Origin of the sequence: Bradyrhizobium sp. 132, from assembly GCF_023074185.1 — a bacterium.
GTDB lineage: Bacteria > Pseudomonadota > Alphaproteobacteria > Rhizobiales > Xanthobacteraceae > Bradyrhizobium.
Genome location: NZ_JADPKY010000194.1, coordinates 1 through 91013 on the forward strand (window position 1 = coordinate 1; position 91013 = coordinate 91013).

At 59.8% G+C, this 91013-nt stretch carries 86 protein-coding genes, 5 pseudogenes and 1 other annotated feature; of the genes and pseudogenes, 34 read left to right on the forward strand and 57 right to left on the reverse strand.

Features of this window, described 5'->3' with window-relative positions; all coding sequences use genetic code 11:
• Positions 1 to 79 precede the first annotated feature (79 nt).
• Both IVA74_RS40230 and IVA74_RS40235 read left to right on the forward strand, forming a co-directional pair.
• Positions 80 to 778, forward strand: coding sequence for an ABC transporter ATP-binding protein (locus IVA74_RS40230; RefSeq protein WP_247353644.1), 699 nt, complete (start codon positions 80 to 82; stop codon positions 776 to 778).
• A 75-nt stretch (positions 779 to 853) separates the two neighbouring features.
• A complete protein-coding gene (locus IVA74_RS40235) occupies positions 854 to 2059 on the forward strand; it encodes an ABC transporter substrate-binding protein (protein ID WP_247353646.1) in 1206 nt (401 codons plus the stop codon).
• A gap of 406 nt (positions 2060 to 2465) precedes the next feature.
• On the opposite strand, the pseudogene IVA74_RS40240 reads toward IVA74_RS40235, so the two are convergent.
• Positions 2466 to 2664, reverse strand: a pseudogene (locus IVA74_RS40240) (hypothetical protein).
• A gap of 314 nt (positions 2665 to 2978) precedes the next feature.
• On the opposite strand from IVA74_RS40240, the gene nhaA reads away from it, so the two are divergent.
• The 4 genes from nhaA (at position 2979) to IVA74_RS40260 (ending at position 7103) form a co-directional block, all read left to right on the forward strand.
• On the forward strand, positions 2979 to 4352 hold the full coding sequence (gene nhaA, locus IVA74_RS40245; protein ID WP_247353648.1) for a Na+/H+ antiporter NhaA: 1374 nt from the start codon (positions 2979 to 2981) through the stop codon (positions 4350 to 4352).
• A 41-nt stretch (positions 4353 to 4393) separates the two neighbouring features.
• The gene (locus IVA74_RS40250; protein WP_247353649.1) at positions 4394 to 4597 is read left to right on the forward strand and encodes a hypothetical protein; all 204 of its coding nucleotides are present in this window, start codon (positions 4394 to 4396) and stop codon (positions 4595 to 4597) included.
• A gap of 370 nt (positions 4598 to 4967) precedes the next feature.
• Positions 4968 to 5141, forward strand: coding sequence for a hypothetical protein (locus IVA74_RS40255; RefSeq protein ID WP_247353652.1), 174 nt, complete (start codon positions 4968 to 4970; stop codon positions 5139 to 5141).
• A gap of 346 nt (positions 5142 to 5487) precedes the next feature.
• Positions 5488 to 5540: a sequence feature (sul1 is cis-regulatory element that is thought to sense ions involved in sulfur or methionine metabolism; They are found in Alphaproteobacteria), on the forward strand.
• Between the two features lie 81 nt (positions 5541 to 5621).
• Complete coding sequence (locus IVA74_RS40260) at positions 5622 to 7103, forward strand: SulP family inorganic anion transporter (protein WP_247353654.1); 1482 nt, start codon at positions 5622 to 5624, stop codon at positions 7101 to 7103.
• Positions 7104 to 7189: 86 nt separating this feature from the next.
• Here IVA74_RS40260 and IVA74_RS40265 read toward each other — a convergent pair whose 3' ends face one another.
• The 3 genes from IVA74_RS40265 to IVA74_RS40275 all read right to left on the reverse strand — a co-directional run bounded on the left by IVA74_RS40265 (position 7190) and on the right by IVA74_RS40275 (position 10733).
• Positions 7190 to 8410, reverse strand: coding sequence for a cytochrome P450 (locus IVA74_RS40265; RefSeq protein ID WP_247353656.1), 1221 nt, complete (start codon positions 8408 to 8410; stop codon positions 7190 to 7192).
• A 292-nt stretch (positions 8411 to 8702) separates the two neighbouring features.
• Positions 8703 to 9983, reverse strand: a complete 1281-nt coding sequence (gene nhaD / locus IVA74_RS40270) for a sodium:proton antiporter NhaD (RefSeq protein WP_247353657.1) — start codon at positions 9981 to 9983, stop codon at positions 8703 to 8705.
• A gap of 495 nt (positions 9984 to 10478) precedes the next feature.
• Positions 10479 to 10733, reverse strand: coding sequence for a hypothetical protein (locus IVA74_RS40275; RefSeq protein WP_247353659.1), 255 nt, complete (start codon positions 10731 to 10733; stop codon positions 10479 to 10481).
• Between the two features lie 1233 nt (positions 10734 to 11966).
• Between IVA74_RS40275 and IVA74_RS40280 the strand changes: the two genes are divergently transcribed.
• On the forward strand, positions 11967 to 12137 hold the full coding sequence (locus IVA74_RS40280) for a hypothetical protein (protein WP_247353661.1): 171 nt from the start codon (positions 11967 to 11969) through the stop codon (positions 12135 to 12137).
• A 981-nt stretch (positions 12138 to 13118) separates the two neighbouring features.
• Here the strand turns inward: IVA74_RS40280 and IVA74_RS40285 are convergent.
• Positions 13119 to 14399: a hypothetical protein gene (locus tag IVA74_RS40285; protein ID WP_247353662.1), complete on the reverse strand. Its 1281-nt coding sequence runs from the start codon at positions 14397 to 14399 to the stop codon at positions 13119 to 13121.
• Between the two features lie 163 nt (positions 14400 to 14562).
• Between IVA74_RS40285 and IVA74_RS40290 the strand changes: the two genes are divergently transcribed.
• From IVA74_RS40290 to IVA74_RS41040, 3 genes are all read left to right on the forward strand, one after another.
• Positions 14563 to 14775, forward strand: a complete 213-nt coding sequence (locus IVA74_RS40290) for a hypothetical protein (RefSeq protein ID WP_247353664.1) — start codon at positions 14563 to 14565, stop codon at positions 14773 to 14775.
• Positions 14776 to 15148: 373 nt separating this feature from the next.
• Positions 15149 to 16723, forward strand: a complete 1575-nt coding sequence (locus IVA74_RS40295) for a DUF6538 domain-containing protein (protein WP_247353666.1) — start codon at positions 15149 to 15151, stop codon at positions 16721 to 16723.
• 18 nt (positions 16724 to 16741) lie between these two features.
• Entirely contained in the window at positions 16742 to 17509 is a 768-nt protein-coding gene (locus IVA74_RS41040) for an abortive infection family protein (RefSeq protein ID WP_247353667.1), read from the forward strand.
• A 48-nt stretch (positions 17510 to 17557) separates the two neighbouring features.
• Here the strand turns inward: IVA74_RS41040 and IVA74_RS40305 are convergent, their stop codons facing one another.
• The 5 genes from IVA74_RS40305 to IVA74_RS40325 form a co-directional block, all read right to left on the reverse strand.
• Positions 17558 to 19381, reverse strand: coding sequence for a retron Ec67 family RNA-directed DNA polymerase/endonuclease (locus IVA74_RS40305; protein WP_247353669.1), 1824 nt, complete (start codon positions 19379 to 19381; stop codon positions 17558 to 17560).
• A 240-nt stretch (positions 19382 to 19621) separates the two neighbouring features.
• Positions 19622 to 20179: a hypothetical protein gene (locus IVA74_RS40310; RefSeq protein WP_247353671.1), complete on the reverse strand. Its 558-nt coding sequence runs from the start codon at positions 20177 to 20179 to the stop codon at positions 19622 to 19624.
• A 17-nt stretch (positions 20180 to 20196) separates the two neighbouring features.
• Positions 20197 to 21015 carry a uracil-DNA glycosylase family protein gene (locus IVA74_RS40315; RefSeq protein WP_247353673.1) on the reverse strand — a complete coding sequence of 273 codons (819 nt, stop codon included), beginning with the start codon at positions 21013 to 21015 and terminating at the stop codon, positions 20197 to 20199.
• 14 nt (positions 21016 to 21029) lie between these two features.
• On the reverse strand, positions 21030 to 21317 hold the full coding sequence (locus IVA74_RS40320) for a DUF4258 domain-containing protein (RefSeq protein ID WP_247353676.1): 288 nt from the start codon (positions 21315 to 21317) through the stop codon (positions 21030 to 21032).
• Positions 21318 to 21357: 40 nt separating this feature from the next.
• The gene (locus IVA74_RS40325; RefSeq protein ID WP_247353678.1) at positions 21358 to 22383 is read right to left on the reverse strand and encodes a hypothetical protein; all 1026 of its coding nucleotides are present in this window, start codon (positions 22381 to 22383) and stop codon (positions 21358 to 21360) included.
• 264 nt (positions 22384 to 22647) lie between these two features.
• Between IVA74_RS40325 and IVA74_RS40330 the strand changes: the two genes are divergently transcribed.
• Genes IVA74_RS40330 through IVA74_RS40340 form a run of 3 tightly spaced genes read left to right on the forward strand, consistent with a single transcriptional unit; the run spans position 22648 to position 28674 of the window.
• Positions 22648 to 25422, forward strand: coding sequence for a DNA methyltransferase (locus IVA74_RS40330; protein ID WP_247353680.1), 2775 nt, complete (start codon positions 22648 to 22650; stop codon positions 25420 to 25422).
• Positions 25419 to 27482: a DEAD/DEAH box helicase gene (locus IVA74_RS40335; RefSeq protein WP_247353682.1), complete on the forward strand. Its 2064-nt coding sequence runs from the start codon at positions 25419 to 25421 to the stop codon at positions 27480 to 27482. The genes IVA74_RS40330 and IVA74_RS40335 overlap by 4 nt, the downstream gene beginning before the upstream one ends.
• Positions 27475 to 28674, forward strand: a complete 1200-nt coding sequence (locus IVA74_RS40340) for a GIY-YIG nuclease family protein (protein WP_247353684.1) — start codon at positions 27475 to 27477, stop codon at positions 28672 to 28674. The genes IVA74_RS40335 and IVA74_RS40340 overlap by 8 nt, the downstream gene beginning before the upstream one ends.
• A 576-nt stretch (positions 28675 to 29250) precedes the next feature.
• Here IVA74_RS40340 and IVA74_RS40345 read toward each other — a convergent pair.
• Positions 29251 to 30177, reverse strand: coding sequence for a metallophosphoesterase (locus IVA74_RS40345; RefSeq protein ID WP_247353686.1), 927 nt, complete (start codon positions 30175 to 30177; stop codon positions 29251 to 29253).
• 1285 nt (positions 30178 to 31462) lie between these two features.
• Between IVA74_RS40345 and IVA74_RS40355 the strand changes: the two genes are divergently transcribed.
• The 4 genes from IVA74_RS40355 (at position 31463) to IVA74_RS40370 (ending at position 35783) form a co-directional block, all read left to right on the forward strand.
• Positions 31463 to 32533, forward strand: coding sequence for a hypothetical protein (locus tag IVA74_RS40355; protein WP_247353688.1), 1071 nt, complete (start codon positions 31463 to 31465; stop codon positions 32531 to 32533).
• 150 nt (positions 32534 to 32683) lie between these two features.
• Entirely contained in the window at positions 32684 to 33118 is a 435-nt protein-coding gene (locus IVA74_RS40360; protein WP_247353690.1) for a hypothetical protein, read from the forward strand.
• A 1037-nt stretch (positions 33119 to 34155) separates the two neighbouring features.
• Complete coding sequence (locus tag IVA74_RS40365; protein ID WP_247353692.1) at positions 34156 to 34656, forward strand: hypothetical protein; 501 nt, start codon at positions 34156 to 34158, stop codon at positions 34654 to 34656.
• Between the two features lie 56 nt (positions 34657 to 34712).
• A complete protein-coding gene (locus IVA74_RS40370) occupies positions 34713 to 35783 on the forward strand; it encodes a DNA-primase RepB domain-containing protein (RefSeq protein ID WP_247353694.1) in 1071 nt (356 codons plus the stop codon).
• An 85-nt stretch (positions 35784 to 35868) separates the two neighbouring features.
• Here the strand turns inward: IVA74_RS40370 and IVA74_RS40375 are convergent, their stop codons facing one another.
• Both IVA74_RS40375 and IVA74_RS40380 read right to left on the reverse strand, forming a co-directional pair.
• Positions 35869 to 36144, reverse strand: coding sequence for a hypothetical protein (locus tag IVA74_RS40375; protein WP_247353696.1), 276 nt, complete (start codon positions 36142 to 36144; stop codon positions 35869 to 35871).
• A gap of 46 nt (positions 36145 to 36190) precedes the next feature.
• Positions 36191 to 36613 carry a hypothetical protein gene (locus IVA74_RS40380; protein WP_247353698.1) on the reverse strand — a complete coding sequence of 141 codons (423 nt, stop codon included), beginning with the start codon at positions 36611 to 36613 and terminating at the stop codon, positions 36191 to 36193.
• Between the two features lie 543 nt (positions 36614 to 37156).
• Between IVA74_RS40380 and IVA74_RS40385 the strand changes: the two genes are divergently transcribed.
• Both IVA74_RS40385 and IVA74_RS40390 read left to right on the forward strand, forming a co-directional pair.
• Positions 37157 to 37996 carry a hypothetical protein gene (locus IVA74_RS40385; RefSeq protein WP_247353700.1) on the forward strand — a complete coding sequence of 280 codons (840 nt, stop codon included), beginning with the start codon at positions 37157 to 37159 and terminating at the stop codon, positions 37994 to 37996.
• Between the two features lie 327 nt (positions 37997 to 38323).
• Entirely contained in the window at positions 38324 to 39220 is an 897-nt protein-coding gene (locus IVA74_RS40390) for a 3'-5' exonuclease (RefSeq protein WP_247353702.1), read from the forward strand.
• A gap of 30 nt (positions 39221 to 39250) precedes the next feature.
• Here the strand turns inward: IVA74_RS40390 and IVA74_RS40395 are convergent.
• Positions 39251 to 39436 (reverse strand): annotated as a pseudogene (locus IVA74_RS40395) (DUF3606 domain-containing protein).
• Positions 39437 to 39549: 113 nt separating this feature from the next.
• Between IVA74_RS40395 and ligD (IVA74_RS40400) the strand changes: the two are divergent.
• Positions 39550 to 40470: a non-homologous end-joining DNA ligase gene (gene ligD / locus IVA74_RS40400; protein ID WP_247353704.1), complete on the forward strand. Its 921-nt coding sequence runs from the start codon at positions 39550 to 39552 to the stop codon at positions 40468 to 40470.
• A 32-nt stretch (positions 40471 to 40502) separates the two neighbouring features.
• On the opposite strand, the gene IVA74_RS40405 is transcribed toward ligD (IVA74_RS40400), so the two are convergent.
• From IVA74_RS40405 to IVA74_RS40430, 6 genes are all read right to left on the reverse strand, one after another.
• Complete coding sequence (locus IVA74_RS40405; protein WP_247353706.1) at positions 40503 to 41723, reverse strand: histidine kinase dimerization/phosphoacceptor domain -containing protein; 1221 nt, start codon at positions 41721 to 41723, stop codon at positions 40503 to 40505.
• Between the two features lie 232 nt (positions 41724 to 41955).
• Positions 41956 to 42408, reverse strand: a complete 453-nt coding sequence (locus IVA74_RS40410) for a hypothetical protein (RefSeq protein ID WP_247353708.1) — start codon at positions 42406 to 42408, stop codon at positions 41956 to 41958.
• A gap of 134 nt (positions 42409 to 42542) precedes the next feature.
• Complete coding sequence (locus IVA74_RS40415; RefSeq protein WP_247353709.1) at positions 42543 to 42929, reverse strand: response regulator; 387 nt, start codon at positions 42927 to 42929, stop codon at positions 42543 to 42545.
• Between the two features lie 85 nt (positions 42930 to 43014).
• A complete protein-coding gene (locus IVA74_RS40420) occupies positions 43015 to 44139 on the reverse strand; it encodes a HAMP domain-containing sensor histidine kinase (RefSeq protein WP_247353712.1) in 1125 nt (374 codons plus the stop codon).
• Positions 44132 to 44920 (reverse strand): alpha/beta hydrolase, encoded by a 789-nt coding sequence (locus tag IVA74_RS40425; RefSeq protein WP_247353714.1) that lies wholly within the window; start codon positions 44918 to 44920, stop codon positions 44132 to 44134. Before IVA74_RS40425 ends, IVA74_RS40420 begins: the two co-directional genes overlap by 8 nt.
• Before the next feature lie 170 nt (positions 44921 to 45090).
• A complete protein-coding gene (locus IVA74_RS40430) occupies positions 45091 to 45300 on the reverse strand; it encodes a hypothetical protein (protein WP_247353716.1) in 210 nt (69 codons plus the stop codon).
• Positions 45301 to 45534: 234 nt separating this feature from the next.
• On the opposite strand from IVA74_RS40430, the gene IVA74_RS40435 reads away from it, so the two are divergent.
• The 4 genes from IVA74_RS40435 to ligD (IVA74_RS40450) are packed head-to-tail and all read left to right on the forward strand — an operon-like array spanning position 45535 to position 49064.
• Positions 45535 to 45858 (forward strand): hypothetical protein, encoded by a 324-nt coding sequence (locus IVA74_RS40435; protein WP_247353717.1) that lies wholly within the window; start codon positions 45535 to 45537, stop codon positions 45856 to 45858.
• On the forward strand, positions 45859 to 47541 hold the full coding sequence (locus tag IVA74_RS40440; RefSeq protein ID WP_247353719.1) for a DNA polymerase/3'-5' exonuclease PolX: 1683 nt from the start codon (positions 45859 to 45861) through the stop codon (positions 47539 to 47541).
• Positions 47541 to 48104 carry an MOSC domain-containing protein gene (locus tag IVA74_RS40445; protein WP_247353722.1) on the forward strand — a complete coding sequence of 188 codons (564 nt, stop codon included), beginning with the start codon at positions 47541 to 47543 and terminating at the stop codon, positions 48102 to 48104. Before IVA74_RS40440 ends, IVA74_RS40445 begins: the two co-directional genes overlap by 1 nt.
• A gap of 12 nt (positions 48105 to 48116) precedes the next feature.
• Positions 48117 to 49064, forward strand: a complete 948-nt coding sequence (gene ligD / locus IVA74_RS40450; protein WP_247353724.1) for a non-homologous end-joining DNA ligase — start codon at positions 48117 to 48119, stop codon at positions 49062 to 49064.
• Between the two features lie 27 nt (positions 49065 to 49091).
• Here ligD (IVA74_RS40450) and IVA74_RS40455 read toward each other — a convergent pair whose 3' ends face one another.
• Positions 49092 to 49916 carry a ribonuclease HII gene (locus IVA74_RS40455; protein WP_247353726.1) on the reverse strand — a complete coding sequence of 275 codons (825 nt, stop codon included), beginning with the start codon at positions 49914 to 49916 and terminating at the stop codon, positions 49092 to 49094.
• A 233-nt stretch (positions 49917 to 50149) separates the two neighbouring features.
• On the opposite strand from IVA74_RS40455, the gene IVA74_RS40460 reads away from it, so the two are divergent.
• The 3 genes from IVA74_RS40460 (at position 50150) to IVA74_RS40470 (ending at position 54246) form a co-directional block, all read left to right on the forward strand.
• A complete protein-coding gene (locus IVA74_RS40460; protein ID WP_247353727.1) occupies positions 50150 to 51253 on the forward strand; it encodes a DNA topoisomerase IB in 1104 nt (367 codons plus the stop codon).
• A 279-nt stretch (positions 51254 to 51532) separates the two neighbouring features.
• Entirely contained in the window at positions 51533 to 53377 is a 1845-nt protein-coding gene (locus tag IVA74_RS40465) for a glycoside hydrolase family 15 protein (RefSeq protein ID WP_247353796.1), read from the forward strand.
• The gene (locus IVA74_RS40470; protein ID WP_247353729.1) at positions 53374 to 54246 is read left to right on the forward strand and encodes an SDR family oxidoreductase; all 873 of its coding nucleotides are present in this window, start codon (positions 53374 to 53376) and stop codon (positions 54244 to 54246) included. The genes IVA74_RS40465 and IVA74_RS40470 overlap by 4 nt, the downstream gene beginning before the upstream one ends.
• A gap of 394 nt (positions 54247 to 54640) precedes the next feature.
• On the opposite strand, the pseudogene IVA74_RS40475 reads toward IVA74_RS40470, so the two are convergent.
• Positions 54641 to 54805: pseudogene (locus IVA74_RS40475) on the reverse strand (ester cyclase); the annotation flags it as partial.
• Positions 54806 to 54807: 2 nt separating this feature from the next.
• Here IVA74_RS40475 and IVA74_RS40480 point away from each other — a divergent pair.
• Positions 54808 to 55020, forward strand: a pseudogene (locus tag IVA74_RS40480) (ABC transporter permease); the annotation flags it as partial.
• 92 nt (positions 55021 to 55112) lie between these two features.
• On the opposite strand, the gene IVA74_RS40485 reads toward IVA74_RS40480, so the two are convergent.
• From IVA74_RS40485 to IVA74_RS40540, 11 genes and pseudogenes are all read right to left on the reverse strand, one after another.
• A complete protein-coding gene (locus tag IVA74_RS40485) occupies positions 55113 to 55847 on the reverse strand; it encodes a sulfite exporter TauE/SafE family protein (protein WP_247353731.1) in 735 nt (244 codons plus the stop codon).
• Positions 55848 to 55897: 50 nt separating this feature from the next.
• Complete coding sequence (locus tag IVA74_RS40490) at positions 55898 to 56494, reverse strand: hypothetical protein (RefSeq protein ID WP_247353733.1); 597 nt, start codon at positions 56492 to 56494, stop codon at positions 55898 to 55900.
• Between the two features lie 94 nt (positions 56495 to 56588).
• Entirely contained in the window at positions 56589 to 57545 is a 957-nt protein-coding gene (locus IVA74_RS41345) for a Fe-Mn family superoxide dismutase (RefSeq protein WP_346731004.1), read from the reverse strand.
• Between the two features lie 31 nt (positions 57546 to 57576).
• A complete protein-coding gene (locus IVA74_RS40505) occupies positions 57577 to 57780 on the reverse strand; it encodes a hypothetical protein (RefSeq protein ID WP_247353735.1) in 204 nt (67 codons plus the stop codon).
• 8 nt (positions 57781 to 57788) lie between these two features.
• A complete protein-coding gene (locus IVA74_RS40510; RefSeq protein ID WP_247353737.1) occupies positions 57789 to 58217 on the reverse strand; it encodes a hypothetical protein in 429 nt (142 codons plus the stop codon).
• Positions 58214 to 58534 (reverse strand): hypothetical protein, encoded by a 321-nt coding sequence (locus IVA74_RS40515; protein ID WP_247353739.1) that lies wholly within the window; start codon positions 58532 to 58534, stop codon positions 58214 to 58216. Before IVA74_RS40515 ends, IVA74_RS40510 begins: the two co-directional genes overlap by 4 nt.
• Positions 58535 to 58708: 174 nt before the next feature.
• Positions 58709 to 58987, reverse strand: a pseudogene (locus IVA74_RS40520) (abortive infection family protein); the annotation flags it as partial.
• 131 nt (positions 58988 to 59118) lie between these two features.
• A complete protein-coding gene (locus IVA74_RS40525) occupies positions 59119 to 59613 on the reverse strand; it encodes a DUF262 domain-containing protein (RefSeq protein ID WP_247353741.1) in 495 nt (164 codons plus the stop codon).
• Positions 59614 to 60022: 409 nt separating this feature from the next.
• Entirely contained in the window at positions 60023 to 60784 is a 762-nt protein-coding gene (locus IVA74_RS40530) for a hypothetical protein (RefSeq protein WP_247353742.1), read from the reverse strand.
• Complete coding sequence (locus IVA74_RS40535) at positions 60781 to 60966, reverse strand: ATP-binding protein (protein ID WP_247353744.1); 186 nt, start codon at positions 60964 to 60966, stop codon at positions 60781 to 60783. The genes IVA74_RS40530 and IVA74_RS40535 overlap by 4 nt, the downstream gene beginning before the upstream one ends.
• Before the next feature lie 14 nt (positions 60967 to 60980).
• Complete coding sequence (locus IVA74_RS40540; RefSeq protein WP_247353746.1) at positions 60981 to 61613, reverse strand: hypothetical protein; 633 nt, start codon at positions 61611 to 61613, stop codon at positions 60981 to 60983.
• A 72-nt stretch (positions 61614 to 61685) separates the two neighbouring features.
• Here IVA74_RS40540 and IVA74_RS40545 point away from each other — a divergent pair, with 72 nt between their 5' ends.
• Together IVA74_RS40545 and IVA74_RS40550 are read left to right on the forward strand one after the other, a co-directional pair.
• Entirely contained in the window at positions 61686 to 62597 is a 912-nt protein-coding gene (locus IVA74_RS40545) for an abortive infection family protein (protein WP_247353748.1), read from the forward strand.
• A 355-nt stretch (positions 62598 to 62952) separates the two neighbouring features.
• A complete protein-coding gene (locus IVA74_RS40550) occupies positions 62953 to 63174 on the forward strand; it encodes a hypothetical protein (protein WP_247353750.1) in 222 nt (73 codons plus the stop codon).
• 142 nt (positions 63175 to 63316) lie between these two features.
• On the opposite strand, the gene IVA74_RS40555 is transcribed toward IVA74_RS40550, so the two are convergent.
• The 6 genes from IVA74_RS40555 to IVA74_RS40580 all read right to left on the reverse strand — a co-directional run bounded on the left by IVA74_RS40555 (position 63317) and on the right by IVA74_RS40580 (position 68727).
• Entirely contained in the window at positions 63317 to 64591 is a 1275-nt protein-coding gene (locus IVA74_RS40555) for a DUF2130 domain-containing protein (RefSeq protein ID WP_247353802.1), read from the reverse strand.
• Positions 64592 to 64752: 161 nt separating this feature from the next.
• Positions 64753 to 66009, reverse strand: coding sequence for an AAA family ATPase (locus IVA74_RS40560; protein ID WP_247353751.1), 1257 nt, complete (start codon positions 66007 to 66009; stop codon positions 64753 to 64755).
• A gap of 302 nt (positions 66010 to 66311) precedes the next feature.
• Complete coding sequence (locus tag IVA74_RS40565; protein ID WP_249804371.1) at positions 66312 to 67100, reverse strand: metallophosphoesterase; 789 nt, start codon at positions 67098 to 67100, stop codon at positions 66312 to 66314.
• Positions 67097 to 67672: a hypothetical protein gene (locus tag IVA74_RS40570; RefSeq protein WP_247353755.1), complete on the reverse strand. Its 576-nt coding sequence runs from the start codon at positions 67670 to 67672 to the stop codon at positions 67097 to 67099. Before IVA74_RS40570 ends, IVA74_RS40565 begins: the two co-directional genes overlap by 4 nt.
• A 156-nt stretch (positions 67673 to 67828) precedes the next feature.
• The gene (locus tag IVA74_RS40575; protein WP_247353756.1) at positions 67829 to 68401 is read right to left on the reverse strand and encodes a hypothetical protein; all 573 of its coding nucleotides are present in this window, start codon (positions 68399 to 68401) and stop codon (positions 67829 to 67831) included.
• Positions 68401 to 68727, reverse strand: a complete 327-nt coding sequence (locus IVA74_RS40580; RefSeq protein ID WP_247353758.1) for a hypothetical protein — start codon at positions 68725 to 68727, stop codon at positions 68401 to 68403. Before IVA74_RS40580 ends, IVA74_RS40575 begins: the two co-directional genes overlap by 1 nt.
• On the opposite strand from IVA74_RS40580, the gene IVA74_RS40585 reads away from it, so the two are divergent.
• Entirely contained in the window at positions 68726 to 69097 is a 372-nt protein-coding gene (locus IVA74_RS40585; RefSeq protein WP_247353759.1) for a hypothetical protein, read from the forward strand. The genes IVA74_RS40580 and IVA74_RS40585 overlap by 2 nt on opposite strands.
• A 595-nt stretch (positions 69098 to 69692) precedes the next feature.
• Here IVA74_RS40585 and IVA74_RS40590 read toward each other — a convergent pair.
• The 13 genes from IVA74_RS40590 to IVA74_RS40650 all read right to left on the reverse strand — a co-directional run bounded on the left by IVA74_RS40590 (position 69693) and on the right by IVA74_RS40650 (position 82615).
• Complete coding sequence (locus IVA74_RS40590; RefSeq protein ID WP_247353761.1) at positions 69693 to 70901, reverse strand: IS91 family transposase; 1209 nt, start codon at positions 70899 to 70901, stop codon at positions 69693 to 69695.
• 8 nt (positions 70902 to 70909) lie between these two features.
• Positions 70910 to 71788 carry a tyrosine-type recombinase/integrase gene (locus IVA74_RS40595; protein WP_247353763.1) on the reverse strand — a complete coding sequence of 293 codons (879 nt, stop codon included), beginning with the start codon at positions 71786 to 71788 and terminating at the stop codon, positions 70910 to 70912.
• A gap of 319 nt (positions 71789 to 72107) precedes the next feature.
• Positions 72108 to 72731 (reverse strand): DUF1275 family protein, encoded by a 624-nt coding sequence (locus IVA74_RS40600; protein ID WP_247353804.1) that lies wholly within the window; start codon positions 72729 to 72731, stop codon positions 72108 to 72110.
• Between the two features lie 160 nt (positions 72732 to 72891).
• Positions 72892 to 73674: a 3-hydroxybutyrate dehydrogenase gene (locus IVA74_RS40605; RefSeq protein ID WP_247353764.1), complete on the reverse strand. Its 783-nt coding sequence runs from the start codon at positions 73672 to 73674 to the stop codon at positions 72892 to 72894.
• A 66-nt stretch (positions 73675 to 73740) separates the two neighbouring features.
• Positions 73741 to 73905, reverse strand: a complete 165-nt coding sequence (locus tag IVA74_RS40610; protein WP_247353766.1) for a hypothetical protein — start codon at positions 73903 to 73905, stop codon at positions 73741 to 73743.
• Between the two features lie 34 nt (positions 73906 to 73939).
• Positions 73940 to 75559, reverse strand: coding sequence for an MDR family MFS transporter (locus IVA74_RS40615; RefSeq protein ID WP_247353767.1), 1620 nt, complete (start codon positions 75557 to 75559; stop codon positions 73940 to 73942).
• Between the two features lie 44 nt (positions 75560 to 75603).
• The gene (locus IVA74_RS40620; protein WP_247353769.1) at positions 75604 to 76752 is read right to left on the reverse strand and encodes an HlyD family secretion protein; all 1149 of its coding nucleotides are present in this window, start codon (positions 76750 to 76752) and stop codon (positions 75604 to 75606) included.
• 34 nt (positions 76753 to 76786) lie between these two features.
• Positions 76787 to 77962 (reverse strand): patatin-like phospholipase family protein, encoded by a 1176-nt coding sequence (locus IVA74_RS40625; RefSeq protein ID WP_247353771.1) that lies wholly within the window; start codon positions 77960 to 77962, stop codon positions 76787 to 76789.
• 31 nt (positions 77963 to 77993) lie between these two features.
• Entirely contained in the window at positions 77994 to 78794 is an 801-nt protein-coding gene (locus IVA74_RS40630) for an acetoacetate decarboxylase (protein WP_247353773.1), read from the reverse strand.
• A 116-nt stretch (positions 78795 to 78910) separates the two neighbouring features.
• Positions 78911 to 79840, reverse strand: a complete 930-nt coding sequence (locus tag IVA74_RS40635; protein ID WP_247353775.1) for an MBL fold metallo-hydrolase — start codon at positions 79838 to 79840, stop codon at positions 78911 to 78913.
• 77 nt (positions 79841 to 79917) lie between these two features.
• Complete coding sequence (locus IVA74_RS40640) at positions 79918 to 81123, reverse strand: NAD(P)/FAD-dependent oxidoreductase (RefSeq protein ID WP_247353776.1); 1206 nt, start codon at positions 81121 to 81123, stop codon at positions 79918 to 79920.
• Positions 81124 to 81237: 114 nt separating this feature from the next.
• Positions 81238 to 81561 carry a hypothetical protein gene (locus IVA74_RS40645; RefSeq protein WP_247353778.1) on the reverse strand — a complete coding sequence of 108 codons (324 nt, stop codon included), beginning with the start codon at positions 81559 to 81561 and terminating at the stop codon, positions 81238 to 81240.
• Between the two features lie 106 nt (positions 81562 to 81667).
• Complete coding sequence (locus tag IVA74_RS40650; RefSeq protein WP_247353780.1) at positions 81668 to 82615, reverse strand: AraC family transcriptional regulator; 948 nt, start codon at positions 82613 to 82615, stop codon at positions 81668 to 81670.
• A gap of 205 nt (positions 82616 to 82820) precedes the next feature.
• On the opposite strand from IVA74_RS40650, the gene IVA74_RS40655 reads away from it, so the two are divergent.
• Entirely contained in the window at positions 82821 to 83318 is a 498-nt protein-coding gene (locus tag IVA74_RS40655; RefSeq protein WP_247353782.1) for a hypothetical protein, read from the forward strand.
• Here the strand turns inward: IVA74_RS40655 and IVA74_RS40660 are convergent.
• From IVA74_RS40660 to IVA74_RS40675, 4 genes are all read right to left on the reverse strand, one after another.
• Positions 83299 to 85041, reverse strand: a complete 1743-nt coding sequence (locus IVA74_RS40660) for an ATP-binding protein (RefSeq protein WP_247353784.1) — start codon at positions 85039 to 85041, stop codon at positions 83299 to 83301. The two genes, IVA74_RS40655 and IVA74_RS40660, sit on opposite strands and share 20 nt — an antisense overlap.
• Before the next feature lie 13 nt (positions 85042 to 85054).
• Positions 85055 to 85447, reverse strand: a complete 393-nt coding sequence (locus tag IVA74_RS40665) for a response regulator (protein ID WP_249804373.1) — start codon at positions 85445 to 85447, stop codon at positions 85055 to 85057.
• A gap of 81 nt (positions 85448 to 85528) precedes the next feature.
• A complete protein-coding gene (locus IVA74_RS40670; protein ID WP_247353786.1) occupies positions 85529 to 86179 on the reverse strand; it encodes a response regulator transcription factor in 651 nt (216 codons plus the stop codon).
• 182 nt (positions 86180 to 86361) lie between these two features.
• Positions 86362 to 86781 (reverse strand): Ohr family peroxiredoxin, encoded by a 420-nt coding sequence (locus tag IVA74_RS40675; protein ID WP_247353788.1) that lies wholly within the window; start codon positions 86779 to 86781, stop codon positions 86362 to 86364.
• A gap of 252 nt (positions 86782 to 87033) precedes the next feature.
• Here IVA74_RS40675 and IVA74_RS40680 point away from each other — a divergent pair, with 252 nt between their 5' ends.
• On the forward strand, positions 87034 to 89886 hold the full coding sequence (locus tag IVA74_RS40680) for a winged helix-turn-helix domain-containing protein (protein ID WP_247353790.1): 2853 nt from the start codon (positions 87034 to 87036) through the stop codon (positions 89884 to 89886).
• Positions 89887 to 89935: 49 nt separating this feature from the next.
• Positions 89936 to 90154, forward strand: coding sequence for an AraC family transcriptional regulator (locus tag IVA74_RS40685; protein WP_346731005.1), 219 nt, complete (start codon positions 89936 to 89938; stop codon positions 90152 to 90154).
• A 381-nt stretch (positions 90155 to 90535) separates the two neighbouring features.
• Here the strand turns inward: IVA74_RS40685 and IVA74_RS40690 are convergent.
• The coding region (locus tag IVA74_RS40690) for a transposase (protein ID WP_247353792.1) at positions 90536 to 91013 on the reverse strand (478 nt) is incomplete at its 5' end.

The following is a 91013-nucleotide window of genomic DNA, read 5'->3' on the forward strand; positions in this document are numbered from 1 at the left end:
ACGGCACGCCCGAGGAAATCAAGTCCAACGCCGCCGTGCAGGAAGCCTATCTCGGCGGTGTTCACGGAGAGATCGCCGCATGAGCCTGATCGAGGTCAATGGCCTGAACAGCTATTACGGGGACTCCCACATCCTGTTCGACGTCGCCATGCGTGTGGAGCGTCATGAGGTGGTGGCGTTGCTCGGCCGCAACGGCGCCGGCAAGAGCACGACGCTGAAGAGCCTGATGGGCGTCGTGACGCCGCGTAGCGGCAGCGTGAAGTTCGACGGTATCGATATCGCCGGGCGCAAGAGCCACAGAATCGCGCAGGCGGGCATGCAGCTCGTGCACGAGGAGCGCCGGATTTTCGGCAGCCTGTCGGTGGAAGAGAATATCCTGCTCGCCGGGATCACGGCGCCCAAACGCTGGCCTCTCGACCGCATCTACGAGATGTTTCCGCGACTGAAGGAGCGGCGTAGTAACCGCGGCACCGAGCTGTCCGGCGGCGAACAGCAGATGCTCGCTATCGCGCGGGCGCTGGTGCGCGATCCCAAGATCGTGCTGCTGGACGAGCCGTTCGAGGGGCTCGCGCCCGTGATCGTCCACGATCTCGTCAAGGCCTGCCGCGATCTCGCCGCCGCCGGCCAGACTATCGTATTGGTCGAGCAGAATTTGGCGGCGACGCTGGCGCTGGCGAGCCGGATCTACATCATCAACAACGGCCACATCGTGCACGAGGGGCCGGCTCGCGAGCTCAAGGCACAACCGGAGCTGCTCCAACGCTTTCTCGGCGTCTAGTTCTTCACCAAGCGCGACGTCACGACGCGGAGTCTTTGACGACCTCTCGCCGAAATCGAAAAGGAGGACACTAAAATGAAATACGTTGCCGTAAGAGCGGTTCAATTTTTACTTGCAGCGTCATTGGCGGTGACCAGTGCACACGCGGCCGAAAACAAGGTCGTGATCGGTGATATCGACGACATGTCCGGCCTGTATGCCGACGTGATCGGCCCCGGCGGAGTCGAGGCGGCCAAGATGGCGATCGAGGATTTTGGCGGCAGCGTTCTAGGTAACAAGATCGAGTTCATGGTCTCCGATCACCAGAACAAGCCCGACGTTGGAGCGCAAAAATTCCGGGAATGGGCCGACCGGGACGGCATTACGATGATTCTCGGCGGATCGAACACGGGAGTTAGCCTGGCGATGAACAATGTCGCCAAGGAGAAGAAAATTCCGTTCATCGCTATCGGCGCAGCCGGCGCATCACTGACCGGCAAGGACTGCACGCCCTATACCGTGCACTATGTCTACGACACGACGGCACTCGGCAACGGTACCGCCAAGACGATGGTGAAGCAGGGCGGTAAAACCTGGTTCTTCCTCACGGCCGACTACGCCTTCGGCACCCAGTTGCAGGAGTCCGCCTCGAAGGTGGTCGAGGCCAATGGCGGCAAGGTCACTGGCGCCGTGCGCGTCCCGCTCTCCACGTCGGACTTCTCGAGCTATCTGCTCCAGGCGCAAAACGCGGGTGCGCAGGTGCTTGGGCTGGCCAATGCCGGCAACGACTTCACTAACTCAATCAAGGCTGCCGACGAGTTCGGCATCGCCAGGACAATGAAGCCGGCCGCATTGCTCGCCTTCATCAGCGACATTCACAGCCTCGGCCTCAAGACCGCACAGGGCCTCTACCTCACCACTGGCTGGTATTGGGATCTCAACGACAAGACCCGCGCCTTCGCCAAGCGCTATTATGAGAAGACGAAGCGCGAGCCCACCATGAATCAGGCGGGCTACTATTCGGCGACCATGACCTACCTCAACGCGGTCAAGGCTGCCGGCTCCACCAACTCAGAGAAGGTGATGGCCGAGCTCAAGAAGATGAAGATCGACGACATGTTCACCAGCAACGGCAAGATCCGTGCCGACGGCCTGATGGAGCATGAGATGTATATCATGCAGGTCAAGAAACCTGATGAGTCCAAACAACCTTGGGACTACTACAAGCTGGTTCAAACTATGTCGGGCGAAGAAGCATTCGGGAAGTTAACCGACTCGGCGTGTCCGCTGGTTACACACTGATTGCCGTGTTCCGACCGCGTCGGTCGCACAAGAGGAGCACACCCGCAAGCGCACTTATGTTTGTAGTGCGGAATGGGCGGCGTGCGCGGCGGCATCCGTGGCGCTTGCTCTCTCGCTGCCGCCAGCCCGACCAAAAACCAGACACTGGCGGCAACCTATGCTGTAGTGCTGTTCAGCGTGATGGTCCAGGGATCTACACTGGGGACGGTGGCGAGACGCACCGCTGGCAGAAGCCGAATGCTTGAAGGCCGGGATCCGATCATTTCGCCCAGGGGTAATCGGCCTTTGCCACCGCACCTCGAGCACCGGCCGGGTAGATTTTTGCGGCCCGGCTCGGGCTTCCGCACCGGCAGCGATACGGTCCCGCTGCAAGCCTCGTATCTGGTCTCGTCCACGCGGTCGCCCGTCATGCTTCGCCGACCCCGGAGAGGATTGCCGCGGGTGGAGGAGTGGCACGGCGCCGGCAGGCCTCCGGGTCTGGACCCCGGTTTGCTGCGGGTATCGTATCGCTTGGCCATGTCGAGAAGCCGCCGCCCTGTGAACGGATCGGCCATCTCCGCCAGTTCGCGCGCCCGCTGCGCAAATCCCCTGTAGAACTCTTCCATGACGCCACCTCCGCAACACCAAGCAGGGCGGGAATTTCATTACGCTGGCGAGGTGGCGTAAAGCGCTGGGTCGGAGCCTGCTGACCATTTGTGACCCGCCGGTACTCCTTCCTGAGGCTGAAAGCATTCTGAGCGCTTGGGAGCACACCCGGAATGAGTGCCACCCGAGGGGCCGGATGATGCAGCTGCTGCTGGCTGATCCTCTCCACGGCCGATTTCCCGCCCGCCTGTTCCGTCGTGGAAGGTTGAAATGACGCCCATGCGATGTATAACCGGACTCGGGTGTTCGCTGTATCCGCAGCGACAGGAAAGCGATGGTCGGGCCGCCACGCGGAGATCCTACGCCCGTGAACCACAATCCTCCGTTTGACGATCTGCCGAAAGCCCAGCGGCTGGCCGAACAGGCCTTCAATACCCTTCAAAGGTTCCTGCACGTCGAGGCCGTCAGCGGCGCCGTCCTGCTCATTGCGGCCGCCGCTGCACTGATCTGGGCGAACTCTCCGGTCGCTCATAGCTATCACGATTTCTGGCATCTTCCCGCGACCATCGGTTTGGGGGAACTCGTCTTTTCACGCTCGTTGCACTTCTGGGTCAACGACGTGCTGATGACGATCTTCTTTCTCGTCGTCGGAATGGAGATCCGGCGCGAAATCCACGAAGGCGCACTAAGCAGGTTGGATCAGGCCATTCTGCCGCTGATCGCGGCGGCCGGTGGCGTGATCCTCCCGGCACTGATCTATCTCAGCCTCAACGCCGGTCCGGATCGCGGGCAGGGCTGGGCGGTGCCAACGGCCACGGACATCGCGTTCGCGGTTGGAGTTCTCGCCCTGCTTGGACGAAGAATCCCGGTCAATTTGCGGGTCTTCCTCCTTGCTCTTGCGATCATCGATGACATCATTGCGGTCCTGATCATTGCTCTCTTCTACACCGCAGATATTCAGCTTGCTGGCTTCGCCATCGCGTCGGTCGGCATTCTCGCAGTTCTGGGCTTTCAGCGGATCGGTTTCGGGTCGGCGTTCTTGTACGTCCTGCCCGGTTTTTTGGTTTGGATCGGGTTCATGACGGCCGGAATCCATCCTACCCTTGCGGGTGTGGTGCTTGGGCTGATGACTCCGGCGCGCGCAATTCCTTTGCGGGAGCCACCGCTGGAAATGGTGTCTCGCGTTGTGAAGCAGTTGCGAAGCAGCGATGCGGTCATGGAAAAGGATCCGCACAGATTGGCGCAACCGCTGCGAGATCTTCGCGTGGCTCACCGAGAGATGTTGCCGCCGGTCTCGCGCGTGCAGATGGCACTGCATCCGTGGGTGGCTTACGGCATCATGCCGATCTTCGCGCTGGCAAATGCCGGGGTAGGCTTGACGAATGCCAACCTGCCGGCCGGCGGTCAGTGGGTGATGCTGGGCACTGCGCTGGCTTTGGTCGCCGGGAAACCGCTCGGCGTCGTCGGCGCGACCTGGGCGGCAGTGCGACTCGGGTGGTGCCGGCTCGCTCCCGGAGTCTCGTGGACCGGGGTCTGCCTGGTCGGGCTGCTGGCTGGCATCGGTTTTACGATGTCCATCTTCATCTCCATGCTCGCCTTCGCGGATGAAGGATTGTTGACCGCTGCCAAATTGGGGGTCCTCCTCGGCTCGCTTCTCGCGGCCATGCTCGGCCTCGGCTGGGGCCTCAGCAATGCCCGACGTTTGTGAAAGTCTAACCGATGCCCTTTAGAGCTCCGCATGTGTCGTTCGTGTCGTTCGCCGTCGAGATATTGTCCTCGGGGGTCACTCAGGTGATGATCGTCGAAACGGATCTGCACCTCAATCCAAGGCATCCCGCCTACGATAGGTCGGCCGTGACGCAACTGATCGCAGCCGCACAGGCTTACACGAATGCCAATGTGGAAGGCCCTTCTTCCATTCGGCTCGTCTCGACCCAAAGCGGGGAAATTTGATGCGTGTCATTCGGGGATCAGTCGCCTCACTGATGGCCGATGCCGGAGCGGCTGACCATGGCCGCATGGGAACGATAAGCAGGGTGATAAGTGGAGAGGCTCGTGCGGCGCCGTAAGGCCTGGACGAAGCAGGACGAGGCTACACTCCTCGAGATGCGAGCGGTCGGGGCTTCGTGGGAGGCGATCGCCGAATCGCTAGGCCGCACCAAAATGTCGGTCGAGGTCCGCGCGGCGGAGATCAAGCGTCGCAATCCCGGTGCTACTTGTGAACCGCCGGCGGGATGACCGACCCGGGCTATTCTCTTGTTTGTGACTTAACGTCAGTTGGACGTATGGAGAGGCAGCATTGCTCCGGCGTTCGGGAAGATTATTGACCAACATGAAGCATGTGCCGTCGTTGATAGGCGTCGTCGTCCTGTTTGGGATCGTCTTCTTCCTGACGAGAGCAACTCTTTCAACTTTTCAACTGACAATCGGCATTTGCATCGCTCTGCTCGTCTATGGCGCGACCATGGCGTGGCACATCCGTAACATCCTTCGCTGATCGGTTGAGGATGCGTGGCGTCTTCGCCGATATGGCAACGCTTCTGTTGCCTTGTTGCGATGGCACTTCACCCGACGTAGCCCGCTGATGAGGAGCGACACCTGCGCGGAACGCCTGGCCGGCGTTGCTCCGCCCCTACCCCAGAAGCCCTCAAGGCGAGGCTACGCTTACACCGCACTCCGGGACCCACCGTGTGGCAATAGCACGGGTGCGAGTCTCTCGGCCTTCCATCTGCCTCAAATGAGGTCGCGGCCGGTGCTTGGCGCCGCGGAACCGTCCCGAGCAGATAAGCTTGTCGAAGCTTCGGGGTTGATGTTGCGACGCAGCAACTGTATGAAAGAGCTTCGTCGGACCCGATCGATCGGGTGGCTCGGCCGGGCGCCCATCCCCCGGAAACCCTCAGCGTAGCGATATGAAGCTTACCTTTAGGCCGACCGGGCGCTGCCCGTCGCCTCGCTGGTCATATTGGTTTTAGCAAAAATGAGGTTCTACCAAGCGTTCCGCCGCGAGTGGATGACAAACGTTCCAACCGAAGTCCTGTCAGGTGTTCTGGTCGCCCTGGCTCTAATTCCGGAGGCAATCGGATTTTCGATCGTCGCCGGCGTCGACCCGAAAGTCGGCCTTTACGCCTCCTTCTCGATCGCCTGCGTGACCGCCGTCCTCGGCGGCAGGCCGGCGATGATCTCGGCAGCGACGGCATCGACCGCGGTGCTGATGATCGCCCTGGTCCGCGATCACGGCCTTCAGTACCTGTTCGCCGCGACGGTGCTGATGGGACTGATTCAGGTCGCCGCTGGGGCCGCGCGGCTTGGTCTACTCATGAAATTCGTGTCCCGCTCGGTCATGACCGGATTTGTAAACGCCTTGGCCATTCTCATTTTCCTGGCTCAGTTGCCGCAATTGACGCACGTCGGCTGGGAAACCTACGCCATGGTCGGCGCGGGCCTGGCCATCATCTACCTCTTCCCTTACGTCACCAAACGAGTGCCGTCCGCCTTGGTCAGCATCATCGTGCTGACCGCGTTTACGCTGTGGTCCGGCATCAAGCTGCGTACCGTCGGTGACATGGGCGAATTGCCGTCCAGCCTCCCGTTCTTCGCGATCCCCCAAGTCCCCTTCAATCTGGAGACCCTGAGGATCATCCTGCCATACTCGTTGGCGATGGCTGCGGTTGGGCTGCTGGAGTCGCTTCTGACGGCTTCGATCGTCGACGACATGACCGACACGGGCAGCAATAAGAACCGGGAATGCGTCGGCCAAGGAATCGCAAACTTCATCACCGGGTTCCTTGGTGCGATGGGCGGCTGCGCCATGATCGGGCAGTCGGTCATCAACGTCACCGCTGGCGCCCGCACGCGGCTGTCCACATTCTTCGCCGGCGGATTCCTGCTGTTCCTGATCGTTGTCCTTGGCGAGTGGGTGAAGCAGATACCGATGGCCGCGCTCGTGGCCGTGATGATCATGGTCTCGATCAGCACGTTCAACTGGTCCTCTATCGTTAACCTGCGGTCCCACCCCCTAAGTTCGAGCGTGGTGATGCTGGCGACCGTAGTCGTCGTGGTGGCCACCCGCGACCTGTCGATGGGCGTGCTCACCGGCGTCGTCCTGAGCGGGGTGTTTTTTGCGGCCAAGGTTGCGCGGTTGCTCGGAATCGCAACTGAGCTGTCGGACGACGGTCGCGAGATCACCTACTTTGTCACTGGGCAGGTGTTTTTTGCGTCGTCCAATAGCCTCGTCGATGCCTTTGACTATCAGGAGGTGCCCGAGCGCGTCCGCATTGACGTGAGCGACGCGCACTTCTGGGACATCACCGCAATCGGCGCTCTTGACGACATCGTTCTGAAGCTGCGTCGCCACGGTGCGCAGGTCGAACTGATTGGCTTGAACCAGGCGAGTGCAACCATGGTCGAGCGGTTTGGTACCCACCATAAGCCGAACGTGCGGCAGAAGCCTGCGCACTAACGTCTGAGTAGATGGAGCGTTGCCCGGGCTCCTTGCGACCCTCCGTTGGTGATCCCATACCAAGCGGAGCCGGCAGTCGTCTTGCGCTATGCCGCGAGTCGTACCGGCAACCGGGCCAACGCGCGGATGCCAAGCCGTTTGTGCCACCGGATCTCTTCGGGCTTATTTGCAAGCCGCAAATGGGGAAACCTCTCCAGGATGCGCTGAATCCCTATCGAGGCCTCTGCGCGCGCAAGCTGGAACCCAAGGCAAAAGTGCACGCCGGTGCCGAAAGAAAGGTGCGGATTGGGGTGGCGCGTGATGTCGAAGGTGTGGGGCTGCTCAAACCTTGCCGGGTCGCAGTTCGCCGCAGCAAGAAATGCCGCGAACATCTCGCCGCGCCGGAACTGACGTCCTTGCCAGACCAGATCTCGGGTCGCGAAACGGGGCTTGGTCATCTGCACGGGAGAGACGTAACGAAGACATTCCTCAATGCATGTCGGCATCAGGGCCGGGTCTTGGCGCAACCGGCTCGACTGGTCCCCATTGGTGAGCAGCGCGTAGAGACCGCCCGCTATGAGATGCGTGGTGGTTTCCTGCCCCGCACCGAAGAGCAGGAAGATCATGGAGACAATTTCGTCCTCGCTGAGCGTTTGGCCTTCGATTTCGACCTCGCGCAGCGCAGCGATCAGGCCCTCGGGCCGCGCCCCGCCGCCGGGTCTCGAAACGCGCCGAAGGTACCGGACGACGCTGATCACGCCGGGGATGGCGCGTATCACCGCAAAGACATTCGCCGCATCCTTCAGCCAGCCCAACCAGTTCTTGAATTGGTCGTGATCCTTCTCCGGCAACCCCAGCATCGCGCAGATTACCGAAAGGGGCAGATCTCGGCAGAACTCGGTCATGAGATCGGCCCCGGGCTTGCCGTCCAGCTTGTCGAGCAGCCGATCAGCCACCTCAACGATCGTCGGCTTGAGGACTGCAATCGTGCGCCTCTGGAAGGCGTCATCAACGAGGGCACGCAGGCGACGGTGCTCCGGATCGTCGTGGCCGAGCATGTTCGACGCAAGGAGGCCGAGCGTCCTCGGAAGAACTTTCAATATCCGCTCCTGCGTCCTGCTTCCGGCGTTTGCGGGATCGCGCGCGAAGTCCTGGCTGTTTTTCAACAGTTCTGCGCAGCTCTCATGACTTGTCGCGAGCCAGGTGCGGCCGACGATCGGCAACCTCAAGCGCACCACCGAGCCTTCGGTTCGCATGCGGTCGAGTGTCGCAAAAGGGTCCGCGTGGAACTCCGGAGATAAAATGTCGAACCGTCGCTCGTCGTGCATGTCTGCTTCCGCGCTTCTGGTTGTTGGGGTAGAAATTGAGCGGTGCTCCGTCCTTTACCCGCGCTGGTGCGGACCGTGCGGCGCCGCTCTGCCGAGGGGATGCATCCTCGGAAGGACACGCTGAAAAGGACAGGGAGCGTAGGTCCCCGCCTGGATCAAGGGCGATGTCTGGATTGTCGGGCAAGGATAGCCGCGCGCAACCGGTACGCCGCAACGCAGGGCCACAGGGGAGCGTTGGCTCTGAAGAGCAAGCGGGTCCATTCAAACTGCCTCGGCGCGCGCATCCCTGCGTTCAGTGAAAGTATCGGAACTGCAGAATGTAGACCGCCGCTCCGGCGAAGTATCCGAGGAGCGCAAGTACGCTGATGTTTCGCATGTACCAGATGAACTGGATCTTCTCGATTCCCATCGCGGCAACTCCCGCAGCGGAACCGATGATCAGTATCGATCCGCCCGTGCCGGCGCAGTACGCGATAAATTCCCAAAGGAAGTTGTCCGGTGGATACTGGCTCATTCCATACATCCCCATCGAGGCTGCGACCAAGGGAACGTTGTCGACGATGGCGCTGAGCAGCCCCAACGCAAGCACGATTGCGTCGGTGCGGCCGATGCTTTGATCCAGCCAGGCTGCCAGGGCGGCGAGAATATGGGTGTGCTCCAGTGTGGCAACGGCCAGCAGAATGCCCAAGAAGAAGACGATAGAGCTGAGGTCGATCTGGGTGAGGGCGTGCGCCACGGTCAATCGCCTCCTCTCCTGCGCTTGCTTCTGGCGATGAATGATCTCTCCGACGAGCCACAATGTTCCCAAGCCGAAGAGGATGCCCATGAAAGGCGGCAGGTGGGTAACGGTTTTGAACGCTGGCACCAGGATCAGGATCCCAACACCAAGAGTGAACATGACGTTTCGTTCAAAGGCCGGCGTGAAAGGGTCGACGCTGCCATCCAGCTTAGGACTCGCGAAAGTTCGCCCGCGCAGCCGGTAATTCACGATGAGCAGCGGGATCAGCATGTTTGTTACGGAGGCGGGGAATAGCGTCTTGACTATGGCGAGAGCGGTGATCTGGCCCCCGATCCACAGCATGGTCGTGGTGACGTCCCCAATGGGGGACCATGCGCCGCCTGCGTTCGCAGCGATCACGATCATAGCAACGAACAACAACCGATCACGCTTCTTGTCCAGCAGCTTTCTGATCAGCGAAACCATGACGATCGTGGTGGTGAGATTATCCAACACTGCGCTCAGAAAGAACGTTACGGCGCAGATGAGCCACAGCAGGGTCGTCAACTTCTTTGTGTTGATCTGCGAGGTGATGATCTCGAATCCGTCGTGGGCGTCTATGACCTCGACAATGGTCATAGCGCCCATCAGGAAAAATATGATCCCTGCCGTCGAACCGATGCTCTCGCGGAGCTGATCGGCGATAGCTTCGTGGTCGGCCGCCCCCATGGCATACATCGTCCAGAGCAGGCCGGCGCCAAAAAGGGCAGAAGCTGATTTCTCTATTTGGATCGGGTGTTCAAGCGCTATAGCGGCATAAACCACAATGAAAACGACGACGAGTGCGACCAGCAAAACGAGCCTCCCAATCCGGATTTCGTGGGGATCATGCCCGAACCGAACTGCGCTAAGAAGCCTCATGTGCTGAAAGGCCGCGGTCCAGTATTGTTGGCTTGGGAGAATAAAATGCCTCAACCAAACGGTAGCAGATCAAGCTTGTGGGGCTCCCGCGCGAACGGCCCCGTCGGCTGGATTGTCACCGTCGTATCCGTTCTGACGTTTGTCGTGGTCCTGTACGTGTATGCAACGAGTGGCCCACGGACTTCGCCTCCGAATGGGACGGGCAGATCAAGTGATCACTCGCCGGCTCGTCTCTCAGCACCGAGCAAGTAAGGCCCTAGCAACTACTTGGACTTCCGAAATCGTTCGTCGCAGGGGCATTGCTTCCAAGGCGGCCAAGCAAGAAGCTTGGCAAGGTGCCGCAGCGGCCGCGGCCGTTGCGGCAAGGGTCTACTCGCAAGTTCACGCAGCAAGATCAGCTTGCTCTTGTGAGCCGCGATATTGGCGTCGTTACCTGGTCAGCAGGCCCGAAATGAACGCCGCCGCGCCGAGTCCGATGAAACTTAAAATGATGGGCGGGTAGAGCACCAATGCGGCCTCGAAGCGCAAGAATTTTGGATGCTCGCCAGCCTTGTTGGGGCGACCGATGAAGATGAGCACTGCTGCGATTGCCAACATCGCAACTCCGGTCCAAATGTTCATGTCCGCTTCCTCCGGTGACGCGGGAAGCAGACCGACCCCATCGTGGGAGGGCAAGTTGGTCAATGGTCGCATCCACGGCCTGACATGCGCGGCTCATATAGCGTCAGAACGGTCCCGTCGCGTGCAGATGTGTCGAGCAGCGGGTCAGGATTCCTGACTCAGACGCATCGTACAAGTCCGACTTGCTGGACCAGTTATCCAGAAAAGTTTTTAGAATGTGGCGGGAGCCCCGCAAGGATGCGCATGGCTATGGAAGCTCACCATCAAAGTGCGTACGGTACGGACCATGGTCAACGCTCCTGCCGCGGAGGGCGTATGCCAAACGGGTGCGCATCTGCCGATAAGGGACGGACGGCCGCAGTCGCCGCCGTTGCACGGCTGCTATTGACTGAGCAATCTCCAGTAGATGGAGCGAGAAAAGTGGATTATCTCACAGGCCGCTTCGGCCTGGTCGTTTGAGGTTTGCCGCCAGGCGATCGACGCGCCGCGACCTCCAAGGCCACGAGGCCGAAGGCGGAGAGAGCGATAAGGACGACGAGTAGCAGCAGGCTGCCGTACATTCAGATGGTTCCTACCGAGCTGCTCCTGTGAGGAGCGCGTGGTTCAACAACGTGCGGCGTCGACGTCGCAGGTAGAGTGAAGTTGTCGATCAAGCAATTGCAGGCGGAGATAAGCAGGCAGTTGTGTGTACGCAGGCAGAGCAAGGCCCATGCCTGCAGCCCGAGCCTTGCCGGCATCTACACGCGAGTTTTCTCGGCTCTACGGCGGGGTAGTTTCTGATACTGCGCAAAAAGTTGCCGGTCGGGGCACCCTCAAAAAATACTCTTCTCACGGGAGTCTCCACGAACGACACTTTCGGGCCAAACGGAATGTAGTGATTGGCAGCTCGCCAGGCAGTCGGGAGATCGCTTGTCGCCCGTCAGGAAAATCCTGACTATGAAGACTTCCGTTCGGGCGACGAAGGTTCGGTCAAGTGGCTCAAAGTCAAAACCTCAATTGGAAAGGGGCATCTGCATTGCTCTACTTGTTTGTGCCGCGACCGCGGCTTGGCACATTCGTAGGCTCAGCCGGTGATCAGGCTGGGGAAGCGCGGCGTCTCGGCGGCCTAGCGCAATACTGCCGGTGGATGTGCGGCAGGAAGGGTTTGGTGCGCTGCACGATAGTAATCGCCCGAGGAGTCGGAGTATGCTTCGACGTCTGCCAAAGACGGCGCTCGAACGCCGCACACAATTACGTCCAAGGATGGAAAGGCCGCTCTTCGGGGCGGCTTTTCTGTGAGCGCGGAGGGTGAAGCAAATGCATCTGAAAGCCCCGATCGACCTTGACACGGAAAGGTCGCGCAAGAGGGCCGTGTGGTTGTGTCAACTAGCTGAAGGGGCGGCTCACCCGGAATTCGCTGAAAAGCTCAAGGATCTGACTGCAGAATATGAAGAACTTGCCGAACAATTAGAGCATGAGCGCCAGTAGGGCGTCTCGCGACCGCCTTCCGGGGATGCTGGCTACCGAACCGAGTGCGGCGCCGCAAAGACCTCCACTTCGCGCCTTCGATCCTTCACGCCGCGCAGGTGTGGACGGCGCGCCTCGTAACAGTACTGATGACGCCACTCTCGCGATCAAAGCACCCTTCAGTGTGGCGAAAGGCGAGTGGTTATGCGTTCGGCTACATGAGCTTGCAGTACAGGTCGTCGCCACGCTGACCGACCGCATCAAGACGCGGAACGTGCTGCTTTGCGGCCTTCGCCCTTGACGCATCCGCGCGACCTGCGCCACCGCGATCTCCCTGGGGCCATTCGGGAGTTTATGGCCGTCTTGGTTGAGCGTCCCCACGATGGCCCCGCAGAGGTGATGCTCGACCGGTGCAAGCAATTGTCGCAATCGGGATCGAGCGCAAACTGGCAACCTATTGCCGCGATGAAGTCAAAGTGAAGCTGATCAAGCAGACGGTCACGATGCGCCTGGGGCGGTCCCCTACGTCCACGACAAGAGCAGACTAGGCATTGCAATCGGGCGAGACGGTCCCCTGCCGCGGGAAAACGTCACCACCGAGTGTGAATCGGCGCCGAACTGAACCCCTTGAACTAATGCCAGCAATCCCTTGTGGCGAATAAGAGAATCTGCATCGGGATGGGGTCCCGATCGGCGCCGATGGTGACCCCGTTTCGACTGGCCTTTCTTAGTTGCCTTCACAGCGTTGCTGCCGATATCTGCACCAGCCTGCCCCGTGCGCCGATTCACAGCGCTCGTCCCCTAGCCACACACACATTCCATTTGCGTTTGGCCGCATAGTCCTTGTGGAAGGCCATGGCGTCGACGGTGACACGCGAGCGACTCTTGCAAGCGGTGAAAAACGCTTCGCGAAATGGCGACGAGATCGGCGGGTAAGCCTGCCATCACCGTTCACGAGAGCCATGGATCTGGCTCGTTCGTGCGGGTCCGCGAACCGCGGCTTTACGGCCGGAGCTTCGTTTTTGGCTTGCGTTGCTGCGCCGACGGTGCCGGCATCTTGCCGCCGGCATCAAGGAACGTTTCGATGAGCGCGTCGCTCCACGCCTTCATTGCGACGGCCTTCTCCTCCATCAGCTGGTCGACCGAGTAATACTCGCGCGTGACGTCCGACATGCCGGACTGCTCTTTATCCTCGAGCGCGTGCGCCAGGGTCACCGACGCGGCTCGTGGCGAGACGTTCTTCTCTAGAAACGCGGTCATCGCCGCGCGCGCGAGGTGCAACGTGTAATATTTGACGCCATCGAGCGCGCCGACGGCGCGGAGCTTGCCGACGTGTTCATTGAGCGCGCTTGGGTAGGTTGAAACGTCATCATTGCCCGGGTCCCGTCCGGTGCGCCGCGTCGACGCGAACACCCAGGCACTATCGAGATCGCCGTGTTCGTTCTTCGTCAGCTGCTTCCAGTCGATCATCGAGAACGTCGCGATGTCCCGGACGACCGGCGGTAACGGAAGCCAGAAGATCTCCCTCGCCTTCATCTGGTCCTCTTCCCACATCGCGCGTCCCCAGTCCGGTGCGCCGTATGGATCCTGTCGGAGGAAATTCGAGCGCTCGAGCTTCACGGTGGTATAGCGTCGATTCGCTGTGAAGTTTGTCCACCACAACCCGAACCGGACGCCGGGGCTGACCATGTCGCGGCCAGTCCGGCCGGCGCAGTATTCTTCGTGCGCAGCAAGAACCTTTCCGATCTCCGCGACGGTCAGCTCCGACTTGCGCGCCAGGCGCAGCTTCCGGCGCGCCTTGATCGCTTTCTGCTCGTCCGGAGATGGATCGGCGACGGCCAAGCGCTCCCACCATCTGTCCATGCCGTCCTTTAGGCCGCTGGTGAACGGATGCTTCTTCGCGGCCCATACCATGGCGGCTTTGAACCAGACGATGAATTTGCGCTTCGCCCTGTGGACGCCGGCGCCGGCGACCTTGGCCTCGATCGCGTCGCGGGCTTTCTCGACGGTCTGGCGATCCAGATCGGTAAGGGGCATGGGCCCGAGGATCTGCACTGCCTCGTGGCTGAATGCTTGGCGGATGTCGTTCACCGTCGAAGGGGACGCGGGCCTCGTGCGTTCGTTGAGCCAGCGGCCGCTGGTCATATAAGCCGCGTAGCCGAGGCATAGCTGCGAGACCGTCCACGACAACGGCGGCGGTGGGGCGGGCGGCTCGGCCGGCTTGTCCTCGCTGAGCTCGACGTAGACGCGCTGCGCGTTCTGCCTGGCAGCGGCGAGCGTCAAGTAGGCCGGGTCGACGTGGATCCCCACGGGCGTCCCGATGACCTTCGTCTTCCGGAACGCGCGGACCAGCCATGAAACCTTCTTCCCGCGACGGCGCAACGTTAGGTAGTTCAGTTCGGTGTCGTTGAGATCGTGGATCGCATCGTCGCCGGGACGTGCCAGCTTGGCCGCGGCGATCGCGGCCTTTACGTCGTCGGGACCTATGCGCCAGCGCCGCTGGCTGCCCTTCGGCCTTTCGACTTTCGCGTCCATATTCCCCGGCTTCCCGTACAAACTCCTGTACAAACAAAAGCAGGGCTACCTCGTCGAAGCAAGCGTCTCGTGGCGCGTGAGGGCGAGTTTTTCTAGCAAGAACCTGCAATACTTAACAGATTAACGTCCCAGAGCCCTCACACCTTGTATCATAATCCTGGGGTCGGGGGTTCGAGTCCCTCTCCCGCTACCAATTCCAGCGTAACCCTTTGATTTCCCAGACTTGGCCGATTAATGTTTCGACGCGAGGGATGTCTCATTGATACATCCGGAACGGTCGCTGATCAATTCAAGCGGTGGTCGCGGCCAATGGATCAGCATCAGCATCAGCGGCGCGAGCCGACGTGCGGGACCGCGGTTTGCAAACGTGGGGTGGGTTAATGGGGGTTCGAATCCCTCCCTCTCCGCCAAAAGCCCTTAGAAACACTGCAAAATCCGAATAAACCTGTGAAATAAGGACTTTCGTAACGGCCCGGTGGTACACAAAGGTGGTACACATGGGTTTGCGAATGGCCTCTCCGTGGAAGCATCCGGGCGGCGTTTATTATTTCCGGCAGCGGGTCCCGGCCGACTTAGTTGGCCAAGTGGGATACCCGTTCGAGAAGGTCTCGCTGCGCACCAAAAATGAGCGGGAGGCGAAAGCCAAATTCCGAATCATCGCTGCCGAGCATCAAGACCGGTGGGATCAGATGCGAAAGGGCGAGCAATCGTTCACTCATCGCCAATGCGTCGCCCTCTCCCGAGAAATCTATGACGATTTCTTAACTCAGCGCAAAACCGGCGAACCAATCAAAGGCTTCATCGGTTTGCCAATTTTCCTAGGCATGTGCGAGGAGGTGCAAAATTCAGCGGCTTTCAGCCGGGCTGAGCGGTCAGCTAGGCTAGAAAACCTCCACGGTGGGCGGGTGCGCGAGATGCTCCACCGCCATGGATATCTCGTCGACGAACTCACCCACTCGATGATCTTGGACGCCGCGAATTTGGCCGCGATACAGGCCATGCAGACGTTCTCGCGGAACGTGGAAGGCGATTACAGCGAAGACCCGAAGATTGCGCGGTTTCCAAAATTTGTGACTGCTGGGGCGCAGAATCCTGAACACAAATTCGATCGGCTGTGGGGAGACTACTGCAAAGCCAGGAAGCCGGGTCCCAAAACCATTAAGAAATGGCTGCCATATTTCGATCTTCTAATGGCGCTCGTCTGCACCGACGACATGAGCCAAGTGACGACCGCACATCTTATTGCTTGGCGGGACCAACTTCAGCGGACTGACCTGTCGCCCCTCACGATCAAGGATGGGTACATCGCCGCGATGAAGGCATTTTTTGGTTGGGCAAAGAGACAACACAAACTGCCGCTTGACCCCAGTGCGGACGTTTTCGTCGAAGTGAGCGACAAATCGAAGAAAAAGATGCGGGGGTTCACGCAAAAGGAAGCTCAAAAAATTCTTTCTGCCACGTTGGCTTCATTTAGCGATCTCATGACGCCGGAAAACAGGGCGGCACGTCGCTGGGTGCCTTGGTTGTGTGCGTATAGCGGGGCCCGCGTAAACGAAATGACGCAGCTTCGCGCCAAAGATGTTCAAAAGATCGGCGGGATTTGGTGCATCGAGATTACGCCCGAGGCTGGCGACGTTAAGACGTCAGAAAAACGCCTCGTTCCTCTCCATCCGCACCTCGTTGAACAAGAGTTTCCGGAGTTCGCAAAACGTAAGAAAGGAACGCAGCCGTTGTTCTATTCGCTCAAACGGCAGCGAGGAGAGACGCGTAAGAATCCCACCTATGTCTCCGTCGGCAACAAACTCGCGGAATGGGTGCGCGGTCTGGGCATCAAGGACGAGCGCGTGCAGCCCAACCACGGCTGGCGGCATAGGTTCAAGACGGTTGGTCGCGAGTGCGGAATGGATTGGATAAAGCTGGAGTTCATTCAAGGTCATGCCCCGCGCACCGAAGGTGAAAAGTATGGCGAGGTCACGCCGGATGCTATGCTTGCTGAGATCAAGAAGCACCCTCGATACGAAGTGAAGGCTGCACTCACGGTGGATCGTCGTCGAAAAACAGTCCAAACGTAGCGCTGACTGGAGCAGGAAGTGGTAGATTTAAAGCATTCCGATATCCGGACAATCGACAACGCATTTCAGTCGAGTGCGGGCTACGTGCTCAACTTTTCGGATAAGACATTTCGGGAATATTTCGATGATGAATTTCGGATAGACATCGACGATCGCAAATATTCTGCAAATGGCACTTCCAAAATGAACCGGTTGCGTACCTTCTTGCGATTGGCGGATGCCGCTGTCGTTTCCCGTGTTTTTCGCAGTCTATGGGAATACCGTCGAGCAATATTTCCCGAAAGGCCTGAGGATGCTGCAATAGAAGCGAAGCTGTTCGAGCTATTGGCCAGGATCGAAGGGGGCGGCGCGGTAGCTCGAACGGACGCCATAGATCGCTTCTCAGCGGACGAAACTCTCGAAGAGCTCGTCGCCGCTATAGAACGCGATATTTTAGCTGATAAGCCATCGGCAGCCCTCGATCGATTACACACCTACTGCGCAAAAAAATTCGGACATTTGCTCGACCAGCGAGGCGTCAGGTGGGATCGCGGCGAACCGCTTCAGAGTCGGGTCGGAAAATACGTCAAAAGTGTCATTCAAGAGCGAGAATTGCGGGAAATGACCCAACAGATTCTGAAGAACTCGATTGGTGTTTTCGACAAGTTCAACCATATCCGCAACAATCAAAGCCTGGCCCACGATAATGTCCTTTTGGAGAAGGCGGAGGCGCGTTTCATCTTTGACTCCATCAGCGCCGTACTGCGGTTCGTAAAAAGCATTGACGCTTCTCGATTCGAATCTTGAGCCGGATTCAATGGGCCGGCCGCCACCCACGGCCATGCGATTCTTGCATCAGGGCTGGGCCGCCGCGGTGGCTGCCCTCGGGCGCTTCTTCATTTTTGGTGCCGCTCCCGCTGCGGGAGGCGATGGAGCGGCTGCTGGGCCTGGAGCTGTTCGTTTGGCGTAGTCATCAAGCACGGCATCGATTCTAGCCAGAAGGGGATCAAAACCCGAGAAGTCGATGGTACCAGCTTGCGGCCGCACGATTCGCTCGGCAAAGACCACCTTGCCGAACTCGCCGGGGGCGTCGTGCTCCTTGTTGGGGTTAAAAGTCTTGCCGTCGATCTTTGTTGACAGCACGGCCGGGTCAAAAAAATCTTCTGGGCAGGATTTGTTGTCGGGACCCCTGATCGGTGTTTTGACAAGGTAGAGGTTCTCGCCGAGATGGTAGAAGGGAAGGTCCGTCGCAAGACCGATAGTGACACCGAATTTTTTGCTTTGAAGCAGCTTGAATATCTGAGTTGCGCCATCGTCATTATCGATCAGCACAATCACCGGGTGTTTCATCGGGCGGTGTTTAAACTTGACGAGCGTTTCCTTCCAAGCTTCAAGAAAAAACTTCAGATCGGGTGAGCCGCCTCGAAGCTGCAGAAGGTCCTTTGACTGCTTTGAATACTTGAAAAAATGCACATTGAGCGAAGTCTTCCCGTCCTTGGTTGAAATCAGCTTCGGATGCAGTGCCGCCTGTTTTCGAATCGCACTTTTGAGGTAGACCGAATCGGTCGGTCCCTCGCAAAGGATGAGCGGCTTTGCTAGGTCGATAAAATGCTTGAAGAAGACGAGTTGAAAATAGATAAGGCGTATCGCCGACGGGTATTCGTTCTTCTGCGTGGTTCGTTCGGCATGCAGTGCGTGACGCTTTTCCTTGTTCTTTTCAGCATCAATCGCGAGATCAATCTGCCGCTCTTTGATATGATAGATGTGATTAAGGACGCCCTCAAGTCGCTGTACGGAAGAGTCGTTTACACCGTCGCGCTTATAGGTGCCGGTGGTGAGCAATGAATTCGTCATCGCGCGTGCAAGTTTATAGTAGCTTTGCGGTATGTTGACTTTTTCATTGACCGTTAGCCCCGTCACAGTTTGGCGGCTACCCCTAACCTGCATTCGGGTCTTTGCCTCGTTAATCGTAAATCCGGCACTCTCGATGCGCGATTTCAACTCATCGCCGAGCGCCCAGCCACTTCCAACCGCAACTGCAAGGGAAGCTGGAAACGCTTTCAGGTTGGTTGAGAAAGTGATGTCGTCAGCATAACGCGTATAGGAACACCTGCTTTTGGTGGCCAATTTGACCATCCGCATATCGAGGAAATGCGTTAGTAGCTCGGACAAGATCGGAGAGCACGGGCTTCCCTGCGGTAAAACTCCGTCGTTACACGCGATCTGGGCGAGGGTGGTCGCAACCGGTTCGGCCAACTTGAACTGGTTATTGTTGAGGAAAAAGCCGCGTACGCGTCCGAAATTCAGGCTGGGAAAGAAATTCTGTAGGTCGAGATTCAGCACATAGCGGCGTGATCTGTGAGCCATCGCGTTTGTAATGATGGATCGGTTCTTGCGAAACGCGTGAGACAGATTGTTCCTGCGTTTATCAGATTCCTCAAGTTCGCGAAGGCATTCGTAAAGGATGCCGGCGAGTCGCTTTTGCAAGGCCTTGAGCATTGGAATCGGTGCATCGATTCGTCGCTGCCCGCCGTCCTTCTTTTTAACATCAAAGGTCGTGTATTTTGCGGCCTTTGGAATTTGATAGACGATGAAGGACAAGCCGCTCGGACTGTAGCCAAGCAGCGCCGCTAGATCATATCGGGTTTTTGCAGCGCGAAGGGATTGAAGGATCGACAATGCAAATCACCAAGGGAAAAGGGCTTACAGGCACTCCTACGCGTCGCATGGGCCATTGGCCATATGCATCGAGGATCGTATAGGGAGCAGCGTCCCTGACATTGGTTCATATACCGCGAAACACGATAACAAATCTGCCTGTAAGCTTGTAGACCAATGTAGCGGCAAAGCCGCTCAAAGCAAGCTGCTCAAGGCTTCGGCAGGAAGTATCTCGTCTCGAAGGTGGAGTGCAGAATAGACTTAGTCCTTTGACCGGGGGATGGAAGATGTGAGTGGGCGATACGCTCTCCGAAGCCCGGTCCACTCGGGCTTCTGTTCCAAAATGACTTGCTCAAGAAGTTGCGGAAGGTCATGTAAGAAATATTGCAGGTCCGCGGTGTTGCCTTCGTAACTATAGCGAATGCGCTCGAAAGTTTTGCTCCCAGCCGCGAGAGCGAACGGAAGGTCCCTAGCAATTTGTCGTCCAAGCCCCTCTTCAATCCTGTCCCACTCGCTCTTCCTGTGTACGAGAATATCGTTATCCCAATTTTGCTGAATTCGAGCCCTCGTTGCGGGGCTAAGTGCGTCGTAAAGTTCCTTCAGGTTATGACCCCAAGGTACCGCCCCCGTCTCGATGCACGCGAGGCATTTCAAAAACAGCTCGATGGTGAGGGCGCCAATCACGATCGCCGGCTCACCAATCGTCACGCTTAGCTGAACGTCATCTGGGCCCACAGCGTTGCGGAGAATCGCGAGCGTCTGAAAAAAACAGTCGCCTTGCTCGAAAACTTTCGACGCATCGATCTGCGGGCTTGCCATGTTTTGATGCTCCTACCTCAGATAAATACTTGATCGAAAAGGCCGCCCGTCAAGGCTGCTACCTTTCCAGTGAGGTTCATCCGACTGGCGATAAGCTTTTCGGGATCGACCTTTGACGAAAGATTTTCGCGGCGCTTGCGACCGAGGAAGAATGCGATGCGTTCTGCGTTCGCTCCACTTGGATGTGGAAGACCAGAGAGTACTCTACGACGATCAAACCCGGTTTGTTGCGCGACCATATTAACCGCTTGATCGGCGACGGGGCCAAGCGGGACGAGCAGCGCATTCGGAAGAAGTGCAAGCTCGGAGGCGAACCAGTTCATCAATTGTTTTTGCAGAATAGGTACCCCTAGGGGTGTCGGAGCCCCACTATAGTTCTTCCCATCGATAAAGACGGGATATCGCAGAACAGAGGTAAAATGAACGAGATGCGCGTCCGCTTCCCAAAGCGATCTAGTCGTGGCGACTCGTAAAACTTGGTTCAAGCCAATGCTATCGAGCAACGCGACCAAGTTAGTTCTCATCGGACCTGAGAAGCTGGCAAACACTTTTGCTTCGCGCATAGCGTCGGCCTCGCCTTGACCATTCTTCAGGCAATGCCAGGCCGCAATGAGTGCGTTTTCCATCTGCTGCCTTCCCGGTGTCAGCCCGACGATAACAATTTTCGCCCCGAGATTGACGTAGTCAAAAGGCGCATATGCCACATGAATTTTCTTTCCCCGCACGTCCCCCTCGTCGATCAGCAAATGCCTGGGTTCTACAATTTCGGCGCGGAGTTCGGGTTCAGACAAGATGCGGAGTATCGGAGCAAAGGAAGAGAAAAGCTTGCTGTCCATTTTTGTGCGTACTCTCAGTAAAAAAGGGGGCGGGACGCGAAAGCGACGGTGACAATGCGGTCGCCAACGGCGACCACGTAGGCATTGCGGCGACGGTAGAAATTGATGATGTTGGTGAAGGCGCTGCCAGCGTCCTGGCGGAGTTCACGCATGCTCCCTTTGGCTAGTGAGTACTTCCGCGCTCCATCGCCGGCCTCGCGCGAGTGCCCATAGGCAATGATGGCCTCTGCGACGAATGGTGGAATGCTCCGTTCAGCGGAACGCTCGCGTGCATGGCGCGTGAATTGATAATCCGGTTCCATGGCAATCCTCACTCATTGGGCGATTGAGACCGACAGGCGTTCAGGCCCGCCCGTTGTCGGGGATTCGATGGTTTGGATTGTTAGCCAGGATTTCCAAATCCGCTGCTTCAAGCCGCGCCCATCGCACGCCGGAGACGGTGCCCCAATTCCCGACGGCGTTCGGCCGACGCCAATATGGGATCGGCATTCGTTGCAGTTCGCCGAGGGCTTCCTCGAAATCGACGACCTGAATCTCCGAACCCTTTGCGCCGATTGTGTACCCGCCACCACGCTTCAGACCTGGGTGAAAAGTCGAGTCATCGCGCGCGACTGGAACGAAGACGGCGCGCTCAAGCGGGGAGTGCTTGGCTCCATATTGAGGCAGAGCCTGTTCACGCCAGATCGAGTTCCAGAACTCCGGGCGATCGCTAAGCCAAGCAAGGGCTTCCTGGGCGGGAATTTTGCCCTCCACAGGTGAGAAGATTCGCTTCTCGCCCGACATCATATTGCGAATTCGGCCTTCCGAGACTCCGCCAAAAACAGCCAGCGCGGCTGGCTCAATCGGCTGTCCGTGATCCAGCGCCCATCGATTGCGAGCCATGAGCACAAAGCGGTGGAGGTCGCTGTTTGTAGGGATGCCCCATTGGGTGGCGGGCGTAGCCAGGAGAAATTGTTCAGCGTGGCTGATCGCTTTCCCAAGATTCTCTTCACGTTCGTCCGCGTTTTCGGCGCCATCCAGGACGATACCGTAGAGGGCATAGGCGGCCAGATCGTGCAAATGAGTACCGAGTACCCACTCCGAGTAGCAGTAGCTGCTTGCTCCATCGAGGGCTTCGCGCCATTCAGATGGGTCGTCAAGTTTTCCGCCCGAGGCGTTCAACACGCCAGCAATCATCCGGGCCATCCCGGCATCCACCTCTTCTTTGCCGACGATGCGAGTGAGGAAATTACCCGCGGCGGCTACAATATCGGCGAGCGTTGCAGCGGCATCGCCATCACTTCCGTATTGCTCATGAAAAATCGTGGCGCGCTCTTCTGCAGGAATCTGCGAATTTGATTTAGTGTCCATATTGATACGGGCTTTCATGTGAAAATGTGATTAGGTATCGTCATCTTATATCCCTCAAAATTACGTCAAAATTATGGCAAGTGAAATCGTGACCAAACAATATCCTCATTCTTGCCTCTCAAGTGTTGAGGGTGATCGCGCGTGTGGGTCGTCCCGAGGCATCGGCTGCTACCGGAATGAGGCCGGGCTACTGCGTGCGGAGGGATCGATCACAGTGATTAGAGCGAAAAGCCCGTATGGTCGGGCAATGACCAAGCGAATCACGAAAAGGCGCGGGGGAGTATGAACGCCGTAGAGATCGAAGAAGCCATCTCGGCGCTCGCCGAGCAGCCGTTCGACCGCGAGGAGTTCCCCTTCGCCTTCCTTCAAGCCTTCGGCAACAAGGAGACGACGATCAAACGCCTGCGCAAGGGCGAGTCGAACAAGTCCGACCTGGCCGGCGTGCTTCAGACCAACAACATCCATATCGCCGTCGCCGTCCCCGGCGAGGTCACGAAGACGCTTGCTGCACTCAAAGCCAGCCCGGCGACCGCCCGGGCCAAGGCAAAATTCGTTCTGGCAACCGATGGAGAGACCTTCGAGGCCGAGGACTTGGCGAACGGCGAGACGGTCGCGTGCGCCTATACCGACTTCCCGAACCATTTCGGCTTCTTCCTGCCGCTGGCCGGGATCACGACCGTCAAGCAGGTTCGCGACAGCTCCTTCGACATCCGGGCCACCAGCCGCTTAAACAAACTTTATGTCGAGCTTCTGAAGGACAATCCTGAATGGGGCACCACCGAGCGCCGCCCCGACATGAATCATTTTATGGCGCGGCTTATCTTTTGCTTCTTCGCGGAAGACACCGACATCTTCAACGGTGCCAGCCTGTTCACGTCAACGATCGAGCAGATGAGCACGCGGGACTCGTCCAATACCCATGAGGTTATCGGCGCGCTGTTCCTAGCTATGAACACAAAGATCGAGGATCGCGCCGCCGCAAACCTTCCCCGTTGGGCCACCGTGTTTCCTTATGTGAACGGCGGGCTCTTCTCGGGCAGCTTGGACGTGCCGCGCTTCAGCCGGATTGCGCGCTCCTATCTCCTCCATATCGGAAATCTCGACTGGACCAAGATCAATCCGGACATCTTCGGCTCGATGATCCAGGCCGTCGCCGACGACGACGAGCGCGGCGCGCTTGGGATGCACTACACCAGCATGCCGAACATCCTGAAAGTGCTGAGCCCGCTATTCCTCGATGACCTGCGGGCGCGGCTTGAGGAGGCGGGCGACAACGCCCGCATGTTGCTCAATCTGCGCAAACGCTTGGCGAAAATACGGGTCTTCGATCCGGCCTGCGGGTCCGGGAACTTCCTAGTCATCGCCTACAAGGCAATGAGGGGGATCGAAGCCGAGATTAACAAGCGGCGCGGCGAAGCGGACCACCGCACTGAAATCCCGCTCACGAATTTCCGGGGCATCGAGTTGCGCGACTTCCCGGCTGAGATCGCGCGCCTTGCGTTGATCATCGCGGAATTTCAGTGCGATGTGCTTTATCGTGGTCAGAAGGAAGCGCTCGCGGAGTTTCTGCCTCTCGATACGGAGAACTGGATCACCTGCGGCAACGCGCTGCGGCTGGATTGGATGAGCATCTGTCCGCCGGCGGGGGTGGGAGTAAAACACCACGCAGAAGACCTATTTCATACGCCACTCGATCAGGCGCAGATCGACTTCGAGAATGAAGGCGGTGAGACGTATATATGCGGGAATCCCCCTTATCGCGGAAGCAAGTACCAAACTCCGGACCAAAAGGCAGATCTTCAGCGAGTTTTCGACGGCATTTCGCGCACTTGGAACTCGCTTGACTATGTAACTGGGTGGATCATGAAGGCAGCCCGCTACAGTCAGAATGTCGATGCCACAAGCGCCTTCGTCTGCACTAATTCTATTTGCCAAGGGGTCCAAGTGCCGAGCCTATGGCCCTTTGTTTTCAACTTAAAGCAGAGGATTGTATTTGCCCATACCTCATTTAAATGGGCAAATTTGGCGAGCAGGAATGCTGGGGTTACAGTAGTAGTCGTAGGAATTGGCAGCAACAAGGTGCCGCGGGAATGCCGATTGTTTGAGGGCGGGGATGATTCATCAAACATTGTTAGAGCTGTTCCGAATATCAATGCCTACCTGGTAGGTTCAAAGGACATCATTGTCGATAAAAGTCGGCATCGCACCGATGAACTTTCAGAAATGGATTTTGGAAGTAAAGCAGTTGATGGGGGGCACCTTTATCTGGATCGCACTGAGAAGGAAGCGCTCGAAAAGACCTCTCCAAAGGCCGCACAATTTATCAGACGTGTATTTGGCGCTGCCGAGCTCGTGAAAGGCTTGGAACGTTATTGTTTTTGGATCAATGACGACGAAGTGCCAATTGCTGAGAGCATAGAGCCTATTGCTGAGCGGCTTCGCGCTGTTCGACAAATGAGGCTCGAAAGTCAGAAAGCGCCAACAAGAGCCGGTGCCTCCCAACCGCATAAGTTTGAGGAGCGACGACAGGTTGGTAACGAAACAATCATTGCGCTGCCCCGAATAACCTCGGAGAACAGGGATTATTTGCCCGTCGGATTGCTTCCGGCCGGCACAATAGTCAGCAGCCAGCTTTTTTCCTTCTACGATTGTGATCTGTTTTATTTCTCAATCTTGGCATCCAGGCTCCACTGGGTATGGATGGGGACAGTTTGCGGCCGATTAGAAATGCGCTTCTCGTATTCCAACACTCTTGGCTGGAACACCTTCCCGGTGCCGATTCTTACCGAAAAAAACAAGACCGACCTCGAACGCTGCGCCATGGACATCATTTTAGCGCGCGAGGCGCATTTCCCGGCGACAATCGCCGATCTCTACGACCCGCACAACATGCCAGCTGACCTTCGCGAAGCACACGAACGCAATGACGAAGTGCTTGAGCGCATCTATATCGGTCGTCGATTTCGCAACGACACCGAGCGTCTGGAAAAGCTGTTCGAGCTCTATACCAAGAGCAGGGCACAATTAAAAAGCCGCAAGGCGGAGGCAAGCGCGTGACAGAAAAAACCAAATCCGTCCCGTCGGTCTCCGTTTCCTATGCCCGCAACCGAAATTCGACTAAGGCAAATGCTCTTGGAATGCGGCCCATGCAGGAGCGCGCTTATGAGAAACGCGGAGAACAATATCTTCTCATCAAGTCGCCGCCAGCCTCAGGCAAGAGCCGCGCGCTCATGTTCATTGCGCTCGACAAGCTTCACAATCAGAGCCTGAAGCAAGCCATCATCGTCGTGCCGGAGAAATCAATCGGCGCGAGCTTCAATGATGAGCCGCTGACCAAGTATGGGTTTTGGGCCGATTGGCGTGTGGAGCCGAAATGGAACCTCTGCAATGCCCCCGGCTCGGACAATGGCGGCAAGGTCAAGTCCGTCGAGGCGTTCCTGCAAAGCAGTGACAAAGTGCTAGTTTGCACCCACGCCACGTTGCGCTTCGCCGTCGATCAATATGGCGTTGAAGCGTTCGATGACCGGCTGATTGCCATCGACGAATTTCATCATGTTTCGGCCAATCCCGACAACAGACTCGGCTTTCATCTCGGTCAATTCATGGCTCGGGACCGCGTGCATGTTGTGGCGATGACGGGCTCATATTTCCGGGGTGACGCAGAAGCCGTGCTTGCCCCGCAGGATGAGACGAAGTTCGATACCGTCACCTACACCTATTACGAGCAGCTCAACGGTTACGAATATCTCAAGCAACTCGACATCGGTTATTTCTTCTATTCCGGCTCCTATGCCGACGACATCCTGAATGTGCTCGACCCCGCCGAGAAAACGATCGTCCACATTCCGAACGTCAATTCGCGCGAAAGCACGAAGGACAAGATCAAGGAAGTCGAGCACATCATCGGGGCGCTGGGCGAATGGCAAGGGGCCGATCCCACGACCGGCTTCCAGTTGGTCAAGACGCCGGAAGGCCGCATCCTTCGCATCGCCGATCTGGTCGATGATGACCCTACCAAGCGCGACCGCGTTTCCGCTGCGCTGAAAGACCCCGCGCAGAAGAACAACCGCGACCATGTGGACATCATCATCGCCCTCGGCATGGCGAAGGAGGGCTTCGATTGGATTTGGTGCGACCACGCGCTAACTGTCGGCTATCGCTCCAGCCTGACCGAGATTGTGCAGATTATCGGCCGTGCGACCCGCGACGCGCCAGGCAAGACCCGCACGCGCTTCACCAACCTCATTGCCGAACCGGATGCTTCGGAAGCAGCCGTTACCGAAGCTGTGAACGATACGCTGAAGGCTATCGCAGCCAGCCTTCTCATGGAGCAGGTGCTTGCGCCGCGCTTCGAGTTCAAGCCCAAGAATCCGGCAAGTGGCCCGGTGGAAGGCTTTGACTATGGCGAAGGTGGCTACGACCCGAATAAGTGCAATGTCGGTTTCAATGAGGAGACGGGGCGCTTCCAGATCGAGATCAAAGGGCTGACCGAACCCAAGAGCAAGGAGGCCGCGCGAATCTGCCAGGAGGATTTGAACGAGGTGATCGCCGCTTTCGTTCAGGACAAGACCACCATCGAGCGCGGTCTGTTTGACGAAGAGCTCGTACCCGAGGAGCTGACACAAGTTCGTATGGGCAAGATCATCAAGGACAAATATCCCGAACTCGACGAGGAAGATCAGGAGGCCGTGCGTCAGCACGCCATCACCGCTCTCAACCTGACCCAGCAGGCCAAACAGGTAGCGCTTGGCGGTGGTGGCGGTGACACTGAGCCAACCGCCAACACCGCCCTGATTGACGGGGTCCGAAAGTTTGCGATGGACGTGCGCGACCTGGATATCGACCTTATCGACCGCATAAATCCGTTCGGCGAAGCCTACGCGATCCTCGCCAAGACGATGAGCGAGGACAGCTTGAAGCAAGTCGCGGCGGCGATTGCCGCTAAGCGCACCAGCCTGACACCGGAGGACGCCAAGGAATTGGCTGTCCGCGCTGTCAAATTCAAAAAGGAGCGCGGCCGGCTCCCCTCCATCAGTTCGACGGACGCTTGGGAAAAGCGGATGGCCGAAGGTGCCGCTGCCTTCGTCCGCTTCAAGGATGAGGGTCGCTATGAGTGACCTCGATCTCGACGAATTGCGCGCGGAACTCGAAGACTTCGCCCAGCCCGAGGCGCGTGGCGGGCGCTCGCCACGTGAGGAACGCATCATCGCGGGCTTTGAGGAAATCCAGCGTTTCGTCGAACAGCACGGACGGCCGCCGCAGCATGGCGAAGATAAGGGCATCTTCGAGCGACTGTATGCCGTGCGCCTCGATCGCATGCGTGCGTTTGAGGAATGCCGTTCGCTTCTCGCGCCGCTCGATCACCAGGCGCTCCTGGCCGGAGCGGAGAATGCACCTACTGCGCCGGTGGAGACGATGGACGATGACGAGCTTCTCGCCGAGCTAGAGGGCGCTGCAGGCGCGTCCGACATCACCGAGCTTCGCCATGTTCGTACCGCCGCCGACAAGCGCGCCGCCGAGGAAATCGCCAACCGCACCGTTTGTGAAGACTTCGAGCAGTTTAAGCCCCTGTTTGCCCGCGTAGCAAAAGAGCTTGAGGCCGGCATTAGGATCACTCGGCAGATCAGGAAGGATGCAGGTTTCTTGAAAGCGGACATCAAGGAAGGTGAGTTCTTTGTCCTTGGCGGTCAAACTGCGTATATCGCGGATGTAGGTGAACAAATAAGGGCTCCAAATGGCGAGTTCGACGCGCGCCTGCGTGTGATCTATTCGAACGCTACGGAGAGCAATATCCTGCTCCGTTCGCTTCAGCGCGCGCTTTACAAGGATGAAACAAGCCGTCGCGTATCGGAGCCTACCGCTGGCCCGCTGTTTTCCGCTGAAGCCGATGACGGCGATCTAGCGAGTGGCACCATCTATGTCTTGCGCAGCAAGTCTGACCATCCGGTTGTTGCCGCTCACCGCAATGTTCTGCACAAAATCGGGGTTACCAGCGGCGACGTTGGACGGCGCATCGCGAACGCGAAACTTGACCCGACCTTCCTGATGGCTGACGTGGAAATCGTCGCTTCCTATGAACTTTACAACATTAACCGAACGAAGCTTGAGAACATTATCCATCGTGTCTTCGACCCCGCGCGACTGGACATCGAAATAAAGGATCGGTTCGGCAATCCTGTGATCCCGCGCGAATGGTTCCTTGCGCCACTGTTCGTTATCAACGAAGCTGTCGAGCGGATCAGGGATGGAACGATTACCGGTTATGCTTACGATCCCAAGGCAGCAGCCTTGGTGAATGCCAAGACTTGATGCTCTGCTTGAACGCTGGGCGGAGTTTGAGCGAAAAGCGGGCTGAGAGTATTATGTTGAACGCCTGAACGGGGGGACTAGTGGGCACACGGGACACGTTTTCGGGCGGCGGCTCAATCATGCGTGGAGGAAAGGATGGCCGCCTTCAATGGACATCCCTGGACCCTGCTGAAAACAGACAAAGCCCTAAGTCTACCAAGGGACCCCGCAAACGAGCGCCGTCGCGAATTGAGATCGAACGACGGTCACAAGAAGCCGATAGACAAGAGGCGAAGCTGATCCGCAGCTTCATTTCTCAGTGCGCAACGGCTTATGCGGCAGAAAAGCTTGACGCATCCCGTCCAGAGCCGCCGAAATCGTTGAAGGGCCGGATAAAGAATTCTGGTGGCAACGTTGGATGGCTGGCAGCTCAGCCGAGTTACCAAGCGTTTTTTCACCAGGCCTATTGTCGGATTATAGGCAAGGATATTCCCATTGAAAAAGTGTGGGCCCAGCCCAAGTAGAGAACCTCCCCCAGGACGGCTGGCAGGCATCCAACAGACTGGAAGATAAAGCCTTGTTATTGCGAATTGCTGATTAGGCCGGAACCGATTCCAGGCGATCCTGCTTTAACTCTCGCTCGCCCGACCATCGATAGGCGGTCAAATAGCCTTTCTTCGCGACACTGAAATCGAGACATGCTGCGTTCCGCGCAGTGATTTCCGGCTCGCCCTTCAACCAATAATGACCAAAAAATACTGGCTTTTCTTCGAGGTAGCGGTAGTCATTTGGGAGCTTCGAATCGGGCAGTTCACTTTCCCGTCCCTCCAATCCAAGGGCGGCCTTGCGAAATGTTGTCGCCTCCTGATCCCACCAGCGGAGTCGAACTTCTTCCCGCCTGTGACCATCTTTGTCGAAAAAATGAATTCCCGCAGGCAACCGCTGTTCTGGGCCCTTCAAGAGTATTTCGACGGCGGCATGCGCTTGTGTCCCATGGCGGTAGCTCTCCCGGATTCCCGTCTCCGTGAGGCACCCGCGCCCGTCAACCATTGACGTTAGTGCCTTGCGCGAAGTTTCATGCCAACAAGCGTGGACCACTCGAATGCCTGGAAGGTCGAGCCAAACCGGCAGGCTCCTGAACCAGCCGATAGCGTTCTGATGGGAAGTCGAGTTCTCTTCGAACTGATTAAGGAACTCTGCGTGCTGGTGCGCATTCTTCGCAGAATGGCTTCGAAGAAAATCTCCATCCTCACGTTGAGTAGCCCAGCCGATCGCGTTGAACTCGTGGTTTCCCAAGATTGCGCGAGCCGATCCCGCCTCGCACATAGCGCGGGCAATCCGAAAAACTTCAAACTGTTGCGGGCCACGATCAATGAAGTCGCCCACGAAAATCATTTTCCGTTCTGGATGCCGAAAAATCCCTTCAATTTCGATATAGCCGAGCTTTTCTAGCAACCGATGCAGGGCGTCTGCATGACCGTGGATGTCGCCGACAAGATCGTAACCTTGCTCAGATTTGCTCAAAGCACTCCCCTCGGGGCTTTGGTGGCCCGCCAAGCTTTGTATTGGCTACGCATGCAATTCCCGCAGGGTCGATAGCCAGCCGCGATTGCTGTGGCTTCGTCAGCGAAGAATACTCGATGTTTTTGATAGGTGGTGCCAGCTGCAACCGCCCTCATGGCGGAAGAGCAATTCAGCTGACCGTAAACCTTCATTCGGCCATTTCCTCCGAAAGTGCCGGGAGTGGGGCTAGAAAAAATCTGTCGGTCCTCACCAAGCAGCCGATATATTTTGGGCATTGTCCGCTCCACTTCACATTCCTTTTGCTCGCGATGTTTATTCGAGGCCCGTGGGTTTGGGGTCATGGCCGTTACTGCTCTCCCATCGAGCAATCGATGCTGCCGACCTATTCGTCAAGTGATGTTACGGGAACTCACTTTAGCTTCCCATTCGGGGCAGCATGCGTGAGCCTGGCGCGTTGAGAACCGTGGCAGGCGTCTATCGCACTCTATGTTACTACTCGCGTACACCTAGCGTAGGGTGCGATCGCCCTCGAAAACGAGTTAACTTCCTCTTCAACCCAAAAAGGCTCAACGGTTGCGGCCCTGTGCCGTGTTTGGGATGCGGCAACTCCGAAATGACGAGTCTCTATTGGCGTCGTACGATTCCCTCCCGCTTTCCCCAGGATACGGCCGCAAACATCTGGTTTTTTGGAGACTAGTTGACTAGACTATCAAGGGCCCTGCTTAGGGTCCTGATAGAGGGCTAAATTGGCCGATTGTTCGGATAGTCGCGGGTGACCGCCCGGCTGGAAAAAATCCAGCCTCAGAACACAGTAGCCCCCCTCAAGACTTTCAATGATGGCAACTCGGCACGCTCCAGGGCGACGAGCGATCCTGCCATTCACCTGCAAAATCCTGACCTTCGCAAGGTAGCTGCTCGTCAACCGGGGCCGCTCGCGCCGACCGCGGAGCGGCCGGCCTTGAGAACAGAGGAGCTACGTTTCCAGAGTGAGAGAGGGCCTAAAGAGCAGCCAGAGAACTCCACTTCTGAATTGTGGAAGCTCCATCATTCCATCCAAAGATTGCTGAGGCCGCCGGTTGCCGAGGATGGAACGCGTAAGAGGGGCCCATCTGTCTGCGGATGCGGATACGCCTCAACTGCGAACGACGACGTTACTCTGCATGTGAGAAGAACGGGGTCTCGGCCGCAAGCCTCTGTCTCGGGGATTTACAGGTGCGGGTCGCCCTGGCTTTGTCCAATTTGCAGCAAGCGGACCGCCATTCAGCGTCAGGCGCGTGTGCAGAAGGTGGCCGAGGCGACCCAGGCGCAGGGAGGCATCTTTGCGCACGTGGTCATAACCGTCCGTCACAAACGTGGACAAAGCCTGGCGGAGCTAAAAGCGGCGGTGACCGAATCCAGCCGCGCCGCGCGATCCGGGCGGGCCTGGAAGGCCATACAAGCATCGGGGCAGGTTCTCGGTGTGTTGTCTGCACCCGAGGTGACCTATTCCACGAAAGCAGGTTGGCATTTTCATGTTCACCAGGGCATTCCGATGTTGACGTCGGATGTGGACAGGGCCACCGCAGCCTGCAAACAATTCGTCGAGCGCTATCTACAGGAACTCGAAAAGCGTGGCTTCGATGCGAATTGGAATGGGCAGCACGTAAGCATCAGTCACGATCCTCAAGGCGCCGCCGCCTACATTGGCAAAGGGCTGTCGTGGGAGATTGCCGGCGGCACCGCCAACAAAGCAAAGGCTCGACTGGATGGCTCTCTGGCCCCCTTCGAGATTGCACGCCGAGCTGCTAACGGCAGTGAACAGATGCGCGCCCTTTGGCTCGAATATGCAGCAGTCATGCCTGGCACACGCAGTTGCGTAATAACGGCGGCCCTCGCAAAGCACCTCGAAATTCAAACCGAGGATGTTGACGGCGATGAAGAAGATTCCACCGACGAAACGGAACCCACCGACGTCGTGGGAACGCTCCCCACGATCAACTGGAACACCATTCTGCGACTCGGTCATGCTCCCCGGCTTCTTGGAGAATTAGAGACCCGGGAAGCGGCAGCATGGCCGGCAATTCGAGCCTGGGCAATCAAGGTATCGACGGAGCTAAGGCCGGAGGACATCCCCTGCGGATCCGCGCCAGCCGCTGCTTCCATAGTCGCGAGAATGTCCCGATCCGATTTGACGCGAACGATTGCATGGCGAGGCCTAGAGACGATGCCGGGTCGGCGTTTCATCGAAAGCGAGGTCGGTCGGCTGCAGGATGATTGGATGAAGTTCGGGGGTCCCAAGCCGCCGGGCATCTCAGATGTTGTCGGATGTCTCGCAAAGATATCGCGGGAATCTAAGCCGGCTATGCGGCCAATTTAGCGGGCCCTTGAGAACGAGCCCATTTGTGAGATTCTAGTGCGATGAGGCCGCGAAGGAGCAGAGAGCGAAGACAGTAGCCAGCCATGTTTTGAGGCCCCTCGTGCCCAAAAACCAATGCTCCCCTGTCGGTCGCCTTGAGTGGGAAAACTGATGTCAGATTGGAGTCAGACGATCCAACGCAAAGTGGGGCGCGCCGGAAGACCGCCGGTTGCGCACCCGCGGCTAAAGGTTTTCAAAGTGCGCGCCAACCTGGAGGAGGAGGCGATGCTCAACGCTGGCGCCAGTGCGGCGTGCCTTCCAATTGCAACCTTCCTCCGCAAGCGAGCCCTGGGCACGGTCCGCTTTCCCGTTCCCAAATCTGACTTGCAAACCGCAGCACAGCTCGCTCGCCTGGGGAATCTTCTCAACCAGGCGGTCGCCCTGGCGCATCGCGGTAGTGCGCCGGCTTGGCCTTCCCAGGAAATGGCTGAACTTCAGAACGTTTGTGGTCGCCTCGCTGTTCTCCTCATCGAGACGCGCCAACCTGATCGAGTCCCGACTCTCGATGTGGTGGATCAGATGTCGATGAAAACGCGTGACGCATGAGCGTGAGACAGATCATTCGGCGGTGCGTTGCAAACTTCCTCTATCCGTCAGAACCCGACCTAGTCTCCTATGACACTATCATAAAGGTTTTGAACCGCCGCCGGAGCAGGCTGGACCTCCCTCACGTAAAGGAATTTAAATTGCCCGAACGGCCGTTCCGGCCACAGCCTTACTCAGTCGCCTCGACCGGTTCGACGGAGTCCTCATCTGCGACTTACGATTACGTACCGCCGGACGATTTTGGCGTGGAAGAGCCGCGCGGGTATCGTCCATGATATCCAAGATAAAGAAAGGTGCAGATGCCGGCGGGTTGCTGCGGTATATTTTTGCACAGCGGGACGGCGAAAGGCGTACGCGAGAAGGCGTAGTCGATCTCGGTGGCACCATACCCGGCTCATCTGTTGGCGAAATGGCGCAATACGTTTCGCATCTAACCTCGCTACGCCCGCTTCTGCGCAAAAACGTTGCGCACCTCATTCTCCGATGGACAAAGGACGACAATCCGTCGGTGATCGATCAGCAACAGATGGCCAGATTGCACGCGGAGCGGCTGGGCTTTTTACATTGGACGGCAGTTTCCCATGGAAATCATCTGCACATCGCCGCATCTCGCGTGAACGCGGACGGCTCGGTGGTGACAGACAGTGACGATTTTCGACGTGGAGAAGAGAGCAGGGCGGAACTTGAGCGAGTGTTCCGCCTAGTGCAGGTACCTCCCTCTCATCTTCGAGACCGCGGCCAATCTCTTCATCATGTGAGAGCGCCGACTCAAGAAGAGATGGCAGTCTGTGCCTCAGGAGGCGGTTCAGTACGGGGGCAGTTGCAGGAGGCCGTTTCGGCGGCTCTCGGTGACGATGTCGTCGCTCTATCCACGTTTCTGCGTAGACTTAACGCGGTTGGCATCGAGGTGAAGCTCAATGTTGGCACTACAAACCGGATCGCCGGAATTTCGTTCCGCTTAGACGGAATCGAGATGAAAGGTTCGAGCTTGGGCCGCTCTTTCTCTTGGCCTCAGTTACAACGCAGAGGAGTGACCTATGACATCGAGAGAGACTTGGAGAGCGTCAACGAATGCATCTACGGACGCCCGGATCGACAAAATTCGTCGGTCCGCCGACGAGAGCATCGCGCAGATCAACGAGATGAAGGCTGCTCCGGAGCAGATCGCGACGCAGCTGCTGCCCCTCGCAAAATCTCTCGCGACATTGTCCGACGAGGTGAAGGACTCCCTGAAGATCATGCATTCGACGGTAACGAATCTGCCGGAAGCCTGTTGCACGGAGATAAAGGAGGCGACGGGAAAGGCGGAAAAGTCGCTAACGTCCCTCTACAGCGCGACAATGCAAGTATGCAACCAAGCCGTCCAAGTGGCGAACTACGCCAAGGAAATCGATCAACGGCACCGGCGGGGTATTTGGCGAGCGGCCCTGACCGTCGGAATTCTCTCGTCAGTGCCGCCGACAATCATCGGCTTGGCCATTGCCCAGGCCACGGGAAATCCGCCGTTGCGGCTGCTGAAGGCACTGTTGGGGATATAGAGGTGTTGGACGGTTCGGAAACTGCTGAAGAAGCACTCCGGAAATGGAGCCGCAACATGGCGCGCCAACTTCGCAAATCCCAGCCGGAGGGCGGCGGGCCGCCGGTCGGCTCGCCGTTTATCAGCCCATTTTCTTATCTGCGCAGGATTGCAGACCTGGCTAACATCGAAACGCCCGGGGACCCTACGACTGAGCAGCTCCTTCGGCAGGTGAGGGGCTTTGGTTGCGATCGTTTCGAGATCGGTGTGCTGCCTCCCAAGCATCGAACGGACCTGCATGCGAATCGGATTCGGACGTTCTCGCTGGCTCAGTTGGCCGACCCGAAGACGATCAAGTGGCTCAAACGCATGAATGTTCTGGATCACGATATTTTTGTACGTCCCGCAGCCCGCGATGGCGGATGTGTCGAGCCCTTGGTTCTCATCGACGACTTAACAAGGGAGGCAGTTCAACGGCTGGACAGGGCCGGTCTTCCATTGGCGATCTTGATTGAATCGAGCCCCGCAAATTTTCATGGTTGGGTGAGGATCAGCGACGGACCCATACCCAAGGAGTTGGCCCTATGTGCAGCGCGAATCCTTGCGGCCAATTTTGGTGGTGATCCGGGCGCTATTGGAAGTCGTCAATTTGGTCGCCTTGCTGGGTTCACGAATCGGAAGGCGAAGTATCGTACCGGTAGCGACAAGGCGCCCTTTGCGCGCCTCCGCGCCTCGCAGATGACCGTCGCGCCAAGGGGGGCCGAACTGGTCGTCCGGGCCCAGGCGGTAATTCAGCAGGAACAAGCGATCAAGGTGAGGACGGATGCTAATAGCCGCGCCGTCGTCAAATTGGGCGGGGCGCAGTATGTTGACAACGCCGTCAACCTGTTCGCTTCGGAGCGGCGTCGATGCCGTGTCACCCGAAGTGACGGATCGATTGATGACTCCGCTGCGGACTTTGCCGCAGCAGCGGCCATGCTGGATGCTGGATGGCATACTGATGCGATCACCAGCGCGATCGTCCTGGCATCTCCGCGGGTGGCCGAGCGCCACAAAGATATCTACGCCTATGCGTCGCGGACGGTATCCGCGGCAGCGGCATCAACGAGACCTCGCTATCCGGTGCCGTCCCCACGACCAAAACGGTAGGCGTGGCACCAAGGAGCCAGAAGAGATAGATGCCGCTAACCGTTTCTCGGCCCGTCCAGGGCCGAGCCGTGGGGATGAATTCCGATCAGCCTTCGCTATTTTGGCGCCATTGCTTCATTGCAATCTCGATAACGGGGCGCATTTCGAAATTTATCTGATTGCGAATGTAGTTCGCGACGCTTATTTCCGCGTTTTTGGGTACCGCCGAGAGAGCGGCGGGATACATGGTTTTCAAATGATGGACGGCTGATCGCCCGATACGCCGCGCCAATTGGTCGAGGGATTGACGCAGCTCGTTTTCAAGATCGTCTGCATCAGACCCGATAGGATTCGGCGAAGGAATGACAAGCTCGCGTGACATTTGTTGGCTCCCAGAACCGCGGCACTAATATTATCGATTGTGTCGGTTACGATCGTAAGCGACCATTTTCGCGCTTGAATTCCATCCACGCATTAGCCGGTACGCCGGTGCCCACGCGCTTCAACCAGCCGGCGCGCTGCTCGTTTGTCATGGAATTATACCACTTCATGCCCTCGGCTTCGTCCGCGGTGGGGGTCCTTTCGTCGGCATTCTCCCCCTCCTTCGCCGATTTGCTCGCGTGCATCAGCGGCCCATGATATAAATCATGTGAAGGCCAGGGGCGCTCGATGTCGTAAGCTTGAGCGTCTGCGCGTCCGTCGCGATAAGCGAGTGCCTCTTCGATATCTTCGAATGCGGCGATGACCAGTTTCTCAGCGCCCCACGCGGTGGGCGGGACCACCACAACGCAGTTAAACCCGAGCTTGCCGAGCGCGGCCAGCATCTCTCGATTCATTCTCGGTTTCGGCATCTTGCTTCCTTGATCTCTAGATTCGATCGCTCGACCCCAATGAAGTCGTGGCGGTCACGCCCAATCCATTCGTCCCCACCTTGAAGTCACCGGCGTTAGACGCCCAGCTGGGGTAGTTTTGATCCCTCATAGATTAGCGATACAGCCCAACTTTCGCGAAAATATTCGAGGGGGAGGGTTAAAATTTCGGTTGATTACACGTAGGGGTCGGTACACACTACTGGTACACAACGCCACCTCGGATTTTTGAAAAAACCCTTATTTTACGCGGATTTTTGCAACCGGCTGAGAGTCCCTCCCTCTCCGCCATAATAAAACGGCTTCGAGAAAGCCCCGTAAAATAAGGTCTTACGGCACTCCAGGAGCTTCTGGTGTGGCCCCGGGGTGTAGCCCCAAAGGTAGCGCTAGGATGCCATGTCTGCTGCCGAAAGACAACTTCGGCGCGTCGGCCGGCGGATGCGCTCCGGTCGCGACTCGGTGTTTCGGCTGATATGTATCGCAGGTTCGCCCGCATCCTGCGGCGACTCCGTAGAGAAGCTCGGATTGATCACCGAGGAAGAAGCGCAGGCGATTGCGAGACGCGTCGGGAAGCCGACCTTGGAGTTCGCGGTTTCGATCGTCGCTCCGATCTACTGGGCCCAGCGCGGAGAGCAAGGAGCCGTTTCCGCGCGAAACGGAACGGCCTTTTTCCTCTGCACGCCCGAGGCGCTGTTCGGAGTGACCGCCGCGCATGTCGTCGACGGGCCGGGCGGATGGCGGGAATCCTGCGCCCAACATGGACAGGCGCCGCTGCGGCTCGGCGCGAAGAACGGCAAGTCGATCGAACTGCCGTGGGATGCACGTTGCGTCGATCTCGACCTGGATATCGACGTCGCGACCTTCATGATCTCGCCCCGCGAGATCGAGGCGATCGAGCGCGTGCCGTACGGCGGCCTGCAGACGCAATGGCCGCCTCCGGCACCGCGGATCGACGTCGGCATCACGTATGCCGGATTTCCCGGCGTCGGAACGCGAAATCTCTCGCGCGAGGCTGTCCAGTTCGGGATCCTATGCGGTACCGGACTGGTCAGCAGCGTCAACGATCGTGAAGTTTCCACGCTGCTCGAGCGCGAATATCTAGAGCCCGTCCTCGGCGAAGGTATGGTGCCGGAGGACTACAATTTCGGCGGTATCAGCGGTGGTCCGCTGATCTACAACGTGCTGACCGATCACCAATTGCTGGTGAACGCCCTCGGCGGAGTGATCGTCGCGGGGCCGAACCCTTCGACGGGCGCGCGAGCAGTCGATTCGGGGATTCGAGCTTTTCCAAGCGCGGCGCGCCGATTTCATCACCAGCAGGCGTTTGCAAAAATTGGCCGAGCAATACGACGTGAAGGGCGGTAGCGCGGTGCGCCCCGCGAGAGCGGTCGAGCGGCCGCTGCCGCTGCCGCGCACGACGCCCCCAACTTCGATCTTCTCCGGGGCGGGCGAGGCCTGCCCCCTAGGTCATGATGTCGTGATCTTGGCTCCGGCTGAGACCCGGATCATCTACCGAGATCCTGATTACAGCGACGTCGATTCCACCGCCCGCCCCTGCGAAGGCGACCGGTACAAGCTCAATTGCGCCGAAAACGCCGTGAATTGCTCGTCTTTCCGGTACCTCGTGGCTGGCACGGGCGGTATGGTCGGCATCCGGCCGGTCCGGAGCCAGCAGTGCCTTTCGCAGCAGAGATGCTTCAGGATACGACGGACATGGCCGCCTTGGCCGAGGCACTCGCCGGCTCACCGGACTACCGGGTGCTGCGCCGACTGGTGCCGCGCCCCCTGTCCGCGCCGCCCGCCGGACTGGAGACCAGAGTCGGCATTTTGCTGGACACCGAGACGACCGGCCTCGATCACGCCAGGGACGAGATCATCGAACTCGGGATGGTCAAATTCGACTACACGAAGGACGGGCGGATCGTCGGTGTCAGAGACACGTTCTCCGCCTTCAACCAGCCGAACTGCTCCATTTCGCCCGAGGTTACGGCGCTCACAGGCATCACCGACGAGCTAGTGGCCGGTCACAGGTTCGATGACATGGCCATCACGGCCTTCGTAGAGGACGCCGTGATCGTCATCGCGCACAACAGTGGATTCGACAGGAAGTTCGCCGAACGCTACTGGCCCTTCTTCGAGCACAAAGCCTGGGGCTGCAGCATGAGCGAGATCGACTGGCGCAAACACGGCTTCGCGGGCTCGCAGCTCGGCTACCTGCTCAACGGTGCTGGCTACTTCCACCAGGCGCACCGAGCGGTCGACGACTGCCACGCGTTGCTGGAGGTCCTCGCCTTCGAACTGCCGACTGCGGGCTCGCCGGCGCTCGCGCTGCTGCTCGAGAACGCCCGCAAGCCGACGCTGCGAATATGGGCGGAGCAGTCGCCTTTCGAGCTGAAGGATTCGTTGAAGAGGCGAGGCTATCGCTGGAGCGACGGCACGGACGGCCGTCCGAAAAGCTGGTACATCGATGTCTACGCGACGACGCTGGCCGCCGAGCTCGCGTTCCTGAGGGCGGAGATCTACCTACGCGACGTCGAACTTCCCCTGCAGACGCTGACCGCCTTCACACGCTTTTCCTGCAGAGCATGAAGGCGGTCGTCGTGCCGATTGGGTGCTGAACTAGCGATCCAGCCGCTTCTCGACCCGCTTGCGCGAGTTGCCGACCTTCTTGACTGCCTTCTTCACGGCCGATGCCGAACGGCCAGTCTTCTTTGCTTCGTACCGGACTTCGTAGTCCTGTCCCTTCGCGACCCGGGCCCGATCTTGTTTGCGTCACCGTGCCGTCTTCTTTTTCGCTGCCGCCACCGGCTCCTCCTCTTTTGATGATGGAAATAGAACGCCGTCAGGATTCGCGGGTTCCGGAAACGAATCCTTCGGTCCCGATTTGAATCCGCAATGTTGCGTTGGAGTTTGGGTAGGTGGCGTTTCAGCGGCGTAAACCGGCGATGATCGGCGTCAAGGCGCCGTTTCCGGGCTTCGTAGAACCGGCCTTGGCATCCTCGATCGAAAGGGTGCCGTCCGGAGCCAGATGGATTCACGAGATCAAGTTCGACGGCTACCGCGTCCAAGTCCATCTGGCGAACCAAGCGGTCAAGGTCTTCACCCGCCGCGGACATGATTGGACCCATCGCTTCAAGAAAGTCGCCGACGATGCCTGGCACCTCAAGGCCGGTTCGGCGGTCGTCGATGGCGAGGTCGTCGTCCCTGCCGCCGACGGCACTACCGATTTCTCGGTCCTGCAGAACGAGCTCAAGGGCAAGTCCACCAGCATCGTTCTGGTCTCCTTCGATCTCCTCTACCTGAACGGTCGCGACCTGCGGAAATTGCCGCTGTTACGGCGCAAGTCCGAACTCAAGAAGATTGTCGCTGCCACCGACGTCCAGTTCAGCGAAAGCTTCGAAATCGAGGGCCAGGATATGTTCGCGCACGCCTGCAAGGTCGGCTTGGAGGGCGTGGTCTCGAAGGTTCGCGACAGCATCTACGCCAGCGGTCGCGGCAACAATTGGGTGAAGAAGACTTGCGCGCAACGCGAGACCCTAACGATCGCAGGGTTCGCGCTCGACGGCACCAAGTGGGACGGCCTCTATGTCGGCCGACGCAAGGGCGCCGATCTGGTCTACGCAGGCAAGGTCGACCATGGATTCGACAAGACCTCGACGGCGGAGCTCCGCAGACGGTTGGAGCCGCTGGTCCGGAAGACGCAGCCCTACGCAAAGCGGATCGCTCACAAGGGCGTCTGGGTCGAGCCGAAGCTGCTTGCCGAAATCGAGTACCGGGCGAAGTCGGCCGAGGGCAAGGGCAGGCACCCGTTCTTCAAGGGCCTTCGTGAGGACCTTTGATCGCGCGGCGCTGCGCTGCGTGCGGTTTCAGGTCAAGACGATTGCGATCGATCCGGATGCGAAATGATCGGCAGATCAATCAGGAAGCGACTTCCCTTCCAATCTTTGGCGATGGTCAGATGGCCCTGAAGCTGCCGCACCATACCGGTGATTACCTTGAACCCCAGGCTGGCGCGCGGCTCATCGATGTCGAATCCTTCAGGCAGACCCTTGCCCTGATCCGACACCTCGACGCGAAGGCTTCCTTCGATCTCCCGTGCCGAGACCTCGATGAGTCCTCTGCTATCTGGATATGCATACTTTATGGCGTTCGCGACGAGCTCGTTGATGAGCAAACCCAGCGGAACGGCATGGTCGGCGGAGAGCAGCAACGCATCCGATTGGCAATTCAGCGTATGTTTCCCCACGTTCCCCCTGAGCTTCTTGCACAGTTCCGTCATGAAGTCGGCCAGCTCGACGAAGCCGACATGCGAGCTCCGCCACAGGTGGTCGTGAACGTCAGCGATGGTGGAGACCCGCAGACTTGCATCTTCCAAAGCGCTTTTGACCTCCTGAGACGGTGTGTTGCGCGCTTGTACCCGAAGCAACCCCACGACCGATGCGAGGCTGTTCTTGACGCGGTGGCTCATTTCGCGGGTCAGGAGCGCCTGGTATTTTAGCGCCTCCTGAAGCTTAGCATCGGCTTGTTGGCGTTCGATCGCAATGCCGAGCAGGCCGGCGAAACCGGTGAGGAAATCGGCATCGGCCTGGTCGAACTGACCGGCATCGGCGCTGTCGACTTCGAGAACGCCGAAGTAGGCCTTGCCCTCCGCGCCTTTTTCAATCAGCACGTTGATCGCACGCCTGACGCCATGATCCGTCAGGAGCTGCGGCGTACGGAAACGTGTTTCCGCCTCCAGGTGGTTCGATATCACCGACTCCCCGGTCCGGTAGGCATAGCCCGCCGGAGATCCGACGTCGGCGGCAAGCGACACGACGTCGATGGTATTCTCCTTCCAGCCCACGCCGGCACGGACCATCAGGCATTCTTCGTTCGTCTCATATTCCAGGACCTTTGCGAATTGCGCCTGCAGTCCGATGGCGCAGAGTTCGGTCGCTTTCTGAAGGATAATCCGGAGATCCCGGGTCTGCATGGCGGCGCGGCCGAATTCTCCCAACAACGATTGCTGCCGGAGTCGGTAGCCGAGCTCGTCCCGCCCCGCTGAATGCGGTGATGAAGCCGCAGGGCCGTCCCCTGAATTGAAGGCAGTCATCGTAAGCTTTTCCCCTAGCCGGCAACCTACGGTTCCCGCCCAACCAAGCGTCCGGCCCGGAAAATCATGAGAAGGGGTATAGCAGTAATCAGGTGGTTGGCGTCCGCCAAGCGACCGGGCTCGGATAATGGCGCTGAAGCCCTCCGCGCTGCGGCAAGGCTGATCTAGGATGTCAGACTGGAAAGCGCCGGCCCGGCGCCTGCTCGATGCGGTGGCGCGGGCCGTGGCGCGATCAGCCGGCCGTATCGATCACCATCTCGACCAGCTTGGCCATCTTTTCGCGCGTCAGGTCGCCCGAGTTGGAGATGTACGGCTCCACGTCCGGCCCATATACGAAGGGAACTCCTTTCGACGTGCCGCTGTCACCGATCCTCGCCACTACGATGTTTCCGAACGCTGTCGTGATCGTGGTGGGCGCGCCATCTCCGACCTTGAAGGAGACGCCGACCGGGCGGTGGTCGTTCAGTTCGATCTGCGGCGCGAACGAGAACTGATTGTCGGCGAAGTGCTCTTTTAATTCCGCCATAAAAGGGAGCACATGGCGCTCCATGGCGACCTTGCAGTGCTCGACATCTGCGGTGCGTTTTTCAGAGTTGGTGGCAGCGATTTCGGTCTGCCGGTTCTTCTCCGCCGCTGCGACCGCCGTCTTTGCGCTGAACTTGGCTGCGAGTTCCTGGGCGTTCATTTTGTTTGTTCCTTGGGATCTTCATGACCCGAGCAACAGATACGCCGCGAGTGTGTTTTCTTGGCGGCTCTTTGCGAGATCGCCGAATGAAGCTGCTGCAGCGAAGGGCTCGACAGTCGAGATCGATCCATATGCTATGTTGCGGATGATCCGGCGTGATCGGTCAATCTGCGAAGCGTCGCCACGACCTCGGGACCGCGATATGGCTTTGCCATGAACTCGCTCCCGGAAGGTAGATCGCCGGGCCCCACTCTCACGAAGCCGGACGTGGCGAGTATCTTGATGGGTGGCCACCGGTCCCGGACGAAGCTGGCGAGCTTCAGCCCATCCATCGAACCCGGCATCTGGACATCGGTGAAGACGACGTGGATATCGGAACGGGCCTCGAGAATCGCGATGGCCTGGTCGGCGTTGCCCGCCTGGACGACTTCGAAGCCTGCCTGCTCGATCATGTCGGCGGCATCCATCCGGAGCAGGTATTCGTCTTCCACGATCAGGATCACGGGAACTAGATGCGCCATCTGAAAGCCTCCGGCCCATTCCTGCAGTCGGGCAGAGATTTGTTTTGTCCCTCTCCATGCTCGAAAGATTGTCGCGCGGGATTCGTCATGACGCAGCCGTTGCCAGCGGCATTTTGAAAACGAACCTGGTCTCTTCCGCCGTGGAGGTGACATCGATCCGGCCGCCGTGGGCCTGCGCTATCTGGGAGGCGATGTGGAGTCCAAGTCCGAGACCCTGCCGGCTATCGCGGACGTCGCCCCGAAAGAACGGCTCGAACAGTCTTTCCATCGCACTCGCTGGAATGGGCTCGCCGGCATTCGCGACCCACAGCCTTAACTCGCCGCCCTCGGTCTCCGCTCCGACCCGGACGGGCCGATCCGGGGCTCCATGCGTCAGGGCGTTGCCGACCAGATTGGATAAGAGCTGCCCCAAGCGAGCGCGGTCGCAGTTCACCGGCTCCGCGATGTCGAAGCTCGTCTCGATCATGCGCTCCGGAGATGAAGTCCGTAGTTCGTCGACGACCTGCTCGAGGATCGGCTCCAGCGGCTGCGTGGCGTCGCGATTCAGCACGATACCGCTGCCAAGCCGCCCACGCGCGAAATCCAGCACGTCGTCAATCAGGTCCGACATGCGGGTGACGGTAGTGTTGATCATATCGAGGACGCGTAGATGCTTGTGTTCCTGCAGCGCGCCGGAGCGCTGCAGGATCCGTGCGCCGGCGCTTATCGCTGCGAGCGGGTTGCGGAGGTCGTGTCCGAGCACGGCGATGAACTGGTCGCGAAGTTCAGCCGTCTCGCGCTCGGTGGCGAGACCCTTCTGCAACTGCAACCTCGATTCCACCAGTTCGCGTTCGTAGCGCCGTCGGTCGGTGGCCTTGATCACCACGACCGCCGTCAAGAGAAGCGAGCCGTCGGCATCGCGGCGTTCGGAGGCGTTCGCTATGACAGGCAGCCGCTCGCCGGCGGCGGTCTCGAAATCCAGGGCGAACTCGTTGAAGAAACCCTGCATCCGCAGCAAAGGTGCGATGTGGGTTTCGTAGTAGATCCGGCCGGCCATGTTGAGGAATTGATGGAGGCGTCGACCGATGAACCCGTCGGCGTGGACACCCGTCCACGCTGTCAAGGTGGCGTTGACCTTCGTGATGCGCCCGTCAGGTCCCATCGTGAGGTAGCCGCAAGGGGCGTTATCGAACAGATCTCTGTATTCGTTGGTGGGAAGGAGATCAGACATAGGCCCTGATGGCCGAGACGACCTCCGCCGGCGCGCTCAGGTTCGGACAGTGTCCGGTGGCTTCGAGAAAGACGATCTCGCTTCCCGGGATCTGGCTCCTGACGAACTTGCCGACCGTCTCCGAGGCGATGATGTCCTCGCTGCACTGGAGAATAAGGGTTGGAATCGTAACCTTGGAAAGATCGTTCCTGTTGTCCGAGGTGAAGGTCACTCGCGCAAATGCCTTTGCGATCTCTGGATCGGTGCGGCAGAAACTGTTGGTCAACTCCTCACCGAGTTCAGGCCGATCCGGATTGCCCATGATGGACGGCGCCATGGCGGCGGACCAACCCATGTGATTGTCTTCAAGGAACTCGAGCAGCTCCGCGATCTGCTTTTCGGTGAAGCCGCCCACGTACTCGCCGTCGTCGATGTATCTGGGAGACGGGCCGACCAGCACCATCCTTCCGAAAAGGCCGGGTGCTTTCAAAGAGGCCAGGAGGCCGATCATGGCGCTGACCGAATGGCCGACGAAGACAGCGTCCTCGAGGTTCAGATCGCGCCCGATTTCCACCAGGTCGTCGGCATAGCCGTGCAACGACGAATACTTGGACTTGTCATAAGCGGAAAGGTCGGACCCGCCGGCGCCGACATGGTCGAAAAGGACGACCTTGAAGTCGTCCTCGAACTCGGGCGCCACGAAACGCCACATGTTCTGGTCGCAGCCAAAACCGTGGGCGAAAATCATCCCCCGGCTGCCTCGCCCGGTGACGTGCACATTGTTTCTTGCTTGGACGTTCATTGATGATCACCGAATGTTGCTGGCGCGTCGACGCGACCCTCTAGGCTCGGGGATCAGAAAGGCAACAACCCTCGTTGCGAACTGTTCCAATACCACAACCTGAATTTGTGAAATGCCGTCGGAATTTGGTGCGGTACACGGCACGGCCGAGTCGAGCGCGCGCGTTGCATCTAAACCAGATCTGGAGCCGGGGCGCTCCCGCCGCCGAGCACCTGGTCGAAATCGGCGGGATCGAATCGCCTTCCAAGGGCGTCTGTAATGTGCACCTGCCAGCCTTCGCTGTGGAGGGCGAGCGCCTTGGCGACAGTCGTGGCGGGGCTTAACCGAACGGTCTGGACCGTCTTCCCATCCTTCGAAGAGTGGACCGTGAATGCCGTCATGGGACCTCGATCGAGTGACCCTATACGCCGCCACGTCATCCGGGGCAATGAAGGCAGTGATTTGGCTCAAACAGGTGGACCAGGATTCGACTCGATTGATCTACCAAGTGATCGCAGCGGCTAGAAAATAGTCCGCGATCCGGAACAGGACTTCACCGGCCTCGCGAGCTCGCGCGGGTCGAATTCGGCTCCTACGAACGGCGCGGATGACGCAGGGCCCGCAGTGCTACTTCGATGCCGACCGAACTATCGGCAAGAGTGGGCGTTACCGACATCATGTCAGACGCTTTTGACTACTTCCGTGCCTACGCTGTCCGGGCTCTTTGCAAGGCGCGATCGATGCCGCGCGGCAGGATGAAGCATCTGCAGCTGGTTGCCGGGCGAATTTACAATCTCCTCAAGAAGGAGGCCGCTTATAGCCTGAACACGCAGCACCTTGAGGACTTCCGGGCAGCGCAGAAACTTGAGGCATCTCTCGATCGCCGGCGCGATGACGGCCCACCCGCTGAAGGAGCCTTTGTTCCGGTGAGGCCGGGCGCGGAACGGGAGGCTCGTTGAGTGGCTTCCGTGGACGTTCGCACGATCGTCAGTCTCCTGCGAGAATACGCACAGCGGACGGCGTTGCGTGGCGGCAATCCTTACCGGGCGAAAGCCTATGCGCGGGCCGCTGACAGCCTGGCGGCCCTTGCCGTCCCTCTGGACGTGCTCATCGCCGAAGACCGGCTCACGGAAATCCCCGGCGTCGGGGAGGGGATCGCGGACGTCATCGCCAAGCTTCACGAGACAGGCACTCATCCGAGACTTGAGAAGCTCCGGAAGGAGATACCCGAGGGCGTGCTCGAGATGCTCGCCGTTCCCGGCCTCCGCCCCGAGAAGGCGCTCCGGCTCTACAAGGATCTCGGCATCACTTCGCTCGCGGAGTTGGAGGCCGCCGCCAAGGACGACCGCATCAAGAGGGCCAAAGGCCTCGGCGCGGCGCTGCAGACCAAGATTCTGCAGAATCTCGCCATCGCGAAAAGCGGAGAAGGTCGCCTCCATCTGCACCGTGCGGCCGCCCTGCTCTCGCACGCCAAGGATTCGCTTCGGAAGGCCCGGCCGGAGCTCAAGCGGGTGACGATCGCAGGCGACTTCCGCCGCGGCTGCGAACTCGTCGGCGACCTCACGATCGTCGCGGAGGCTGCCAAGATCGAGAAGGCGGCGAATGCTTCGGCGGCGGACGGACTGCAGATCCGTTTGTCCGACCGCAACCACTTCGGCGCCGCCCTTCTTTTCGGCACCGGCTCAGCCGCTCACATCGAGAGGCTCCAGGCTTTGGCCGCGGAGAAAGGAATGCGGCTGGAGAGCGACGGGTTGCACAAGGGTCGCACCCTGATCGGCGGCGACGAGGCCCAGATCTATAGCGCCCTCGACCTGCCGTTCATCGATCCTGAACTGCGGGAGGGGCGCGGAGAGGTCGAACTGGCTCAGAAGGGCAAGCTGCCGAAGCTCGTCACCGACAAGGACTTGCGCGGAATCCTTCATTGCCACACGGACGCCTCCGACGGCACGGAGACCCTGGAGACGATGGCCAAGGCCACGCGCCAGCGCGGTTTTGAATATTTCGGGGTCGCCGACCATTCCAAGTCCGCGCACTACGCAGGCGGCCTCTCCGTGGAGGAGATCGCGCAGCAGCACCGGGAAGCCGACCGACTGAACAAGCGCTTTGGCAAGGATTTCCGGATCCTCAAAGGCATCGAGTCCGACATCCTGGCGGACGGATCGCTCGACTATCCGGATGAGGTGCTGGAGCGCTTCGATTTCGTGGTCGCGAGCATACACGGCCGCTTCAAACTGGACCTCAAGGCGCAGACGCAGCGGCTGCTTCGTGCTATCTCCAACCCTCACACCACCATCATCGGCCACATGACCGGGCGCCAGCTGCAGCGGCGACCAGGCTACGAAATCGATATCGAGAAGGTGCTGCGGGCCTGCGCCAAGCATGACGTCGCCGTCGAGATCAACGCTCACCCATGGCGGCTCGACCTGGACTGGCGCTGGCACCAGACGGCCCTCGACTTCGGCTGCATACTGAGCATCAATCCGGACGCGCACTCGATCCCCGAGCTCGACCACATGCACTGGGGCGTCCAGATGGCGCGCAAGGGCGGTGTCCCCGCCGACCGCGTCCTCAACGCGATGCCTCTTCCGGAAATCACGCGCTACCTCCGCCAGAAGCGGCGCTCATTCGCCCGGGCCGCCTGATGCCGAAGCCGCACCCGCTCTCCTTGGAGGGCACAGTGGTCGCAGTTGCCGCCGATCGCGGTCACCACTTCAGCAAGCCCCCTCAGGATCGGATCGTGCTGGAGGAAGGCCACGGCGTCCAAGGCGACGCCCACGCCGGCCCATTCGTCCGGCACCGTTACCTTGCCCGCCGCCGGCCACGCCTGCCCAATCTCCGGCAGGTTCACCTGATCCCGTCCGAACTCTTCGCGACGCTACTTAAAGCCGGCTTCGAGGTCGGCGCCGGCGACCTCGTCGAGAACATCAGCACCGCCGGCTTGGCCCTCGAGCGGATGCCGCTCGGCACCCTCATCGAATTAGGTCCCATGGCCATCGTCGAGCTGACCGGTCTCCGGACGCCCTGTGTCCTCATCGACCGCTTCCGGGCCGGCCTTAAGCAACAGGTGCTCTCGTCGGCGGAAACGGGCCCTCCGTTCAAATCCGGGGTGTTGGGCGTGGTACGGGCCGGCGGGATGGTCGCGGCTGGTGATACTGCGCGGATTCGCCTTCCGTCCTCCTCGTTTCGGCCTCTGCCGGCCGTGTAGAAAGACCCTACCATGGCCCGAAAATCGACCCTGCCATATCGCCTGCAGCCCATGCTGGCCACGTTGACGGATGCGCCGTTCGACGATCCCGATTGGGTCTTCGAGGACAAATTCGATGGTTTCCGCATGGTCGCGGAAATCCGGCGTGGTCGGGTCGCGCTCTACAGCCGCAACGGGAAAATCATCAGCCACTCCTATGTCGAGGTCGCGAAGGCGCTCGAGGGCGTGAAGGCGGACGCCGTGATCGATGGCGAGCTCGTCGCGATCGGCAAGGACGGCGCATCCCATTTCCAGTTGCTCCAGAACGCCTTGCGCCACGAGGCCAAGCTCTTGTACTGCGCGTTCGACCTCATGTTCGCGGGGGGCGAAGACCTGCGCGCGCTGCCACTCCTCGAGCGCAAGAAGCGGCTAAAGGCGATCCTGCCGCGCCACAAGCTGCTCGCGTTCAGCAACCACCGCAAAGGCAAGGGAACGAAGTTTTTTGCAGAAGCCGAGCGGAGGCATCTCGAAGGAATCATGGCCAAGCGCGCCGATAGCCCGTACGCGTCCGGACGCCGGACCGCCGATTGGCTGAAGGTGAAGACGGCGCAGCGGCAGGAGGTCGTGATCGCCGGCTTCACGGCGCCGCGGCGAACCCGGCCATTCTTCGGCGCCCTCGTGCTGGCGGTACGCGAAGGCGACGCATGGCGGTACATCGGCCACGTCGGCACCGGCTTCAGTCACCAGGTTCTCGAAGAGCTTCACGGCAAGCTCGTGAAGCTCAAGACAGGCAAGTCCCCGTTCCCCGCCAAGGTGAAGGATGAGCAAGTCACCACCTGGGTCCGTCCTTCGTTGGTCGCGGAAGTGAAGTTCGCCGAGTGGACCAGCAAGGGGGAGCTGCGTCAGCCGGTCTATCTCGGCCTGCGGTCCGACAAGAAGGCCAGGGACGTCGCTCGCGAAAAGAGTTGGTCGCGAAAATAAGGGCAGCGGAGGCGGAAAGTCTCGGATTTAGCCTGCTTCGCGCTCGGTTGCCGAAGGCCACGGCGGCAGGGGCGGCAACCCGAGAGCCTTGCGGACGGGTCCGAACGACCGGCGGTGAACTGCGCATGCACCAAGCCTGGCAAGAGCTTCGTAATGAGCAGGCACGGGGTAGCCCTTATGATCCGCGAAGCCGTAGCCGGGGTGACGAATGTCGAGAGTCCGCATGACCGTGTCGCGTTCGACTTTCGCCAGGATTGACGCAGCAGCGATGCTGGCGGACTTGGCGTCGCCCTTGATGATGGCCTGCTGGGGCAGGTCGATCTCCTTCAACCGCTTCGCGTCGATCAGCAAGTGCTGCGGCCTCAACCCTAGCCCTCGGACTGCACGCTGCATGGCTTGGATGCCCGCCCAATAGATGTTGATCGTGTCGATTTCCTCGACCTCTACGAACGCCACACACCAACTCTCTGCCTTTGCCTTGATCTCCTTCGCGAGTTCTTCGCGAGCCGCGGCGTCGAGTTTCTTCGAGTCGTCGATCCCGACTATCCGCGTGCCGGGTTTCAGGATCACAGCGCCAGCGGAGACCGGCCCGGCGAGCGGGCTCATTCCAGCCTCGTCCACGCCCGCCACGGCATGAAGGCCGCTCTCCCAGAGAGAGGTTTCGAAACTGAGCATCTTGCGGAGGCGCTGCCCTTCGGACCTGTTTTCGAAGCGCCGTTTGTCGATCGAAGCCAGGATGGCTCGGGCTCCCGCGCGGGTGTCGGCCCGCAAGATCTGCTCGACACTGACCTCGAGCGGTCTTTTCTCGACGACATAGCGCTGACGCAGCACATCGAGGGAATATCGGGACATGGAAGCTTTCGTGGAGACTGACTGTGGGGAGCGTGTCGGTGAACTTCGTGGCGATTGTCTGAAGCTAAGCTACGCCGCCGAATAACTCGCAGCGCCTTGTCGAAAAGCAACAGGCCCGGCCTTCACCTGAGACGGATTGCTTCCACCGATCTCAGAACGGAACTAACCGGGGTCTTCATCCCTTTAGGGAGGAGTGGAGCCTCGATCCCAGGGTGCTTCCGAGGGACAGGCCCATGCTCCGACAGACCGGCAACGACGAACAGGTTCTGGACCGCACCGTCGAAGTGGCGGCTACCATCGCGGAAGAAGGCCTCCGGTACGTCAGCGACTCCGCGCCGGGTTACACGCGCAAGCGGAATGGAACCACTTTCGGCTACTACGACAAGGACGGCAAGCGCATCACCGATGCGGCCGTCATCCGACGCATCAAATCAATCGGCATCCCGCCGGCCTACGAATCCGTGTGGATCTGCCCGTCGTCGAACGGCCACATCCAGGCGACCGGGCTCGATGTGCGGGGTCGGAAGCAGTATCGCTACCATCCGAAGTGGCGCGAGCTGCGAGACCAGAACAAGTATGAGAATATCATCCTGTTCGCTGCCGCGCTGCCCGCGCTGCGGGAGCGGGTCGCCGCCGACATGACGCGGGACGGACTGCCCCGCGAGAAGGTGCTGGCCACGATCGTTAGTCTTCTGGAAAAGACATTGATCCGGGTCGGCAATGCGGAGTATGCCGAGAAAAACAAGTCCTACGGGCTCACCACCATGCGTCGCAAGCACGTCGAGGTCGGGCGCGGCATCCTTCGGTTCGACTTCACGGGCAAGTCGGGCAAACAATGGAAGCTTCGCGTTGAGGACAAGCGGATAGCCGCGATCGTGAAGCGCTGCGCCGAGATCCCTGGACATGAGCTCTTCAAGTACCTCGATGACGACGGACAGCCCCGTACCGTCGATTCAGGCGACGTCAACGCCTATATCAAGGACATCACGCGAGAGGACTTCAGCGCCAAGGATTTCCGCACTTGGGCGGGGACGGTCTTGGCGGCGCTGGCGCTTGCGGAGTTCAAAAAGTACGATAGCCAGGCCGAGGCGAAGCGCAACGTAGTCGCGGCAATCGAGAGCGTCTCGAAGCAGCTCGGCAACACACCGGCGATCTGCCGCAAGTGCTACGTGCACCCGGAAGTCTTGAACGCCTACATGTCCGGTGCCCTCGTGAAGATGATTGAAGCCAAGATCGCGCAGAAGTTCAAGCGCCAGCACGCCAAGCTCACTTCCGACGAGATCATGGTGTTGGCATTTCTGCGCAAGCGTCTCAATTCTCTGAAGGCTCCCGCCTAGGCTCCTGTACCACTCTCCAGAGGCCTGCTTACTCCTCGGTGCTGCCAGCCACGCCTCAAACGGCGGGTTCTTTTCGTCGGCGAAAAACGGGCCTTCCATTCAAATGCGGGTGCTGGGAGTGGTGAGGGCCGGCGGACCTGTTACGGCGGCGATACGGCGCGGTGCTGATACCATCCCTTCTGTTTCCGCGTTGCCAGCGCTCTAGACGAAAGTACATGCTCGGGACCACCTGAACGCGGAACTGGAGGGCGCGGCTTTCCATTGACCACCAAGGGTGTCCTGATGGCCCGGATCGAAGATTACGCGCTTATTGGCGATAGCGAGACCGGCGCACTGGTCGGGCGCGACGGCTCAATCGATTGGCTCTGTTTCCCGCGGTTCGATTCCGATAGCTGCTTCGGGCGGCTCCTGGGAGACGAGAACAACGGATACTGGAGCCTTCGCCCGGTCGACGGATATTCGAACGAACGTCGCTACCTTCCCGGCACGCTGATCCTGGAGACCGTCTTCGCGACTAAAACCGGCCGCGCGCGTCTCCTCGACTTCATGCCGCCGAAGACTGGCGTGTCGAAGGTCGTCAGGATCGTTGAGGGCCTTGAAGGATCCGTCGAGATGCGGAGCGAACTGGTCGCACGGTTCGACTATGGGGTCAGTGTACCCTGGGTGAGCCGCCTGGAGGATGGTGCGGTCAGCTTGGTCGCGGGAGCGTCTATGCTGGTGCTAAGAACGGGGGTGCCGCTGCACGGCAAATCGATGAAGACAGTCGGCGCGTTCTCCGTCGGACAGGGCCAACGTGTTGCCTTCGTTCTCTCCTATCAGACATCGTATGAACATCCAGCGGCTCCTGGCGATCCGTCGCTTCTCCTGGATCGTACGGAAAGTTTCTGGCGCGATTGGTCCAGCCGCTGTGAAGCGGCGGGGCCCTATTCGGACCAGGTTCTGAGATCTCTCATAACTCTCAAGGCACTGACGTTTGGACCCAGCGGCGGGATTGTCGCTGCGCCCACAACCTCGCTTCCAGAGCAAATTGGCGGTTCTCGCAATTGGGATTATCGCTTCTGCTGGGTCCGCGATGCGACGCTAACGCTGTTGGCTCTGATGGGGGCCGGCTACTACGACGAGGCGCGCGCTTGGCGAGACTGGCTCATCCGCGCGGTGGCGGGAAGCCCGAACCAGCTGCAGATCATGTACGCCGTTACAGGCGAGCGCAGGTTGACCGAGTGGGAGGTACCTTGGCTTTCGGGATACGAGAACTCAAAACCTGTGCGTATCGGGAACGCGGCCCACACTCAGCTTCAGCTTGATGTCTATGGCGAGTTGATGGACGCCTTATACCAGGCGCGCCGCGGCGGCCTGCGCGAGAACAAGCGAGCCTGGGCAATCCAATGTGCCCTCCTCGATCATCTCAAAGGAATTTGGACAGAGCCGGATGAAGGTATCTGGGAAGTGCGAGGCGGCGCCAAGCACTTCACCTACTCGAAGATAATGGCGTGGGTCGCTTTCGATCGCGCCATCAAATCGGCCGACGAGTTCGGGATGCACGGTCCCGTGGACGATTGGAAAGCGCAGCGCGCCGCCATTCAGGAAGATGTCTGCCAACGCGGCTACGATGAACAGCGGAAGTCCTTCGTTCAGGTCTACGGTGAGTCCCAGCTCGATGCATCCCTGCTGCTGATCCCGGCGATAGGTTTCTTGCCGCCCGAAGATCCGCGGGTGATCTCGACCATTGAAGCTATCGAACGCGAGTTGCTCAAGGACGGCTTTGTGCAGCGATATGATACTAAGGCGGCTAAGGACGGCCTGCCGCCTGGCGAAGGCATGTTTCTGGCCTGCAGCTTCTGGCTCGCGGATGCCTATCACCTGATCGGCCGCGATGCTGACGCCAAGGCATTGTTCGAGCGTCTTCTTACTCTGCGCAATGACGTCGGGCTGCTGTCGGAAGAGTACGACACAGAGCGAAATCGGTTGGTCGGCAACTTCCCCCAGGCCTTCTCTCACATCGCCCTGGTGAACACCGCTCATAATCTCACTCACCGCGAAAAGCCTTCCGAGCATCGCGGTGGCAAGAAAGCGCTTCCGAGCAAGGAGCAGGAAAGTAAGGGCACCACGAGGAGGCAAGTATGACAGAGAAGCCGATTGATGCTGCTGCCTCAGCCGGTCCGGAGGCGCGACCTCAAGGTCCGGTTCGCTTTCCAGTCGTGCTGGAAGGGCAGCCTGCGCTGGTGACGGGAGCGAACTCGGGAATCGGGCGCGCGGTGGCCCTTGGGCTCGCGGCCTCTGGCGCTGATGTAGTTGTCAACTACGTCGTTGACCCACAAGCAGCGGACGATGTGGCCCATCAAGTCGAAGCGCTTGGCCGGAAGGCGATCGCTATCAAGGCCGACGTCAGCAACGAGGAGGACGTCCAGTCGATGTTCTCCAGCGCTATAGGTCACTTTGGAACGCTGCACATCGCGGTGAACAATGCCGGATTGCAGCGTGATGCGCCGTTTCACGAGATGACGCTCCAACAGTGGAACAAAGTCATCGGCGTCAATCTCACCGGCCAATTTCTCTGCGCCAGAGAAGCGATCCGTGAGTTCAAGAGACGAGGTGTAGTGAAGAACGTGTCAGCGGCAGCGGGCAAACTCGTCTGCATGAGCTCCGTCCATCAGGAGATCCCTTGGGCGGGTCATGAGAACTATGCAGCCTCAAAGGGCGGCGTCATGCAGATGATGCGAAGCCTGGCGCAGGAAGTTGCTCCGCTGGCGATCCGGGTGAATGGCGTCGCTCCTGGAGCCATCCGTACCCCGATCAACCGACCCGCCTGGGAAACCAAGGAAGCCTACGACAGCCTGATGACACTCGTCCCCTATCGGCGCATCGGTGAGCCAAATGATGTCGCGCAAGCGGTCGCCTGGCTGGTTTCAGATGCGGCCGACTACGTCGTTGGCACCACCTTGTTCATCGACGGCGGCATGATGCTTTTCCCGGGCTTTACAAGTGGGGGATAGCCAAAGCTTACGATTCGCAACGAAAGTGTAGGGGGCTCAATCGGAACGGCCAAAGCATGCGGGTGTTGCGGCATGGGGCCTTCGGCAAGAGGAGGAATGAGCATTGCCAAATGGCGCACGCGCAATGGGCGCAGGCAAGATCGCCCGCGAGGTAGCGAGAGCACTGGCGTCCGCTCTGAAGCGCCAATCCATCTCTCCGAAAAAGGGTCATAGAAAAGAGGAAAAAGCACTGAGCCAGACCTCGCGACCGCTACGCCCCGAAAAGTAGCCGTAGCTCCCATGGCCATCTGGCTTACTGCGGGTCTTTGGGGGCTGCTTGGGGCCTCATCATTGCTCCTGGGAGCAGCGCCAGCCCGCTGTTCGTCACATTGGAAATACGCCTAGAGAAATACGCCTATGCGGCAGCCTTGATAAGTCCAAGCTGTGTCAGGGCCGCCACACCATCGTCGAGGCCGATCTCCTCGACAATCTTGCCATCCTTGAGCTTCAGGACGGTCGTACCGGTAAACTTCATGTTGCGCCCTGTGTTCGCAGGCAGTGATCCCGCCAAAAAGTCGCCGGGCGATCGGTCTCGTTTCCCTGCCGGGGATGATGACCGGCCAAATCCTCGCGGGCGTCGAGCCGGTCGACGCGGTAAAATACCAGCTGCTGATCATGTTTCTGTTCGCGGGCGGGACCGGACTGGGAACGTTGGCCGCCGTGCTGGGTGGCGCACGCTTACTGACCGATAATCGGCATCGGCTACGTCTCGACCGAATTGGAGCGCAGGGGTGACGACCTGACGAGACCGTCCGACGCGCTTGCTTTGCCGGCGCGGGATTGACGGTCATTTTCCCGTCCGTCGCCGTCTTCAGCGAGATGCATCCTCACGGTTTGGCAAGCAGGGCCGGCACGATCAGCGAAAGGCCGGCAAGCAGGATCAGTATCAGCACCACTTTGCGGAACATCTCGTCGTCGATCTTTCCGTAGAGCCTGAAGCCGCTCCAGAGGCCAACGAGCAGAAACGGTAGACCGAGCCCGTACAATTTGACGATGTCCCCCGTGAAGGCGCCGGTGACGGCCATCGAAATCGAGATCACCACAAAGGCCGCGAACAGCACCGGCTGAAACACCGCCCGTTGCTCGTCCCGCTTCCAGCCGCGCCATTGGCAGGAGATGGTCGAGACGACGCCTCCCAGTCCGGTCAGTCCGCCAACTAAGCCGTTGACGAAGCCGATGCCGATGTCGGGTGCTGTGCCAATCTTTATCGGCTTGAACGCCGGCCGGGCCAGGCTGTAGATCGCGTAAAGTACCAGCAGCACGCCGACGCCGAGCCTGATGTAGAGCGGGTTGATGTAGGTCAGCAGGAGCACGCCAATCGGGATGCCGATCGTCGTGCCGAGCGACAGCGGCCAGATGGCCCGCCAGTTCAGCCTTTGGCGCAGTTTCAGGATGCCGTAACCCTGCGTGAGCAGGCCATATCCCGCAATCAATGCCGCGGTCTGGACCGGCGTGATGATATGCAACCATACGCCGGACACGACGAGCCCCATCGCGAATCCAGAAAACCCGCTGACAAAGCCGCCGGCAAAGGCGGCCAAACAAAAAAGAACCAGAAACATTCCATCCATCGGTCGCCCCCAAGGCGGCTTTTTTCCTTCGTCGACCCGTCCTATTTCGCTTCACCGTAGGTGACTTGGTCGAACAGCGTCACGCTGTCGGCCTTGGTCCACAGCCCAACCTTGCCGGCATCGACGAAGGTGGAATCCTCGACCTCGAACAGTTGCTTGCCATTGAACGACACGCGGAAGCGCGAGCCGCTGAAATCGACGCGAAGGCTGTGCCAGGTGTCGGCCAGTACCTTAACGTCGATTCCGTACCCTCCTTTGCGGCCAACAACGTCGAGGGGGCTGCGGACGCCACCGACGGTCTTGTAGAGAACGACGTTGTCCTCCAGCGCATTTGCCCGCGTCACGTAGTAGTTGTTGGCGTCCTTCGCGCGCCAGACGACGCCGGCGGCGCGGTCCTGCGATCCCGCGACGGCCTTGAATTTGATTTCAACAAAGCCGTCCTTGATGCTGCTGTCGTTCTTCAACAGCAGGGGATACGTCGCGCGGACGGATTGCTTGAGCACGTTCGATTTCGACGGCGCCGTCTCGTCGCTTTCGATGGTCCATTTTGGGGCGCCCGATCCCGTGAGGGTCGAGGTCCAGCCCTCGGGCGCGACACCCGTCTGCGTGCTCTCGAAGCTGATCGCATGGTTCGACATGTCACTTACTCCAATGAAGAAAATCATGGTTGCGATGATGCCCCAGCGGCGTTGCGGGTGAAGCATTGGGCGGGTCCCTGTGCTCTCGTCCAAGTCACTCAAAGAGCTTCACCGGGCCCTTGATCGCCTTCCACGCATAATGTCCACCGGCCATGTAGCGGGCATCGAATCCGGCCTTGCGCAGCGCCGAAGCCGTCTGACATCCGATGTGAAAACCGTAGACGCAGAACGTAACGACGGGCTCGGTCTTCGACAGGGTGCCGATCCAGTCGTCGAGGCGTTCGGGGTCGCGCCACACGGCTCCGTCCATGATGTCCTGGGCCTTCGTGGTGTAGTGCTTCGGTCGCGTATCGATGATCTGAACGGGCGTCCCCGACTTCACCATGTCCCGGACTTCCTCGACGGAGATCGACGGCACGTCGCCAAACTCCTTTTGCTCCAGCGGCCGCGGAGGCGCGACCTTGATGGCATCCCCATAACGCTGCTCTACGGAGGACCAATCGATGTTGCGCATGAAGGCAGCGATGTAGGCGCCGGCATTGGCGCCGAATTCCAGGTGGAAAGCGTGCTCATACATATCGAGGGCGAGGATCGGCACGCCGCCAGCGATGCTTTGACTGTGTTCCGACGCGATCTGATTGATGAGCCGTCCGTCGCGCGGAACATAGGTCAGCAACACCCAGCCCGAGCCACCGGCCAGCGCGGACGCGATGCCGACGAATTCCTGGCGCCGGCGATCCACCGATCCGAAATCCTTTGCGATGGCGCTCGCGAGGCCGTCCGGCACGACGCGTCCGTCGCCGCCGAGGCTTGCGAAATACAATTCGTGCAGAAGCGTCGAGTTGAGCGCGACAATCTCGTCGCGCTTCAGGCGGGCAAGAGACGGGCCGGGAGCGCTGCCGAGATCAAGGCGCTCGATTTCCTCGGAGATGGCGTTCAAGCGATTGAGGGCCCCGCCGTAGTTGTTTTCATAGTGGCTTTCGATGAGCCGGGCGGAGATCCCGTTCAACGTCCAGGGTCGGCAATGAAGAGGTGCCAGTTGGTAGCGCATGGTAGTTCTCCTTTGGTCGTCTGGTTTCCAATTAGTGGATGATTGAGACTGCGAGGCTTTCGAACAGAGGCGTGCTGTCGGCCTGGATCCACAGGCCGATTTTCCCGGGTGGGCCCGGAAACCTCCTGTTCGTCGCGACAATAAGTTCCTTGCCGTCGAAAATTACCGTGAAGCGGTCCCCATTCGCCGAGACAGCAAGTGTGTGCCGCGCTTCGCCCGACACGTTGATATCCATGCTTCCGATCATCTCTCGCCGTCCGCCGGCAACGCGGTACAAGGTGACGCTGTTCTCGATTGCGTCAGCGCGTACGGCGTAGTGTTCTTCGGGCGATCTGAACCGAACGACCAGTCTGCGGCCTGGCCGTTCTTGCCGTCGGTCAGGAAGCGCGTCGAGACGTAGACGTCACGTACGGTGAAGGGCCGGTAAAAGGCGAATGCCAGGCGCTTATCGCTTGGCTCCGGGCCGGTCCGCGCCAATCCTCGACCGGCGTCGTTATCAATGATCGACCATTTAGGCGGACCGCCCTTGCCCCAGGCGGCAAAATCAAAATCGGCAAGCCGTTCTGCCCTATCGAACGTGACGGCATCGGCCGAGCTGCGCGACGCCGTCGGTCCGCAGGCAAACGACAGCTCGCAAATCGGCAGCAGGCAGGCGAAATAGCGCGCCCTCACGGCTTTGCCCTCCCTACGGGAGGCGTAGCCGGATCGGAGGGCCGTTCCGCATCGGCAAGCCCCATTGCGCGCAGCGCAATCAGGAAGCCATCGCGTATTTCCAGCTCATCTCGGTAATAGATGGCGACCGAAGACCCGTCCGCGAGATCGGCTCGGCAAGGCTCGACTTGTTCGGAACGGCGTTGCAAGGCGGCGGCCGAGGATTCGTCAGCCTTCGCCGGCGCCATTGGCACCGGATCAAAATCGCCAGACGTCCGCTCGGAAGCAGACGGCAATTGAACATCGACGGGAGGAACTGGGGGCCGGCTTTCGTCCATGCGTGCAATTCCTCGACAAGTCGAGCGATGCACAGTTCTTGGACCGAAGCCTCAAGGGGCGACTGCATTTCCCCTGGGCACGTAATAGTTCAGCGAAGCGATAAATGCAATACGGCCGTTTGGTGTCTGGGCGCGATCATGAGCCTGGTGCGGCAATATTGCAGCGCGCCCAGATCAGTGCGGCTTGAGTTGTCGCGCCGGAAACTTCTTCTGCCAAGTCTCCACCAAGAAAAGCGAGACGGTGCTGGCTGAGTGAATAGCCAACCTTGCAATGCGCGGGTCGATCCGACGGTATCCACGCTCCCGTCCGTGCGCGTCGCCACCATGGGTTCGCAGAGCTCCGACGCCGTTCACGACGGAATTCAGGCCGCCCAAGATCGTGCGTACATCGTTCGCGATGTCGTCCGCCACGCCCGTCTTGTCCGGCGTCAGGCCGAGCGGGTCACGGACCGCTTGCTCGCTCGCGTGATCCAGAACCATCCGAACCGCACGGGCCCGGACCTCGGGTGAAAACTTGTTCGTCGTCTTGCTCGTCATGGCTCCATCCTCTCAGGAGATGGAGCCTCCGGCAAACCCGGGGCGGTTCAAATCGTCGGGTCGTCAAAATCCTTGGTCTGCTTGCGGTAGAGTACCGGGTCAAACAGACAGCCGATGGGGAAGTACTGGGCTTTGATGACCTCTGCATCGTCCAGCGCAGTGAATGACGACTCCTGCGCGTTCTCGCTGGCCTTCATGTCATAGTAGACCTTGGCCCAGAGAGGTTTGTTGATGAGAGCGATCTCGGTTTGGAAAACGCCGAATATCGAGGTGATGCGCTGCTGGCCGTCGAGAATATAGTCGGTCGGGTATTCGGGGTCATTTTGGGGCAGGTGGAAAGGCCCGAGGTCACGCTCGTGGGTCAGCTCCTGTTTGGTGCGCCACAGGAGGATCGAGCCGACGGGATAGCCCTTGTAAATGCTATCCATCAGATAGGCGACGCGCTCCGGGTCCCAGACGAATCCTCGCTGGAAGTTAGGGACACGCATGCGCCCGGCCAGCAATTCTTGAATGATTTTGCGGATGTTGAGCGGTTCAGCCACGAATCCCTCGACGGTTAACTACAAGTTGCAGCGATGGGGCCGGAAATCAAGCAAAAGGCCTCCGAAAAGGACTTTGAACTCGAGATTACCTCTGGGAACATCCTAGAATTGAACCGGAGTACGAGCGCCGACAGCGTCCGGTCATTCGAATATTCGGAACATGAGTAAAGAATTTATCCGATCGTTCGCAGACGGGTGACCAGCAATGACGTTTGGGGCCGAAGCCGGAATGCAATACGCCATGTATTCATTGTTCACAGCGGTTATGCTGCTGGTCTTGGTGAGTGCGGTAACGCAGTTTATTACCTGTCGCTGATGGTGCGGTGATCAGGAACTCAATTGGTCGCCAATCTTCAAACAAGTTGTCGACGTGACCTAGGCAGGCGCGTGCAGTGGTGCACTGGTTTCTTTAGCTAGTCTCGTTTGCTTTGGTCACGATTGATAGACGGCGGCCGTATTCGACAATCAGGAAATTGGAGTCGTCGCACTGACAGCCGGGAGAGCGAATTTCAAAGCCGATAAGGTAGTCATTGGGCCGGTAGAGTATCGATATGGGAACGACTATTCCCAATGCAGGCATGAGAGTTGGCTGTTCTTTGAAGATGGGCATAGACTTGTTCGGGTAGAACGTTAGCCGGTAGGGAATGGCACGAAAGCCATTCACCTTCGCGACGGCAAGCTTTTCGTAAGCGGTGCTCAGAACTTTCAGACGCTCATCAACGAAGATATTTACGACCGCATAACGCGACGGTGTGTTCGACCGGTTCGAGATTACAGGCGTCATACCCATCGGGGCACTCTCCTCCGCTTCTGATGGGTAGTGCAGGTCGTGGTACTTCAACATCTTGTCGAAATAGAATTCGATGAAGAGGTCCGGATTTGTAGAACGCCGAAACATGTCTCGGACTTCGTAGTGCTCCATTATCAGGCGATTGAAGTTGTGCCGGCGATAATACCGCCCATCGACTTGGTGTGGGTCGGTGTTGGAGGCGGGAATATCGATCACAACTGCCACCCGCCCATTTGAAAGGGGTACGTGCCGAGGCTTTACGGTCGTCAACAACGGCGTGACGTGCTGTTGGAAAACCTGCTCAAACCAGATTTCGGGATATTCCCGCGGGTCTAGTCCGGCATCCAATCCATCTGGCTCATGGTCCCTATTCTCCTTCATGCCGTAACAATTTGGCCGCCGTCAGCATTGGCGAATGCCGAAACATCCCGAGCCATTTCCAGCTTCTTTGAGTCGCTTTTCTTGTCGACCGCATCCGACGCTTTGTATTCGAGATGCAGGCTTTCTTTGACCAATCCAGCATGAAGAGATGTCAGCTCGGATTCTGTCGTTAGCGTAAGCATTTCGCAGGTTCCGATTAGCGTCTGGTGAGCAGGACCAACCAAGCTATCCAGCTTAGCAAGCCTAGGGCGGTGCCGGTAAAGGCCAGTACGCGAGAGGTGCGACTTTCGAGAAGCCGGTCAATGCGGTCAGCAAGGGATCGACCGGCCGTTTTCAGTTTACCGCGGAGGGCAAGCTCAATGACGTGGCGGAAAAAGTGAACCTTAGTGTTCGTCGATTCGTTCATTCGGATGAATTCGCGCCGGCTAAAGCATTCGGATTCCTCCTTACCTTCGAGAAAACCCTTTGGCATGTCGCCTTGCAGGCGCATTAGGTTTGGAAGCTGCTGGTGAGGCGCATAGTCTTGTCCGTAGCGCTCTCGCAAAATATCGTTCAAATTCAGCCTAACCTCGACCGGGATGTTTGGGGCGTCCAGCCCAGTCAACTTCCGATACCGGTGTTCAAGATGTTCGAAGCCAAATATCTGGCCACGCATATTCCAGTGCACCCAGTGCATTAAACGGCGGTCGCGAGCGAATTTGTAAAACCTAGAGAGGAGGTCCATCTCGATCTCATCGAGATTGGCGTCCACATCTTCCTTGTGGATATTCAGCAGGTCGGCCGACAGGTGAAAGGCAAAGCTCTGCGTCTGGCCCGTGGAGTAATGCATGACGACGATCGAAGTGATGCGGGAGAATTCCCCTCAAGATCTTCGTCAAAAAGCATCTCCGATGAGTAGTGTATGATAAAGTACTGCGCAGGCTTCTTCCTGATCGCCTTAAAGAACGACCTCGCGTCTACCATCGCATCCCCCAAGGCCCGTCAGGGCATGGATTTTGATATGCCCCAGATTCCGCCGTCGCTGATAGGGACAGCAGGCCCGATTCTCGACACACACTATACCCACGCCGAACTCAATGCTCTGTTTATGCAGGCCGGGTTTCCGGGCGATCCGCCCGAAGGAAACAAGACCCATAAATGCCTCTCGTGGTTGCGTCGGGCAAATGCGGAATGCGCCGACCCGCTGAGCCTTTTTGGCGCCCTGATAGCCGAGATGATGGATGTCGAACCCACGCCGTGGCGGTTGGAGCAGTATGAGAAGGACGGGGACGCTCGGGAGCGCATCAGGATCGTCCTCGAAAAAGAACAACTGAGCTATCAACGGGGCGGCTATATCATCGGAGCGCACCTGAAGGGGCCTTCAAAGTCCCTTGGCGAGCGGCTAAAAATGGGTGGTTTGGCAGCGGTAGACCTCGAATACCAGCGGGCTTACAACTCGATAGGGTCTGACCCTGGCGCCGCGGTGACAGCGGCCTGTGCGATCGTTGAGGCCGTTTGCAAGCATTACCTCGAAACCGAGGGCATTCCGCTTCCGAACAAGCAGACCATCGCGCCCCTGTGGACCGAAGTGGCCAAAAACCTGGGGCTCTCTCCGGGCCAGATGGCCGATGATGATCTCAAGCAGATTCTGTCGGGTCTTTTCAGCATAGCTGCCGGTGTGGGTGCACTTCGAACCCATGAAGGATCGGCGCATGGTCACGGTATCAAAACATACAAAATCGAGGCCCGGCATGCGCGTCTGGCGGTGCACGCGGCGCACACGATGACGTTATTCATCCTTGAGACGTGGGAAGCACGCGGGCGGAAGAAATAATGGCAGAAACCTTCGACGAGCTACTGGACTTGTCAGAGTTTGATGGGCATTCCCAAATTACTAAATTTGTCCACAAAGACAGCGATATAAATTCCTACAACAGCACGTGGGAATTTGTAGCTTACAGCTACGAACGCGCGTTTCAAGAGCTGGCTCGGAAAGTCTTCGAAGAGGGGAGGTAAAGGGTAAGCAATCTTTCGAGCCCGCTGTTCTTCCTTGCGAGACATTCAGTTGAACTCGCGATTAAGAGCACCATCGACGAATTCGCTAAGACCGACGAGAAAAAGGCAGACCTGGCCGGCCATCACTTACTCGAGTTGTGGGATCAGCTTGCCGGATACATGGACCGTTGGGCGTGTCTGCCGATGATGATTGGGGTCTCATCGTTCGGCAGCAAATCGCCCACATGCACGAGGCTGATCCCAAAGGTGACAGATTCCGATATCCACTGGACATTAAGGGAAAGCCGTTCGAGCCGAAGTGGGTTGAGATCGAAGGCCTGATACGCGCGCACAACAGCATCACGACCTATTTGGATGGCAGTGCGACGATGCATGCTGAAAACTATCGCGGTTGAAGAAGGTGACCAACGACCTCGCTATCAAGAAAACGTCTCAAGATCTGTCCCCACCCATGGTGATTAAGCGCCTGTTCATGGGCCCTCACAGCTTACTCAAACAAAATTCCATAACATTCGATGGATGAATTTGTCCTAAGCGCTACTCAGCCGCCTCGCCCGTCGCCTCGATCATCGGCACATCCAGGCTCCCGATCTCTTGCATAGCACTGCCGGCGATACCCTGGAGGTCGCCATAAAGCCCCGCGGTGGAATCGAGCACACTGTTGAGCTGCTCCTCTCGTTTGGCCCACAACCGCGTCATGGTGTTGCGCTCGCGATTGAGGTCGGCCTTCATGTCGGTGAACTTCTCCACCACGGCCTGGATGCGATGTCGGAAGCGGGGGCCGGTGAGGTACGCGTACATCACCTCAGTCTTCGTCTGCTGACCTTCCTGCGCCTTTCGGCTGGCGGCAACGTCGATCAGCGACTGGCGGAGCGCGACGGCGAGCGGAATAGCGAAGCGCGGCTCCGCTACCCAGACGTTTTCAACGAGATCGAAGCTCTGGACCTCCTTGGGTACAGCACTCGAGACGATCAGCGCGACGTCCGCTTTCGCGGCGCGCTGATCATCGCGCAGCTTGCCGAGCCAGGCATGGTTCCAGGCCTTCGTTCGTTTTGACTCCCAGAGGATCGTGCCGCAGCGCTGTCCATTGGCGGCCACCACCCCGTGCACCACGTCGCCACCGAACTCGCCCTTGGCCACCGGCTCGATCAGATCGCGCGGGAAGCGGCTGCGGAGCAAGGATTCAAGCTCGATTTCGAGCGCTTCGCCCTGCAACTGCTGCGAACCCTGGCCGGCCTTACGACGCAGTTCCTCGATCTGGCGCTGCATGCCGGCGAGCTGGGCCTCCTTTTCGGCGACCTTGGATTTGAATACATCCTCCGCTTCGAGCCTGGCCTTGTCACGGACGGCGCCAAGATTCTCCTGCACCTTTTTCTCTACCGTCAACTCGACTTCGCGTTTCGCGTCGTCGAGCTCACGCTGCTTACGCAACATATCGGTCTGGGCCTGCTGGGCTTCGGCGAGCTTCGCGTTGTTCGTGGCAAGCATCTGCTGCAGATCGGCAAGCCGCCGGTCGCGCTGGCCAAGATCATCGGCCAGCGCCAGACGGGCTTTCTTTGCCTCGGCTTCGGCGATGACCACGCGTTCGGCGCGCATCTTGATCGCCACCTGTTCGTCGAGGGTCTCGCGAGCCTTGGCGAGATCACCCTCCGTTTGCCGGAGGTGAGCCTCGCGGCGGCCAAAGTCAGCTTCCTTGGCCGCGAGTTGCGCCTCGAACTGTTTGCGGGACGCGGCGACGATCGGAGCCGCCAACGATTCGGTCAGCTTGATCTCGGTGCCGCATTTCGTGCAGATGATCTGTGGGTCGCTCACGGTCGCGGTCCTGTGGTGATTGGTCTTGATAGTATCGGGATTTTCGACGTTGCTCGGGCCGGGTGGCGGCGTTATCCCCGGCAATCGTGTCGGTCGCGGCAATGGCGAAGCCCTGTGCGGTGCTGTCGGTTTCGACTTTTCGGCGGGGTCGTGCGTCATGATCAGTTCCTCGTGGCGCGCAGGTCGCGTTCGCGCAGGATGGCTTCGACGACCCGGCGCAGGCGGCGCACCGAACCGCCTCGCCAGTTCCGCGCGACCGCGGCATGTTCGGCGCCGTCGAGTCGTGACACCCAGCTCTCGTCGAGACCGCGTTCCCTAGCCAAGTCCGCAATCACGGCCGGCAGGAGCGCACCGAGATCGTCCGCGCACGGCTTCGGAAATATGACCACGCGAAAGCGATCCCGGATTGCGCTCGGCAGCGGATCCAAGCTGTTTGCCGTGGCGACGTATGAGACGTGCGACAAATCGAGGTTCGTCTGCAGCGCTGGATCTGGATAGCGCGTACTGGTTTCCGTCTCGAGGAAGCCGAGCAGGCAGTCCCATAGCCGCCCATAGTCGGAACGGGTCGCAGCACGTTCCAATTCATCAAGCAGGACCATCGGATTGGCGGTCTTGCCTTGCGCCACAGCGAGAAAGGGATGGCACGGCTCCGCCGAATACCAGCGGCGGTCCGTACCGCCGAACACGGCGCCGTCAGCTCGTGACGCATTCTCCCGCCAGACGTTCAGGCCAAGAACCTCTCCGAGGCGGCGACCAAATCGGGATTTGCCGCCGCCGGGGTCGCCAACCAACAGGAGCGGCCGCAACCGGACCGTGGTGCGGCCGACAAGATCAGCCAGCGCAAAATCGATAGCATCCTTGGCATAGGGGAATTCGAACAGAAGCGTAGCGCGCACCTGATGGAGCGGCGGCACCTCGACCAATGGCAAGGCAATGTTGATGACGCTCTTCAACGGCCCCAATATCTCTCTGAGCTTGACGTTCTTCATCGCCTCGTCACTCAGACGAGCGACCACAAGGTGTTGTTCAGGCACCCCTTCGCCCGGAGTGGCGACCTGCTGCAGGATCTCCGCTGCTTCCTTCTCCGCTTCCTCTCGGGCCTGCTCCTCTTCTTCATGTTCTCGTCTCGCGGCATCCTGCGCGGCCGCGATGCGGTGCTTCGCCATGTGCGAGCCGATGACGACCGCGTTCATCGCGGCCGATTGGTGTCGTACGATCATGTGGCGGCAGGCCGGCAACGCCGCCCAGCCGAATACGAACTGCTCAACGTCGCAGCGCAGCTGTTCGTCGCACTTATGATCGGTCGCCCTGAAAGCGAGCAATAGAGCCTGTGCCACGCGCTGGTGATCTCTGAGGAACGCGCCGTCGCTCGGCGCCGGAAGGGAAAGCAACCGAACACTGTCGGCGAGACCGCGCAATTTCGGGACATCCTCCGTAACGGCACGGCGGTCTAGCTCGGCAGCGAGCGCAAGACCGGCGCCGGCATTGAACGCCGCCGCCCAGGCCGCGTTGAGCGACAAATTCGGGCAGAGTTGGTCGATCTCGGCCATCAGCCGCTGCTCGACGTGATTGGCGTTATCGTTGACCAGCATCGCATAGCGCAGAAGCCTGGGCAGTCCTTCGTAACGCTCTTCCCAGTCAGCCGAATCGGCTGCCGCACCCGTAACCACGGCATCCCGCTCCACCGCGGGCAGATCGAAGTCATCTACATCGTCGGCGCTCATGCCTCGAGCTCCACCACCATGGCGTCGTTGAAGTCAGGGTTCTCGGACCCGTAGCCGTGCGGGTTGCACAGGATCCGCGTCTGGCCGACCCAATAATCGGAAGAGTTGTGGACGTGGCCATGGACCCACAGTGTCGGCTGGTAGCGCTCGATCAGCACGGACTGGTCGGAAACGAACGAACCGGTCACAGGATCGCTCCGGTACCTGGGATGCACAGAGTTCCAATGTACGGCGGTGTGACTGACGACGACGGTGGGGCCATCGAACGGCGTCGCCAGAACGCCTTCCAGATACGCCTTGGACTGGTGATGCAAAAGCGCCGCTTCTTGCGGCCTGAACCGCAGCCACGGCTTCTTCTGCCATCCGATCAGGCGGTGATCGTTCATCGCCTTGGCGCAGGCGTTCATAACCGCGGCCTGGTTGGCTTCACCGAAGATCCGGAAATCAGTCCACAGCGTCGCGCCGACGAAGCGGACGCTGCCGGCCGCGCCAACGCCACTCAGCGTGATGGTGTCGTTCTCCAGCACGTGGATGTTGAAGCTGGAAGCATGGGAACGTGCCAACGCCAGTTCGTCGGGGATGAAGCGCCGGTAAAATTCGTGGTTGCCTAGCGTCATCACGATGGGTACGTGCAATGGTACGATCTCGCGCAGGTGCTCGAAGGCACGCAAAGCACCTTCGCAAGTGTCGCCGGGGACGATAACCGCATCGACGTCATCCACGATCGTGATCTTCTTCACTGGAGCGACGTCGGCATGGATATCTGAAAAGGGCTGCAACTTCATGCGTCACCATCATAACGGTGACGTTCCCGGAAAGCGGTCAGCAGCACGGTTTCGGCCTCGCCGAACTTGCGCGGATTATCCGAGGAACACCGGCCGTGAACGAGCCACGACGCGGCGATCTCGATGGCGTAGGGGTGTCCAAGGTCGGTCAACCCAGTGACCTGCGCGAGCACCAGCGCCGCCGCCGCATTGCGCTCAAGTGCGCAACGCAGCAGCGCGGTCATGGCGATGTCGACCTGGAGCGTCATGTCGTTGATCGGCATCAAGGAGAATGCGAAGCCGATAGCCGCGGCCGGGTCTCCTTTCATCGCGGCTGCGCAGTCGTCGCCGCTATGGAGCACATCGATCGATTCGAGGGTCGCCAGCAGGATGAGCCGCTCGGCGTTGCCGAACGCATCCGATGGCAGCGTCCGCCACCACGCCAACGGCGTGGTGTCGTCTGCCTTGAAGGGCCACAAGCGCTCATCCCCGAGAGTCAGCCATCGCGGTTCCTCGGCCGCCAAGCTGTAGGCCACGGTTACAGAGGCCGGCAACGCGGCCTCCGTGGTGCCGGCTCTTTCTTGCGCATGCAATGTTCTCCCGGTCGCGCGGACCAGCCGCACGTCAATCCCTGCTGAGTTGAGAAGAAGATTAGAAGGAGCAGCGCCAATTACGGGCTCTCGCCTTGCCTTGCCGGGCCACGCCATGCCTCACCGGGCCACGCCCCGCCACGCCACGCCGCAGCGAACCTATTCCATCTTGGTGACCGAGAACTTGCCGAACTTAGGGCGCCAGTCGCCGAATCCCTCGCGCAGACCAGCGATCTCGAGGATCTCAATCACTTCGTTCGGATTGAGCAGGCTCGGCAGAAATTCGACATCGACGTCGACGTACCAGGTGGGGAAGCGCGGACGTGTACGCATCACCTTCGAATCGTTGACGTTCACGGGAAACCGGAATCGGAAATCTTTGTTCTCCCACAACGAGGGCAGATCCGTCGGTCCCTCATACTGAAGCGGCGGAGACATCCCGCAAGAGAACCCGGCCTTTGCCTGATTGCCCTTCCGCTTGGTCTTCGCGGCCTTGATGAACGCCGATTCGACAGCCTCGCAAGGAATGCACGGCTTATCGTCCTGCAACCAGAGACCGCCATACCATTCCATCTTGGCGATCTGCTGGTGATCGGCGATAGTCTTGTCACGCTTCTTCGTCAGCCGGTCGATATCGATCTTGATCTCCTCGAGAGGATCCGCCAAGCGCGAGCTGTGCATCAGGAGCGGTCGTTCCCCCGTCAGGCGAATGCGGAGTTTCTCGACTGACATCAGATCTTCTCCTTGAACGCGGGGTCAAAAAGCCGGGAGGGGCTTTGCAGTACCGGGCGGATGTTGGCGTGTGCCGGCACCCAATGCGCGTAGCGCAGGCGGCGCAGATGATCCGTCACCACGCGGTGGCAATTCCGGCAGAGCGCCGTCAAATCGCCGAGCGCTTCGTGACCAAGGCGCTCATACGTGCGGTGATGCACCTCGATTGCGCCGAGGCTGCCATCGTGGTTACAGACTCGGCAGCGGAAACCGGCGGCTTTGAGTTCGGCAAGCCGAGCCGGGTTTTGACGCCAGCTGCGACTCGCGATGTAGTCGTGGTAATTCATGACGGGTGTTCCGTTGTTCGCTGGAATAATGTCGGCGATCTCGGCGCAGAAGTCAACAGGTCAATGGAATAATTCCAGCGAAGTCAATGCCATGGTTAATGAAGCGTCAACTGGGCAAGATATTTGGCCGCCGCCTCGTCTTATCCGTGCGGGTCGAGTTCTAGCGGGAGTTGACCAAGCGACGCTGGCTCTACAAGCAGGGGTCACGCGGCAGGCGGTGAGCGTCGTCGAGACAGACGAGAGCGAGAAAATGGATCCTCGGCGTCGAAAAGTTCTCGTAGCAATGCAACGCGTCCTAGAAGACCAGTACGGTATTGAGTTCTTCGCGGCCTCGAAGAATTCCGGCGAAGGGGTGCGGTTTCGAAAGTAACCGGTTAGGATTCTGCCACACCGTCCCTTCGGCCACTTTGTGGAATAAGACGGAAGCGTAAATTCGGCAGAACTATCGGCCTTAGTAGCGAGGGGATATCGTAAAGGTCTCTCCACGCGGTGTGATAGATCGCGTTTAAGAAGTGCGTCGAATTTCGGCGCGTCAGTGGCGTCTATGCCCGAGAGGTAGTGGCGGTTGACCTCGCCCAAGCGGGCCATTCCTGATTGGCCGCTTCTGTGAAGGTTTGCGGATGGCGGCCCCACGAAGGTGGCGCGGCGTGCACCGGGGGCTGGCGTACGCAAACCTTCAAAGGAGGAAACCGCGGAAGATGTGGCTGGGTGGTGCGTCAGGCGCTATGGGGATTTGGACGCTTGCCGGTGTTTTGCCGAGGTGGGTTGGGAGCTTTTTCGGCAGGCGATCGCAGGCGCGTCGAAGCGGTTCGGCCGATTGCAAGGGGTAGAATCGGAGTTACGCGGCGGTGATGGTACGACACGGCGACTATCGTGAGCAGCGCGACGGCGCGCATGGTCGTTGCCGGCGGATAGCTGGCGCAGCAGAAGTGCAGCACTGGGGTGGTGCATCGAATCTAATCTGATCATGATGTGTCGATCCTGATCGTGGCAGGCGCTGCCGCGGGACGGGTGTGCGGCGAGCAGCCGCGTTGGAACGTCTCGATGATGATCATGCGACCGCCGCAGCACGGGCATGGATGCGATAACGGCTTGGGTTCCTCAGTCTCGGCGCGTCTGGTATCCGCGGCCTCGGGCTGTGCCGTTGATGCGTCGAGCAAGCGGCGGGCTCGGGCGATGTTGTCGGCGCGCGTGCCGCTGGCGAGCAGGCCGTAGTGGCGAATGCGGTGGAAGCCGTGCGGCAGGACGTGGGTCAGGAATCTGCGGATGAACTCGGCGGTGGCGAGTGTCTGACGATCACGGCCATCGGCGCGATAGTCCTTCCACCGGAAGCTGACGCCGGTGCGGTCGCAAGCGATCAGCCGGCTGTTGGCGATGGCGACGCGGTGGGTATAGCGCGACAGATAGGCCAGTACGGCCTGTGGCCCACCGAACGGACGCTTGGCATAGACGACCCATTCGGTTCGGCGCAGCGGCGCCAGATACGCCGCGAACACCTGCGCATCGGCGAAAGCGGCATGATCGCCGAAGAACTTCAGGCGGCCGGCCTGGTGTGCGGCGAGCAGCCTCTCCAGGAATAGCCGCCGGAACAGGCGCGAGAGCACGCGCACGGGCAGGAAGAAGCCGGGGCGGCACGCCACCCAGCGCTCGCCATCGAGCGAGATGCCGCCGCCCGGCACGATCATGTGGACATGCGGGTGATGGGTCATGGCCGACCCCCAGGTATGGAGAACCGAGGTGATGCCGACGCGGGCGCCGAGGTGCTTGGGGTCGGCCGCGATGGTGATCAGAGTCTCGGCCGAAGCCTTGAACAGCAAATCATAAATGACAGCCTTGTTCTGGTAGGCGATGTCGGCGACGACCGCCGGCAGTGTGAACACGACATGATAATACGGCATTGGTAGCAGGTCGGCCTCGCGCGCCGCCAGCCAGTCCTTTGCCGCCGCGCCCTGGCACTTCGGGCAGTGCCGGTTGCGGCAAGAGTTGTACGAGATCTGGGTATGCGCGCACTGCTCGCAGCGCGCGACATGCCCGCCGAGCGCCGCCGTGCGGCAGCTCTCGATCGCCGACATCACCTTGAGTTGGCCGAGGCTCATATGACCGGCATTGGCCCGGCGCCATGCCGGGCCGTGGCCACGGAAGATGTCCGCGACCTCCAGCGATGGACGCGACACGACGCGCGTCAGGCGGGCGGTTCGACGCCCTCCCTGAGCTTGCTTGTAATGCGATCGAGCGGGCTCATGATCTCCCGGATGATCTTGGTGGCGACACGCGTATAGAGCGCGGTGGTGTCGAGCTTGGCATGTCCCAACAAGACCTGGATCACCCTGATATCGGTGTTCTGCTCCAGAAGATGCGTCGCAAAGCTGTGTCGCAGGGTGTGCGGGGACACCTGCTTGCTGATCCCTGCCATCTGGGCCGCGGTATCGCAGGCGCGCCTGAGCTGGCGGGCTGACATCGGGTTGACCGGGTTCATTCCGGGAAACAGCCACCCCTGTGGGCGTGCCGCGTTGTACCAGGCGCGCAACAGCTCGAGCAGATGCGGTGAAAGCATCACGTAGCGGTCTTTGTGGCCCTTGCCCTGTTCGATCCGGATCACCATGCGCTTACTGTCGATGTCGGATACCTTCAGCGCAACTACCTCGGAAACTCGCAATCCGGCTCCATAGGCTACACTCAATGCCGCCTTGTATTTGAGCCCCGGCGCCGCATCGAGAAAACGTGCAACTTCTTCCGGGCTCAGGACGACCAGCAGCTTGCGTGGCACGTGGATAAATTGGGTATGGTTGACGATGTCGGCGCGCCCAAGCGTGATGTTGAAAAAGAACCGCAGTGTCGAGACGCTTTGGTTGAGGGTCGGAACGCCGGGGCCACTCGTCGCCAGATGGAGCTGATAGCGGCGTACGTCTTCGAAGCTCGCCGTGTCGGGCGAGCGGCCGAGGAAGGCAGCGAAGTTCTTGACCCTCTGCACGTAGTCATGTTGGGTCTTCGGCGCGAACTTGCGGATCGTCATGTCTTCGATCATGCGCTGCCGCAGCGGGCTTATGGCCTTATCGGTCATGGGGGATGCTCCTGTCTTGATGAAGGATGTGAACCCCTCATCTCAAGACAGGACGCCCCGCGGCGCTATCGTGTTGGCTGTGTCGGCCGCCGCGGCGCCCTACCGCGCCAGCGGTTTAGTCCTGTGGCGCAAACCGGTCGTTGGCCTCGGGATAGGAGATCGAACTGGCTCACGCTGGCTGGATCTGGTCTCAAGCTTCCTCTTGATGCATTGGACCGGGGCTTCAATAAAGCCTCCCCGCTACGGGCCGCTATTTCCCACGTCGAACTATGGATTGGGCGATAACACTCGCTCGGCGCAATTGCGCCGCCAGCAGCCGCTACCTCACCGCAACTGCAACAGCTGCCAGTGCTGCCGGAAGAGACCAAGCCCAGTCTCCTGCCAATGAAGCTGCTGCCGCGGCTACGACGCAGCCCGCGAGGAATCCAAGCAAGCGTCCAAGTGAGCGACTCAGCGGTGTTGAATCCTGCGGCAGCAACCGGTGGCGGGCCGAGAGCAAGTCCATCGCTGACAAAACCGCGTTGGCCAAATTTCCGGTCATCACCGCGGTCGAGATGGCGCCTGGTACCGCAAGGCAAAGGAGGGCGTACTGGCAGGCCATGGCGGACACGGCTATCATTGCGGCCGTGCCGGCCAGCAATCCAACCCGATCGGCAGATGCCTTGGTGATGACGGTGAAGATCAACAGCGCGACAAGCAGCAGAAATTGAACCAGAAGCAACAACCGCGCCAGACTCGGACCGTGCCGCCGCGAAGCTTGAGCGACAAGCCAGACCGTCGCCAGCGCCAGCATGAAGACCGGAATAGCCAATAGCTGCACCCAGTGAAACGAGCCGCCCTCAACGGCCACGCTGGCGGCCAGCACGATATTGCCGGTCACGTGGGCAGTGAAGACATGGCCCAGGGTGAAGAAGCCCGTGGAGTCGACCATTCCGGCGATCATGCTGAGCAACAGTGGCAGCCGCGCCTCCAGGCGTGACAGCTCCGCTGCGTCATCCGCTGAATCCGATGTCCTTGGGACCGCGCGGGAGTCTCTAGCGGGCAGAGACATCTTTAGCTGCTCCGATTTTGACTGTTCGCGCGGACCGCTCGATCACTGCCGGCTATCGCGCGGTCCAGCCGCCATCGACGGAGATCGCTGTTCCCGTGATCTGGTCCGCCGCAGGCGAACACAGAAAGGCCACGGTGCCGCCGAGCTGTTCGGGGGAGGCAAAATCAAGAGACGGTTGCTTCTCGGACAGCAGCTCCCTGGCGGCCTCCTTTTGGCTGATGCCGCGCTGCGCGGCGATGTCGCTGATCTGCTTTTCGACCAACGGCGTGCGCACCCAGCCGGGACAGACCGCGTTGCAGGTGACGCCGCTCCCGGCCGTCTCGAGGCCGACCACCTTCGTCAGGCCGACCAGCCCGTGCTTGGCTGCAACGTAGGCAGCCTTGTGCGTTGACGCGACGAGGCCGTGTGCGGAGGCGATGTTGACGATCCGTCCCCAGCGCCGCTTTTTCATCTGAGGCACCGCGGCCGCAATGCCGTGGAACGCCGCCGACAGATTGATGCCGAGGATTGCATCCCACTTGGCAGCTGGGAATTCATCCACCGGCGCGGTGAACTGGATGCCAGCATTGTTCACGAGGATGTCGAGGCGTCCGAATTTCTCGATCGTCGCGGCGATCAATCCGCGCACCGCGTTGCCCTTTGACATGTCGGCGCCGTCGTAGACGACGTGCACGCCGTGGTCACGTTCTATCCCGCTGCGGATCGTCTCGATCTCGCCGGCATCGCCGAATCCGTTCAACACCAGGTCGGCGCCGACCTTCGCCAGTTCCTTAGCGATCCCCAGCCCGATGCCGCTGGTCGATCCGGTTACGATTGCTACCTTGCCCTTCAACATGGGAATTCCTTTCGATGCTTGAGTTATGAAGTCGCGGGGTCGATAACGAACCAACTTCGCGGGGATTTACGTCGATTTCGGCCGCGGTACTGATTGATCCGCGGTGCGCTGGTCATCTTCCGTTCGAACAGGGATTGTTCGCAGCGGCTGCTCCTCACCCGGGCTTTGAAAGGCAAGCAAGGCTTTGAGCGTTTCGAAGGTGGCCTGGCGGAAGTTCATGCGGGGATTCATGGTCGGTCTCCTCAGGTGGGGGTTGAAACGATAACTAGTGGGCGCCGCCGGCATCGAGCTGGCCGGGTTTCTTCAGCATCATGGAAGCAGCAAGTGCGACGATCAGCGCGGCACCCAGCAGCAAGAACAGGTCGCTGAACGCCAGGATGAACGCCTGCTTCTGCACGATCTTGCCGATCGCGACATAGGCACGGCGAGTGGCGTCGATGCGATCGATCACGCCGTGGCTTATGAAATATTGCGTCAGCTTCTCGACTCTTGCCTGCGTCGCTTGCTCCAGCATGGAAACTGACTGCATCAACACGTTGGAGTGATACTGCTCGCGCTTGGTGAGCAATGTCTGCAACAGTGCGATGCCGACGGCGCCGCCGAGGTTGCGCATCATGTTGAACAGGCCCGAGGCAGAGCCGGCATTCTCCGCCTCGATGCCGGCAGTGGCGACGGCCGAGAGCGGCGCGAACACCAGCGCTTGACCGAAGGCGCGGACGACGTTCGGCCAGAACAGCTGATCGGTCGCGTAATCGTTGGTCATGTGGATGTTCATGAAGTTGGAACCGGCGAACAGCGCAAAGCCAATGCCGATGATGATCCGGGCGTCGAAGCGCTGCATCAGCCGCGGCACCAGCGGGATCAGCAGCAGTTGCGGAAAGCCGGTCCATGCCAGCACCATGCCGATCTGTTCGGCGTTGTAGCCCTGGATGCGCGACAGATAGACCGGCAGGATGAATACCGAGCCATACAGCGCGATGCCGAGCAGGAAGTTGGCGAGGATGCCGAAGCCGAAATTGCGGCGAACCAGCAGGCGCAGGTTCAACAGCGGCTTCCTGGCGGTCAACTCAATCCAAAGGAAGGCCGACAGCGCGACTGCGGCGACGATCGACAGCTTGACGATGAAGGGCGAGCCGAACCAGTCGTCCTTGTTGCCTTCTTCCAGCACGGTTTGCAGCGCGCTGAGACCAATGGCCATGGTGACGATGCCAAACCAGTCCCCCTCGCGCAGCAGCGCAAGATTCATTGGCTTGGCTTCGAGCGAGTACCACAACATGCTGATCATCAGCGCGCCCGGCACCAGATTGACATAGAAGATATATTCCCAGCCCCAGTTCTCGGTGAGATACCCGCCGATGGTCGGTCCGATCGCTGGTGCAAAGGTCGCGGAGATCGCAAACATCGCAAGGCCAATCGGCTGCTTCGCCTTCGGCAGCAGCGTGATGATCAGCGTAAAGGCCATCGGGATCAGCACGCCGCCAGAAAAACCCTGCACCGCGCGCAGTACGATCATCTGCGACAGGTTTTGCGCGAGCGCGCAAGCCGCCGAGAACACCATGAAGAGGGAGGCGTTGGTCAGGAGGTAGATGCGGATCGAAAACACCTGGGCAAGCCAGCCGCTCAGCGGGATCACGACGATCTCGGCGATCAGATAGGAGGTCGAGATCCAGCCGCCGTCATCGATGCCGGCGCCGATTGCGCCCTGGATGTCGGCCAGCGAGGCGTTGACGATCTGGATGTTGAGCACCGCCATGAAGGCACCCAGCGTGGCGCCGATCACTGCGATCCAGGTTTTTGCGGAGACGGCGGGAGTCGTCGGAGCCGCAGCCGGCTGCCCGCGATCGCTGGCGGGAACACCGTCGATGGGGAGGGGTAAGGTGGTCACAATGGTTCCTCGTCGCATGTGAGGGAGGATGCATTCGCGGCCGTTCAGCTGCGAGGCTCACCGCCCCGCGACGCAAGGCGCTTTGCGGCTTTGCGTTCGGCGACAGCAGCCGTCTTGGTGTTGACGGTCGGCTCGGCCGACATGCCGGGGCGAAGCAGGCCGGCCAATTTGTGATCGTCGAGCACGATCTTGACCGGCACGCGCTGCACGATCTTGGTGAAGTTGCCAGTGGCGTTGTCAGGCGGCAGCAGCGCGAACTCGAGGCCGCTTGCCGGCGACAGGCTATCGATACGGCCGCGCAGTTTGGTGCCGTGGAAGCTGTCGATGGTCAGCTCGACCGGCTGGCCGCTGCGCACAAACGTGAGCTGGGTCTCCTTGAAATTGGCGACGACATACACTGCATCGAGTGGCACCACCGCCATCAACTGCGTGCCGGCCTGCACGAACTGTCCGACCCGGAGCGAGCGTGCACCGACCGTGCCGTCGACCGGCGCGGTGACGGCGGTGTAGGAGAGATTCAAGGCTGCCTGCTGCTCCGCCGCACTGGCGCGACCGCGCTGCGCGACCGCCTGCGCCCGCTGGGTAGTGAGCACGTCGACCTTGCGCTCGGCCGCCAGCAAGCCGGCCTTCGCGTGCTGCAATTGTGCGTTGCTGGCACGAAGCGCCGCGTCTGTCTGCTGGGCGCGCTGCACCGTGCCGGAACCGGTCTTCATCAGGCCGTCGTAGCGGACCTGCTCTTCCCGCGCGAACTTCAGGTTGGCATCGGCGGCGGCGATATCGGCGGCGCCTTGTTCGATGATCGGCTGTTGCAGGGCGATCTGGGCGTCGAGATTGCGCACCGCCGCTTCCGCCGCGGCGACGTCCGCCTGGGCCTGGCTGAGCGCCGCGCGAAAATCGCGATCGTCGATCTTCGCCAGCAGCTGGCCGGCCGTCACCGGCTGGTTGTCGTTTACCAGCACCTGCGCGATGTAGCCGGAGACCTTCGGCGCGATGATCGTCGAGTCGGCTTTGACATAGGCGTCGTCGGTGGTTTCCAGGTAGCGGCCGGTGGTGAGGTAGTAGTGGCCGAAATCGGTAGCCGCAGCGACGCCGAGCGCCGCGGCCAGCGCCAGCGCTGCACGCTTGATTGCCTGACGTGATGGACGAAGGCCGGTTTTGGCTTTTTGCTCAGAGGCATAGGAAAGTGTCGACATGGCGTTCTCCGAAACCTGCAGGTGGTGCTAAAGTTCAGTCGTGGCGATGGACGTCGTGCGTGATCATGCCAAGTTCCGGAGGCGGCCGGTCGAGACGTCGTGGCTCGGCCAGCGTGCGGCGGATGTCCTCCAGCCCGCTCTGCCAATGCTTGCGCATCGCGCTCAACCCGAACTCGTAATCCCTGGAATGGCCCTCGTAGATCTTGGATTGGTAGATCAGGTGGACAATGTTGTAGGCGCGATGGCGGGCCAGATCGGCGATGGCGCGGATTTCCGGATCATTCTTTGCGCTTGCCGGCAGTTTCTCCATCGTCCGCTGCAACGCCTGACGCATCTTCTGCATCCGCATCATGTGATCCGTAATGGCGCGCGTCCGACTCGAATATTGAATGTCCTTCTGCCGGCTCGACACTTCCATCAGGTCATAGGGAACGCGGCCCATCGCCGACCAGAGATCGATCTGGAATGTCAGGGTGTCGCGCGGTTCGCCCGACAGCACGCGGGAGAGAGGCGTGTTCGAGACCACGCCGCCATCCCAATAGTGCTCGCCGTCAATTTCGACGGCCGGGAATCCCGGCGGCAGGGCGCCGGAAGCCATGAAATGCTTCGGTCCTAGCCGGCGTTCGGCGGTGTCAAAATAGGTCAGGTTGCCGGTGCGAACATTGACAGCGCCAACGCTGACGCGCATTTCGCCGGAGTTCAGCCGATCGAAGTCGACGATTCGCTCCAGCGTCTGCTGCAATGGCGCCGTGTCGTAGAAGCTGGTTGCGGCATCGCCCGAGAACGGCGACCAGAGCGGTGAAGGGAAGCGTGGCTTGAAGAAGCCGGGCTGGCCCTGGACCAGGGCCCTCGTCGCCGCCATCGCGTTGCGCACCGAGTTGATGTCGAATGCAAAGGGCAGGGCATTGGCCAACCCTTCGCCGGCGGGCCACTCTATCGAAAACGCACAGATCGTTTCCCAGAATTCGCGCAGCCGTTGCACGCGTTCGCCATCAGGCGAGCCGGCGATGATGGCGGCGTTGAGGGCGCCGATTGAAATGCCGGCCAACCAGTTCGGCCGTATGCCCGCCTCGTGCAGGCCCTCATAGACACCGGCCTGGTAGGCGCCAAGCGCTCCGCCGCCCTGCAGCACCAAAGCGACGACATCGTACGGCAGCGATTTGGTTTGCTGCGCCATAGGATTGATTTGCTCGCGTATCACGTTCAGCATCGCCAAGACTCCCTGCATTGCGACTGACCGATCAGCCGGCATTCGCTTCGGTTAAGACTTCCGAGCCAGTCCCGCGCCGACGCATGGCCGCGCCAAGTGCCAGATAGTCGTGAACCACCGTGCCAAGCCCGAGGGTCAGGTCGGCAACAACGTGCTTGGCCGACAGCACTTGCAGGACCGGCAATTCGGCGACGGGAGCCAGGGCATGCGAGTAGAGGTTGAGCGCTGCGGGCCCGGTCCATGCGCCCTTCACGGTGATGTCTTCAAGATGGAAGCGCACCAGCTCGCAGATGCGCGGCGTACCGTCGACATGTGGAATGATCTTGAGCAAGAAGTTGGGTCCGGCGAGCTTCCTCGCTTCGGCCGCGGGGTCGAGAGCGCGATGCTTGTAGCCCATGGTGCCTGTCGCGATGCGGACCGAGCCGTAGTTCAAGGTGCCGACCAGCGTGTCGATCTCGACGGCGAGCTTCGGTTGCGCCAGTTTCTTGGGAAAGCCCCACAGTTCACGTCCTCCGGCAATCGGCGGATGATCGTTGAGAAACATCTGATGGGTAAAGCTGCCGACCTGACCCTGGTAGGAAACCGGAATGACCTGACCGCTTTCGGTGTAGTCGCCGAACCCGGTCGAGTCGGGCATGCGGATGAACTCGTAGTTCACCACCGGCTCGGTAAGCTCGAGCGGTTCGGGCACTATGCGGCGCAGCGCCTCCGGATCCGTCCGGTACTGGATGATGAAGTACTCGCGGTTGACGAAGCGGTAGGGACCGGGTGGAAAAGCCGGGTTAGTCAACGGCATCGCGAACGCTGTCGTGCGGACGGTCTCGTGTTTCATCGTGGTGAACTCCAAAAGGGTTTTGGGTGAACGGGCCGCGCGCCGGTGCTGGAAACGCGGCCCGTATCGGATGAAGCGCTCACTACGCGCTCTGGTTCGGCCTATCCAACAAGCGATCAGTAGTCCCAGATGGCCGGTACCCAGCGAAAGGCGTCGCCAGCGACCGCGACATGGCCGACAGACGGGAATGGCATGTGAGTGGCCACCAACACCCCGCCGGTCGTCGCCAGTTCCCGCAAAAGACGGATACGAACGCGGGCGGCCTCCTCGGGGTCGTGTTCGAAGCCGTTGTACCAGTTGGGGTGTTCGAACCCGACTGCGAACACGAGGTCGCCGGCGAACGTCAGGCGGTCGTCGCCGGACGCCAGGCGGATCACGCTGTGCCCGGGGGTGTGGCCGCCGGTGCGATGGATGACTACCCCCGGCGCCACCTCGTACTCCTCCTCGAAGAGCCGCAGCTGGCTGCTGTACTCTTTCACGAACCGTTTGGCCGTGTTCCGAAGCGCGTCCGGGAAGCCCGGCGGCATGGAGACGCGGGAGAAATCGGGCGACTCCCAGAACTTTACCTCGGCCGCCGCCACGTGAATCCGCAGGTCCGGACGCAGCTGGTCCTTCACCCCGTCGACGAGCAGCCCGCCAACGTGGTCCATGTGCATGTGGGTAAGCACCACGTCGGTCACGGATGCGAGATCGATGCCGGCGGCCTTCAGTCGATGGATCAACTGCCCGGCCCGCGGCAAGGGGAACTCCGCCCCCATCCCAGCGTCGATGAGTATAGTCTGGCCGCCGCTACGCACCACGACCACGTTCAGCGCCCAATCGAACGCGTCCGGCGGCAGGAAATTGTCCTTCAGCCAGGCCGCGCGGACGGCCGGTTCGGCGTTGTGGGCCAACATCGCGCCCGGCAGCGTTAGCACCCCATCGCTGACCACTAGCACATCAATCTCGCCGATCTTCAGGGCGTAGCGCGACGGTACCAACTCGTCGGATCTCGGTGTAACCGGGTGTGAGGTCGTGTGCAGGTTCATGTTCGTCTCCTGTTTCATGGTGAAGGTTGCTGGCTGGATTCGGTTGAGCAGGCCGCGCAGCCAGCTCGTCGCGCGGCCCGTCTCGCGTGAAGCACCTACACTTCTGTCACGTGCTCCGGATCGGCCGAAGCCAGGGCCGCGGCGCGTTCGGCGCGCGGCGGATAGATCCAAACGGTGTTGATCTCCTGCTTGGTCTTCTTGGCGACGTCGCCGACCAGCTCGACTTTCCGCTCCCAGCCCCGCGTGAACAGCGCGCCGGCTTCGCCCAGATCGAGACAGGTAACGTAGACCTTCTGGTGATATGGCCTCGTCGGCACGCCGAGCAGTTCGGCGGCTGCGTTGTTGCCGGCAAAGGCGCCCATCCGCGTCGCGTGCTGGCACGACATCAGCGCGTAATTGCCGACATCATCGCTTGCCGCCCTTGCGGCATCGCCGGTGGCGAACACGCCGGGTACCGACGGCACGCGCAGGTCACGATCGACCAGCAGGCGGCCGAAATTGTCGCGCTCGCCGGGGATCTGCTGGGTCAATGGTGCTGCGCGAATGCCGGCCGCCCAGATCACGGTCTCGGTTTCGATGTGTTCGCCATCGGAAAGCGTGACGCCGGATTTGTCCAGCGAGGCGACGCCGGCGCCGAGCCGGGTCTCCACGCCGAGCTTGCGCAGGGCGTCCTCAATGACAGGACGGGGGCCTTCGCCCATATCGGGTGCGATCGCCTTGTTGCGCTCGACGATGATGACGCGCGTCTTGGCATCCTTGCCGAGGATTTCGCGCAGCCGCGTGGGCATCTCGGTGGCCGCCTCGATACCGGTGAAACCGCCGCCGGCAACGACGACCGTGTCGCGTCCGTTCACCGCCGGCCGTTTCGCAAGGCCGTGCAGATGCTTGTCGAGGGCGATCGCATCATCGAGCGAGTCGACGCTGAAGCCGTGTTCGGCAAGGCCGGGAATGCTGGGGCGGAACAGCCGGCTGCCGGTGGCCACGACCAGCCGGTCGTAGGACAGGCTCTTCTTCGCACCCTTGGCGGCGACGATGCCCACCGTGCGGGCTTTGGTGTCGATGGTCTCGGCGCTACCTTGCACATAGACGACGTCGATCGCCTTGAGCACATCCAGCAGCGGCGCTGTCAGGGTTTCGGGCTTCGGTTCGTAAAGCCGCGGGCGAACCACCAGCGTCGGCTCTGGTGCGACCAGCGCGATCTCGAGTTGTTCTGGTGAAACGCCCTGGATATCGCGCAGGCGGGCGGCGGAAAGTGCAGCGTACATGCCGGCGAAGCCGGCGCCTATGATGATAAGTCGCATGTGTTCTCTCCTGTGGGTTGGTACTCTCGAAAATCCGCGCGCTACCGCTGCTGCGGCTCAATGGCGGCAGCGATCGACGACGACGCGAAGACGTGGAACGAAGACGCCGGGCTGTTATGGCGGTGAGCAGTCCGGCATGAGTGGCGTTGCCATGGGGCGTTCACATGCTGCGCGGCAGCTTCTGGAGCTGAGTGACGGGCCGCGCTGAAACACGAGCGAGTGAGCGTGCTTCGCAAGCGAATGGATTGGCACGCTGTCCTTGATCATGATGGAAAGCATTGGGCTGGTGGTGTGAGCGGCTTGCGCCGCATTTTCCGCCTCGTCGCCGGTGGCCGATGTGAAGCGAACCGTCAATGAAAGCCCGTACATGAGGGCACTCGCGACGACCCTGCGTCGTGATGTGATGGCATGTGGGCCGATTAAATTCTTCCAGGCCATTGTCTGTCTCCCTGGTTGTTGGTGTGAGCAACGCGATGGTCTTTATCTAACGGACCAAACCAGTGGCTGCCCCAGAGCGATTGCCGTACCTGTCGAGCGATTGCTGCTAACGCCTGCGCCGCCGCCAATCGCTCGGGGTTTCGCCGGTCAACTTCCGGAACGCCGCAGCGAAAGCTGTTTGCGACGCATAGCCAAGCGCGGCTGCGACCGAGACGACTGATGCGTCGGTGTCGCGCAGCATGTTCATGGCCTGCTCGAGCCGGTGTTGGCGCAGCCAGGCGTGAGGCGAAAGCCCGGTGCTTTCCTTGAAGGCACGGCAGAAGTGGAAGCGTGACAGGCCGGCATCGGACGCCAGTGCCGCGAGCGAGACGTCCGCATCGCTGTCCGAGCGCAGGCGTTCGATGGCGCGGAGCAGGGCCTTCGGCGCCAGCCCACCCATGGTCGGCTGGATCGTGGTTGGCGAGCCGCTGTGCGCAGCCAGAACTCGCGTGGTCAGGAGGTCTATCAGCTGGTGCCTGAACAGCGTGTCCAGGGCCCCATTGCCCTCCAGGGAATCGGCCGCGCTCAGGAGCAATCGGGACGTAATGGGGTCGGGATGCGCCGTTCGCTCCAGGAGATCGATCGGGCTGGCGGTCTCGGCTTCCCGGGCAACGCGCTCGAGCATCGTGTGCGGAAGATAGAGCTGAACGACATCGACAGGTTTCGGAATATCCCATCGGGAGCTTGATCCTTCCGGAATGATTATCATGACCCCGGGACGAAACGTTCCAATCGCAACCGATCGTCCTGACCGCCGCTCCATGCGCTGCACCGAGCCGTTGTAAGCCATGATGACATGGTGGCTCATGGGCTCGACGACGTCGTGCAATGGGTCATGTTTCCAGTGGGCGATCCCGGCACCGGAGGCGTCCAAAGCCATGCGAAATGGTTCGGTCCCAAGCACGCGCGCCATCTCCGCCTCCGCACGCCGGTCGGCATTTGGCAGCTCGTTCCGGCGCGCCTCGGGCGCGGCTGGCAGAGTTTCCGACGGATCCCGCAAGATTTGCTTGCTCATCGACTGTGCTCACGTTGTGGCGGCAGGCGTCCGAACCAATGAGGCGCGACACTGCTGCCTCATATGACGGAAAACGCCGGCTGACGGAATCGTGCCGCGGGCCTGGTCTGGCAGGATCGGCGGATAGATTGACCTGTACCTTGGGATAGTACTGATGGGAGCGTGTCATCACGTAGAACCGCATCAGCGAAGCGGAAGCTTACGAATGCTTCGGGCGAACGAACTCGCCAGTGCGGGAATCGAGCCCGCGACCATTGGCGCCGGAAGCGAGAAGCGAAAATATGCGCCGTCGTTCGGACGGTCCGAACCCTGGATGCGGCCGCCTTGCGCCCTAATGATCGACTGGCAAATGGCGAGGCCAACGCCAATCGCAGCATCCTTGATGCTGAAAAGAGCTTTCGAAAATATGCTCCACGTTGCGGTCGGCGATGCCAAGGCCATTGTCAAAAACAGAAAAGACGACCGCCCCGTCTTCATCGAACCGAGTCCGGATGCCGACCAGGTGCGTTGGCTGTCCCGACTGTGTGATCGCCTAGACGCTGTTGACCAGCAGGTCGATTATCACTTGCTGCAACTCAACCCGTTCGCCTGTCACGCGTGGAACCGTGGCGCCATATCTGTCGACACAGTGATCCACTTCGAGAACATTGCATCAGGTTCGGAGGCTCAATACGTGGTCAGTCCTAGCAGTCCGAATTTATAGGAACTGTGAACTGAAACACCGCACCTGTCGGTACGTTTGCCGTCGCCCACAATCGTCCTCCGTGATCCTCGACGATCGAACGGCAGATGGATAGTCCCATCCCCAGGCCGCTCGACTTCGTCGTATAAAATGCCTCGAAGGCTCGCTCGATAGCGCCTTCTGATAGCCCCGGGCCAGAGTCTCGCACCCCAACGAGGACGTAGTCAGCTTCACCCTGGGTGCTGATTTGTAATTCCCGACTGTCGTCGCTCATTTGGCTCATCGCTTCGACTGCATTTACGATCAAGTTCAGCATGACCTGTTGAATCTGGACCCGGCTGCCATGAATGACAGGTAAACCCTCCGCCAGTTGAGTCCGCACTTGAACCCCGTTTTTCAACGCTTCCCCGCGCGTCAGTCCGATAACTTCCGAAATAGCTTCATTGATCTCCAAGCGATCTTTTCGCACGGGCTCCTTCCTAACCAAGGCGTGGGTCCGGTCGACAACTTCACTGACCCGCATGCCGTTCTTCACAGCTCGGTCTATTGCCTTTTTCGCCTTCTCAACATCTGGCTGCTGGCGAGTGAGGAAGCGCTGAGCGGTTTGGGTGTTCAGCAGTGCGGCCGTGATCGGCTGCTTGACTTCATGCGTAATAGACGCCGCAAGTTGGCCCAAAGTTGCCAGCCGATTAGCGTGGGCCAATTCCATCTGCATGTTGCGGAATCGTCGCTCATTCTCACGCGCTTCTGCTTCTGCCCGCTTACGCTCGGTTAAATCGAGCACAAATGCGACGCCCTGGCCCTCTGTCCCTTCAAGGTTCGCGACGCCGATCAACACTGGAATACGGCTGCTATCCTTCCGGATATACTCCTTTTCAAAGGGCTGCACGGCTCTCCTATTCTTTAGCTCGGATATGACCTGCGCGTCGCGATCGCGCCATTCAGGGGGCGTCATGTCCGCCCAGTTCACTCGACCGGACAGGAGATCGTGCTGATCATATCCAACTATGCGAAGATACTCACTGTTGGCGTCAAGAATCTGACCCTCCACATTCCAGATGACGATGCCGATGATGTTGGAATCGACGAGGCGGCGAATTTTCACCTCACGTTGTTCAATCTCTCGCTGCATGGTTGCAATGGATTTCAAGTCTGCCTGCAACACGTCACGCCACTGCAACAGCAGCCTGAGATAGAGCTGGCTGTATTCGTTGCTTTTCCTGTCGAGAACACAAATCGTTCCAAATATCTCGCCGTCGGGCCAACTGATCGGCACACCGAGGTAAGAGATCATTCCTAGTTTGATGTCGGGGTTTGTTTTCCATGCCTCATCCTGCAGAGCGTCCGGGACAATTAATGGTCGGCGGGTGTTCATTACAGTCTCACAATAGAGTCCTGTATTGAGACACGCGGCCTCGTCCGGTTCGTAAGGATTTCCTTTAGACTCGCTGGAAATGAAGACTTTGATATTTGGCGGCTCTACCCTCATGATCAAGGCGGAGGGAACACTTAGAATATCGGCCAGAAGATCTACGATCTCCTGCCATTTTCGCATGACTTCCGCGGGTACCTTCAGACTGTTGAGCACGTCCACCTCGACACTCATATCCGTTGCGCGCAGGTCATCCGAACGTGACTTGCCGTATAGCGGACGCATTACGCTCTCGGACGCGAAATCCGACAAATCGGCAGAGAGGCCGACGGCGCGTCCGTCTGCTACCGCCTTGTGAATGGGGCTGACCATCGGAAGGCCTCTCTCACTCGGTGTCAGATCGAAAGCCAGTTAACCTCAGGGCGGACTGCAGATGCTGGAGCAGCGCTTCGCCTTCTATCGGTTTGGTCAGATAGGCAAAGGCGCCGTATCGCATGGCACGCGACCGGATCGCCGGGTTGGTGTTGGCCGTAATGACGATCACCGGCATTAAGGAGCTGATGACCCGCAGCCGCTGCAACAGGTCGAGCCCGCTCTGGCCCGGCATGCTCACATCGGTGATCAGGCAGTCGAACTTGCCCGGGACGTATTCCGCCATGAAGGCCTCCGCTCGATCGAAAGTGCGACACGATAGTTCCAGCACCAGAAGGAGATCGGAAAGGGCCTCTCGCACAGCTTCATCGTCATCTACGATTGCGACTAAGGGCGCTTTTGACAACGGATGACTCTCGATAGCACGGCCGGATGGCCGTCTCCCTCGTGTGATCCATTGCCGGCCTGATCGTAACCATCCTTTGGTCTAGGGTGATTTTTCTTTCCGGACCCCCGCAGGCAGTAGTTCCCAGATGCGAATGAGTTGCCCGACCGACGTCGCCTGCAGCTTCTTCGTGACGCTGCCGCGATGCAGCTTGACGGTGACCTCGCTGATGCCGAGATCGAATGCGATCTGCTTGTTAAGGCGGCCCTTTGCCACTTCGCGCAGGACTTCGCGCTCGCGCGGCGTCAACTTTGCGTAGCGGTCGATGTGCTCCTTGACGAGCCGGGCCGCCTTCCTTTGCGAGATATCTTTCTCGATCGCAGCCGCAACCGCGTCGAGGAGCGTCTGATCTCTTACAGGCTTCGTAAGGAAGTCAACGGCTCCAGCCTTGATCGCCTGCACCGACATCGCGATGTCACCGTGACCCGTGAGGAAGATGATCGGTCGCGCGTTGCCGTTTACGGCGAGATGTTGCTGGAGGTCCAGCCCGCTTGCTCCCGGCATGCGAACATCGAGGATCAGGCAACCAGGGCGCTCTGGAAGATCAGCGTGCAACAATTCCAGCGTTGATGCAAAGCAGTGTCCGTCGATTCCAACCGACAGCAGCAGTTCTTGAAGTGCAGACCGGATCTCCTCGTCATCGTCTACGATCAAGACGAGTGGGTGGTCTTTATTGTCGGCAGTCATGCTCATGGAAAACCACGGTGGGGGTTGTAAAGGCGAACGAGCCGGCGAGTGCAGTTGTCTCAACAATTGCGTGGCCTCCTTCTGTCCTTCTTCTCTCTGGTCCCTGGTCGCATTTTGCCGGAGGTCCTTGTCTTTCTTCCTGACGCTCTACAGCTTCGTCGCCCTTTTTTTAAGGGCGCCCTAATTTATCAAAGCACGTTGAACGTCACGTCGACATTGCCGCGCATCGCCTTGGAACAGGGGCAGAGGTGCTCCGCCTCCCGCACGAGATTCTGTGCGACCATGTGGTCGATGCCCGGAATGCTGATGATAAAGCGTGCGCTCAGGAAGTAGTGATCGCCGTCAGCTAGGTGCAAGCGGACTTCGGCGTCGATCGTGACCTCACCCAAGGCGACGTTGCTCTTGCGCGCGGCAAGTGCGATCGCCCTCTCGAAAGAGGCCGACCAGCCCGCGGCGAAGAGCTGCTCCGGATTGGTCCCAATGCAAGCCGACCCGGGGATAGCCAGCTTGACGTCCAGATGGCCGTCGGAGCTGCGGCAGACACGGCCGGCAATGGTATGCGTTTTGGCGGTGTTGGTGACCTTTCCGGTCTTGGCCTTGGCTTCCATGGTGGACCTGGGTTGCGCTGTGGGTCGGACGGCGACGAAATCTCCGTTTCCGATGGCAACCACGCTACGCCCAGCCACCGCAATCCGCCCGTCATGCATTGTGAAATGTTGTTGCGAATTGAAAATGCTGACCTTTTTTTGAGCACTTGACGGTTTAAGGGGATGCATGGCAGTTGGCCGACCGTTCAATGGCTTGCGGCGGAAACTTGGCTTACAATGCCCCTGCAGGGCCAACGGCGTGGGGACAACGCAATGGTTTCAATGGCGGCGCCACGCAAAGACGTCCTGTCGTTTGGGCCCTTTCGCTTGACTGCAGCCGAACGGCTGCTCACCAGAGACGGCGCTCCCGTTGAATTGGGCGCACGCGCCTTCGACATCTTGATTGCACTTGTCTCCACGCCGAACGAAGCCATCAGCAAGAAAGAGCTTCTCTTACGCGTTTGGCCCGATGTCACGGTCGAAGAGGGCAGCCTGCGTGCCCAAATCGCGAGCCTGCGCAAAACGCTCGGCGACGGACAGGACGGCGCGCGATACATCGCAACCCTGGCCGGCCGCGGCTACTGTTTTGTGGCGCCCGTTTCGCGGTCGTGGGAGGATTCCAAGGCGGCAGCAGCTGCCGCAACGGACTTTCGACATGCCAACCTGCCCAGTCGCCCGGTCGGGTTGATTGGCCGTGAGGATGACCTGCAGAAGGTGGCCGCCTTGCTCGAGGTGGCGCGCTTCGTGACGGTTGTCGGCGGCGGCGGCGTCGGCAAGACAACTGTTTCGGTTGCTCTGGGGCACGACTTGCTCGAGCGTTTCGCCGGCGCCGTGCTCTTTGTCGATCTCAGCATGTTAGGCGATGCCGAACTGGTGACGGCTACCGTTGCTTCGATGTTAGGATTGACGGTGCGGTCCGACGATACGACGCAAGACCTAATTACCTATCTGCAGGACAAGCGGATCCTATTGATCCTCGACACCTGCGAACATCTGATCGAACCGCTGGCAGCTTTCGCGTCACGCCTCTTCAGGGGGGCGCCGCGGCTGCATATCCTGGCGACCAGTCGGGAAGCACTGCAGGTCGACGGTGAACAAGTCTACCGACTGGAGCCGTTAGCCTGCCCGCCGGACGATGCGTTGGTAACAGCAGAAGTTGCACGGACATTCCCAGCCACACAGTTGTTCGTCGAACGAGCCGCCGCGAGCGGCGCCCGTCTCGATTTCGACGATGCAGAAGCCACAATCATCGTTGGCATCTGCCGGAGGCTGGATGGAGTGGCATTGGCGATCGAGTTGGCGGCCAGGCGCGTCGAGGCCTATGGGCTGCATAAGACCGCGGCTCTACTTGACCAGCGTTTGACCTTGTTGTGGCTGGGGCCGCGCACCGCGCCACCTCGGCAAAAAACCCTGCAGGCAACGTTGGATTGGAGCTACGGGTTGCTTTCCAACGTCGAGCGGCTGGTACTTCGCCGGCTGGCCGCATTCGTCGGACATTTCACGCTGGACGCGGTGCTCGCGGTGGCGACAAGCGCCAACCTCGATGAGGGAGCTGTCTTCAGCGCGATCGACAGCCTCATTGCCAAGTCGATGGTCGCGACCCATCCCATCGGCGCCATGATGCGCTATCGTCTCCTGGACACGACGCGCGCTTACGTTCTCGGTATTACCAGTGACGATCCCGAGATCGCGTGCTTGCCCGTCCGCCACGCAACTTACTTCCAGCGATGGCTTGAGCAATGCGGAAAAGAATGGGTGACGCTATCGAGTGGGGTGGAACGGGAATCGCACTTCGCCGATCTCAACAACGCTCGGGCGGCTTTGGAATGGTGTTTTGGCGAAGACGGCGATTTGGGAATCGGGATCAAGCTTACAGCAGCCGCCGTGCCTGTTTTCCTAGCGATGTCGCTGTTACCCGAATGCTATCGGTGGTCGCAACGCGCAATCGTCGCGCTCGGCGATGCGGCCCGTGGTGGACCGGAGGAGATCCAGCTTCAGGCGAACCTCGGAGTTGCGTCGATGCACATGTATGGGCCAAGCGACGCGGCGCGTGCGGCTTTGAACCGAAGCCTGGCAATTGCTGAAGCACGCGGCAACGTCCTCAGCCAAGTTGGAATGCTTGGTACGCTGTCGATGTTCTTTACGCGCGACGGAGAATTCAAGCTCTCGTTGGACCACGCAAGGCGCGCTCGAGCGGTTGCTGAAACTGCCGAGGAGTCGGACGCTACGGCCTTGGCCCAATCGGCTCTGGGCAGGGCGCTCCACTTCATCGGCGATCACAGCGGCGCCCGCTCAGAGCTTGAGGCTGCGTTTCAGCATTGGTCGCACGCCCAGCGGACCTATCTTGGGCTCGATGACCGCATCCTCGTTGGCCTGGGACTTGCTCGGGGCCTGTGGGTACAGGGCCATCCGGCCCAGGCCGCGGCCCGCGCGCGCGAGACCATCAAGGACGCCGAACGCAGCGCTAATCCCGCGTCGCTTGCCGTCGCTCTAGCCTGGGCTCCGGACATATTCGTCTGGACCGGCGATCTCGCAAGTGCTGAAGAGCACGCAGATCGACTTGTGGCACACGCCCAATCCCATTCCCTAGGACCCTATCTCCACGTCGGGCGCGGCTACCAGGGTACGCTGGCCATCCGCCGTGGCAACACAACAGACGGAGTTGCAACCATTCAGGACTGTCTGAAGTGTTGCAACGCCCTGCATTACTCGATGCGCAACACGGAGTTCAAAATTGTTCTGGCGCAGGGCCTCCTGGCGATCGGACAAGTCGGCGAAGCCATAACATTGGTCGATGACACGATCCGTCAGGTCGAGAAGAACGGGGATTTCTTCTTCATGCCAGAGGCGCTACGCGTCAGAGGATGCGCTCTTCTTTTGATGCCAACCTCCCGAGTTGACGATGCAAAGATTTGGTTCATGCGGTCGCTCGAATTGAGCCGTCGCCAAGGCGCACATGCATGGGAGTTACGTACCGCAATCGACCTGGCCACGCTGTTGGCTGGTCAAGGAAGCTCGGACAAAGCTTGCAGGTTGCTACAGCCTTTATTCGAACGATTCGTCGAAGGCTTGGAGACGACAGATCTAAAGGCTGCCACCCGTCTGCTGACGGACCTTAGAGGTTAACGCGCGTATTTCAGTGACGCCGGCGCTCTGACTTCCATCCACGTGAAGGATTTCGCCGGGCACAAAGCTCGCCGAATGGCTGCTTCGCCACCGCGTGGAGGCGGCCAAGCAGTTGATGACGGTCCGCGGCCTGCCGCTATCCAAGATTGCAATTTCGGCCGGGTTTGCCAATCAAAGTCACTTCACGCGGGTATTTTCGGCCGCGGTCGGCGTCAGCCCGGGTGCATGGCGCCGCGAAGCGCACGGCGCCCCGGAAGAGGGGACGTAATTCAGGGCAAAGCCGGGCACTCGGCCGATCAACAGAGCTGGCGCGCACTTTTGACGGGGACCAACAGCTGCTGCTTTCAGCGCGTCAACGATGGACATGGGCGTAGTGGCGCTGGTTGGGAACTGAGACACGGCCGAACCCGGGTTTGAGCGTTCGATCCGCGTTCCAAGCGCTGCAGGAGGCCGGGGTCTTTCCTAAAGCGGCCGTGTCTTGTCCAATCCTGCGTTCCATCCCTGCTTCCCTGGCTAGTTCAACCTAGCAGTCTGCTGAAAAACCTTGAAATGGAGAATTTTCATTTTTCCGCCGGTCGTTTTTGGAGCGGCGCGGTAGAGTTGGATGTAATTTCTAGCTTGTTATTGAGTGTGCCCCGGCGCGGGGTGGCTATGCGGCGAGCAGTTTGGGAATTCGGATCAGGTTATAGGCGATCAGATTAAGCAGGAAGTCGGCGGCGACGCGAGCGATGCCCCGATGTTTGGTCTTGCGCATGGTGCCATGCTGCTTGCCCCATCCGAAAATGCACTCGACCATCGCCCGGCGCGATTGCGACATGCCGTATCCCGGATGCCGCGTGGTTCGTTCGTCGATCGCGCTGTTACGGTTCTTGCCGGTTTTGGTGATGGCCTGGTTCTGTGTCACATGCGGCGTCACGCCGATGGCGCGAAGGTTGGCGACATGATCGGCCGTATCGTATGCCTTGTCCTCACCAGCCGTGATGCGGCGACCTGCGGCTTTGCGTCTCGCCTTCAGCATGACCTCCGCAGCCCGGCGTTCGGCGGTGCCATTGGCATGCGTGACCCTGCCGGCCACCGCCAGCCCATGCCGGTTCTCCATGGTGGCGTGGCCCATATAGCAAAGCGAC

Bases quoted from the DNA above. Each gene is read 5' to 3' on its own strand.
- IVA74_RS40425 (WP_247353714.1), bottom strand. From the start codon at position 44,920: ATGAACGTCCAAGCAAGAAACAATGTGCACGTCACCGGGCGAGGCAGC.
- IVA74_RS40415 (WP_247353709.1), bottom strand. From the start codon at position 42,929: ATGGCGCATCTAGTTCCCGTGATCCTGATCGTGGAAGACGAATACCTG.
- IVA74_RS40380 (WP_247353698.1), bottom strand. From the start codon at position 36,613: ATGCCGAAACCGAGAATGAATCGAGAGATGCTGGCCGCGCTCGGCAAG.
- IVA74_RS40360 (WP_247353690.1), top strand. From the start codon at position 32,684: ATGTCAGATTGGAGTCAGACGATCCAACGCAAAGTGGGGCGCGCCGGA.
- IVA74_RS40230 (WP_247353644.1), top strand. From the start codon at position 80: ATGAGCCTGATCGAGGTCAATGGCCTGAACAGCTATTACGGGGACTCC.
- ligD (WP_247353724.1), top strand. From the start codon at position 48,117: ATGGCCCGAAAATCGACCCTGCCATATCGCCTGCAGCCCATGCTGGCC.
- IVA74_RS40535 (WP_247353744.1), bottom strand. From the start codon at position 60,966: ATGCTTACGCTAACGACAGAATCCGAGCTGACATCTCTTCATGCTGGA.
- IVA74_RS40505 (WP_247353735.1), bottom strand. From the start codon at position 57,780: ATGGATATCAACGTGTCGGGCGAAGCGCGGCACACACTTGCTGTCTCG.
- IVA74_RS40295 (WP_247353666.1), top strand. From the start codon at position 15,149: ATGGGTTTGCGAATGGCCTCTCCGTGGAAGCATCCGGGCGGCGTTTAT.
- IVA74_RS41345 (WP_346731004.1), bottom strand. From the start codon at position 57,545: ATGCGCTACCAACTGGCACCTCTTCATTGCCGACCCTGGACGTTGAAC.
- IVA74_RS40390 (WP_247353702.1), top strand. From the start codon at position 38,324: ATGCTTCAGGATACGACGGACATGGCCGCCTTGGCCGAGGCACTCGCC.
- IVA74_RS40670 (WP_247353786.1), bottom strand. From the start codon at position 86,179: ATGAGCATGACTGCCGACAATAAAGACCACCCACTCGTCTTGATCGTA.
- IVA74_RS40585 (WP_247353759.1), top strand. From the start codon at position 68,726: ATGACGGGTGTTCCGTTGTTCGCTGGAATAATGTCGGCGATCTCGGCG.
- IVA74_RS40680 (WP_247353790.1), top strand. From the start codon at position 87,034: ATGGTTTCAATGGCGGCGCCACGCAAAGACGTCCTGTCGTTTGGGCCC.
- IVA74_RS40235 (WP_247353646.1), top strand. From the start codon at position 854: ATGAAATACGTTGCCGTAAGAGCGGTTCAATTTTTACTTGCAGCGTCA.
- IVA74_RS40340 (WP_247353684.1), top strand. From the start codon at position 27,475: ATGAGTGACCTCGATCTCGACGAATTGCGCGCGGAACTCGAAGACTTC.
- IVA74_RS40635 (WP_247353775.1), bottom strand. From the start codon at position 79,840: ATGAAACAGGAGACGAACATGAACCTGCACACGACCTCACACCCGGTT.
- IVA74_RS40640 (WP_247353776.1), bottom strand. From the start codon at position 81,123: ATGCGACTTATCATCATAGGCGCCGGCTTCGCCGGCATGTACGCTGCA.
- IVA74_RS40630 (WP_247353773.1), bottom strand. From the start codon at position 78,794: ATGAAACACGAGACCGTCCGCACGACAGCGTTCGCGATGCCGTTGACT.
- IVA74_RS40545 (WP_247353748.1), top strand. From the start codon at position 61,686: ATGATAAAGTACTGCGCAGGCTTCTTCCTGATCGCCTTAAAGAACGAC.
- IVA74_RS40320 (WP_247353676.1), bottom strand. From the start codon at position 21,317: ATGGAACCGGATTATCAATTCACGCGCCATGCACGCGAGCGTTCCGCT.
- IVA74_RS40675 (WP_247353788.1), bottom strand. From the start codon at position 86,781: ATGGAAGCCAAGGCCAAGACCGGAAAGGTCACCAACACCGCCAAAACG.
- IVA74_RS40430 (WP_247353716.1), bottom strand. From the start codon at position 45,300: ATGACGGCATTCACGGTCCACTCTTCGAAGGATGGGAAGACGGTCCAG.
- IVA74_RS40405 (WP_247353706.1), bottom strand. From the start codon at position 41,723: ATGACTGCCTTCAATTCAGGGGACGGCCCTGCGGCTTCATCACCGCAT.
- IVA74_RS40595 (WP_247353763.1), bottom strand. From the start codon at position 71,788: ATGACCGATAAGGCCATAAGCCCGCTGCGGCAGCGCATGATCGAAGAC.
- IVA74_RS40530 (WP_247353742.1), bottom strand. From the start codon at position 60,784: ATGAAGGAGAATAGGGACCATGAGCCAGATGGATTGGATGCCGGACTA.
- IVA74_RS40655 (WP_247353782.1), top strand. From the start codon at position 82,821: ATGCTTCGGGCGAACGAACTCGCCAGTGCGGGAATCGAGCCCGCGACC.
- IVA74_RS40455 (WP_247353726.1), bottom strand. From the start codon at position 49,916: ATGTCCCGATATTCCCTCGATGTGCTGCGTCAGCGCTATGTCGTCGAG.
- IVA74_RS40330 (WP_247353680.1), top strand. From the start codon at position 22,648: ATGAACGCCGTAGAGATCGAAGAAGCCATCTCGGCGCTCGCCGAGCAG.
- IVA74_RS40265 (WP_247353656.1), bottom strand. From the start codon at position 8,410: ATGCACGACGAGCGACGGTTCGACATTTTATCTCCGGAGTTCCACGCG.
- IVA74_RS40580 (WP_247353758.1), bottom strand. From the start codon at position 68,727: ATGAATTACCACGACTACATCGCGAGTCGCAGCTGGCGTCAAAACCCG.
- IVA74_RS40435 (WP_247353717.1), top strand. From the start codon at position 45,535: ATGCCGACCGAACTATCGGCAAGAGTGGGCGTTACCGACATCATGTCA.
- IVA74_RS40660 (WP_247353784.1), bottom strand. From the start codon at position 85,041: ATGGTCAGCCCCATTCACAAGGCGGTAGCAGACGGACGCGCCGTCGGC.
- IVA74_RS40445 (WP_247353722.1), top strand. From the start codon at position 47,541: ATGCCGAAGCCGCACCCGCTCTCCTTGGAGGGCACAGTGGTCGCAGTT.
- IVA74_RS40410 (WP_247353708.1), bottom strand. From the start codon at position 42,408: ATGAACGCCCAGGAACTCGCAGCCAAGTTCAGCGCAAAGACGGCGGTC.
- IVA74_RS40375 (WP_247353696.1), bottom strand. From the start codon at position 36,144: ATGTCACGCGAGCTTGTCATTCCTTCGCCGAATCCTATCGGGTCTGAT.
- IVA74_RS40605 (WP_247353764.1), bottom strand. From the start codon at position 73,674: ATGTTGAAGGGCAAGGTAGCAATCGTAACCGGATCGACCAGCGGCATC.
- IVA74_RS40460 (WP_247353727.1), top strand. From the start codon at position 50,150: ATGCTCCGACAGACCGGCAACGACGAACAGGTTCTGGACCGCACCGTC.
- IVA74_RS40485 (WP_247353731.1), bottom strand. From the start codon at position 55,847: ATGTTTCTGGTTCTTTTTTGTTTGGCCGCCTTTGCCGGCGGCTTTGTC.
- IVA74_RS40280 (WP_247353661.1), top strand. From the start codon at position 11,967: ATGCATCTGAAAGCCCCGATCGACCTTGACACGGAAAGGTCGCGCAAG.
- IVA74_RS40315 (WP_247353673.1), bottom strand. From the start codon at position 21,015: ATGGACAGCAAGCTTTTCTCTTCCTTTGCTCCGATACTCCGCATCTTG.
- IVA74_RS40420 (WP_247353712.1), bottom strand. From the start codon at position 44,139: ATGTCTGATCTCCTTCCCACCAACGAATACAGAGATCTGTTCGATAAC.
- IVA74_RS40365 (WP_247353692.1), top strand. From the start codon at position 34,156: ATGACATCGAGAGAGACTTGGAGAGCGTCAACGAATGCATCTACGGAC.
- IVA74_RS40515 (WP_247353739.1), bottom strand. From the start codon at position 58,534: ATGGACGAAAGCCGGCCCCCAGTTCCTCCCGTCGATGTTCAATTGCCG.
- IVA74_RS40575 (WP_247353756.1), bottom strand. From the start codon at position 68,401: ATGTCAGTCGAGAAACTCCGCATTCGCCTGACGGGGGAACGACCGCTC.
- IVA74_RS40600 (WP_247353804.1), bottom strand. From the start codon at position 72,731: ATGATCGCCGGAATGGTCGACTCCACGGGCTTCTTCACCCTGGGCCAT.
- IVA74_RS40650 (WP_247353780.1), bottom strand. From the start codon at position 82,615: ATGAGCAAGCAAATCTTGCGGGATCCGTCGGAAACTCTGCCAGCCGCG.
- IVA74_RS40645 (WP_247353778.1), bottom strand. From the start codon at position 81,561: ATGGCCTGGAAGAATTTAATCGGCCCACATGCCATCACATCACGACGC.
- nhaA (WP_247353648.1), top strand. From the start codon at position 2,979: ATGGTCGGGCCGCCACGCGGAGATCCTACGCCCGTGAACCACAATCCT.
- IVA74_RS40625 (WP_247353771.1), bottom strand. From the start codon at position 77,962: ATGCTGAACGTGATACGCGAGCAAATCAATCCTATGGCGCAGCAAACC.
- IVA74_RS40310 (WP_247353671.1), bottom strand. From the start codon at position 20,179: ATGGCAAGCCCGCAGATCGATGCGTCGAAAGTTTTCGAGCAAGGCGAC.
- IVA74_RS40260 (WP_247353654.1), top strand. From the start codon at position 5,622: ATGAGGTTCTACCAAGCGTTCCGCCGCGAGTGGATGACAAACGTTCCA.
- IVA74_RS40325 (WP_247353678.1), bottom strand. From the start codon at position 22,383: ATGAAAGCCCGTATCAATATGGACACTAAATCAAATTCGCAGATTCCT.
- IVA74_RS40490 (WP_247353733.1), bottom strand. From the start codon at position 56,494: ATGTCGAACCATGCGATCAGCTTCGAGAGCACGCAGACGGGTGTCGCG.
- IVA74_RS40370 (WP_247353694.1), top strand. From the start codon at position 34,713: ATGGCGCGCCAACTTCGCAAATCCCAGCCGGAGGGCGGCGGGCCGCCG.
- IVA74_RS40620 (WP_247353769.1), bottom strand. From the start codon at position 76,752: ATGTCGACACTTTCCTATGCCTCTGAGCAAAAAGCCAAAACCGGCCTT.
- IVA74_RS40470 (WP_247353729.1), top strand. From the start codon at position 53,374: ATGACAGAGAAGCCGATTGATGCTGCTGCCTCAGCCGGTCCGGAGGCG.
- IVA74_RS40540 (WP_247353746.1), bottom strand. From the start codon at position 61,613: ATGCATTACTCCACGGGCCAGACGCAGAGCTTTGCCTTTCACCTGTCG.
- IVA74_RS40565 (WP_249804371.1), bottom strand. From the start codon at position 67,100: ATGAAGTTGCAGCCCTTTTCAGATATCCATGCCGACGTCGCTCCAGTG.
- IVA74_RS40610 (WP_247353766.1), bottom strand. From the start codon at position 73,905: ATGAATCCCCGCATGAACTTCCGCCAGGCCACCTTCGAAACGCTCAAA.